Raw genomic sequence first — 113806 nt, 5'->3', positions numbered from 1 at the left:
GACAGGCGGGGCAGAGCGCTTTGGTTACTTTGCCGCTTTTTTGCAAAGTGACTCGCTGTAAGAGCGAAACCATAAGCCGCCGTGACCGCAGCAACGGATATGCCCCCCCAACAACCTAAACCGAAAACCGAGCCACCATCGTGTTGAGATCCACCGCCAACCGCGACAACTCCTGGCTCGCCGCACTGGTCTGATTCGCCCCCGCCGAAGTCTGCTGTGCCAAATCGCGAATATTCATCAAATTGCGATCCACCTCCCGCGCCACCGCCGCCTGTTCCTCCGAGGCACTGGCAATCACCAGGTTGCGCTCATTGATCAGGGTAAACGCCGAAGCAATCTCCTCCAGCGCCGTCCCCGCCGACTTGGCGATATCCAACGTCGAACGCGCCCGAGTATTGCTCTGCTGCATGGAGCTGACAGCCTGATCAGTCCCCTGCTGAATCCCACTGATCATCTGCTCGATTTCCTGGGTCGACTGCTGCGTACGATGCGCCAAGGCCCGCACCTCATCCGCCACCACCGCAAACCCACGCCCGGCATCCCCAGCTCGCGCCGCTTCGATGGCGGCATTCAGCGCCAGCAAATTGGTCTGCTCGGCAATCGAACGAATCACATCCAGCACCTTGCTGATGCCATACACCTTCTGCGCCAGGTCCTCCACCTGAGTCGCATTGGCCGTCACATCATCCGCCAGGGACTCAATCGACAACACCGTCTGATGCACCTGCTCGCGCCCGTGCTGAGCGATACGATCCGACTCCCGCGATGCCTGGGACGTAGCCACCGCGTTGCTCGCCACCTCCTCCACCGCCGCCGTCATCTGGTTCACCGCAGTAGCCGCCTGCTCGATTTCCTGACTCTGCTGATGCAACCCACGGGTGGCATCTTCGGTCACGCAACTAAGCTCTTCGGAAGCCGACGCCAACTGGCTGGACGAATCGGAAATACGCCGAATGGTTTCCCGCAGGCTCTCCTGCATGCTTTTCAGCGCCTGCTGCAAACGCGCCGGCTCATCCTGGCCGCTGACAGTAATCACCCCGGTCAGATCGCCACTGGCCACACCCTGGGCGACTTTCAAAGACTGGGATAACGGCAGCACAATACTGCGGGTCAGCAACAACGCCAGGCCGATGGTGATCAGCGCCGTCACGGCAATCATGCCAACCACCCAACTGCGCGATTGCGTGAACACACTTTGCGCCAGGCTCGCCGCCTGATTGGCACTGACCTTGTTCAACGTCACCAGCTCACGCAGGGTACCGGCCAGTTCGTCGGCCAACTGGTTCATCTCGCCGTTGACCACCTTGATCGCGTCTTCCAACTGATTCGCCCGGGAAAACGCCATCACCTGTTCCTGGCGCTGCAGGTAACGCTCTTCCTCGGTTTTAAAGCGATCGAACAGCACTCGCTCTTCAGGCAGCACGATCAAGCCTTCATAGAGGGACTGAGCCTTGTGCAGGCCGCTTTTCAGCTCGGTGATTTTCTGCTCATTCTGCGTGATTGCCTGCGGGTCGCGGTTAAGCAGCAGCCGCAACGTCAGGGCCCGCACCCGCAGCAGGTCCTGATTCATCTCGCCGACCGCCATCACGCTGGGCAGCCAGTTGTTTTCCACCTGGTCAGACTGCTGGCGCATATTGCCCATCTGCAACAAGGCGAACCCGCCCAGGGCAAACACCATCAGCGCCAGCAAACCAAACCCCAGGCCGGCGCGAGGGGCGATATTCAGACTTCTGATATTCATGCTCGGAATCCTTCCAAAAGCGCTGCATCCACCTGCAGCGGGCTCTTGAAAGGTATCGGCGAGTTGAGACGTTTGCCTAAGACGAAAACGCGATATCAAAACGCCTTATGATCGCCCCGCCCCGGCTGTAGCGATTCAGCTAAACCCATCACCTGGGCTTGGGCAGAATCGCCAGGAAATTGTCCCGTGCGACCTTTCTGGCCACATCCTCAGGCAACGCATCGAGGAACGGGTCAAAGCTGCGCATTTCCTTACCGAGCTTGTTGAAGCGTCCTACTACGTCTGAGCCAAGCATGAAGCGGTCCGGGAAGCGCTCCACCAGCTTTACCCACTCAGGGCGTGGCTTTCCCGCCTCATCCAGCAAGTAAGGCGTGAGCACGCTCCAGGACAGGTCGACGTAAAGGTTGGGGTAAGCCTCCAGCATGCGCGCCAGGGTCGGCAGCAAAAAATCCATCTGCGTCTGGTGCCGATGGATCTCCATGCTGCTGCCCGCATGGGCCCAGATAAACCGGGTGTGTGGGTGATTACGCAGCGGCTCTTCCATTTCCGCCAGGTACAACGGATTTTTCTCACGCTTGGAGGTGATGTTGGAATGCACCATCACCGGCAGATCATTCTCCGCGGCCAGGTGATAGATGCGGGTCATCGCCTCGTTGTTGGCCCTTGGGGTGTCGCCGGAGGTCAGCGCGGTCAGGTCGTCGTGACGGGTGAAGACTTCGCCGATGCCTTGCCAGAGCCCAGGATTGAGGTCGAGCATGCGCTGGATATGGGATGCGGCATTTTTATCGTTGGGATTGAAACCACTGAGGAACGGATGAAAGCGCTGACGTTGCTCCGGGCTCAGTTTATTGACCGCATCGGCGACGAACACGTCGGTGGCGCTGTACCAATAGGCGTCGGCGTCGTCCCCGGCGTAATAGCGCGGCCGCTTGGGTTCGTCCTCATGCCATTTCTTGGCCACCGGAATGCCGGAAATCATCACGTGCTCGATGCGATTATCGGCCATGGCCTTGAGTAATTTATCCATGCCCGCCGACTCCTGGAAGAAATCGACGTAATGCAGGTGTGCATCGCTGTAGGCATAGTCGCGAGCCTGCACCGCAAGGCTTGCGGCGGTCAGCAACAGGGCAATACTCAGGCGGGTCCGGCGCACGGGGGTATCTCAAACAAGGGCTAATGCCGGTAGACCTCGGGCCGCGCCTGCGGGTTCAGCGGTAAACAACGGGGAACACCAACGTGCCAGCATGCTCTATAACTGCATGAGCTTCTTCCTGCCACCCTGTGAGGTTTGCCATGCCTGTTACCGTAAACACGCTGAACGCCGAAAACTTCCGCCACAGCGTCAATATCAATAACCACGAGCTGTTTACCGACCTGCCCAAGAGCTTGGGCGGCGACGATTCGGCGCCCTCCCCCCACGATTACTTCGACGCCGCACTGGCGTCCTGCAAGGCCCTGACCGTCAAGCTCTATGCGCAGAAAAAAGACATACCGCTGACCGGCGTGACCGTGGAAGTCACCCATGACAGCACCGAAGAGCAAAAGGGCAAATACAAGCTCAACGTCAAACTGACCCTCAAGGGCGTACTCACTGACGAGCAGCGCGACGAGCTGCACCGCGTGGCGGATCGCTGCCCGGTGCACAAGCTGATGACCACGGCCGAAGTCACCATCGAGACCCGGCTCTCCGAAGGCGCCTTCAGCCAGTAGCGGCAACCTCCCGTCGAGCGGGTTATGCTCAGTACCATCAGACCCGCTCAGACTGGGAAGCACCATGACCACCGTGACCGTGATTCGCCCGCGCGCCGAAGATGTGGAAGGCCAACCGATCCTGCGCCCACTGCCCTCCAGGCAATGCCGCAGCGTCGGGCCTTTCGTGTTTTTCGACCATATGCTGCAAACCCGTTATGCCCCGGGTACCGGCATGAACATTCGCCAACACCCGCACATCGGCCTCTCTACCCTGACCTACCTGTTTGAAGGCGAACTCCTGCACAAGGACAGCCTCGGCTCCGATCAGGTGGTCAAGGCCGGGGACGTCAGCTGGATGACAGCCGGCAGTGCCATTGCCCACGTTGAACGCAGCCCCGAGGCGTTGAAGGCCAGTGGTTTCAGCCTGCACGGGTTGCAAGTGTGGCTGGCCTCCCCCAAGGAACATGAACAAGGGCCTGGGCATTACAGCCATCATCCGGCCGCCAGCTTGCCGGTGAGCGATAACCTCGGCGTGCAGATTCGCCTGATTGCCGGCAATGGCTTTTGCCTCGAATCGCCGGTGCCGGTGTTGTCGCCCACCTTGTATGCCGAGGTGCGGATGCAGACGGCTACCACCCTGCTGATCCCGGATGAGCATGAAGAACGGGCGGTGTATGTGCTGGAGGGTGAGGCGCAGTTGGATGGCGAAGCGCTGGAGGTGCATAGCCTGGTGGTGTTGCCGGCAGGCGCAAGCATGGGGCTGTTTGCCGAGACCGATTGCCACCTGGTGGTGTTCGGCGGCGCGGCGCTGGATGGGCCACGGCGGATTAACTGGAATTTTGTCGCGAGTGATCCGGCGTTGATCGAGCAGGCTCGGCAGCGTTGGGCGGCTGGGGATTGGCCGACAGTGCCGGGGGAAAGTGAGCGGATCGAGTTGCCTGGAGGCAAGGCTTAAGCGCTTTATTGCCTGTGAAATAGCCTTCGCGAGCAAGCCCGCTCCCACATTTCGACCGCGTTCCTTCAGGATGTACACGGTTAAAATGTGGGAGCGGGCTTGCTCGCGAAGGGGCCAGCTCAGGCAACCGAACTATCAGCCCTTGAACACTTCATCCAGCAAGTTATGCATCGACTGGAAGGCCCGCGCAGCGGTCTTCGCGTCATACATCATCTTGCCCGGCACATTCGCGTGCGGGTCGGTAAACGAGTGCACCGCACCGCCGTAGCTCAGCAATTGCCAATCCACACCGGCGGCGTTCATTTCGTCTTCAAACGCCGGCAGTTGCTCCTTCGGCACCAACGGGTCGGAAGCACCGTGCAACACCAGCACGGAACCCTTGATGTTTTTTGCATCGGCCGGGTTCGGCGTGTCGAGGCTGCCGTGGAACGAAACGGCAGCTTTCAACGGTGCACCGGTACGTGCCAGCTCCAGGGAGCAGCAACCACCGAAGCAGAAACCAAAGGTCGCCAGCTTCGAGGTATCCACCGCCGCTTCAGTCTGGGTTTTCAGCTGATCAAGCGCGACCTGCATGCGCTTGTTCAACAGCGGCCGGTCATTCTTCAACGGCATCATCGCCGCACCCGCTTCATCGCCGTTCGAAGGGCGGACGGTTTGCCCGTACAGGTCGGCAAGCAGCACCACGTAGCCCTTGCTGGCCACGCTCTTGGCGATCTCTTCAGCGCCGGCACTGACACCCATCCAGTTCGGCGCCATCAACAACCCTGGCAGCGGGCCCTTATGACTGGCATCAAATGCCAGGCGGCTTTCATAAGACTGGCCATCAATCTGATAGACCACGGAACGCACGGTGATTTGGCTCATCATTTACTCCAGGTGAAAGGCTCCAGAACGAAAAAACCCGCCGAAGCGGGTTTTTCTACAACGGTGTTAAACCGACAGTTCAACCAACAGCTTGTTCAGTCGGCGCACATAAGCGGCCGGGTCTTTCAGGCTGTCGCCGGCAGCCAGGGCTGCCTGGTCGAAGAGGATGTGCGACAGGTCGCCAAACCGCTCTTCGCTCTGCTCGCCGTCGAGTTTCTCGATCAGCGGGTGAGCCGGGTTGAATTCGAAGATCGGTTTGGAATCCGGAACCTTCTGACCGCTGGCTTCCAGGATCTGACGCATCTGCATGCCCAGGTCCTGCTCGCCGATGGCCAGGATCGCCGGGGAATCGGTCAGACGGTGGGAAACCCGCACTTCGCTGACGGCATCGCCCAAGGCGGTCTTGATTCGCTCAACCAGGCCCTCTTTGGACTTGGCCACTTCTTCAGCGGCTTTTTTGTCTTCTTCGGAATCCAGGTTGCCCAGGTCCAGGTCGCCGCGGGCGACGTCAACAAAGCTCTTGCCGTCGAAGTCGCTGAGGTAGCTCATCAGCCACTCGTCGATGCGGTCGGTCAGCAGCAGCACTTCGATGCCTTTCTTGCGGAAGACTTCCAGGTGTGGGCTGTTCTTGACCTGAGCGTAGGTTTCACCGGTCAGGTAGTAGATCTTGTCCTGACCTTCCTTGGCGCGCGCCAGGTATTCGGCCAGGGAAACGTTCTGCTCGCCGTCGTCACCGTTGGTCGATGCGAAACGCAGCAGGCCGGCGATTTTTTCCTTGTTGGCGAAATCTTCTGCCGGGCCTTCTTTCATGACCTGGCCGAAGTTTTTCCAGAAGCCCTTGTATTGCTCAGGCTCGTTCTTCGCCAGCTTTTCCAGCATGTCGAGGACACGCTTGGTCAGCGCCGACTTCATCGAGTCGATGATCGGGTCTTTCTGCAGGATTTCCCGCGACACGTTCAGCGACAGGTCGTTGGAGTCAACCACGCCCTTGATAAAGCGCAGGTACAACGGCAGGAACGATTCCGCCTGGTCCATCACGAATACGCGCTGCACATACAGCTTCAGGCCTTTCGGCGCTTCACGCTGGTACAGGTCGAACGGAGCACGGGCCGGTACGTAGAGCAGCGAGCTGTATTCCAGCTTGCCTTCGACCTTGTTGTGGCTCCAGCTCAGCGGGTTTTCGTAATCGTGGGCGATGTGCTTGTAGAACTCCTGGTATTCCTCGTCCTTGACTTCGGTACGAGGACGGGTCCACAGGGCGCTGGCGCGGTTGACCACTTCCCATTCCTGGGCTGGGGCTTCTTCGCCTTCAGCCGCCGCTTGTTCTTTCGGCAACTCGATCGGCAACGCGATGTGGTCGGAGTACTTCTTGATGATATTGCGCAGACGCCAGCCATCGGCGAACTCGTCTTCACCGGACTTCAGGTGCAGGACGATGCGGGTACCACGATCAGCCTTGTCGACCGTGGCGATTTCAAATTCACCCTCGCCCTTGGAAGACCAGTGCACGCCTTCGCTGGCGGCAAGGCCGGCACGGCGGCTGAATACTTCAACCTTGTCGGCAACGATGAAGGCCGAGTAGAAGCCCACGCCGAACTGGCCGATCAGGTGCGAATCTTTCTTCTGGTCGCCCGACAGGTTCTTCATGAAATCAGCGGTGCCGGATTTGGCGATGGTCCCCAGGTGGGTGATCGCATCGTCACGACTCATGCCGATACCGTTGTCTTCGAGGGTGACGGTTTTCGCGTCCTTGTCGAAGCTCACACGGATTTTCAGTTCCGCGCCACCTTCCAGCAACTCAGGCTTGGACAGGGCTTCGAAACGTAATTTGTCGACAGCGTCAGAGGCGTTCGAGATCAATTCGCGAAGGAAAATTTCCTTGTTGGAATACAGCGAATGGATCATGAGGTGCAGCAGTTGCTTCACCTCGGTCTGGAAGCCCAGGGTTTCCTTTTGAGTTTCCACACTCATGGTCATCAAACTCCAATTGGATGGCAGTGGCCGCGCCCTTGAGGGTTGGCGGCGGGTTGTCATCAAAGTTGGGGGCTAAGACCAGGATTTCAAGGGCGAGCCGGTTCCTCAATCTTGAAATGCGCACGGGCGGTGGCAATCGGTTCGGCCTGGGTACTTTGCCACGCGGTAATCGCCACGTTGGCCACCCGCCGGCCCTGGCGCCACACCTGGCATTTGGCGTAGGTGTCACGAAACTGGCCGGCGCGCAGGTAATCCAGGGAGAAATCGATGATCTTGGGAACACCAGGCGCACCGGTGAATACCAGCAAATGCAAGGCTGCGGACAGCTCCATGAAGCCCGCGATCACCCCGCCGTGGATCGCCGGCAATATCGGGTTACCAATGTTGTCCTTGTTAGCCGGCATGCGGAACAGCAATTCATCCCCCAGGCGCGTGCATTCGATACCGATCAGCCTGGCGTAGGGAATCAGGTTGAGCAGCGCGTCATAGTTGCCGCGCTCGTGGGCTTGCTGCAGACGGGTCTTGAATTGATGGGTCATGCCTGTTCTCCCTTGATTGCATTGCCCAGGCCCTGGCTGCCCTTGAGGCGCTTGCCCATGCGCATGAACGTGCCCACCACGTGGGCAATCGGTTGCTGCGGATCGTCCTGGTAGGCGAAGCCGCGGGTGAAGATCACGTCGGTGGTCACCCGGTAGCACTGGGCAAAGCCGAATACCGGTTTATGGGGCTCGGCCGGGTGCATGTAGTCGATGCGCAGGTCCAGGGTCGGGCAAACCTCGAACTCCGGCAGTACGCACAAGGTAGCCATGCCACAGGCGGTGTCCATCAAGGATGTGATGGCGCCGCCGTGGATCACGCCGGTCTGCGGGTCACCGACGATATGCGGAGCATAGGGCAGCACCAGCGTCATGCCGTCCTCACTGGCGGCGTGCACCTGGATGCCCAGCACCTGGCAGTGGCGCAAGGCTGAAACAAAGCGCGTGGCACGGGATAAAAGAGGATTTTCGGTCATTCGTTAAAGACTCTTATTAGTGTGGAGCCGGCGGAGTAGACAACCTTGCTGAAAGTTCCCTAGGGAAAAGCCTTATATATCTGTGAGATTTAAGGAACTAAGCGTTGGGCATAGGCTCGAAAGGCCAGTAGATATCTTCAATAAGGAGAAACACCCCATGCGCAAGACTTTAGCTATTTCCATGATGCTGGCTGCTGCCCTCGGCCTCGCTGCCTGCGACAAAAAATCCGAAGACAAAGCCCAAGACGCCGCAGCACACTCTGAGCAAGCTCAAAAAGACATGGCGAAAGCACAGGATAAAGTGAACGACGCTGCGAAAGAAAACGCCGATGCTGCCAAAGCTCAGGCTGAATCGAACGAAGCTGCTGCGAAAGAAGCAACACCTGCAACCGGTTCTTGAGTCTGACGACTTGAACACTGTGACTTGAAAAGTCATGTTGCAAAAGAAAGCCCGCTTAATAGCGGGCTTTACTTTGTCCGGTGTTTTTAACCCGGCCGGGCAGCTCGAAACTTCGAACTAAACCTCGGCACAAGTTAATGGCTAAACGTTTAAGCCATCGCTTCACTGCGTTTGCCCAGCAGGCGGTCAATCACCACCGCAACCACCAGCGTCATCACCGAAGGCACCAGCCACGCCAGGCCCTGCTCGCTCAGCGGCAGGTGAGCCAGTTGCGATGGCATCCAGTCAGCCAGGCCCGCGCCCTTCAGCGCGTCAATGCAACCGAAGATGAACGACACCAGCATCACCGGGCCAACGATCCGGCCCTGCTCCTGCCAGAAGTCCTTACAGAAGCTCAGGGCCACCAGCACGATGCACGGCGGGTAGATGGCGGTCAGCACCGGGATCGAGAACGCGATCAGCTTGGTCAGGCCCAGGTTGGACACAAACAGCGAGAATACCGCCAGGATCACCACCAGGGTCTTATAGGACAGCGGCAGTACGCGGCTGAAGTACTCGGCGCAGGCGCAGGTCAGGCCCACCGCGGTTACCAGGCACGCCAGGGAAATCAGCACGGCGAGGAAGCCGCTGCCCAGGGAGCCGAAGGTGTGCTGGACGTAGGCGTGCAGCACGGCGGCGCCGTTGGCGGCACCGGCCGCCACTTCATGGCTGCCCGAACCGAGGCGGAACAGGCTGATGTACACCAGCGCCAGGCCCACACCGGCAATCAGCCCGGCGATGATCGCGTAGCGGGTGATCAGCTTCGGCGACTCGACGCCACGGGAGCGGATCGCGTTGACGATCACAATGCCGAACACCAGGGCGCCGAGGGTATCCATGGTCAGGTAACCATTGATAAAGCCCTGGGAGAACGGTGCAGCCACGTACTCAGGGGTGGCAACACCCACATCGCCGGCCGGCAAGGCAAAGGCAGCAATGCCCAATACGGCCAGGGCGATGATCTTCAACGGTGCCAGGAAACGACCGACGGTATCCAGCAGACGGCCCGGGTACAGGGAGATGAAGAACACCAGCAGGAAGTACACCGAGCTGTAGAGGAACAGCGCCAGCGGGCTTTCACCGGTCAGCGGCGCCAGGCCCACTTCAAAGGAAACGGTGGCGGTTCGCGGGGTGGCGAACAACGGGCCGACAGCCAGGTAGGCCGCCGCTGCCAGCAAGCCACCGGCGATCTTGCCGATCGGACTGCTCAACGCGTCCATGCCACCACCGACCTTGGCCAGGGCGACAACGGTGATCACCGGCAAACCGACCGCGGTGATCAGGAAGCCCAGCGCTGCCATCCAGACATGAGGCCCGGACTGCAAACCGACGATTGGCGGGAAGATGATGTTGCCGGCGCCCACGAACAGGGCAAAAGTCATAAAGCCCAACGCCAGGATGTCCTGGCTTTTCAACACTTTCATTTGAGGAAATACCACACTACTGAATCGGAATTTAGAGAGGGCTTCCCTATGGATGAGGGAAATACTGCCGGTCCGGATGGGGACCGACCGGTCTGGCGCGAGGCTTCCTTTTGGGATGCGTACGCATAAAGAGGCGGCTAGCCTAACGAATTTGCGGGTCAAACGCACTGTTGCGGGGCGAACTGTCCGATAAGCGACATTTTTATGTCGCGTTTTTATATCTAAATTTTGAAATACGATCGAATGTGGGAGCGGGCTTGCTCGCGAAAGCGGTGTATCAGCCACTCATGAGCTGACTGACACACCGCTTTCGCGAGCAAGCCCGCTCCCACATGTTGATCTCCACCAACCTTCAGAATGCACAAAGGCCACCCGAAGGTGGCCTTTGTGGGGTGAAGCGTCAGTTAAGCGCGAGGCTTACTTGACAGCCCAACCGGTCAGCTCGGACAAAGCCTTGCCGATGTCTGCCAGCGAACGCACGGTTTTAACGCCTGCGTCTTCCAGGGCAGCAAACTTCTCGTCTGCAGTACCCTTGCCGCCAGAGATGATTGCGCCAGCATGGCCCATGCGCTTGCCAGCAGGGGCAGTCACACCAGCGATGTAGGAAACAACCGGCTTGGTCACGTGTGCCTTGATGTAGGCAGCCGCTTCTTCTTCAGCCGAACCGCCGATCTCACCGATCATTACGATCGCTTCGGTCTTCGGGTCTTCCTGGAACAGCTTCAGGATGTCGATGAAGTTCGAGCCTGGGATCGGGTCACCGCCGATGCCGACGCAAGTCGACTGACCGAAACCGGCGTCAGTAGTCTGCTTGACAGCTTCGTAGGTCAGGGTGCCGGAACGGGAAACGATACCGACTTTACCTGGCAAGTGAATGTGACCTGGCATGATGCCGATCTTGCATTCGCCTGGAGTGATCACGCCTGGGCAGTTAGGGCCGATCAGGACTACGCCCAGCTCGTCGCACTTAACTTTAGCGTCCAGCATGTCCAGGGTAGGAATGCCTTCGGTGATGCAAACGATCAGCTTGATGCCGCCGAATGCTGCTTCCAGGATGGAGTCCTTGCAGAAAGGAGCTGGAACGTAGATCACGCTGGCGGTGGCGCCAGTGGCAGCTACAGCATCTTTCACGGTGTTGAACACTGGCAGGCCCAGGTGCTCGGTGCCGCCTTTACCAGGCGTAACGCCACCCACCATCTTGGTGCCGTATTCGATGGCTTGCTGGGTGTGGAAACTACCCTGGGAACCGGTAATACCCTGGCAGATAACCTTGGTGTCTTTATTGATCAGGACGCTCATTATTTGCCCTCCGCAGCTTTGACAACTTGTTGAGCAGCGTCGGTCAGGCTGGTAGCAGCGATGATGTTCAAACCGCTTTCTGCCAGTACTTTAGCGCCCAGTTCAGCGTTGTTACCTTCAAGGCGCACAACAACCGGGATTTTAACGCCGACTTCTTTCACTGCACCGATGATGCCTTCGGCAATCATGTCGCAACGAACGATGCCGCCGAAGATGTTGACCAGTACTGCAGCGACGTTGGAGTCGGACAGGATGATCTTGAACGCTTCGGTAACGCGTTCTTTGGTGGCACCGCCGCCTACGTCGAGGAAGTTGGCTGGTTTGCCGCCATGCAGGTTGACGATGTCCATGGTACCCATGGCCAGGCCAGCACCGTTGACCATGCAACCGATGTTACCTTCCAGGGCTACGTAGTTCAGTTCGAACTTGGCAGCGTGCGCTTCGCGCGGATCGTCTTGCGACGGATCGTGGAAAGTCTTCAGCTTAGGCTGACGGTACATGGCGTTGGCGTCGATGTTGATCTTGGCATCGAGGCAATGCAGATCGCCGTCAGCCTTGATCACCAGCGGGTTCACTTCCAGCAGGGCCAGATCGTGATCCTGGAACAGTTTGGCCAGACCTACGAAGATCTTGGCGAACTGGGCAACTTGCTTGCCTTCCAGACCCAACTGGAATGCCAGCTCGCGACCCTGGAATGGCTGAGCGCCAACCAGTGGATCGATAGTGGCTTTCAGAATTTTTTCTGGGGTTTCTTCAGCGATCTTCTCAATGTCCACGCCACCTTCGGTGGAGGCCATGAACACGATGCGACGGCTCGAACGGTCAACGACAGCGCCCAGGTACAGCTCTTTAGCGATATCAGTGCACGATTCAACCAGGATCTTGGTGACTGGCTGGCCATTGGCATCAGTCTGGTAAGTCACCAGACGCTTGCCCAGCCACTGCTGAGCGAAGGCTTTGGCGTCTTCTTTGCTGCGAACCAGCTTGACGCCGCCCGCTTTACCGCGACCACCAGCGTGGACCTGGGCTTTGACAACCCACTCGGTGCCGCCGATTTTGTCGCAAGCTTCTGCTGCTGCTTCCGGGGTGTCTACTGCGTAACCCTTGGATACTGGCAGGCCGTACTCAGCGAACAGCTGCTTACCCTGATACTCGTGAAGATTCATGCTTATTACCGTCTTCGTTAGGTACTGCGCATTCGGCGCTGCGCTCTTTATTGAGTGCCGCGCCACCTGTGACTGCTGCTTGCACAGTCAAACCACCAAAGGCTTGAACCCTGGGTGGTGAAACTGCGCAAGACTGCGTCCAGCGGATATTCCGCGGTGAGTCTTGCGCACAAGGCTCACGACGGGCAACCGCCGTGGTTTCTTATTATCTCGCTTAGCGCTTCTTCTTGTTGGCGATGTGGATGGCATGGCCATTCACTGCCAACGCGGCTTCGTGCAGCGCTTCGGACAGGGTCGGATGGGAGAAAACCATCATGCCGATGTCTTCGGCGCTGGTGCCGAATTCCATACCGATTGCGCCTTGCTGAACCAGTTCTGCTGCGCCTGGGCCGATCACATGGACGCCCAATACGCGGTCAGTCTTGGCATCAGCGATGACTTTGACAAAACCACCGGTGTCGTTGGCTGCCATGGCACGGCCAGAAGCGGCAAACGGGAAGGTGCCGACGTTAACTTCAACGCCTTCAGCTTTCAACTGCTGTTCGTTCTTGCCGACCCATGCAATTTCCGGGTGGGTGTAGATAACCGACGGGATCAGGTCGTAGTTCATCTGGGTCTTGTGACCCTTGATGCGCTCGACAACCATGATGCCTTCTTCGGAAGCCTTGTGCGCCAGCATCATGCCGCGAACCACGTCGCCAATGGCGTAGACGCCCGGCACGGTGGTAGCGCAGTGATCGTCAACGTGGATGAAACCACGCTCGTCGATGTTCACGCCGCTGTCGGAAGCCAGCAGGTCAGTGGTCACCGGACGGCGACCAACGGCTACGATCAGCTTGTCGAAAGTGATGGTCTGTTCGCCATCCTTGTCGGTGTAGGTCACGACAACTTCTTCGCCGTTAACCTTGGAACCGGTAACACGAGCGCCCAGCTTGATGTCCAGACCTTGTTTGGTCAGGGTTTTCAGCGCTTCTTTGGACACTGCGGTGTCGGCAGCCAGCAGGAACGTGTCCAGGGCTTCCAGCACGGTCACTTCGGAACCCAGGCGGGACCAGACCGAACCCAGTTCCAGGCCGATCACGCCAGCGCCGATCACGCCCAGACGTTTTGGAACCGCCTGGAATTCCAGGGCGCCGGTCGAATCAACGATCACGTTCTGGTCAACCGGAGCCGGTGGAATGTCGATTGGACGCGAACCTGGAGCCAGGATCACGTTCTCGGCTTCGATGATTTCGGTCGAACCGTCAGGCTTGGTGATTTCAACTTTCTTGCCGGCCAGCAGTTTGCCGTGGCCTTGCAGGGAAGTAACGCCGTTGGCCTTGAACAGGGTAGCAACGCCGGAAGTCAGGCCTTTAACGATGTTGGCCTTGCGGCCGACCATCGCTGGCACGTCCATGGTCACGCCAGCGTGGTTGATGCCGTGGATGGCAAAACCGTCTTGCGCTTCGTGGAATTTCCAGGAGCTGTCCAGCAGCGCCTTGGAAGGAATGCAGCCAACGTTCAGGCAAGTACCGCCCAGCGCCAGTTTGCCTTCCTTGTCGGTGTATTTTTCGATGCAAGCAGTCGAGAGGCCCAGTTGTGCGGCCTTGATGGCGGCAACGTAGCCGCCAGGGCCTGCGCCAATCACTACAACGTCAAATTTCTGCGACATGAAAAAAAATCCTCTTTAGCTAAAAGCTTCAAGCCGTGAGCCGCACTCCGGCCTGCCTCGCGGCAGACCGGGTGGTACGGCGCACCGCCGCTTTATCAGATATCCAGCAGCAGACGAGCCGGGTCTTCCAGCAGGTTCTTGATGGTCACCAGGAAAGTCACGGCTTCTTTACCATCGATCAGGCGGTGATCGTACGACAGCGCCAGGTACATCATCGGGCGGATAACCACTTGGCCGTTGATCGCCATAGGACGCTGCAGAATGTTGTGCATGCCCAGGATCGCAGCTTGTGGCGGGTTGACGATCGGAGTCGACATCATCGAACCGAAAGTACCACCGTTGGTGATGGTGAAGGTACCACCGGTCATCTCGTCGATGGTCAGTTTGCCGTCACGGGCTTTCTTGCCGAAGTTGGCGATGCCGCCTTCGATTTCAGCCAGGCTCATCAGCTCGGCGTTACGCAGAACCGGTACCACCAGGCCACGGTCGCTGGAGACGGCAACGCCGACGTCAGCATAACCGTGGTAAACGATGTCGCCGCCGTCGATGGAAGCGTTGACTGCCGGGAAGCGTTTCAGCGCTTCGGTGGCCGCTTTCACGAAGAACGACATGAAGCCCAGGCGTACGCCGTTGTGGGACTTCTCGAACAGGTCCTTGTACTTCGAACGCAGGGCCATGACTTCGGTCATGTCGACTTCGTTGAAAGTAGTCAGCATCGCCATGTTCGACTGTGCTTCAACCAGGCGCTTGGCCACGGTGGCACGCACGCGGGTCATCGGTACGCGCTTCTCGGTGCGGTCGCCAGCGGCGAACACAGGAGCAGCGGCAGCCGGGGCAGCAGCCTTGGCAGGCGCAGCAGCTGGAGCGTTTTTCTTGGCTTCAACGGCGGCAACCACGTCTTCCTTGGTCACACGGCCATCTTTGCCGGTGCCCTTGATGGACGCCAGGTTGATGCCGTTTTCGTCAGCCAGCTGACGCGCAGCCGGTGCAGCGATTGGATCTTCGCCACCCGCAGCCGGTGCAGCAGCTGGAGCTGCGGCAGCAGCCGGTGCCGCAGCGGCGGCAGGAGCAGGAGCAGCGGCAGCAGCACCGCCCTCTTCGATCGAGCCCAGTACCTGGTTCGACAGGACGGTAGCGCCTTCTTCGGCAACGATTGCGCCCAGCACGCCGTCAGCTTCAGCCAACACTTCGAGCACGACCTTGTCGGTTTCGATGTCGACGATCAGGTCGTCACGCTTGACGGCCTCGCCTGGTTTCTTGTGCCAGGTGGCAACGGTGCCATCGGCAACCGATTCCGGGAATGACGGGGCTTTGATTTCGATAGCCATTATCTGTGGGTCCTTAAAATTCGGTTTCAGTCAGCGCGAAGGCGTTAAACAGTGAAAGCATCTTGCAGCAGTTTTTCCTGCTGTTCGGCGTGCATCGACGCATAACCACACGCAGGTGCAGCAGAAGCATCACGACCGGCGTATTCCAGGCCCAGTGCCTGTTTGTGATTGCCGATGCTGCGACGCAGATGATGCTGGCTGCTGTACCACGCGCCCTGGTTCATCGGTTCTTCCTGACACCACACCACATTGGTGAGGTTGGTGTAAGGCGCGATGGCCTCCATCAGGTCGTCTTCCGGGAACGGGTAAAGCTGCTCGATCCGCACGATGGCGATGTCTTCGCGGCCTTCGGCACGGCGTTTTTCCAGCAAATCGTAGTAAACCTTGCCGCTGCACAGGATCAGGCGAGTGACCTTGGCCGCGTCGAGGGTATCGATTTCTGAAATAACGGTCTGGAACGAACCATCCGCCAGATCTTCCAGGGTCGAGATGGCCAATTTATGACGCAGCAGCGATTTCGGCGTCAGCACTACCAGCGGCTTGCGCAGCGGGCGGATCACCTGGCGACGCAGCAAGTGGTAGATCTGGGCCGGGGTAGTCGGCACGCACACCTGGATGTTGTGCTCGGCGCACAATTGCAGGTAACGCTCCAGACGGGCCGAGGAGTGCTCCGGACCCTGACCTTCATAACCATGTGGCAGCAGCATGGTCAGACCGCACAGACGGCCCCACTTGTGCTCGCCGCTGGTGATGAACTGGTCGATAACCACCTGGGCACCGTTGGCGAAGTCGCCGAACTGGGCTTCCCAGATCACCAGCGCCTGAGGCGTGGTGGTCGAGTAACCGTATTCGAACGCCAGTACGGCTTCTTCGGACAGGAACGAATCGTACAGGTCGAAACGTGGCTGGCCTTCGTACAGGTTCTGCAACGGGATGTAGGTGCCCGCGTCTTTCTGGTTGTGCAACACAGCGTGACGGTGCGAGAACGTACCGCGGCCGATGTCCTGGCCAGTCATGCGGATCGGGTGACCTTCGAACGCCAGGGTCGCGTACGCCATGGTTTCAGCGTAACCCCAGTTGATCGGCAGGCCGCCGGCTTGCATCTTCTGACGGTCTTCGTAGATCTTCGCAACCTGGCGCTGTACGACGAAACCGTCTGGGATTTCCAGCAGCTTGGCCGACAGTTCCTGCAGGGTCTTCAGATCGAACGAGGTGTCGTGACGCGCAGTCCAGGCGTGGCCCAGGTACGGACGCCAGTCAACGAACAACTCTTTGTTCGGCTCTTTAACCAGGCTTTTCACGACATGCAGGCCGTTGTCCAGCGCGTTGCGGTATTCATCGATCTTCGCCTGAACACGTGCATCGTCCACCACGCCGGCCTTGATCAGGCTATCGGCATACAGCTCACGGGTGGTGCGCTGCTTGGTGATTTGCTGGTACATCAACGGTTGGGTGCCGCTAGGCTCATCCGCTTCGTTGTGACCGCGACGACGGTAGCAGACCAGGTCGATGACCACGTCACGCTTGAACTGCATGCGGTAATCGATGGCCAACTGGGTCACGAACAACACGGCTTCCGGATCATCACCATTCACATGGAGGATCGGCGCCTGGATCATCTTGGCAACGTCGGTCGCGTACTCGGTAGAGCGTGCGTCCAGCGGGTTGCTGATGGTGAAGCCCACCTGGTTGTTGATGACGATGTGAACGGTACCGCCGGTCTTGAAGCCGCGAGTCTGCGACATCTGGAACGTTTCCAGGACCACACCCTGACCGGCGAACGCCGCGTCACCGTGGATGGAAATCGGCAGGACCTTCTCACCGGTGGAATCGTTACGACGATCCTGGCGCGCACGTACCGACCCCTCGACCACTGGCGAAACGATCTCCAGGTGGGATGGGTTGAACGCCATGGCCAGGTGAACTTCACCGCCGGTGGTCATTACGTTGGACGAGAAGCCCTGGTGATATTTAACGTCACCGGAACCCAGCTCGACCTTCTTCTTGCCTTCGAACTCGTCGAACAGCTCGCGCGGGTTCTTGCCGAAGGTGTTGACCAGCACGTTCAAGCGGCCACGGTGGGCCATGCCGATCACGATTTCCTTGGTGCCGTAGGAACCGGAACGCTGGATCAGCTCGTCGAGCATCGGGATCAGGCTTTCGCCGCCTTCCAGGCCGAAACGCTTGGTGCCCGGGTATTTGGTGCCCAGGTATTTTTCCAGGCCTTCCGCTGCAGTGACGCGCTCGAGCAAGTGGCTCTTGACGTCCGCAGACAGCACCGGGCGACCACGCACGCCTTCAAGGCGGTGCTGGAACCAGTGGCGCTGCTCGGAATCAGTGATGTGCGTAAATTCGGCACCGATGGTGCGGCAATATGTCTGCTGCAACGCTTCGTGAATTTCGCGTAGGCTCGCTTCCTCTTTGCCGATGAACAGGTCGCCGGCACGGAAGGTCGTATCAAGATCGGCATTGGTCAAGCCGTAATGATTGATCGACAGGTCTGCAGGTGCAGGACGCTGCCACAGCCCCAGCGGGTCAAGCTGGGCTGCCTGGTGGCCACGCATACGGTAGGCCTGGATCAGTCGCAGTACTTCAACTTGCTTCTTCTCGTGCTCACTGCTCACGCTTGCGGCAGAAACCGGCTGGGCGCGGCGCTGGTTCTTTGCCAGCAGCACGAACTGATCGCGAATTGTTGCGTGCGATACATCGGTGGCAGCGTTGCCGTCTGAAGACAACGTCTGAAATTTGGTGCGCCATTCTTCTGGCACAGCGTTAGGGTCGTGCAGGTAGAGCTCATAAAGCTCTTCCACATAGGCAGCGTTACCACCTGAAAGATAGCCGCTGTTCCACATGCGCTGCATCACGCTTTCTTGCATGCTTGGTCACCCTCGATTTGGGGACACCACCGGCGAAAACACCGAGTTTGCTTGCAAAAGGCCAAGTGCAGCGACCAAAACAAGCCACTTAGGATCACGCTGATAGTTCGGGTACCAACCCGAATGCCCCTGCTTGTCTCATTTCTTCAAAATAAGAGCCGCGTCTTTGTAAGTCGCTGCTCAAGTTAAAACTACGGCGCCGGTTGAAGCCTGCGCCGTAGCATCTACGGGCACAACGGTCCTGCTTTTACTACAACGTCTGTTACACGCCGCTTTGCAGCAGCATGCTACGTACGTGACCAATGGCCTTAGTCGGGTTCAGGCCTTTGGGACATACGTTGACGCAGTTCATGATCCCGCGGCAGCGGAATACGCTGAACGGGTCATCCAGCGAAGCCAGACGCTCGGCAGTCTTGGTGTCACGGCTGTCTGCCAGGAAGCGGTACGCTTGCAGCAGGGCAGCTGGGCCCAGGAACTTGTCGGGGTTCCACCAGAAGGACGGGCAGGAAGTCGAGCAGCAAGCGCACAGGATGCACTCGTACAGACCGTCCAGCTTCTCGCGCTCTTCCGGAGTCTGCAGACGCTCGATGGCCGGAGCCGGCGTGTCGTTCTGCAGGAATGGCTTAACCTTCTCGTATTGCTTGTAGAAGATGCTCATATCGACGACCAGGTCACGGATAACCGGCAAACCTGGCAGCGGACGAACAACCAACTTGTTGCCTTTCACCACGGAAGACAGCGGCGTGATGCACGCCAGGCCGTTCTTGCCGTTGATGTTCATGCCGTCGGAGCCGCAAACACCCTCACGGCAAGAGCGACGATAGGAGAAACCTTCGTCCTGCTCTTTAACCAGGGCCAGCACGTCCAGCACCATCAGGTCCTTACCACCGGTATCGACCTGGAATTCCTGCATGAACGGCGCAGCGTCCTGATCAGGGTTGTAGCGATAAACACTGACTTTCAACATGGCAGCCACCCTTAGTAAGTCCGAATCTTCGGTTCAAACGTCGGAACCGTCTTCGGCGAGAAGTTCACGGCACGCTTGGTTACGCGCTTGTCACCCGGGAAGTACAGGGTGTGGCACAACCAGTTTTCGTCGTCGCGGTCTTCATAGTCTTCACGAGCGTGAGCACCACGGGATTCTTTACGAACCTCGGCGGCGATCGCAGTCGCTTCAGCCACTTCCAGCAGGTTTTGCAGCTCAAGGGCTTCGATTCGAGCGGTGTTGAACGCCTGGCTCTTGTCGTTGATCTTGACGTTGGCGATGCGCGTACGCAGGTCAGCCAGCTGGGCGATACCTTTCTGCATGTATTCGCCGGTACGGAACACACCGAAGTAGTTCTGCATGCAGCTTTGCAGCTCTTTGCGCAGGGAGGCGACGTCTTCGCCATCGGTACGCGAGTTCAGGCCATCCAGACGTGCCAGGGCAGCGTCGATGTCGGACTGGCGTGGACGCGCGTAATCAACGCCTTCCTTCAGGGTCTGTTCCAGGAACAGGCCGGCGGCGCGACCGAATACCACCAGGTCGAGCAGCGAGTTGCCACCCAGGCGGTTGGCACCGTGAACCGATACGCACGCCACTTCACCTACCGCGAACAGACCTGGGATGATCTGGTCGACACCGTCGGCGTCCTGGGTGATCGCCTGGCCATGAATGTTGGTGGCAACGCCGCCCATCATATAGTGGCAAGTTGGAACAACCGGGATCGGCGCAACAGCCGGATCAACGTGGGCAAAGGTCTTGGACAGCTCCATGATACCTGGCAGACGGCTGTGCAGCACTTCTTCACCGAGGTGATCGAGCTTCAGCATTACGTGGTCGCCATCGGGACCACAGCCGTTACCGGCGATGATCTCTTTAACCATGGAACGGGCTACAACGTCACGACCGGCAAGGTCTTTGGCGTTCGGAGCATAACGCTCCATGAAGCGCTCGCCGTTCTTGTTGATCAGGTAGCCACCTTCACCACGGCAACCTTCTGTAACCAGTACACCGGCGCCGGCGATGCCGGTCGGGTGGAACTGCCACATTTCGATGTCTTGTACCGGAACGCCTGCACGCAGGGCCATGCCGATACCGTCACCGGTGTTGATCAGGGCGTTGGTAGTCGAAGAGTAGATACGGCCTGCACCGCCGGTCGCCAATACGGTGGCGTTAGCCCGCACGTAAGAGGTTTCACCGGTTTCGATGCAGATAACGATCATGCCTACAAAGGCACCGTCTTCGTTCTTCACCAGGTCGACGCCGTAGTATTCGTTGAGGAATACGGTGCCGGCCTTCAGGTTGGCCTGGTACAGGGTGTGCAACAGCGCGTGACCGGTACGGTCGGCTGCGGCACAGGTACGAGCGGCCTGGCCACCCTTACCGAAGTCTTTCGACTGACCGCCGAACGGACGCTGGTAGATGCGACCCTGTTCGGTACGGGAGAACGGCAGACCCATGTGTTCCAGCTCGAAGACCGCTTCCGGGCCTACGGAGCACATGTATTCGATAGCGTCCTGGTCACCGATATAGTCGGAACCCTTGACGGTATCGTACATGTGCCAGCGCCAGTCATCGTTTGGATCGGCGGAGGCGATGGCGCACGTGATGCCACCCTGGGCCGAAACGGTGTGGGAACGGGTCGGGAACACCTTGGTGATCACGGCAGTCTTGTGACCGCCCTGGGCCAGTTGCAGCGCAGCGCGCATGCCGGCACCGCCGCCGCCAATGATGATGGCGTCGAATGAAAGCGTATTAACTGTGTTAGCCATGAATCAGATACCCCAAAGAATCTGCACACCCCAGACGAAGTAAGCGAACATCGCGACGCCGCATACTGCCTGGAAGAGAAACCGTACTGCTGTCGCGGACTTGCCCAGCGCCATCGGCGTCAGGTAGTCGGTCGCGATGGTCCACATGCCAACCCAGGCGTGAGCGCCCAGGGCTACAAGGGCCAGCAGACTGAAGATGCGCATCCCGTTGTGAGCGAACAGGCCGTGCCATTGGGCGTAGCCAATGCCAGGGTTCGCCGCGAGGTACCCGATCAGGAAGATGAAATAAGCCGCGAGAACAACCGCAGACACACGTTGCGCCATCCAGTCATAGAGGCCCGAACGCGACAGGTTCGTAACGCTGGTTACCATATCCAAACTCCCGCCAGAACGATCAGCACCACGGAAATGGCGATGACGATTTTCGAGCCCAGCTTGCCGCCTTCCAGCGTCTCACCGATACCCATGTCCATGATCAAGTGGCGAATACCGGCCACAAGGTGATAAAGCAGAGCGGACAGGAGGCCCCAGGCGACGAATTTGGCCAGCGGACTGGTCAAGCATGCCTTCACCTCGGCGTACCCTTCTTCCGAACCCAGGGATTTGCTCAATGCATAAAGCATGATGCCCAGGCCAAGAAACAGGATGATGCCGGATACACGGTGCAGGAACGACGTTACGCCGGTGATGGGGAGTTTGATGGTCCTTAGGTCTAGGTTTACAGGTCGTTGGCTATTCACGGCTTTTTTTCACACTGAAGAGCCCCTAACAATCAGGGCAAAGTTGTTGGGGAGTGCACTGGTCAGGTAACCACCACCCAGGGAGTGCGACCCCCATCAAAACGGGCCCAAAAGCCCCTGGCGGTCGGAGGCCGAGTATAGACAGTTAGGCAACTAATGACAACGCGCACTCCTCACCCTAATAGCGCATTGCGCTGGCGGCATAAAAGGCGTAAATGGCAGGTAATTTCGAGGAAAAAGTACGGTTAAAGCCTTCTGGAGCAAGACTTTAGGCAAATTGACATCTGAATTTATCTCACTATAGTGGTGCGGGCCCTGCGTGGGGGGTCTGTCTGATGATTTGAAGCATAAATAGGAGGCCACATGGCTGACAAAAAAGCGCAGTTGATCATCGAGGGCGCAGCCCCCGTCGAGCTGCCCATTTTAACCGGCACCGTTGGTCCCGATGTTATCGACGTACGGGGCCTGACGGCCACGGGCCGTTTTACATTCGACCCAGGCTTCATGTCGACCGCCTCATGCGAGTCGAAGATCACCTATATCGACGGTGATAACGGTATCCTGCTGCACCGCGGCTACCCGATCGAACAGCTTGCTGAACAGTCGGACTACCTGGAAACCTGCTACCTGCTGCTTAATGGCGAATTGCCAACAGCTGAGCAAAAGGCCCAGTTTGTCAGCACCGTGAAGAACCACACCATGGTTCACGAGCAGTTGAAGACCTTCTTCAACGGCTTCCGTCGCGACGCCCACCCGATGGCCGTCATGTGCGGCGTAGTCGGCGCCCTGTCGGCCTTCTATCACGACTCCCTGGACATCAATAACCCGCAGCATCGCGAAATCTCCGCGATCCGCCTGGTTGCCAAGATGCCGACCCTGGCCGCAATGGTTTACAAGTACTCCATGGGCCAACCCATGATGTACCCGCGCAACGACCTGACGTACGCGGAAAACTTCCTGCACATGATGTTCAACACCCCGTGCGAGATCAAACCGATCAGCCCGGTGCTGGCCGCCGCGATGGACAAGATCTTCATCCTCCACGCCGACCACGAACAGAACGCCTCGACCTCTACCGTGCGCCTGGCGGGCTCCTCGGGCGCCAACCCGTTCGCCTGTATCGCCGCCGGTATCGCCGCACTGTGGGGCCCTGCCCACGGCGGTGCGAACGAAGCCGTATTGACCATGCTCGATGAAATCGGCGATGTCTCGAACATCGACAAGTTCATCGCCAAGGCCAAGGACAAGAACGATCCGTTCAAGTTGATGGGCTTCGGTCACCGGGTCTACAAGAACCGCGACCCGCGCGCCACCGTAATGAAGAAGACCTGCGACGAAGTGTTGAAGGAACTGGGCATCAAGAACGATCCGCAACTCGAACTGGCCATGCGCCTGGAAGAGATCGCCCTGACCGACCCGTACTTCATCGAGCGCTCGCTGTACCCGAACGTCGACTTCTACTCGGGGATCATCCTCAAGGCGATCGGCATTCCAACCAGCATGTTCACCGTGATCTTCGCCCTGGCGCGGACCGTGGGCTGGATCTCCCACTGGAAAGAAATGCTCTCCAGCCCGTACAAGATTGGCCGTCCGCGCCAGCTGTACACCGGCTACGAGTCGCGTGACATCACCAAGCTGGAAGACCGCAAGTAAGCTGATCGCTACTTGGCTACACCGAAAACGGCCTCCTTTGATAGGGAGGCCGTTTTTATTTGTGCCGGATTTGAGAAACAGTTTTGTCGTATCTGTTACCAATAAAGGCAAAAAAAAGCCCCGATCTCACGACCGGGGCATTTTTTTTGTAACTGTTACAGGCTTAGTGGCTAACCGCCCCACTCGCCCCCAGGCCAGTCTGCGAACGCACAAACTGCGGGAAGTACAGCGCACGTTCCTTCTCTGCCGCCGCCGACTTGTCGGTGATGGAGAAGAACCAGATGCCGATGAACGCAATGATCATCGAGAACAGCGCCGGGTACTCGTAAGGGAAGATCGCCTTCTCATGGTGCAGGATCGAGACCCAGATGGTTGGACCGAGGATCATCAGGCCAACGGCACTGATCAAGCCCAGCCAGCCACCAATCATCGCACCGCGAGTGGTGAGGTTTTTCCAGTACATGGAAAGCAGCAGCACCGGGAAGTTACAGCTGGCCGCAATGGAGAACGCCAGGCCCACCATGAACGCGATGTTCTGGCTTTCAAACAGGATGCCCAAGCCAATCGCCAGTACTGCCAGGGCGATGGTGGTGATCTTCGATACGCGAATCTCATCCTTCTCGTTGGCCTTGCCTTTCTTGATCACGCTGGCGTACAGGTCATGGGACACCGCCGAAGCACCCGCGAGGGTCAAACCGGCAACCACTGCCAGGATGGTGGCAAACGCCACGGCCGAGATGAAGCCCAGGAAGATACTGCCGCCCACCGCGTTGGCCAGGTGCACCGCCGCCATGTTGTTACCGCCGAGCAAGGCACCTGCAGCATCCTTGAACGCCGGGTTGGTGCTGACCAGCAGGATCGCGCCGAAGCCGATGATGAAGGTCAGGATATAGAAGTAGCCGATGAAGCCAGTGGCATACAGCACGCTCTTGCGAGCTTCCTTTGCGTCACTCACGGTGAAGAAGCGCATCAGGATGTGCGGCAGGCCGGCGGTACCGAACATCAGTGCCAGGCCGAGGGAGAACGCCGAAATCGGGTCTTTCACCAGGCCGCCCGGGCTCATGATCGCTTCACCTTTAGGGTGAACCTTGATCGCCTCGGCAAACAGCATGTTGAAGTCGAAGTTGACGTGTTTCATCACCATCAGCGCCATGAACGAGGCACCGGACAGCAACAGCACTGCCTTGATGATCTGCACCCAGGTGGTCGCCAGCATGCCGCCGAACAACACATAGAGGCACATCAGGATGCCCACCAGGATCACCGCGACGTGATAATCCAGGCCGAACAGCAGCTGGATCAGCTTGCCCGCGCCAACCATCTGCGCGATCAGGTAGAACGCCACCACCACCAAAGAGCCACAGGCCGACAGGCTGCGGATCTGGGTTTGCCCCAGGCGATAGGACGCCACGTCGGCAAAGGTGTATTTGCCCAGGTTACGCAGGCGCTCGGCGATCAGGAACAGAATGATCGGCCAGCCCACCAGGAAGCCGATCGAGTAGATCAGGCCGTCGTAGCCGGAGGTGAACACCAGCGCGGAAATCCCCAGGAAGGAGGCTGCCGACATGTAGTCACCGGCAATCGCCAGACCGTTCTGGAACCCGGTGATCTTGCCGCCGGCCGCATAGTAGTCGGCCGCCGACTTGTTGCGCTTGGACGCCCAGTAGGTGATGCACAAGGTCGCGCCGACGAAGGCCACGAACATCAGGATCGCTGCGATATTCAGCGGTTGTTTATGCACTTCGCCGGTCAGTGCATCGGCCGCCCAAATGGCAGGTGCAAAGGCCGAAGCGCCGAGTACAGCCAATAGACGACGGATCATTGCGCAGCCTCCTTGAGAATCGCATTGTTCAAGTCGTCGAATTCGCCGTTGGCGCGTCGTACATAGATGCCGGTGAGGACGAAGGCCGACACAATCAGCCCGACCCCGATCGGGATCCCCCACGTAATGGACGAACCGGGGCTGATCTTGGCCCCCAGTATTTGCGGCCCATAGGCAATCAGAAGAATGAAAGCGGAGTAAAGCCCAAGCATGATTGCCGAGAGAATCCAGGCGAATCTTTCCCTTTTACTAACCAGCTCCTTGAAACGCGGGCTGTTTTGAATCGAGAGGTAAATGCTGTCGTTCATTGTTTTTATCCTCGCAGCACAGCTTTTTATTATTGGAACATATCCACTGTATGCGGCTGAGGAACAGGTTCCAGACGACCTTAGTAGTAGAAGGAGTGTAGCGAGGGATATTGAAGGTGCAGGAATAATTGCGGGGGCGAAATAATGTGGGAGCCGGGCTTGCCCGCGATGGGATCACCTCGATACATCAAGTGCACCGAGGCGTCTGCATCGCAGGCAAGCCAGCTCCCACAAGAGACTTACTTAGCAGTCCACTCGGCGACGCGCTCAGGGTGCTTGGCCACCCAGTCCTTGGCCGCCGCTTCAGGCTTGGCGCCCTCTTGGATCGCCAGCATGACTTCGCCGATTTCATCCTTGGAGGCCCACTGGAATTTCTTCAGGAACGCCACGACTTCCGGGGCTTTCTTTTCCAGGCCTTTGCTGCCGATGCTGTTGACGGTCTCAGCAGCACCATAAATTCCTTTTGGGTCGTCCAGGAAACGCAGTTTCCACTTGGCGAACATCCAGTGTGGCACCCAGCCGGTGACCGCAATGGATTCCTGTTTGTCTTCGGCACGGGTCAACTCGGCGATCATCGCCGCGCCCGAGCTGGCTTGCAGCTTGTAGTCCAGGCCATAGGCCTTGATTGCTTCGTCGGTCTTGAGCATCACACCTGAACCGGCGTCGATACCCACGATCTTGTTCTTGAAGGTGGTGTCGGTCTTGAGGTCTTCGATGGATTTGGCTTTCACGTACTCAGGCACGATCAGGCCGATCTTGGCGTCCTTGAAGTTGGGGCCGTAGTCGACCACCTTGTCCTTGTTCTTGGCCCAGTATTCACCGTGGGTCACCGGCAACCAGGCGGAGAGCATGGCGTCGAGTTTGCCGGTGGCCACGCCTTGCCACATGATCCCGGTGGCGACCGCTTGCAGTTTCACGTCATAACCGAGCTTTTGCTTGATCACTTCTGCCGCCACGTGGGTGGTGGCGACACTGTCCGACCAGCCATCCACATAGCCGATGCTCAGGGTTTTGCTGTCGGCGCTGGCCAGTGTGGAGCTCATCGCAACTACCAGAGTGGCAGCTGCGCCCAAGAGTCGTCGCATCTTCATAGTGCTTCCCCGAAAGTGCTGCGCCCGGCGGATGCCGAGCGACGTCAACCTGTTGTTATGTGGTGCACCGCGCCCCCTTCACGCGCATCGATCACGTGGTTGCCTCATCAGTGGAGGGCTGACACTTCGATCATCAACCTGCTGCCACAAGCGACCTGCTCTGACTGCGACCTCAGGTAAGCAAGAAACGACATCACATCGCCAGCAGGATGATTTGTAGGACATTCACCGACGATCCCGCCCGAACTTTGCATGTCAAAATTATGCGGCCCCACTGGGACGGCTCAAATCCGGGTAAGATGCGCGCCTTTGCCCCCAGACGGCCTGATCATGCCCGCGACTGCACGTTTCCCGCTCCTGCCCTATTTATTTGCCCTGATCCTCGGTGTGCTGGCCCTCGGCGGCTATTGGTACAGCCTTGGCCAACCGGTGGTGCTGCCGGACGTGGCCAGCGCCAGCCACAAGCTGCAATGTGCGTCCTACACGCCCTTCGACAAAGACCAGTCGCCGTTCGACCAGCCGTTCAAACTGCGCCCCGAGCGCATGGACGCCGACCTGGCGTTGCTGGCCACCCGCTTCGAATGCATTCGCACCTACTCCCAGACCGGCCTTGAAGACTTGCCGACACTGGCGCGCAAACACGGCCTGAAGCTGATGAGCGGCGCATGGGTAAGCAGTGATCCGGTGGCCACCGCCAAGGAAGTCGAGGCACTGATCGCTTCTGCCAATGCCAACCCCGACGTCGTCACCTCGGTGATCGTCGGCAACGAAACCCTGCTGCGCAAGGAAGTCACTGCCGCGCAGTTGGTCAAGTTGATCCATCACGTCAAGGACCATATCAAGCAACCGGTCACCTACGCCGATGTGTGGGAGTTCTGGCTGCAACACCCGGAAATCGCCCCGGCCGTGGACTTCCTGACCATCCACCTGCTGCCGTACTGGGAAGATGACCCCTCGGGCATCGACCAGGCGCTCAAGCACGTGGGCGATGTGCGCCAGACCTTCGGCAACAAGTTCGCCCCCAAGGACGTGATGATCGGCGAGACCGGCTGGCCGAGCGAAGGCCGCCAGCGGGAAACGGCGGTGCCGAGCCGGGTCAACGAAGCGAAATTCATGCGCGGGTTCGTGGCCATGGCCGAAGCCAATGGCTGGCACTACAACCTGATCGAAGCCTTTGACCAGCCGTGGAAACGTGCCAGTGAAGGGGCGGTGGGTGGTTACTGGGGCCTGTTTGATGCGGACCGCCAGGACAAGGGCGTGCTCGCCGGCCCGGTGACCAATGTGCCGTACTGGCCGCTGTGGCTGGGGGTTGGCGGGATTATCCTGCTGGGCACGCTGCTGCTGGGTGGCCGCGTGCGCACGGCCCGGGCTGCGTTGTTGTTGCCGTTGCTGGGCGCCGTGGCGGCCTGCTCGATCGGCACCTGGGCCGAGTTGAACCGGGTCACCGCGCGCTTCACGGATGAGTGGGTGTGGGCTGGATTGCTGGTGGCCTTGAACCTTGCGGTACTGGCTCACGCCGCCCTGGCGTTGAGTGCGCGAGAAGGTTGGCGCGAACGCGCCTTCAACTGGCTGGAGCAGCGCGCTGGCTGGCTGGTGGCAATCGCCGGGTTTGCCAGTGCGGTCATGATGCTGGCGCTGGTATTTGACCCGCGTTACCGCAGCTTCCCGAGTGCCGCGCTGGTGCTGCCGGCGCTGGTGTACCTGGTGCGTCCGGTGAGCGGGCTGCGGCGGGAGATTGCGTTGCTGGCGTTCATCATCGGTGCCGGCATTGCGCCGCAGTTGTTCCGTGAAGGGTTGATGAACCAGCAGGCGTGGGGTTGGGCGGTGGTGAGCCTGCTCATGGTTGCAGCCTTGTGGCGTTGCTTGCGGGTGCGCAAGGCTTAAGACCGCTTTCGCGAGCAAGCCCGCTCCCACACTCGACCGCATTCCAAGGGGATGTACTCGGTCAAATGTGGGAGCGGGCTTGCTCGCGAAGAGGCCCTGTCAGGCAACGCGAGGCTTACGGACCAACCGCAACCCCGCAATCACCACCGCAAACACCGCAAAGGTCGTGTTGTACAACGCCAACGCCGGAAACCCGAACACCAGCGCCAACACGGCCAATCCCCACCCGGCCCGGCCCGGCACGAAAAACGCCAGCACCGCCGTGACCAGCGCCGCCCAGCCCAGCACCTTGAAGTGAATCATCAACCCCAGGTTGGAACGCACCTGGCATTCCCAGCGGCTGGCTTCGTCGGCGCAAATGCCCACCCAACGGCCATCCTCCATGAATCCGTAACGCGCGCCATAACTGGCGGCCAGCCAAAGCGGCAGGGCAATAAGCAACAGGATCAGCGGAAAACGGCGGGACATGGGGCACTCCGATAGGCGAAAACGGCGCCCAGCTTAATCCCCCGGTGGCCGTTGGCAAGTTTTGCAAACAGATAAGTGTTCATTAAGGCGTGCCAAAGTGTATCGTCTCGCTACTATTACCCCGATTCCGACGTTTTTTCCGACTTTTAGTGCCGAAGGCTGGCACTTCGGCAGCAACGCGGTGGTCATAGCCTGCGAACTCCACTTCAGCACGTTTTCCTCTTAGGGATTTAGTCATGCTCCGTTCCTTGCGCTGTGCGGCCCTGTTGGGCAGCCTTTTTCTGAGTGCGTCAGCACTGGCGGTCGATATCGACCAGGCCAGCTATGGCTACCCTTTGACCAACCCGTTTGAAGCGACCATCGCCACCACCCCGCCGAACCTGCGGCCGGAACTGCCATCGGACGATCAAATCAATCAGTCCGACTACACCCTGACGATGCGTCCCGAGCGCGAGTTCAGCCTGCCTGACAACTTCTGGGCGGTGAAGAAACTCACCTACCGCATCGCCAAGCAGGACCGTGCCGCACCGCTGATCTTCCTGATCGCCGGCACCGGCGCACGCTTTGACAGCACCATCAACGAATACCTGAAAAAGCTCTACTACAAGGCCGGCTACCACGTCGTCCAGCTGTCGTCCCCCACCAGCTTCGACTTCATTGCCGCCGCCTCGCGCTTCGCCACTCCCGGCATCAGCCAGGAAGACGCCGAAGACATGTACCGCGTGATGCAGGCCGTACGCGCGCAAAACCCGACGCTGCCCGTGACCGACTTCTACCTCACCGGCTACAGCCTCGGCGCCCTCGACGCAGCCTTTGTCAGCAAGCTGGACGAAACCCGTCGCAGCTTCAATTTCAAGAAAGTCCTGCTGCTGAACCCGCCGGTCAACCTCTATACCTCGATCACCAACCTCGACAAGCTGGTGCAGACCGAGGTCAAGGGCATCAACAACAGCACCACCTTCTATGAACTGGTGTTGAACAAACTGACCCGCTACTTCCAGCAAAAGGGCTACATCGACCTCAACGATGCCCTGCTCTACGACTTCCAGAACTCCAAGGAACACCTGACCAACGAACAGATGGCGATGCTGATCGGCACTTCGTTCCGCTTCTCGGCGGCCGACATTGCCTTCACCTCGGACCTGATCAACCGTCGCGGCCTGATCATCCCGCCCAAGTACCCGATCAGCGAAGGCACCAGCCTCACGCCGTTCCTCAAGCGTGCGCTGCAGTGCGACTTCGACTGCTACCTCACCGAACAGGTGATCCCGATGTGGCGCGCCCGTTCCGACGGCGGCAGCCTGCTGCAACTGGTTGACCAGGTCAGCCTGTATGCCCTCAAGGACTACCTGCACGACAGCCCGAAAATCGCCGTCATGCACAACGCCGACGACGTGATCCTGGGCCCTGGCGACCTTGGCTTCCTGCGTAAAACCTTCGGCGATCGCTTGACCGTCTACCCCCTGGGCGGCCATTGCGGCAACCTCAACTACCGCGTCAACGCCGACGCCATGCTGGAGTTCTTCCGTGGCTAAATATCTTCTGCTGCTCGCCGCCCTGATGTGCGCGGGCGTGGCCAATGCCGACAACAGCAAGGCCCACACGCCAACCGTAGTGGACTCCGACGGCTTCAAGGAGCCCCTGAGCCACCTCAAGTTCAACCCTGGCCTGGACCAGCGTGAGTTCGAGCGCTCGTCGGTCAACGCGCTGAATGTCTACGACCCGCTGGAGTCGTGGAACCGCCGGGTCTACCACTTCAACTACCGCTTCGACCAGTGGGTGTTCCTGCCCGTGGTGGACGGTTACCGCTATGTCACCCCGAGCTTCCTGCGTACCGGCGTCAGCAACTTCTTCAACAACCTCGGGGATGTACCCAACCTGCTGAACAGCCTGCTGCAGCTCAAGGGCCATCGTTCCCTGGAAACCACCGGGCGCCTGCTGCTCAACACCACCATCGGCATCGCCGGCCTGTGGGACCCGGCCACCGCCATGGGCCTGCCGCGCCAGAGCGAAGACTTCGGCCAGACCCTGGGCTTCTACGGTGTACCGGGCGGCGCCTACCTGGTGCTGCCGCTGTTTGGTCCGTCGAACCTGCGGGATACCACCGGCCTGCTGGTGGACTACGGCGCCGAGACCGAGATCAACTTCCTGAACGTGTCCAAGGTCAGCGAAAACCACCCGGAAATCTGGGCCCTGCGCGCCGTCGACAAGCGCTACCAGACCAGCTTCCGCTACGGCCAGATGAACTCGCCGTTCGAGTATGAAAAGGTGCGCTACGTGTACACCGAGGCGCGCAAGTTGCAGATCGCCGAGTAATGCCCCGTGTAGGCGCTGGCTTGCCAGCGCCTACACCCCCCGCCGACACCACTTACGCCACGTAAACCGCAGTTGCAGCACGGCCGCCCTGGCCATTTCCCGATCCTGCTCCGCCAATCCCGAAGGCTGTTCAAGCGCTTCAAGCATCGCAACGCTGGCCGCATCCATCAGCGACTCATTCGCCACGCTCGGCCCCCCCTCCTCCAACACCGACTCCAATGCCCGCAAATAGCGATCGCGCTCAATCGCCAACGCACCCCGGCTGTCCGCCAGGCAGGCGCGCAACTCCAGCAACTCGTCCCCCAGGTCCAGCCCCAGCAATCCGTTATCCCAGTGGACACGGCGATCGGCAGGCAAGGTTTCGCTGTAGCGCGACAGGCGAATCAGCCGGTCCGCCATGCGCCCGCCAAACCAGCTTTCAGCCTGCTCCAGGGGACGGGAAGTCAATTGCGCCAGGTCGAACAATGAAGCCTTGAACATCCGCCGATAGTGATGCTCGCCGGGATTGAGCTGGATCAGCCGAAACACCACCACGGCAATCCCGACCCCCACCAGCGTCGCGATGGCCTTGTTGAGGAACGCGGCGAAGTCATAGGTCATCACATTGCTGGGCCCGACGTTGTTGACGAAAAAGATGCAGAACGCCGAGGCCGTGGCCGCCAGCTTGAGGCGGCTCATGCACAACGAGGCGAAAAACAGCGGCACTCCCAACGCCAGGCATAACAGGGGAAAGCCATCGAAGCCGGGCAACAGCACGAAGCACACAAAACCGGCCACCGGGATCGACAGCGCAATGCCCTTGAGGAAGTTCAGGCTGGAGGCCGACGGGTTTTCCCGCGCTGCAAACAGGCTCAACACCACGCCACAAATCGATACCGCGCCCAAACCCGAAGGCCATGCCGTAAAGATCCAGAACGCCGCGACCGCCAGAAACGCCAACGCACTGCGCAGCCCGCCAAGCACCCCCTGCTCGATATCCCGGTGCCAGGACATCGCCCCCGGTGCGCCGGGCGGCACCCTGCCCTGCTCGACCGCCGACAGCGTCAATGCACCCAGCTCAATCAAGCGCAACACCTGCGCCAGTTGCACCAGGCAAAAGTGCGCCTCCTGGCCAAGCTGCGGATCCTGCAACGCCAGGCCAAGCCGTTGTGACAACCCGGGCAGTTCATCAAGACGCTCCTGCTGCAACGCCAAAGCCACCGCTTCAATCAGTGGCCCGACCGCCGCCGTTTCATCGAGCATCATCCGCTGGCGCGCCACGCCCCGCGCCGCCCGCAGCAGGCTAAGCAGATCACGGCTGAGCACCCGCAAGGCCTGGGAGCGGCGCCGGCCCTTGGGCCCTTCAAACCAGGCATGGTCGCGCTGGCTGTCCACCGCCACCAGGCGGCTCAACGCTTCGAGCAAGCCTTTACGCTGGTCGTTACCCAGCAGCTCCGAAGCGGCAGCCCGCACCCCGGCCTGCCAGGCGGCGCGCGCCTGAACCGCCAGCACCTGCTCGACCCGGCGCGGCCACAGAATCGTACTGGCGATGGAGGCACAAAGGATCCCCAGGCTGATCTCCTGGCAGCGCGCCACCGCCTCATCGAACACTCCCAGCGGTGCCGCCGTAGCGGGCAGCGCAATAATCGCCGTGGTGTAACCCGCCAGCACAAACCCATAGGACGCGTGATTGCGCAGCAAGGATGCCCCGGTGGTACAGAACGCCAGCCACAGCGCCATGCACAGCAGGAACAACAACGGCGCCTGGCCAAACACGCCGATCATCGCAATGGAAACCATGGCCCCGACAAACGTACCCACCAGCCGATAGGCGCCTTTGGCCAGGACCATGCCGCTGGTGGACTGGCCCACGATAAATACGGTGGTCAGGGCCCATTGCGGTTGCTGCAAGTCAAAACAGAAGGCCAGGTACAACGCGACCCCGCCGGCGATCATGTTGCGCAAGGCAAACAGCAGATCGCTACGGGACGGGGTCAACGTCGCCTGCCAGAAATCAGGGAGCTGGAAGGTGGAGGATTTCATTAAACCCACATATAGATAGCAAGCTAATGATTAGCATCGTATCTATATTTGTGGCGAATGCCAATCTCAGGCTATTTGACCAGGCGCTTTTCCTTGGATGGCCTGTAGCCAAAGTAGGCGCTGTAGCACTTGCTGAAATGGCTCGGCGAGACAAACCCGCAGGCCACCAGCACGTCCACCTGGGACAGCTCGGTGTGTTGCAGCAGCCGACGGGCCTCGGTGATGCGCAGTTCCAGGTAATAACGCTGGGGCGTGGTGCCAAGCTGCTCCTTGAACAAACGCTCCAACTGGCGTCGGGAACGGCCCGCATAAACGGCCAGTTGCTCAAGCTCCAGAGGCTCTTCGAGGTTGGCGTCCATCAGGTTGACTACTTCGCGCAGGGGTGCGCTCAAGCACACGTTTTCCGTGGGTTTCACCCGCCGGTAGCGCGACTCCTCAAACGCCAGGATGTCCTCGATCCCCTCCACCAACGCTTTGCCGTACAGCCCCTTGATCCAGTCCAGCGCCATATGAAACGCACCGGAAGGGCTCGATGCCGTCAGCCGGTCGCGGTCAATCACATACGGCTCGCTGCTGACCTGCGTCGCCTTGCAGAACTCGGCCAGGGCCGGGCGATGTTCCGGGTGCACGGCGCAGCGGTAGCCGCCCAGCAACCCCGCACGCCCCAGGAACCACGCACCATTCCACAAACCGGCCAGGCTCACACCCTGCTCCGAGGCGCTTTTCAGCAGGTGGATAAACTCCTCCGCAGCCTTCAGTTCAGTGCGATAGCCACCGCATATCACCAACAGGTCCAACTCTTTAAGCACCGAAGACTCAAGCCGCGCATCGGGCCGGATCACCAGCCCCAGGTCGCTGGTCACCTCGCCTTCCCGCAAGCCGAAGGTCGACGTAGAAAAAGAAGCGGGCCGCAGCAGGTTGGCGGTGATCAGCGTATCCAGCGCCTGGGTAAACGCCGGCAGCGAGAAATGTTCGAGCAACACAAATCCCGCACGCACCGTCTGGCGGGCGTCACCGGGATTTTCATTCAGGTAACGGAGGTTCTTGCCTTTCATGCCCCCGCTGAATTGTCGTCGCTCGATCAAATGCCTATGCCCTCACCCGCTTCCAGAGGTTACCCACCACGCTGGCAACCGCCAACACCACGGCCCCGGCAATGATCCCCGCCACAGCATTGAGCAACGTCGGCATCAACCACGCCAGGCCGCCAGTACTCTGGCTCACGGTCTCGATCCAATGATGCACCACCGGCACACCATGGGTCAGGATGCCACCGCCCACCATGAACATCGCCGCCGTACCGATCACCGACAGGCTTTTCATCATGTACGGCGCCGCCCGCAGGATCGTCCCGCCAATGCTGCGCGCCGCCTGGCCGGGCTTCTGGGTGAGCCACAGGCCCAGGTCATCGAGTTTGACGATACCGGCCACCAGGCCGTAGACGCCGATGGTCATGACGATGGCGATACCCGACAGCACGATCACTTGCTGCATCAGCGGCGCATCGGCCACGGTGCCGAGGGTGATGGCGATGATTTCGGCGGAGAGGATGAAATCGGTACGGATCGCGCCCTTGATCTTGTCCTTCTCGAAAGCCACCAGGTCCGTGGCCGGATCCGCCACGGCTTCCACCAGGTGCGCCTGTTCTTCGGTGCGCTTGTGGAAGAAGCTATGGGCGAGTTTTTCGAAGCCCTCAAAACACAAATAAGCGCCGCCCAGCATCAACAGCGGCGTCACCGCCCACGGCGCAAATGCGCTGATCAGCAACGCAGCCGGCACCAAAATCAGCTTGTTGACGAACGAGCCCTTGGCCACCGCCCACACCACCGGAATTTCCCGCTCGGCGCGCACCCCGGAGACTTGCTGGGCATTCAGCGCCAGGTCGTCCCCCAGCACGCCGGCGGTTTTCTTCGCAGCCATCTTGGTCATCAACGCCACATCGTCGAGCACCGCGGCAATGTCGTCGATCAATACCAGCAAACTGCTTCCTGCCATGGCTCAGGCTTCCCGTGATTCAAAGTGTGCCGAGAATAACGCGGCGGACACCGGGTTAGCGAGCCGTTCAGTGCTGCGGCGCTAACCCACCGTTGCAACTGACGGGCACGGAACCCGGAGCACGGTCCGGACCACTCATAAGTGTTTTATGCCAATCCGCCCCCTTGAAACCGCACAACTTATTGGATGGAAGCCTGATGCTAATCACAAAACCCGTAATCACCCATATAGCACCCAATAGAGAAGAGCCAATAACAGGCAATAAAGGATCTTGCCGCAGCTCAGAGATGAAGCAAGAGCCGGCACTTACCCAGACGGAAAAAGACATCTTCTTCGCGCCTGACCAGGCAACCGGCCGACCACAGGGTGACCACAGGACAGCAGAGCAAATCATCACCGCGAATCGTATTTTTAATAACCTGCCGTCGTCGATCCCCAAGGAAAACCTTTACAAGCATCTGGGCGACTGGACGAGTAACAACCCCGACCCGCAAAAGCGCGCCGACGCGGCGTATAACGCCGCACGCGTGTTCAACTACATAGACGGAATCAACGTGAAGGAGTCCGCCCGGACCGACAACACGAAAGGTAACGGAAGAATAGAGGGCGAATATGAGTCTCCCCTACCGCCACCCTTTGATGAGGTCACGATAGATGAGAACTCGGAGGCAGCCCTGCTGAAAAAATTCAGCGAGGAAGGCTACGCGGTGCTCGATAACCACGGAACACCGCTCGCCTCAGATAATGAAAAGATCACAACAAACAAACCGGTTTACCCCACCGGTAGACCAAATGGGGATACACGAAGTGCAGAACAGATTTTTAACGCCAACCCTATCGTCAACCGCTTTGTCGAATCCCTTGCAGAACACCCCTACCGGGACAGCATCTTAAACAATCTCAAGGCACTTACCGGGGACTGGACAGAAGACAATAAAGACGACGATTCTCGTGCAGACGCGGCTTACAACATATCCTCAGTCGCCAATTACATAGACGCACACCCCGGCTTCCACAGGCTTGACGAGGGCTATGACAACATCGGCCCGGATCATCTGACGGGATTCTCGCGAACCGGAACCAATCCAAACACAGAAGCCAGCGCCCTTATCGATTTCAGTCAAAACGGCTATCGCGCATTGCCTGACTAAGTGAGTCAGTCAGTCGTCATTGACCTGCCAACCACCACCCAGGCTCTGGATCAACGCCACACTCCCCTGGCTGAGCTGGCCCTGGGTGTCGCGAAGATTCTGCTCGGCTTGCAGCAACACCAGTTGCTGGGTCAGCACGGCCTCCTGGCTGACAGTGCCGGCGCGCAGCTGCGCTTCCTGGCTGCCGAACAGTTGCTGGTTGCGCTGATAGACCTGCTGGAACGCATCGGCCTGGGTTTGCAGATGGTTGATCGCCGAGAGGTTGTCTTCGACGTTCTGCAAGGCGCTGAGCACGGTGCCCCGGTAGTTGGCGGCGATCTGGTCGTAGCTGGCCTCGGCCTGCCTGACCGCCGCTTCACGGGCGCCGCCGTCGAACAGGGTTTCCGCCAGGGCCGGGCCCAGGGTCCAGATGCGATTGGGCAGCGAGAATAGCCCGCCAAGGGCACTGCCCCGATAGCCGGCCTCAGCGGTGAGGTCCAGGGTCGGGAAGAATGCGGCTTCAGCCACGCCGATTTTCGCGTTGGCCGCCGCTGCTGAACGCTCCGCCGCGACCACATCGGGACGCCGTTGCAGCAAGGTTGAAGGCAAGGTCAAAGGGGGGCGCGGCAGGACGAAGTTGTAGTCCTCCCGCACAGCCACGGCAAACTCACTCGGCGCCACGCCCACCAGCACCGCCAGCGCATGTTCGTATTGCTCGCGGTCGCGCAGGGAGGTCTGCAAGTCGGCAATCGAGGTGGTCAACTGGTCCTGCGCCACCAGCAACTGGTCGTTGGTGGCGACGCCCTGGGTGAACTGCACCTGGATCATGTCCAGCAGTTGCTGGTTGATCTTCTGTTGTTGCTGCAACAGGCGCACGTCGATGTCCATCTGCCGCAGGGCGAGGTAGTTACTCGCCACGCTGGAACTGATGGACAGCCGCACCCCGGCCAGCAACGCATCCGATTGCTGGGCCGTCGCCTGGCTGGACTCTATCCCGCGCCGCACCAGGCCCCACAGGTCCGGCTCCCAACTGGCGGTCAAGGTTGCGCTGACGCTGTTCGCGACGCCGCCCGTCGTGGTGCCGGTGGTGGACGTACCGCTGCCGCTGCCCGCCGTTCCCCGCGAACCCGACAACCCTACGCCCACCGTCGGCCACAAACCGGCCCGGCTGGACGCCACCTGCGCCTGGGCCAGACGATAAGCCGCCTCCGCCGCGATGATCGACTGGTTGGCCTTGGCCGAGCGCGCCACCAAATCGTTCAGCACCGGGTCCTGATAAGCCAGCCACCACTGGCTGTCCATCGCCCCTTGGGGGTTAGCCGCCGCGCGCTGCCACTGCGCGCCTTCCTTGAACGACTGCGGCAGCTCCATGGCGGGCTTCTGGTAATCGGGCCCGACCATGCAGCCGCCGAGCAGCAGGCTGATGCAAAGCACGCTGTATTTCACGTTCATAACCTTGCTTCCTTACGCCGACCCAGGCGCTGTGACGCCCGGTCGAGCCACAGGTAGATCACCGGGGTGGTGTACAGCGTCAGCACCTGGCTGAACAGCAGGCCACCAATAATCGAAATCCCCAACGGCCGGCGCAGCTCCGAACCGTAGCCGGTGCCGAGCACCAGCGGCAGCGCGCCAAGGATCGCCGCCAGGGTGGTCATCATGATCGGCCGGAAACGGATCAGGCACGCCCGGCGAATCGCTTCCTTGGCCGTGAGGCCGAACTCCCGCCGCTCGGTGATCGCGAAGTCGATCATCATGATCGCGTTTTTCTTCACGATGCCAATCAACAGAATCACCCCCACCAGCGCAATGATCGACAGCTCGGTGCCGGTCAGCAGCAAGGCGATCAACGCACCGACGCCGGCCGAGGGCAAGGTCGAAAGAATGGTCAGCGGGTGCGTCAGGTTTTCGTAGAGGATGCCCAGCACGATATACACGCACAGCAACGCAGCGACGATCAGCAGCGGCTCACTGGCCACCGACGACTGGAACACCTGGGCCGTACCGGCAAACTGGCCGACCACACTGGCGGGCATGCGCAGTTGCTTCACCGCATCGTCCACCATCGCCGTGGCCTGGCCGATGGACGTGCCGGGCGCCAGGTTGAACGAGACTGTCACCGCCGGGAACGTGCCCTGGTGACTGATGGAAATTGCAGTGCGCGCCACCGTGTTATCCGCCAGTGCCGAGAGTGGCACCAGGGTCTGCCCGGTGGTCAGGTTGGGCGCCGCCGTGGTGCCCTTGGTGGTCGTGGCCTGGGTGCCCGTCGGCACATAAATGCCCTTGAGCGCGGAAGGGTCGGTCCAGTATTCCGGCGCGATTTCCATCACCACGTGGTACTGGTTGGCCGCGCGATACAGGGTCGCGACCTGGCGCTGGCCAAAGGCGTCGTACAGCGTCTGGTCGACCGCCGAGACACTCACCCCGAGGCGCGCCGCCGTATCCCGGTTGATTTGCACATTGGCCAGCAAGCTGTTGTCTTGCTGGTCGGTATTGAGGTCGGTGAGTTGCGGCAATTTGCGCAGCACCGCCACCACCTTGGGCACCCATTCGTCCAGCGACTCCTGGTCATCGGCGGTCAGGGTGTATTGGTATTGCGCGCCACTTTGCCGGCCACCCACGGTGATGTCCTGGGCCGACTGCAAATACAGCTTGGTGCCCGGCAAGTCGCCGAGGCTGCGGCGGATCTGGCCGATGATTTCGGTGGCGTTGTCCTTGCGCTCGCCCAAGGGCTTGAGCAATACAAACATCTGCGCGCTGTTGACCGCCCCGCCGCCCCCTCCGCCACCGCCGACAAACCCGGCGACGGTTTCGATGTTCGGGTTTTTCATCACCTTGCGGTTGATCTCGGTGAAGTCCTTCTGCATCGCCCCATAGGAAATGCTCTGGTTCGCCAGGATGCTACCCTGCAAGCGCCCGGTGTCTTCCTGGGGGAAAAAACCCTTGGGCACCAGCACGTACAACACGCCGGCGAGCACGATCACCAACACCGTCACAAAACCCATCAGCACCGTATGGTCGATCACCCAACCGAGGGTGCGATCGTAGAAGCGGTGAAAGCGCGAGTCCGGGTGTTCATTGCCTTCATGAATCGCTTTCGGCGCGCGCAGCAGCACGCTGGCGAGCATCGGTGTAACCGTCAGCGAGATCAGCATCGAGATCACAATGGCCACCGACAACGACACCGAAAACTCGCGGAACAGGCGCCCGACAATCCCGCCCATCAGCAGCAGCGGAATAAACACCGCCACCAGCGACACGCTGATAGTCAGTACCGTGAAGCCGACTTCCTGGGCACCGGCCAGCGCCGCTTCCACCCGGGTCTTGCCGCGCTCCAGGTGGCGCATGATGTTTTCCACCACCACAATCGCATCGTCCACCACAAAGCCGGTGGAAATCGTCAGCGCCATGAGTGACAGGTTGTTCAGGCTGTAGCCGAGGAAGTACATCGCGCCGAAGGTGCCGAGCAGCGACAGCGGCACCACAATCGCCGGCACCAGGGTGCTGCGCCAGTCGCGGAAGAAGCCGAAGGTCACCAGGGTCACCAGCAGGATCGACACCAGCAACGTGATTTCGACGTCATGCAACGAGGCGCGAATGGTGGTGGTGCGGTCCATCAGCAGGTTGAGCTTGATCGTCGCCGGAATCGAGCTTTGCAGGAACGGCAGCGAGGCCTTCACCGCGTCCACCGTTTCGATCACGTTGGCGCCCGGCTGCTTGAACACCACCAGCAATACTGCCGGCTTGCCGTTGGACAGGCCGAAGTTGCGCAGGTCCTGCACGTCTTCGCGCACGTAGCCCAGGTCGGCGATATGGATCAGGTCGCCGTTGTGGGCCTTGACCACCAGCGGCCCGTAGTCCTTTTCATCGAGCAACTGGTCATTCGCCGCAATGCCGTAGTTACGGTCGCCGATGGCCACGTTGCCCTTGGGCAAGTTGACGTTGGAGGCGTTGATCACCTGGCGCACCTGCTCCAGGCTGACGCCGTACTGGTTGAGCCGATCGGGGTTCAATTCCACCCGCACCGCCGGCAGCGCGCCGCCGCCCACCGTCACGTCACCGACCCCGGTGGTCTGCAACAACTTCTGCTCCAACAGGGTCGAGGCCACGTCATACATCTGCCCCGGCGTGGCGCTGTCGGAGGTCAGGCTGATGATCAGAATCGGCGAATCCGCCGGGTTGACCTTGCGGTACGTCGGGTTGCCGGACAGGTCGCTGGGCAGGTTGCTGCGGGCGGCATTGATCGCCGCCTGCACATCCCGCGCGGCGCCGTCGATGTCGCGATTCAGGTCGAACTGCAAAATGATCCGCGCCGAGCCCAAGCTGCTGGACGAGGTCATCTGCGTGACCCCGGCGATCTGCCCGAACTGGCGCTCCAGGGGCGTGGCCACTGAACTGGCGACGGTGGTCGGATCGGCGCCGGGCAACGAGGCGCTGACGCTGATGGTCGGGAAATCCACCTCCGGCAACGGCGCCACCGGCAACAGCATGAAGGCCAGCGCGCCAAACAGCGCGAGGCCGGCCGCCATCAAGGTGGTTGCAATCGGGCGGCGAACAAACGGCGCGCTGAGGTTCATTGCCATCAGACCGCTTCAGCCGGGCGGCGGCTGAAGCGCTGCCCCAGGCCGTGCATGGCGAGGAAGATCACCGGCGTGGAAAACAGCGTCAGCAACTGACTGAGCAACAACCCGCCGATAATCGCGATGCCCAGCGGGTGACGCAGCTCCGAACCAATCCCCGTACCGAGCGCCAGCGGCACCGCGCCGAACAGCGACGCCATGCTGGTCATCAGGATCGGCCGGAACCGCAACTCTGCCGCCTGGCGGATCGCGGCCGTGGGGCTCAGGCCGCCCTCGCGTAATAACTCCAGGGCAAAGTCGACCATCATGATGCCGTTTTTCATCACGATGCCGATCAGCAACACAATGCCAATCAAACCGATAATGTCGAACTGCGTGCCGGTCACCAGCAGCGCCAGCAAGGCCCCGAGCGCCGCCGAGAGCAGCGTCGAAAGGATCGTCACCGGGTGCACGAAGCTCTCGTACAGAATCCCCAGCATCAGGTACACCACCACAATCGCCGCCACCACCAGGAACACCTGGTTGGACAGCGACTGTTCGAACGTCGCCGCCGCACCTTCCAGGTTGGCCTGCACCGACAGCGGCAAGCCGACCTTGGCCTCGATGTCCTTGAGCCGCGTCACTGCCGTGCCAAGGGTCTGGCCCGGAGCAAGGTTGAACGACACGTCGGCATACGGAAACTGACCCAGGCGGTTGATGGTCACGGGCGTGCGCACCACCTGCATGGTCGCCATGCTCGACAGCGGCGCGACGCCGCCACCCGGAATGTCCACGTACAACCCCGTGAGCAGGTCAGGCAAGTTGCGCGGCGGATGGTCGGTGGCGATCACCACGTGGTACTGGTTGAGCTGGGTGTAGATCGTCGAGACCTGGCGCTGGCCGAAGGCGTCATACAGCACATCGTCAATCGCCTGGGGCGTGATACCGAGGCGCGAGGCGGTGGCGCGGTCAAAGGTCAGCTGGATCTGATTGCCGAATTGCATCGCCTGGCTTTGCACGTCGGTGAACATCGGGTCTTGCTTGATCGCCGCCAGCAGCTTGGTGGTCCACGTTTCCAGCTCGTCCGGATCGGTGGCTTGCAGGCCGAGGCGGTAGCTGGTGGTGGACACCGTGGCGTCGAGGGTCAGGTCCTGTACCGAGTGCAGGTACAGGCGGATCCCGGCGTCGTCGGCGTTGGCATCGGAGAGCCGGCGGATCACCTCGGTGGCACTGTCACGCTCGCCGCGGGGCTTGAGGTTGATCAGCAGGTTGCCCTGGTTGATGGTCGGGTTGGTCTGGTCGATCCCGACGAAGGACGACAGGCTTTGCACCGCCGGGTCCTTGAGGATTCGCGCGGCCAGGCGCTGTTGTTCGGTCTGCATCTGCTGGAACGAAACGGTCGGCGCGGCTTGGGAAATGCCCTGGATCAGGCCGGTGTCCTGGTCGGGGAAAAAGCCCTTGGGCATGATCACCAGAATCATCAGGGTCAGCGCGGCGGTGAGCGCTATCGAGATCAGGGTCAAGGTGCGGTGCGCCAACACCCAGTCAAGGCCACGCACGTAGTGGGTGTTGATGCGGTCGAAGAAATCCGCGCGGCGTTCCTGGTGCTTATTCTTGAGCATCCGCGCGCACATCATCGGCGTGAGGGTCAGGGAGATGAACGCCGAGATAACGATGGTCACGGCCACGGTCATGGCGAATTCGCGGAACAGCCGGCCGACCACATCGCCCATGAACAGCAGCGGGATCATCACTGCAATCAGCGCAATCGACAGCGAAATAATCGTGAAACCGATTTGCTCCGACCCCTTGAGCGCCGCCTCCAGCGGCGAGTCGCCCGCCTCGATATAGCGCGTGATGTTTTCGATCATCACGATGGCGTCGTCCACCACGAATCCGATGGCGATAGTCAGCGCCATCAGTGTCAGGTTGTTCAGGGAGAAGCCCAGCGCATAAGCCACCGCCAGGGTGCCCACCAGCGTCAGCGGCACGGTGACTGCCGGAATAACCGTCGCCGCAACGTCGCGCAGGAAAATGAAAATCACGATCACCACCAGCAGCACCGCCACCGCCAGTTCGTACTGCACATCGGTGACCGAGGCGCGGATGGTTTGCGTGCGGTCGGTCAGCACATCGACCTTCAAGGTACCCGGCAAACTGGCCCGCAGCTTGGGCAGCAATTGCTGCACGCGGTCGACCACCTGAATCACATTGGCGCCGGGCTGGCGCTGGATGTTCAGCACAATCGACGGCGTGCTGTTGGTCCACGCAGCCTGGCGCGGGTTCTCCGGGCCCTGGGTGGAAGTGGCGATCTGCGACAGGCGAATCGGCGCGCCATTTTTATAGGCGATCACCAGGTCGCGGTATTCCTCGGCCGATTGCAGCTGGTCGTTGGCACCAATCGAATACGCCTGGAACTTGCCGTCGATATTGCCCTTGGCCTGGTTGACGTTGGCCGTGCCGAGGGAGGTGCGCAGGTCATCGATGGACAGGCCGAGGCTGTTGAGCGCCGAGGTATTCGCCTCGACCCGCACCGCCGGGCGCTGACCGCCGCTGATGGTCACCAGGCCGACGCCGGTGATCTGCGAGATCTTCTGCGCCAGCCGTGTATCCGCCAGGTCCTCGACCTTGGTCAGTGGCAGCACATCGGAGGTCAGGGACAGGGTCAGCACCGGCGCATCCGCCGGATTGACCTTGCTGTATACCGGTGGGTACGGCAGGTTGGCCGGCAGGAAGGTGCCGGCGGCGTTGATCGCGGCCTGCACTTCCTGCTCTGCCACGTCCAGGGACAGCGACAGGTCGAATTGCAGGGTCACCACCGAAGCGCCGTCGGAGCTGGTGGAGTTCATGGACTTGAGGCCCGGCATCTCGCCGAGCTGGCGCTCCAGCGGCGCGGTGATCGAGGAGCTGACCACGTCCGGGCTGGCGCCGGGGTATTGGGTGAAGACCTGAATGGTCGGGTAGTCGACTTCAGGCAACGCCGACACCGACAACAGGTGATACCCCAACATGCCCAGCAACAGCACCGCGACCATCATCAAGGTGGTGGCGACGGGACGTTCGATAAAGGGCCGCGAAATGTTCATGCTCGGCAGCTCCTCACTGGGCGACGACCTTCACGGCCGAACCGTCATCCAGTTTGTCGGCGCCTTCGGTGATCACCTGCTCGCCTGGCTTGACGCCGTTCTCGAGCACCGCCGACACATCGCCCATCGATGGGCCGGTCTTGATGTTGCGCAGGCTGGCCTTGTCGCCATTCACCACGAACACAAAATCGCCCTTGCTGCCATGCTGGATCGCCCGGGTGGGCACCACGGTAACCTGGGCCAGGGTGTCGGCCTTCAGGCGCGCATTGACGAACTGGTTGGGGAACAGCGCACTGCCCGAATCATCGAACTGCGCCTTGACCTTGATGGTGCCGGTGGAGGTGTCTACCTGGTTGTCCAGGGCCAACAGGCTGCCGGTGGCCAGCAGGGCTTTCTTGTTGCGGTCGTAGGCCAGCACCGTCACGGCGCCACGGCCCAGGGCCTGGTTGATAGCGCCCAGGTCGTCCTCGGGGACCGCGAACACCACGGTGGCCGGGTTCATCTGGGTAATCACCACGATGCCGGTGGTGCTGGTGGTGGTGACGTAATTGCCGGGGTCGACCAGGCGCAGGCCCACCACACCGTCGACCGGCGAAGTGATGGTGCAGTAGCCGACCTGCACTTCAAGGTTCTGCACATTGCCCTGGTCGGCGGCCACGGTGCCCAGTTGTTGCTGGACCAAGGACGCCTGGGTGTCGACGGTTTGCTGGCTGGTAGAACCGGCCTTGACCAGTTCGCGGTAGCGCACCAGATCGCGCTGGGCATTGCTCAACACAGCCTGGTCGTGGGCCAGGGTACCCTTGGCCACGGCCAGTTGGGCCTTGAGAGCACGGTCATCGATCCGCGCAATCACCTGGCCCTTGCTGACGTGCTGGCCTTCCTTGAATTCCACGCTGCTGAGGATGCCATCGACCTGGGTGACCACGGTCACACTGCGGGTGGGGGTGACGGTGCCGAGGGCGTCGATATACACCGGCACGTCCTGCAACACCACCGGCACCACGGCTACCGGTTCGCCGGTGGCGGGAGGCCGGCCTTTGTGCCCGCCTGCAAAGAAGTGCAAACCCAGGGCAATCAACAACGCTACCAGTAACAACGTGCCAACGGCCCAGGCGAACGTACGTCGTCTGCTTTTCTCCACGGGTTTCTCTCTCGAACGCCGAAAACAGGAAGGGGCGGCCAGGCTAAATGGCCGCTCGCTGCCTGAACTCTAGCAGCGCGCTCGAGCTGTGCCTGTACGACCGTGAATGCGTTCAGCATCAAGACAGACAAAGTCAGCTGGGCGCCCCGCCATGCAAGGGCTGCGGCGGGATTCTTGAGCCCTGCGCAAAGCCGGTGCTACCATGCCAGACCGCCTGTCTTGGCAAGGAACCTCCTGGTCTATGAGCACCATTCGCGAGCGCAACAAAGAACTGATCCTGCGGGCTGCCAGTGAGGAGTTTGCCGACAAGGGCTTCGCCGCGACCAAAACCAGCGACATCGCCGCCAAGGCCGGGCTGCCCAAGCCCAACGTCTACTACTACTTCAAGTCCAAGGACAACCTCTATCGCGAGGTGCTCGAAAGCATTATCGAGCCGATCCTGGCGGCCTCCACACCGTTCAATCCTGATGGCGACCCTTCGGCCGTGCTGAGCGGGTACATCCGCTCGAAGATCTGCATCTCCCGGGATTTGCCGTTTGCCTCGAAAGTGTTTGCCAGTGAGATCATGCACGGCGCCCCGCATTTGAGCCCCGAGCAGGTGGAACAGCTGAATGCCCAGGCCAAGCACAACATCGACTGCATCCAGAGCTGGGTGGACCGTGGGCTGATTGCGCCGATTGATCCGCATCACCTGATGTTCAGCATTTGGGCGGCGACGCAGACGTATGCGGATTTTGACTGGCAGATTTCGGCGGTGACCGGGAAGGCGAAGTTGGATGAAGCGGATTATGAGGCGGCGGCGCAGACGATTATTCGGTTGGTGCTTAAGGGGTGTGAGCGGGACTGATAGACCGCAGCGTCTTCAAGATTCGCGAGCAAGCCCGCTCCCACATTTGAATTTGTGCCAGACATAAATTGTTTAAACGCCGCAGATCCAATGTGGGAGCGGGCTTGCTCGCGAAAGCGCCCTCCCAGACACATCCTGCACAAAGCCAAACCATCATCTCCAGATTCCCCGATCTAGCCTCTCAGAACCCCACCTGAAGAGAGGCAAAGGAATGCCTGATCCAGCTGCTTCACATCGCCTGCGCATCGGGCGATTCAGCGAATCCAACCGTATTTACCTGATCACCACCAATACCCACGAACGTGTGCCAATCTTCAGTGACTTTTACCTGGGTCGGCTGGTGGTCTGGCAATTCCGGCTCGCCCAATACCAAGGACTGGCGAACTCCCTGGCCTGGGTGATCATGCCCGACCACTTTCACTGGTTGATTGAGCTGCAAAAAGGCTCATTGGGAGACCTGATGTGCCAGGTGAAGTCCAAAAGCACTCGAACCGTTAATGGCGTTACGGGCCGCAAAGGGCGGCTATGGCAAACCAGCTTTCATGATCGTGCGCTGCGCAAGGACGATGACCTGGTGAAGATGGCTCGGTATGTCGTGGCCAACCCATTAAGAGCAGGGTTGGTGGAGCGGATTGGCGACTATCCGCTGTGGGATGCGGTTTGGGTTTAGGTCCGGGACCAAGTCGCCCCTTTCGCGAGCAAGCCCGCTCCCACATTTGACCGAGTTCCAGCCTTGGAATGCAGTCAAATGTGGGAGCGGGCTTGCTCGCGAAGAGGCCCGACCAGTCACCTCACATCAAGCAGTAACCCCCGCATCCGCCAACAACCCCAACCCCTCGATCGCACTGATCGCACACTGCTCGTCAATATCCGACGTATCCCCGCTGATCCCGATCGCGCCCAGCACCACACCCGCCTGATCCCGGATCAACACCCCGCCCGGCGCCGGCACCACGCTGCCCTGCCCCAGGCTGTTCAACGCGGCAATAAACGCCGGCCGTTGCTGTGCGTCCAGCGCCAGCAAGCGCGAGCCCTTGCCCAGGGCTATCGCACCCCAGGCCTTGCCAATCGCGATCTGCGGGCGCAGCAGGCTCGCGCCATCCTCGCGCTGCAACGTTATCAAATGCCCGCCGCTGTCGAGTACCGCAACGGTCAGCGGTGCCGCCGAAATGGTGCGGCCTGCCGCGATGGCGTGGCTGGCCAGGTTGACTGCGACTTTCAAGGTTAAAGCGCTCATGGGTGCCGTCCTTATCTTGTTATGGGAAAGCCGTGGGGCTCTGTCTGATCAGAAGCTCGATCAAACAAATAGAACACAATAGATTTATTTTTTGTATACAATATTTCGAAACATACGCACCACACGTCGAAATATTCCCGTCCATAAGCCTTCCGACGAACGTAAAGGCCACCCAAGAAAATGGATTGACCTGCCCCGCTCGCCGTGAATACACTTCGGACCAACACCACTTGTATACAATTACAAAACGCAAGAGGCACCAAAACCATGAGCAAAATGAGAGCAATCGAAGCCGCTGTCCTGGTGATGCGCCGTGAAGGGGTCGACACCGCCTTCGGTATCCCGGGCGCCGCGATCAACCCGCTGTATTCGGCCTTGCAGAAGGTCGGTGGCATCGATCACGTCCTTGCTCGCCACGTTGAAGGCGCCTCGCACATGGCCGAGGGCTACACCCGCACCAAGGCCGGCAATATCGGCGTGTGCATCGGCACCTCGGGCCCGGCGGGCACCGACATGGTTACCGGCCTGTACAGCGCCTCGGCGGACTCGATCCCGATCCTGTGCATCACCGGCCAGGCGCCACGGGCACGCATGCACAAGGAAGACTTCCAGGCTGTCGACATCACCAGCATCGTCAAGCCGGTGACCAAGTGGGCGACCACCGTCCTGGAACCCGGCCAGGTGCCGTATGCCTTCCAGAAGGCCTTCTATGAAATGCGCTCCGGTCGCCCCGGCCCGGTGCTGATCGACCTGCCATTCGACGTACAAATGGCCGAGATCGAATTTGACATCGACGCCTACCAACCACTGCCCCTGGCCAAGCCTTTGGCGACCCGCATCCAGGTGGAAAAAGCCCTGGCCCTGCTGGACCAGGCCGAGCGCCCATTGCTGGTGAGCGGTGGTGGCGTGATCAACGCCGACGCCAGCGAACTGCTGGTGGAATTCGCCGAGTTGACCGGCATCCCGGTGATCCCGACCCTGATGGGCTGGGGCACGATCCCGGACGATCACCCGCAGATGGTGGGCATGGTCGGCCTGCAAACGTCCCACCGCTATGGCAACGCCACGATGTTGAAATCGGACGTGGTGCTGGGCATCGGTAACCGCTGGGCCAACCGTCACACCGGTTCGGTGGAGGTGTACACCGAGGGCCGAAAATTCATTCACGTGGACATCGAGCCGACGCAAATCGGCCGCGTGTTCACCCCGGACCTGGGCATCGTTTCCGACGCCGGCTCTGCATTGACCATGTTCATTGAAGTGGCCCGCGAGTGGAAAGCCGCCGGCAAGCTCAAGGACCGCAGCGCCTGGCTCCACGATTGCCAGCAGCGCAAGGCCACCCTGCACCGCAAGACCCACTTCGACAACGTGCCGGTCAAGCCGCAACGGGTGTACGAAGAGATGAACCAGGTGTTCGGCAAAGACACCTGCTACGTCAGCACCATCGGCCTGTCGCAGATTGCCGGCGCGCAGTTCCTGCACGTCTACAAGCCACGCCACTGGATCAACTGCGGCCAGGCCGGCCCGCTCGGCTGGACCATTCCGGCGGCACTGGGTGTGGTCAAGGCGGACCCGACCCGCAAAGTCGTGGCACTGTCCGGCGACTATGACTTCCAGTTCATGATCGAAGAGCTGGCCGTGGGCGCACAGTTCAAGCTGCCGTACATCCACGTGGTGGTGAACAACTCCTACCTGGGGCTGATCCGCCAGGCCCAGCGCGGGTTTGAAATGGACTACTGCGTGCAGCTGTCCTTCGACAACCTCAACGCACCGGAACTCAACGGTTACGGCGTCGACCACGTGGCCGTCGCCGAAGGCCTGGGTTGCAAGGCCCTGCGGGTGTTCGAGCCGGGCCAGATCCAGCCGGCACTGCGCAAGGCTCAGGAAATGATCGAAGAATTCAAGGTTCCGGTGATCGTTGAGATTATTCTGGAGCGGGTGACCAATATTTCCATGGGCACCGAGATCAACGCCGTCAACGAATTCGAAGATCTGGCACTGGTGGGCAACGACGCGCCGACTGCCATTTCACTGCTCGATTAAGGAGAACCCCATGCCGCGTTTTGCCGCCAACCTGTCCATGCTGTTTACCGAACAGGACTTTCTTGCCCGTTTCAAAGCCGCCGCCGACGCGGGGTTCAGTGGTGTGGAATACCTGTTTCCCTATGAATTCAGCTCAGCTGAAATCAAGGCGCAACTCGATGCCCACGGCCTGACCCAAGTGCTGTTCAACCTGCCGGCCGGTGACTGGGCCAAGGGCGAACGCGGCCTGGCCTGCCACCCGGACCGGGTCGAGGAGTTCCGTGCCGGGGTCAACCTGGCCATCGCCTACGCCCAGGTACTGGGCAATACCCAGGTCAACTGCCTGGCGGGGATTCGTCCTGCCGGCGTGGATGACGCGACGCTTGAAAAAACCTTCGTCGCCAACCTCAAGTACGCCGCCGACAAGTTGCAGGCGGTGGGCATCAAGCTTGTGATGGAGATGATCAACACCCGCGACATTCCGGGTTTCTACCTGAACAACACGGCGCAGGCCCTGTCGATTCGCGAGCAGGTAGGCAGTGCCAACCTGTTCCTGCAATACGACATCTATCACATGCAAATCATGGAAGGCGACCTGGCCCGCACCATGGCTGCGCACCTGGGTGAGATCAACCACATCCAGCTGGCGGACAACCCGGGGCGCAACGAGCCGGGGACCGGTGAGATCAACTACCGCTTCCTGTTCGAACATTTGGACCGCATCGGTTATCAGGGTTGGGTCGGCTGTGAGTACAAACCGTTGACCACCACCGAAGCGGGTTTGGGTTGGCTCAAAAGCCACAACGCGATCTAACTGAACAAACACAGCACCCAATGTGGGAGCGGGCTTGCTCGCGAAAGCGGTGGATCAGTCGACATCAATGCTGAATGTCGGCCCCCATTCGCGAGCAAGCCCGCTCCCACAGTGGATCTCCTGTGTTTAGCAGGCCGCGCCAGGCCTGCACACCTAACAATAAGAGGATTTTCGTCATGGCTAAAATCGGATTTATCGGCACCGGCATCATGGGCCAACCCATGGCTGCCAACCTGCAAAAGGCCGGTCACCAACTGTTTCTTTCCGAGCATCACGGCAAGGCGCCGGCTGAACTGATCAGCGCTGGTGCGGTGGCCCTGGCCAACCCGCAGCAAGTGGCCCAGGAAGCCGAATTCATCATCGTCATGGTGCCCGACACTCCGCAGGTCGATGATGTGCTGTTCCGCGCCGACGGCGTTGCCGCAGGCCTTGGGCCGAACAAAGTGGTGATCGACATGAGTTCGATCTCGCCCACCGCCACCAAGGCCTTCGCCGCGAAGATCAACGAGACCGGCGCACGTTACCTCGACGCCCCGGTGTCCGGTGGTGAAGTCGGTGCCAAGGCCGGCACCCTGAGCATCATGATCGGCGGCGACCCGCACACCTTCGAACGCGCCCTGCCGCTGTTCCAGGCCATGGGCAAGAACATCACCCTGGTGGGCGGCAATGGCGATGGCCAGACCGCCAAGGTGGCCAACCAGATCATCGTTGCGTTGAACATCCAGGCGGTGGCGGAAGCGCTGCTGTTCGCCTCGAAGAACGGCGCCGACCCGGCCAAGGTGCGTGAAGCACTGATGGGGGGGTTTGCTTCGTCGAAAATCCTCGAAGTGCATGGCGAGCGCATGATCAAGGGCACCTTCGATCCGGGCTTCCGCATCAACCTGCACCAGAAGGATCTGAACCTGGCCCTGGCCGGTGCCAAGGAGCTGGGGATCAACCTGCCGAACACCGCCGGCACGCAGCAGGTGTTCAGCACCTGCACCGCCATCGGTGGCGGCAACTGGGACCACTCGGCGCTGATCAAGGGCCTGGAACATATGGCGAATTTTTCGATTCGCGATAAATAACCCCCGTTGAAATGCGATCGAATGTGGGAGCGGGCTTGCTCGCGAAAGCGGTGTATCAGTCAGCATGGATGTCGAATGGTAGACCGCTTTCGCGAGCAAGCCCGCTCCCACATTTTTGACCGCATTTCACATCGAATTTGATGCACCCCTAATAACAAGAATCCCCGGGAGCCCGCTTATGTCGGTCGATCCGCAACACCTGCTTCGCGAGCTGTTTGCCACAGCCATCGACGCCGCCCACCCCCGGCAAGTCCTCGAACCCTATCTGCCCGCCGACCGCAGCGGCCGTGTCATCGTGATCGGCGCCGGCAAAGCCGCCGCCGCCATGGCGCTGGTGGTGGAAAACTGCTGGCAAGGCGAAGTCTCGGGCCTGGTGGTCACCCGCTACGGCCACGGCGCACCCTGCAAGAAAATCGAGGTGGTCGAAGCCGCGCACCCGGTGCCGGACGCCGCAGGCCAGGCCGTGGCCAAGCGTGTGCTGGAGCTGATCAGCAACCTGGGCGAAGACGACCGCGTGATCTTCCTGCTCTCCGGCGGCGGCTCTGCACTGCTCGCCCTTCCGGCCGCCGGCATCACCCTGGCGGACAAGCAAGCGATCAACAAGGCCCTGCTCAAATCCGGCGCCACCATTGGCGAGATGAACTGCGTGCGCAAGCACCTCTCGGCGATCAAGGGCGGGCGCCTGGCCAAGGCAAGCTGGCCTGCCACCGTCTACACCTACGCGATTTCCGATGTACCGGGCGACCAGGCCACGGTCATCGCTTCCGGCCCCACTGTTGGCGACCCCAGTACCTCGCAACAGGCGCTGGCGATTCTCAAGCGCTACCAGATTGAAATCCCGGCGTCGGTGCGCACCTGGCTGCAAAGCCCGGAGTCGGAAACCGTCAAGCCCGGGGACCCGGTGCTGGCCCGCAGCCATTTCCAACTGATCGCCCGTCCGCAGCAATCCCTGGAAGCGGTGGCGGTGAAAGTCCGCCAGGCCGGTTTCAGCCCGCTGATCCTCGGCGACCTGGAAGGCGAAGCGCGGGACGTGGCCAAGGTGCACGCCGGTATCGCCCGGCAAATCATCCAGCACGGCCAACCCCTGGCGGCGCCTTGCGTGATCCTCTCCGGCGGCGAAACCACCGTCACCGTACGCGGCAATGGCCGTGGCGGACGCAACGCCGAATTCCTGCTGAGCCTCACCGACAGCCTCAAGGGCCTGCCCGGCGTCTACGCCCTGGCGGGTGACACCGACGGCATCGACGGCTCGGAAGACAACGCCGGCGCGATCATGACGCCCACCAGCTACGCCCGCGCCGAAGCCCTGGGCTTGAGCGCCAGTGACGAGCTGGACAACAACAATGGCTACGGCTACTTCGCGGCCCTCGACGGCTTGATCATCACCGAGCCGACCCGCACCAACGTCAACGATTTCCGCGCCATTCTGATTCTTGAAAGTCCTGAAAGAGAGTCCCCTGAACATGACGCCTGACAAGAAGGTCAAGATCCTCGCCACGCTGGGCCCGGCCACCGACAGCATCGACGACATCCGCGAGCTGGTGGAAGCCGGGGTGAATATCTTTCGCCTGAACTTCAGCCATGGCGATCATGCCGACCACGCCCAACGCTACCAGTGGATTCGCCAGGTGGAGCGCCAGCTCAATTATCCCCTCGGCATCCTGATGGACCTGCAAGGGCCGAAGCTGCGGGTGGGGCGTTTTGCCGAAGGAAAAGTGCAACTGATTCGCGGCCAGGCCCTGCGCCTGGACCTGGACCCGACACCCGGTGATCAGCGGCGAGTCAACCTGCCCCACCCGGAAATCATCGCGGCCCTGCAGCCCGGCATGGACCTGCTGCTGGACGACGGCAAGCTGCGCCTGCGGGTGATCACCAAGCACGCCGATGCCATCGACACCACCGTGCTCAATGGCGGCGAACTGTCGGACCGCAAAGGCGTGAACGTACCCCAGGCATTGCTGGAGCTCAGCCCGCTGACCGCCAAGGACCGCCGCGACCTGAACTTCGGCCTGGAACTGGGGGTGGACTGGGTGGCGCTGTCGTTTGTGCAACGCCCGGAAGACATCCGCGAAGCCCGCGAGTTGATCGGCGACAAGGCGTTCCTGATGGCCAAGATCGAGAAGCCCTCGGCGGTGCAGCGCCTGCAGGAAATCGCCGAGCTGAGCGACGCGATCATGGTTGCCAGAGGCGACCTGGGGGTGGAAGTGCCGGCGGAAAGCGTGCCGCAAATCCAGAAGGACATCATTGGTGTGTGCCGCCAGTTGGGTAAACCGGTGGTGGTGGCCACGCAGATGCTTGAATCCATGCGCTTCTCCCCGGCGCCGACCCGTGCCGAGGTCACCGACGTGGCCAACGCAGTGGCGGAAGGGGCGGACGCGGTGATGCTGTCGGCGGAAACCGCTTCCGGTGAATACCCGTTGGAGGCCGTGCTGATGATGAGCAAGATCATTCGCCAGGTGGAAAACGGCCCGGACTACCAGACCCAGCTGGATGTCAGCCGGCCCAAGGCGGATGCCACGGTGTCGGACGCCATCAGCTGTGCGATCCGCCGTATCAGCAGCATCCTGCCGGTGGCAGTGCTGGTGAACTACAGCGAGTCGGGCACCTCCACCCTGCGGGCGGCGCGGGAACGGCCGGCGGTGCCGATTCTGAACCTGACACCGAACCTGTCGACGGCGCGACGCTTGAGCGTGGCGTGGGGCGTGCATTCGGTGGTGAACGATCGGCTGCGGCAGGTGGATGAGGTGTGTTCCACGGCGTTGGAGATTGCCCAGGCACAGGGTATGGCGGAGCGTGGGGATACGTTGGTGATTACTGCTGGGGTGCCATTCGGGCAGCCAGGGTCGACCAATTCGTTGCGGATCGAGACATTGATCTAATCCCTGTGGCGAGGAAGCTTGCTCCCGCTGGACTGCGCAGCAGGCCCATCTTTTGGGGCCGCTGCGCGCCCCAGCGGGAGCAAGCTCCCTCGCCACAAGATTCGGTGCTTTCCTGCAGATTATTGATCATGCCCAACCAACCCTGCCCCGACTGGGCCGAAGCCCTGCTCAACGGCTTCAGCCAGATATTCCTGCAGCGCCACCCGCTGTGTGGCCTGCTCTGCCTGCTGGCGATCCTGATCGGCGCCCCGGCCCTGCTCGGCGGCGCGCTGCTGGGCGGCGTCGCCGGCTTGCTGACCGCCCAACGCCGCGGCTATCCCAAGGCCGAACGCCAGGCCGGTCTGTATAGCTACAACGGCGTGCTGCTCGGCTTGCTGATCAGCCAGCACTTCAGCTGGTCGGCACTGCTGCCGCCGTTGATTCTCGCCTGCGGTGGCCTCAGCGCAATCCTCACCCGCCAGTGGCTCAAACGCGCCGCCAACCCCGATGACCTGCCCGCCTACACCGCACCGTTTGTGGTACTCGGCTGGCTGCTGCTGGGCACCACCGCGCCCGCCGCATTTGCCGCCAGCGAACCCGGCACCTGGGCGCTACTCTGCGCGCCGTTCACAGGTCTGGCCCAAGTCATCCTGATGGACCAACCCCTCGCCGGCCTGCTGATCGCCCTCGGCCTTTTAATAGCCAGCCGCCGCGCGGCCTTGTGGGCGCTGACCGGCGCGAGCCTCGGCGTGTTGATCGCCCTGTCGATGGACGAGCCCGCCAGCGCCCTGCTCGGCCTGCACAGCTATAACCCGGCGCTGGCCGCCCTGGCCCTCAGCCAGCATCGTCGCCAACCCTGGCTGCCGCTGATCGGCATCCTGCTGGCGATCATCCTCACGCCCGGCTTCACCGGCCTCAATCTGCCCGCGCTGACCGCGCCGTTTATCCTCGCCACCTGGCTGGTGCGCGCCAGTCAGCGGGTGATGCAGAAAACCCGCATGGACAGCCCCTTCGAATCCCCCTAGGCTTCGCTGATCTTCGATTCAGGCGACTTCCATGGACAGCAACAAGCACTGGCGTGAGCGTCTCTACGTCATGGTTTTCCAAAGTGACACCCCGGCCGGCCGACGCTTCGACAGCACCCTGTTGCTGATCATCCTGGCCAGCCTGGTGATCGTGATCCTCGACAGCATCCAGGCAGTCCACGACAACTACGCCAACGTGCTGGCCTATATCGAGTGGGGCTTCACCATCATCTTCGCCATCGAGTACGGCCTGCGGCTGTATTGCTCGCCCAAGCCGTTGCGCTATGCCTTCAGCTTTTATGGGCTGGTGGATTTGCTGGCGATCGTGCCCGGGATCCTCGCGCTGTACTACAGCGACGCGCAGTACCTGCTGATTATCCGAATCATCCGGATGCTGCGGATTTTCCGCGTGCTCAAGCTCGGCCCGTACCTCAAGCAGGCCAACTACCTGATGTCGGCGCTGCGGGGCAGCAAGCAGAAAATCGTGGTGTTCCTGGTCAGCGTCTGCACCCTGGTCACGGTGTTCGGCACCTTGATGTACGTGATCGAAGGCCCGGAGCACGGCTTTACCAGCATTCCCAAGGGCATCTACTGGGCAATCGTGACGCTGACCACCGTGGGCTTTGGCGATATCGTGCCGAAGACCCCGCTGGGCCAGGTGATTTCGTCGCTGGTGATGATCACCGGTTATTCGATCATCGCGGTGCCCACCGGGATCTTCACCGCCGAACTGGCCAACGCCATGCGCGGTGAGCAATTGCAAACGGATTGCCCGGTGTGCAAGAAAAACAGCCATGAGCCCAATGCAGCGTTTTGCTCAAGGTGTGGCAGCGCGCTTTTCAAGAAACTGGAATAAGCAAAGTTCTTTTTAATCTTTAAGCGACTATGCGCCCCCCCGTTATAGTCGCTGGCATATTGCCCCCATGCGTTTCAAAAACCTTCTCGAACAACAAGGAATGAGCAGTGAAAAAACTCGTTAGTGCCTCTCTCCTGGCTGCCGGCCTCGCACTGGCTGGCGTCGTCCAGGCCGCCCCGGTCACCCTGCTCAACGTCTCCTACGACGTGATGCGCGACTTCTACAAGGACTACAACGCCGCCTTCCAGAAGCATTGGGCCGCCGAGCATCCGGACGACAAGCTGACCCTGCAGATGTCCTTCGGAGGTTCGAGCAAACAGGCGCGCTCGGTAATCGACGGCCTGCCGGCTGACGTGATCACCATGAACATGGCCACCGACATCAACGCCCTGGCCGACAACGGCAAACTGGTGCCGGACAACTGGGTTACCCGCCTGCCGAACAACAGTGCGCCGTTCACTTCGGCCACGGTGTTCATCGTGCGCAAAGGCAACCCGAAAGCCCTGAAAGACTGGCCGGACCTGCTCAAGGATGGTGTGCAAGTCATCGTGCCGAATCCGAAGACCTCCGGTAACGGCCGCTACACCTACCTCTCGGCCTGGGGTTATGTGCTGAAGAATGGCGGTGACGAAGAGAAAGCCAAGAAGTTTGTCGGTGACCTGTTCAAGCACGCACCCGTGCTGGACACCGGTGGCCGTGCCGCTACCACCACGTTCATGACCAACCAGATCGGCGACGTGCTGGTGACCTTTGAGAACGAAGCAGAAATGATCGCCCGTGAATTCGGCCGTGATCAGTTCGAAGTGATCTACCCGAGCGTTTCCGCAGAAGCTGAGCCGCCAGTGTCGATCGTCGACAAAGTGGTCGAGAAAAAAGGCACCAAAGTGGCTGCCGAAGAATACCTGAAGTACCTGTGGTCGCCGGAAGGCCAGGAAATTGCCGCCAACAACTACCTGCGTCCACGTGACCCGAAAGTGCTGGCCAAGTACACCGACCGTTTCCCGAAAGTCGACTTCCTGTCGGTAGAGAAGACCTTTGGCGACTGGCGCACCGTGCAGAAGACCCACTTCAATGATGGCGGGGTTTTTGACCAGATCTACTCCGGGCAGTAAACAGCTCTAACTGAAAAAATGCAGTCCAGTGTGGGAGCTGGCTTGCCTGCGATAGCGGTGTATCAGCCAGTACATCTGGCACTGAAACACCGCTATCGCAGGCAAGCCAGCTCCCACATTTGCTATGTATTGGGCCGTTACATCGGCGGCGTCACGCCATCCTTACCCGCAGAAATCGCCTGGGCCGTCACGCTCCCATCCTCACCCTTCGCCGCAAACATCACCACCTTCACCCCAGGCTTCAGCAAGCTGCGATCACCCGGCTCCAGGTTGACGATCGGCACATCATCCGGCACCACGATCTTCTGCTCGCCGCCCTTGTACTTGACGGTCAACGTGCGGCCATCGCTCACCACCAGGTCACCCACGGTGCCGTTGGTCATGCTGCTGCCTTCCTTCAGGTCGAACGCACGGTGCCCATCGCCTGTACCGGCCATCGCCGGTGGGAATACATGCACTTCCAGCGCCGTCAGGGTGCCATCCGCGTTGGGCATGGCCGCCGAACCGATGTAACTGCCGGGCTTGATGTCTTCGATTTTTGCCAGGGTGACCGCACGCACCTGCGTGTCCTTGGTCAGGTGCACGGTGACGTCTTCACCGCTGTTGACCTTGACGTGCATCGCGTCGCCGTCCATCGCGGTAATCGCACCCCGCACGCCGACACGCGGGGCATCTGCGGCCTGGGCAACGCCCACGGTCATCAGCGCGGCCAGGCTGGAGGCCAGGAGCATCTTGTTGAATGTCGTCTTCATGGCAGTCGATTTCCTGTTTATGCAGTTGTGACTGAATGTATCATCGACCTTCAGCGCGAAAGTTAACGTTTCAGTCATTAATTCCCGGCATGAGTGTTATCACCACAGACAGGCTACTCGCGCCCGGGGCCAGTCTTTATCCTCGCTCGCCACAATCCTTCGCTTTTATGAGAACGCCATGAACGCCACGCCCCCCGCTACAAGCACGATGACCCGAGGCATGGTGATGCTGTTTGCGTTCTGTTGCGGCGCCATCGTCGCCAACATCTACTACGCGCAACCGATCATCGAGCTGATCGCCCCGGACATCGGCCTCACGCCGGCCATGGCCAGCCTGATCGTGTCCCTGACCCAGATCGGCTATGCCCTGGGCCTGTTCTTCCTGGTGCCGTTGGGCGACCTGCTGGAAAACCGCCGGCTGATGATCATCACCACCGTGGTGGCCATCGCCAGCCTGCTGGGTGCGGCGTTCACCGAACAGCCGAACCTGTTCCTGCTGGTGTCGCTGCTGATCGGCTTCAGCTCGGTGTCGGTACAGATCCTGATTCCGCTGGCGGCGCACCTGGCGCCGGCTGAATCCCGTGGCCGGGTGGTCGGCAGCATCATGGGCGGCTTGCTGCTGGGTATCCTGCTGGCGCGACCGGTGTCCAGCGTGGTGGCCGACCACTTCGGCTGGCGCGCCATGTTCATGGCCGCCGCGGCACTGATGGCGTTTATCAGCGTGGTGCTGATGCTGACCATCCCCAAGCGCCAACCGGATCACGCGGCCAGCTATGGCCAGTTGCTCGCCTCGCTGCGCACCCTGCTGCGCCGCCAGCCGGTGCTGCGCCAGCGCGCGTTTTACCAGGGCTGCATGTTCGCCACCTTCAGCCTGTTCTGGACCGCCGCCCCGCTGGAACTGTCCCGCAACCACGGCCTGAGCCAAAGCCAGATCGCCCTGTTTGCCCTGGTCGGCGCCCTGGGCGCCATCGCTGCACCCATCGCCGGGCGCCTGGCGGATGCCGGCCACACCCACCGCGCTTCGCTGCTGGCGATGCTGTTTGCCGCACTGAGCTTCCTGCCGGCCTTCGTGCACCCGCTGTACAGCGTGATCGGCCTGGCGGTGACCGGCGTGGTCCTGGACTTCTGCGTGCAGATGAACATGGTCCTTGGCCAGCGCGCCATCTACGCCCTCGACGCCAACAGCCGTAGCCGACTGAACGCGCTGTACATGACCAGCATCTTCATCGGCGGCGCCTTCGGCTCGGCGATTGCCAGCAGCGTGTACGAACACGGCGGCTGGCTGGGGGTGATGCTGGTGGGCAGCGCATTCCCGCTGGTGGCGTTGCTGCGATTCCTGAGCGCCTCGCGGCAAGGGGCGGTGGCGACTGCCTGACCCACCTTACAATCGCATCAACGGCTCCAACGCCGCATCCGCCAGAAATGACGAGTGACGAGGTCAAGGGCTTGCTGACTGATTGGGAATTACCGCCCAGGGATTTATGGGCGGTATCCGCTCCAGGAGGATGGCGAGCGCCCTGGCGCGTTGCTTTTCAGCGCAGGTGAGTAGACAGACCGATCACGTCCTCTGGCCGGATCAAGCGTGTGCTTTTAATCAGGAAGTTTGTCTGACGCCGTCCCAGTAAGTCGATGCCCACAAAGTAACGCCCGCTCTGCTGGTTGTATTTGACGACGGTATCTCCAATACGGCCCGTGTAGCTATCCACCAGCCGCAAGGGCGTTCCGACTTCTGTCATTAAACCCGTCAGATCAATTGTGTCTTGGCCACTGGTGAAATCCATGATCAGGTCAGCGTCGTCATAGGCCGAGTCGCTGGCCTTCTCATACCTGAACGTGTTTCTACCGCCCACACCCCAGAGCGTATCTCCACCTGCCCCGCCGGTGAGAACGTTATCCACCGTATTGCCTATGAGCGTGTCACGGCCTGAGCCGCCAATCGCATTCTCCACGGTGACACCTTTGGCTATACCAACGTTATTGCGCAAGCCGCCTACGCTGGAGGCTGCGCCCTCGCGCAAGTCGATGGTCTGGTTCTGCCGGAAGCCCGAAAAGTCCAGGGTGTCGTCGCCACCTTTGTCCCTCACCAGGAACCTGGGAGCGCCACTCTGGGAGTGCAGGCTAAGGAAGGGATCACCGGTGTTGGAGTTGAAGCCATAGACAGTATCGTGCGGAGCAGGAAAAGGTTCCGGGTTCGGTTGAGGTTCTGGCTTGGGCTCTGGTTGGGGCTCCGGCTTGGAAACTCCAGGTTCGTATGCCCCGCCAGTGACTATGTCACTTGCCTGAATGCCACCCACGCTTTTAATCAGAAAATCCGCTTTGCCCCTGCCAGTGGTGTCGAGACCCAGACTACCGTTTCCGCTGCGCGGGTCATGGCTCAGGACAATATCGCCAGCACGCCCCGTAAACCGCTCAACAATGTTGAAATGCTTGATTGAGGTATTTTTCAATAAGCCCGAAAGGTCAATCTTGTCTGTGCCGCTGGTGAAATCCAGGATTTCGTCAGGCCTGGTGAGTGTCGAGTCACTCGCTCTATCGTAAGCAAACACGTCCGCGCCTGCGCCGCCTGTCAACCTGTCTGAACCCGCTCCACCCTTGAGCCGGTTGCCGGCCTCATTCCCTATGAGCTCATCGTCACCTGAGCCACCTGTGGCATTTTCAATGACAACGCCCTTGGCGATAGACACATTACCCTTCAAGCCACCCACATTGGAAAACGACTCCGCATTCAGGTTGATCTTCTGGTTCTGGGAAAATAGCGAAAAGTTCAGCGTGTCATTCCCGCCCCCGTCCCATACCGAAAATATCGGGGCGTCCTTCGAGGACTCAAGGCTGAAGTGGTCACGGTCAGTATTGGACTCAAAGCCATAAGTAGTATCGGTATTGCGCGTATTGAGATTGGCCCCGTAGAGTTTCTGTGCGGCAGCAATATCATCTTTCATCGGCGTTGAAGGTTCGCGCGATTTGAAGTCATGGCCCGTATGATTGGTTTCCCGCCAGTAGCTCATTACGCTGTGGGCTCTGGTGTCCTGCGTGTACAGGGCATCCGCATAAGAGTGCACAGTTTCACCATAGTCCCCAGGGTGGCCAAGCCCCAGGGCATGTCCCAACTCATGTATGGCCGTTGATAAAAAAACATCGCCATGCCGTGGGGCATCAGAAGCGCCTTTCGTTCCAACCGTAGTGCTCATATCACCGTACCAGCGATTAGGCAGCTCCGACACCCCGCCATTGTCATCGGGATTGGCCTTGATGGTTATTGAACCATCCGGACCTGTCGCCCCCTCCTTGAAGACAATATTTGTCACGTCCTGCCAAGATGTCAGGGCTTTGCGCAAGGACGCTTTCTGTTGCACGGAGAATTGATCGTCAAGGGTGAAGGAAAGCTCGATTTTGTTATCGCCATTACGATCGTAATGCCTCGAACCCTCTCGCAGAATCTGCTTTGCAGCATCATCCGTGGTGAAGGTTTTTTTTGAGGTTGCGCCATCACTGGTAGTGGCCGCATTCAACGTAGATAGCTCATGACTTGATACAGGCGGATTAACAAAAGAAGCAGTGACTCGCATACAAACAACATCCTTTTAGTTGAGACTTTCATTCATCAGGAAACAGACTTTCAACGCGACTGCTTCACTTAACAGCCGCCTTAAAATCTCACATGAAAAAATCGAATGTCACCCCTATGAACGTTTCAATTTAAATATCCAAACAGCCAGAAACACAACGCCAAGTTTTTCAAGCGCACTATATTTATATTCAGAAGTTTCAGATCAGGCCAGCTCTGCATTCAATAGGCGACACGAAGAAAACCGGAGACATATAAACCTACAATGATCCATCGCCTTAACCAGGGCACGAAGACAATCTTCTACACATCCGGCAGCTGCACCACGTGGTGCTGATGGCTGAGAGCCAGGCACTGGAAACAGTGCCAGACTCTGCCTTCACTCTGGCGGTTACCCAGGGGCGCCCGGCTGTTGAAGCAGACCTTTCAATAGCTGCAGCAACGTCGACAATGTCTTGGCGATCATCTCGTTTAACAATGCAAGCGTGGTCGTTTTCGAATCAGGCGCAGGGGGCGGCGCCGGGGACGGCACTACATTTGGCATGGGTAATGGCACCGGCTTGAACCCAGGCGTAGCTCCCGACCACTGCACATCCGTCGACTTGATCTGGCCAACACTGTTGATCAACAACCCCGCTTTGCCACTGCCGTTCAGGTCAACTTCAAGGCTTGACCGGCCCGTGGCGGCGTCGTACTTGAGCAAGGCCTCGCCAGCGCGCCCCGTGAATCGGTCCGTGAACACCAGGGTGCCCACGCCGGCTTCTTTCAATGCGCCCGACAGGTCGATCTTGTCGGTACCGCTGGTAAAGTCCTCGATCAAGTCAGGATCCTGGGGCGTGGAATCACTGGCCTTGTCGTAGACAAACATGTCCGCTCCGCCGCCACCGCGCAACGTATCAGCCCCTGCTCCACCTTTGAGTCGATTGCCCGCCTCGTTACCGATCAGGGTGTCGCGACCGGCCCCACCTGTTGCGTTTTCAATTGTGCACCCCTTGGCAATCGAGACATTGCCCTTCAAGCCGCCCACGTCAGAGAACGACTCGGCATTGAGGTTGATCTTCTGGTTCTGTGAGAACCCTGAAAAGTCCAACGTATCGTCACCACCGCCGTCCCATACGCAAAAAACGGGTTTGTCCGTGGCGCTCTTGAGCGTCATCGCCTCCCGCTCGGTGTTGGAGTTGAAACCATACGTGGTGTCGGTATTGCGGGTTTGGTGATTGGCCCCATACAACCGCTGCGCTGCCGCGATGTCGTCCATCATTGGCGCGGATGGATTCAAAGACTGAAAGTCGTGGCCAGCCTGGTTTTTCTCCGACCAGTAACTCATGACGCTGCGCGCCTTGGTATCCCCGGCATAGACCGCGCCACTGTTGTAGGTAGAGCCGCCACCATTGTAGTTGCCTGGATGCTGCAAGCCGATGGCGTGCCCGATTTCATGTACCGCGGTCACCGAAAAGTGGCTGCCCAGGCCAGGTGTGCTCCCTGCTCTCAGCGTGCCTATCGTCGCGGTCGTGCTGGTGGTGGAGCGCGTGGGTGATGTGGCAACACCACGGTCACCGCGAGGGTTGTTTTTAATGTTTACCGTGCCGTCTGCCCCATCTGCCCGCTCCTTGAGGTTAATGTTGGCAACATCCTGCCAGGACTGCACCGCTTGACGAACACGTTGTTGCTGCTGCGCGGTGAAACTGGGGTCGACGGTGTAGGACAGATCAACTTTCTTGTCGCCGTTACGGTCGTGAAACCGCAGGTTGTCCCGCGAGATCTGCTTGCCGGCCTGATCCGTGGTGTAGGTCGGCTTGGCGGTGGCGCCGAAACCAGTCGGACCGGGGTCAGACTCCGGCAAGTTTTGAAGCATGGGCCTGATGGAGATCGCGTCAAAAACGTTCATGAGAAAGAGCACTCTTTTTTAATTAATAGACGAGCCGGAACATTCGGCATCAGCCATTAAGCTCCCATGCATGGAAAGCACGGGACAGCGCTTATTTAGTTCTCACCGAAACACTTAAAAGCGATGAAACACCCACTAAGAAACTCAATAAATTACTTGCAATTTAAACAACCGAACACACACCAGCCGGTGCAGCAGCGCCTTGGTTTATCAGAAAAAAAACAAAAACCTACACAATGCCGCCAATATGAATACTCCAAACCGGCATCAACAAAGATACATCCACTCAAACTTTTCATCCAAATCCACCAGCGATCAGGACTTCACCGCTTGACATAACTTCCCACGCTAAATCACCCGCCCGTCCCAGCCCACCGTCACATGCCGCGGCAGCTCCCGCCGATGCTGCAACAACCACGCATCCAGCGTATGCCCCACATGGGTCAGCACCCCCAACTGCGCACCCACCTCCTCAATACACTGCAATGCCAGCGTCAGGTCATTGTGATTGCGCGGTGCCTGCGGTTGCGGCGGCATGGAGCAATCGAGTACCAGCACATCCAGCGGCTCGCGTTGCAGCCAATCGCGGGTGGCGGGTGGCAGGCCGACGGTGTCGGTAAGGTAGGCAATGCGCCGCCCTTCACCTTCCAGCAGATACCCCAGGGTGGGCTTGGAATGCAGCAGCGGTAACGCGGTGACGCTCAGTTCACCCAACCGGCGGGTTTCAAACTCGGCAAACGGCTGGCTGAAATCGAGGATGCCGGGGTGCTTGTACAGGTCGGACAACCCTTCCGGATCCACCGGACCATGCACCGGAATCACCAGCCCCTGGCCCCAACGCAAATGCAGCAGGCCTTGGGCATGATCGGCGTGGTAGTGGGTCTGGAGAATCCCGTTGAAACTGCGGGGTGGGAAGCGTTCGGTGAGGTCGGGCAACCCGCTGTCGATCAACCAGCGCTGGTCGCCACACTCGATCAATGCGCTGCATGGGCGGCGGCGCAGGCTCTGGTCATGGCGGGCCAGGCCACAGGCGGCGCACTCACAGCCATACACCGGGACTTGCCGCGCATCGCCGGTGCCCAGCAGTGTCAGGCGCATGCGGGTTGCCCGTCGAGGCAGCCCAGCAAGCGCTCGACCGTGTGTTCCAGTTGGCCGGAATTGTCGAGCAGGAACACATCTGCAGCAGCGCTCAAACCCTCGGCGAATCGCGCATTGCGCGCCAGGCGCAGATCAATATCCGCCAGGGATTCGCGACCCCGCGCCAGCAAGCGCTGGCGCAACACCCCTTGGTCTACCGTCAGCAGCACCACCAGCAGGTTCGGGTAACGCAGCCGGGTTTGCGCCAGATGGCCGCGGGAGCCGTTGACCAGCACATCGTGCCCCGCCGCCAGCCACTCATCGATTTCCCGCGCGATGCCATAGGACAACCCGTTGGCGTGCCAGCTGAGGGCAAATGCGCCCTCGGCCTCCATTGCGGCAAACTGCGCCGGGCTCACCCCCTGTGCCGCTTCGCCCACCGCTTCCGCCGAGCGGGTGATGACCCGCCGCACAATGCGGCAGCCACGCTCGGCCAGACGCGGTCGTGCGGCATCCAGCAGGCTGTCCTTGCCCGAACCCGATGGTCCGATGAGATAGATCAACCTGCCTGCCATCAAAACACCCTCTTCGCTTGTCGCCACACTTGTTGGACCACGGGCAGTCCGTCGCGGCTCCTGGCTTGCACCAGGTCGGCCCGCAGACCCGTGGCGATTTCGCCGCGATCGCTGAGGCCCGCCGCCTGCGCGGGCGCCAGGCTGATCATCCTGACCGCCCGAGAAAGATCGCCGCCGTCCTGTTGATCGGCCAGCACGAACGCCGCCTGCAACAGGCTGGCCGGGTAGTAGTCACTGGAAAGTATATCCAGCAATCCTTCGGCGGCCAGGCCGGCGGCGGCCACATTACCCGAGTGGGACCCGCCACGCACCACGTTCGGCGCGCCCATCAGAACTTTCATGTTCAGTTGCCGGCAGCCACGGGCCGCCTCCAGGGTGGTGGGGAATTCGGCGATGGTCATGCCATAGCGCGCCGACTCCTCCACATGCGCCAACGTCGCATCGTCATGGCTGGCCACCGACAGGCCGCGTTCCAGGCAATGCTCGACGATCGCGGCGCGGTAGCGGTCGCTGTACTCCCTGGAGTTGGCCATTTGCAGCTTGATGAACGCGTCCATGGTCTCGTCGTTCAGGTGGTACTTGCCCATGTAGTACTCACGGTACTTGGATTCAAGCACGAACTGGCGCTGGCCCGGCGAGTGGTCCATCACTGACACCAACTGCACCAACGGGTTTTCCACCAGGTCGCGGAACACGCTCAGGGTGTCGGGGTGGCACAGCTCGCAGCGCAGGTGCAGGTGGTGTTCGGCGCGGGTCAGGCCGGCGCTTTCTGCTGCCGCGATGGCGTTGAGCATCGCCGGCAGTTTCTGCATGCGGTTGCCCTTGGGGTTCACATCGCCGATGGACACCGCGTCGAACACCGTGGTGATGCCGGCCGCGATGATCTGCGCATCATGGCTGAGCACCGCCGAGGTCGACGGCCAGTCCACACCGGGGCGCGGGGTCATGTGTTTTTCCAGGTTGTCGGTGTGCAGTTCCACCAGGCCCGGCAACAGGAAATCCCCGTCAAGGTCCTGGGCCTGGGGCAGTTGGCTGCGGCCTTCGGCGATGTCGACGATCAGCCCATCACGCAGCACGACGCTGCCAAGGAACATGCGATCAGCCGTCACCAGCCGGGCATTACTGAGGATCTGTTCAGCGGGCATGGGCGTATTCCTCTTGGGCAACAGGCGCGGGGGTCATGTCGAAATGGCGGTCTGCGACCGCTTCACGGGCGGCGCGGTCGTGGAAGATGCCGATCAAGGCCGCGCCGGCAGCCTTGGCTTCGTTCATCAGTTCCAGCACCACCTGGCGGTTGCTGTCGTCGAGGGACGCGGTGGGTTCGTCCAGCAGCATCACCGGCCAATCCACCATGAAGCCGCGGGCGATGTTGACCCGCTGTTGCTCGCCGCCGGAGAACGTACCGGGTGCCAGCTGCCACAGGCGTTGCGGGATATTCAGGCGGGTCAGCAGATGCTCGGCGCGCGACTGTGCATTGGCCTTCGACCAACCACGGGCCAGGGCGGGCTCCATCACCACATCCAGGCAGGCCACCCGCGGGATCACCCGCAGAAACTGGCTGACGTAGCCGAGGGTCTGCTGGCGCACCTGCAACACCTCACGCGGTTCGGCACCGACCAGCTCCAGCCATTCGCCAAGGTGCTGTACCCGGATGCTGCCGCCCGCCGGCAGATAGTTACCGTACAGGGTGCGCAGCAACGTGCTTTTACCGGCGCCAGACTGGCCATGCAGCACCAGGCACTCACCGCCTTTCACGCTGAACTCCACCCCGCGCAGCACGTTCAGCACCACGCCGTTCTGCTGGTGCAAGGTGAAGGTTTTCGAGAGGTCACGGACCTCGATCAAGGCATTCATCATGGCTGCAATACCGAAGACACCAGCAGTTGAGAGTAAGGGTGCTGTGGATCGTCGAGGATCTGGTCCGTCAGCCCGGTTTCCACCACGCGCGAGCGGCGCATCACCATCAGGCGGTCGGCCAGCAGGCGCGCCACGGCGAGGTCGTGGGTGACGATCACCACCGCCAGGTCCAGCTCGCGAACGAGGCCGCGCAACAGGTCGAGCAAGCGCGCCTGTACCGACACGTCCAGGCCGCCGGTGGGTTCGTCCATAAACACAAGGCGCGGGCTGGAGACCAGGTTGCGGGCGATTTGCAAGCGTTGTTGCATGCCGCCGGAGAAGGTCCGGGGCAAGTCGTCGATGCGCTGCGGGTCGATTTCCACCTGGCCCAGCCAGTCGAGGCCGGCGCCACGCAGTTGCTCATAGTTGCGCACGCCCTGGGCCATCAGGCGCTCGCCGATATTGGCGCCGGCCGACACGCCCATGCGCAAACCGTCCCGAGGGTTTTGCTCGACAAAGCCCCATTCGGTGCGCAGCAAGGTGCGACGTTCGGCTTCGCTGGCGCTGTACAGATCCAGCCATTCACCGTCCTTGCCGCGATAGCCGATGTGGCCGGCCTGCGGTGGCAGACGCCCGCTGAGCAGCGAGAGCAAGGTGGACTTGCCCGAGCCCGACTCACCAACAATCCCCAACACTTCACCGGGGTACAAATCGAAGCTGACGTCCTGGCAGCCCTTCTCTTCCCCGTACAACAACGACAGGTCACGCACTTGCAAAAGAGGCTGGCTCACTGGTTGTTCTCCTTGACCCGTTGGGCGCAATACCAGGTGTCGGAACACACAAAACTCTGGGTACCGGCGTCGTCGAGAATCAGCTCATCGAGGAACGATTCATGGCTGCCGCAGATCGCGCAGGTGTGTTCCCACTTCTGCACTTCGAACGGATGGTCTTCAAAGTCGAGGCTGGTGACCTGGGTGTACGGCGGCAACGCGTACAGGCGCTTTTCGCGACCGGCACCGAACAGCATCAGCGCCGGGCTCATGTCGAGTTTCGGGTTGTCGAATTTCGGGATTGGCGAGGGGTCCATCACGTAGCGCTCATCCACCATCACCGGGTAGGCGTAGCTGGTGGCGATATGGCCGAAGGTGGCGATGTCCTCGTAGAGCTTGACGTGCATCACCCCGTAGTCATTCAGGGCGTGCATGGTGCGGGTCTCGGTTTCCGACGGTTCGATAAAACGCAGCGGCTCCGGGATCGGCACCTGGTAGACCATGATCTGGTCGGCCTGCAACGGAGTTTCCGGGATGCGGTGGCGGGTCTGGATCACCGTCGCGTCCGGGGTGCTTTCGGTGGTGGCGACGCCCGCCGTACGGGCGAAGAAGCGGCGGATCGACACGGCGTTGGTGGTGTCGTCGGCGCCCTGGTCGATCACCTTGAGCACGTCGTCAGCCCCCAGGATCGCGGCGGTCAGTTGCATGCCGCCGGTGCCCCAACCGTAAGGCAGCGGCATCTCGCGGCCACCGAACGGCACCTGGTAACCGGGGATCGCCACGGCCTTGAGCAAGGCGCGGCGGATCATGCGTTTGGTCTGCTCGTCGAGGTAGGCGAAGTTGTACGCCGGGTCACGCGCAGGCGCTTGAGTCAGGTCATTCATGGCGGGTGCCCTCGGCCGGTTGGCGCAGTTTGCGGATCAGTTCCAGCTCGGACTGGAAGTCCACGTAGTGAGGCAATTTGAGGTGGGAAACAAAGCCCGCCGCCTCGACGTTGTCGCAGTGGGACAGCACGAATTCTTCCTGCTGGGCCGGCGAGACGATCTCTTCGTTGAACTCATTGGCCCGCAGCGAGCGGTCCACCAGGGCCATGCCCATCGCCTTGCGTTCGGCATGCCCGAATGCCAGGCCGTAGCCCCGGGTGAACTGCGCCAGCTCGGTGGCCGAGCCGACGAATTGGTTGACCATCTCGCACTCGGTGACTTCGATGCTGCCCAGGCAGACCGGGAAACCCAGCTCCTCCGGGTCGATCCACACCTCGACGTCGCCGATGCGAATCTCACCGGCAAACGGGTGGTTGCGACCGTAGCCTCGCTGGGTCGAGTAACCCAGTGCCAGCAGGAAACCTTCATCGCCACGGGCCAGGGCTTGCAGGCGCTGGGCGCGGTTGGCCGGGTATTCCAGCGGGTCGCGGGTGATGTCGGCGACGCTGCCGGTGTCGTCGGATTCGTTCTTGATCAGCCCTTCCTTGGCCAGCAGGCCGAGTACCCGAGGGCACGGTTCCAGAGTCGCATCCGGCGTGGTTTGCGGGCCCGGGTATTCACCTTCGGCCAGCAGTGCGAAGTCCAGCAGGCGGTGGGTGTAATCGAAGGTCGGGCCCAGCAGTTGCCCGCCCGGCACGTCCTTGAAAGTCGCCGACAAACGCCGACTCAGTGACATCTGCGCGGTATCGATCGGCAGGCTCGGGCTGAAGCGCGGCAACGTGGTGCGGTAGGCCCGCAGCAGGAAGATCGCTTCCACCAGATCCCCCGCCGCTTGCTTGATCGCCAGTGCGGCCAACTCCGTGTCGTACAGCGAGCCTTCGCTCATCACTCGCGCGACCGCCAGCGGCAGTTGCTCGCGGATCTGCTCCACGCTCAGTTCCGCAATGGAAGTATCGCCCCGGCGCTTTTTCGCCAGCAGGCGGTGGGCATTGTCGATGGCCTGTTCGCCACCCTTGACGGCTACGTACATCAGGCATGCTCCTGTGCAATTCGGGTGCTGCGTGGCAGGCCGATCAGGTGATGGCCGGCGGCGAACAACACGTCCAGGCCACGGGGAAAGGTTTCCCGGCGTTGGCGTTCGAGCCAGAATGCTTGAGGCACCGGCAGGTTGACCTGACGCTGGGTCTTGATCCCCGGACCGCGCCAGTTCAAGGCGCGACCGGCTTCCAGGTCGGTCAACTGGACCAGCAAGGTGCAGGACTGATCGGGGTAACGGTCGTTGCCGTGGTTGAAGCCGCTGAGGTCGAGCAAGTCCTGTTCACCGAGCAAGGCGAACGCGGCCTCTTCCCGGTTGGCGGTCAGCGGGCAGCCGCAGTGGAAGGCCAGGTTGGCACGGATCAGCGGCGTGTCGAAGCACGGCGCCAGCCAGAGCGGGGTGTCCATATCCAGCAGCGCCAGGCACAGCGCATAGGTAGCCGGGGCCAGGCCTTCAAGGCTGGGGGCCGCGGGCAAGGACTGGATCAGGCCGGGCTCGGCGAGGGCCTTGAGGGCCCCGCGAAAACCGCGCTGGGCGTCCAGCACCGGGTCTACAAAGGCCGGTTGCAAGCGTTGGGCATTCATCAGTTTTCTCCTCGAACCAGGGTGAAGAACTCGACCTTGGTGGCGGCGGTGTCGGTCTCTTTTTGCGCCCGGCGCTCGGCCTGGGCGTTGGCCAGTGCGCCGATCAGGTCGCTGAGCCAGGGGCTCGGGTGCGCGCCCTGCAAATGCGCATCCGCCAGGGCCGCCAGTTCGGCGTGGACCTTGTCGCGCCCGGCCAGGTAGCTGTAGCCGGTGCGCCCGTCAGCCAGGCGCACCACGCAGCGGGTCACGCTCATTTCGCCGAGGTTGAACGGCGCGCCATTGCCGCCCATGCGGCCACGCACCAGGGTCATGCCGATTTCCGGGGCGCGGATCAGTTGGTAATCCACGTCGCGCAGGGCGTCTTCATGGGGCAGCAATTCACTGCGAAAGGCGCGGGCGAGCACGCCGATCCAGTGTTGACGCGGGGACAGGTTCATCGGGGTCTCCATCAGGTCACCACTTGGTACTGGAAGCGATCCGAACGGCTGGTGGACTGCGCCAGCTCCACCGGGCGGCCGTCGCGATCGCGGGAAAGGGTGAATACGGTGAGCGCCGGCAAGTGCCGGGGCATCATCAGCAGTGCGGCTTCGTCGCGGTTGGGCAAACGCGCGCCGATCAGGCTTTGGGTGCGGGTCAACGGCAGGTCGCGTTCACGCAGGTACTGGCGCAGGGAGCCGCCGTTGTAGTCCGCCAGCAGCGGCGCATGGCTGGCGCAGTAACGGTGGCGGATCAGGCTGACCGGCTGGTGGTCGAGCTTGCGCAGGGTTTGCAACTCGATCATCGGCGCCATCTCGGCGATGCCCAGTTGCTGGGCCTCTTCGCGGCTGGCAAAGCAGTAGCGGCGCTTGAGCAGCATCGCTTCCACGCCCACGCCTTGGGCCGACAAGGACTGGCTGTAGGAGGTCTCGGCGCCCATCGGGTAAATCAGCGGGCGGTCCAGCACCTGGGTGCCTTTGCCCTGGCGGCGCAACAGGCTGCCTTCGAACACCAGCTCGTCGATGGCGCGGCGCAGGGTGTGGCGGTTGACGCCGAAGCGTTCAGCCAGTTGCACCTCGCCCGGCAGGAATTCACCGGCCTGGTAGCTGCTCAGTTCGCGGCGCAGGATGTCGGCGAGTTCGCGGTACACCGGCTCATCTTGTCTAGACAACTGCATGCTTAAAAAAAGCGCCCTGGGGCACCCCTCCGACGTCAGATGAACTGCTTGCGCAGGCGTTGGGACAGCACGTCGATACAGCTCACCACCACGATGATCACCAGCAGCACCGCGCAGGTCTGCACGAACTGGAACGCGCGGATGTTCTCCCAGAGGATCACGCCGATCCCGCCGGCACCGACCATCCCCACCACCGTCGCCGAACGCACGTTGGCCTCGAAGCGGTAGAGCGCGTAGGACACCCACAGCGGCATCACTTGCGGGATCACGCCGTAGATCACTTCCTGCAAGGCACTGGCACCGGTGGCTCGCACACCTTCAACGGGGCCCGGGTCGATGGCTTCGACGGCTTCGGCAAACAGCTTGGCGAGGACCCCGGTGGTGCTGATCCACAAGGCCAGGACACCGGCAAAAGGACCGAGGCCGACGGCGACCACGAACAACATCGCGAACACCATTTCGTTGATCGAACGGAAGGCGTCCATCACCCGGCGCAGCGGCTGGTGAATCCACCATGGGGTGATGTTGTCGGCGCACAGGATGCCCAGGGGCACCGAGCAGACGATCGCCAGCACCGTGCCCCAGAGGGCGATTTGCACGGTGACGATCATCTCCTTGAGGTAGGAGCGCCATTCGTGGAAGTCCGGCGGGAAGAAGTCGGCGGCGAAGGTCGCCATGTTTCCGGAATCGCGGTACAGCGCCAGCGGGTTCATCTCGGCGCCGTGCCAGGCCCAGGCCAGCAGGATCAGGAACAGGCCCCAGCCCAGGTATTGCGGCCAAGTCCTTTTGCCCACTGCTTCAGCATGCAAGGTAGTCATGGGTCACTCTCGGTGTAGGGTTGGAACTGGGCTTAATGTGGGAGCGGGCTTGCTCGCGAATGCGGTGACTCAGTCGCCGGATGCGTTGAATGACACACCGTATTCGCGAGCAAGCCCGCTCCCACATGAACCCGATTCCTACAGGGGGTTAGCCATTGGCGGCAGTCTTCTTGTCCAGTTCGGTGATGCGCTCTTGCAGCTTGGCCAGGTCGGCGTCGATGTCGGCGAGCTTCCTGGCCTTGTCAGCCGCTTCCAGCTTGTCGTCGGCGCTGATGGTGGTGCGCTGCTTGAACAGCTCCAGTTGGCGGATCGGCAACAACTGGTCGTCGCTGGACTTGAGGAACTTGCCCAGTTGCATGTTCTTCAGCACGGCCTTCTCTTCGTCGGTGTCACCGTAGTTGGCGAAGAAGTCGCGGATCTTGGTCTTCTCGCTGTCGCTCAGGGCCTTGCTCCACACCATCGGGTCAGCCGGGATCAGCGGCGACTTCCAGATCACCTTGAGCATGGCGGCCTTGTCCGGTTGGGTGACTTCCAGGCGGTCCCAGCTTTCGGTGTTGAAGGTGGCGACGTCCAACTGCCCCTTGGCCACGCTCAATGCGTTGACTTCATGGCTGGAGTTGAGGGTGCGCTTGAAGGCGGTGGCAGCGTCGACGTGGTTCTTGGCGAACACGTAGTAGCCGGGTACCAGGTAGCCCGAAGTGGAGTTCGGGTCACCGTTGCCGAAGGTCAGGTTCTTGGCGTTCTTGAGCATGTCATCGACGTTGTTGATCGGGCTGTCCTTGCGCACGATCAGCACGCTCCAGTAACCGGCAGCCCCGTTGGCGGCGGCGGTCTGGGCGAAGATTTCGCCGTTGGAACGGTCCACCGCTTCCATCGCGGCCTTGTTGCCCAGCCAGGCCACGTCGACCTTGTTGAAGCGCATGCCCTGGATCAGGCCGGCGTAGTCGGAAGCGAAGGTGGCGTTGATGGTGAGGCCGGTCTTCTTGTGCATGTCATCCAGGAAGGGCTGCCAGATGCTCTTGAGGTTCTGCGAAGACTCGGTGGACATGATGCCGAAATTAATCGCCTTGTCGGCGGCCTGGGCAGTGCCCATGGCCACGCTGGCAAGCAGCACGGCAGACAGAAACACATGACCGATACGGTTCAACATGGAGAGGATTCCTGTGGGTCGTTAGTAAGGTTTCAAGCGCGGGCCAGGGCCAACCGTGCGGGGACGACGGGTGTGCGGGTCTGGTCGGAAAACATCAGGCTGGTGTCGACATCGGCACCGTACAAATCGTTGAGGAACTGGCTGCTCAGCTCGCTGGCCTGGCCGTCGAAGTGAATCCGCCCGCCCTTGAGCGCCACGGCTCGCGGGCAATAACGCATGGCGTAATCGACCTGGTGCAGGGTGACCACCACGGTCTTGCCGTCGCGGCCGTTGATGTCGGCGAGGATCTCCATGACCTTGCGCGCCGACTCTGGGTCCAGGGAGGCGATGGGTTCATCCGCCAGGATCACTTCGGCGCGTTGCGTCAAAGCGCGGGCGATTGCCACGCGTTGCTGCTGGCCGCCGGACAAGGTGGAGGCGCGCTGGCTGGCCAGGTCTGCCAGGCCGACGCGGGCCAGGGATTCCATGGCGAACTGTTTTTCCTCGGCATTGAACAAACCGAGGTTGCCGCGCCAGCGCGGCATGCGACCCAGGCAACCGAGCAGTACGTTGTCGAGCACGCTCAGGCGGTTGACCAGGTTGAACTGCTGGAAGATGTAGCCGATGTCGGCGCGCAGGCGCCGCACCTTGCCATTCAACCGCCCGCTGGCCTGCACTTCCCGGCCCAGCACCTTGACGCTGCCGCCGTTGCTCTTGTCGCAACAGGCCAGGCCCGCGAGGTGGCGCAGCAAGGTGGACTTGCCGGAGCCGGAAGCGCCAATCAGCGCGACCATCTCACCGGTGGCAACGGTGAGTTCGAGGTCGACCAGCGCGGATTTCTTCGCAAAGGTCTTGTTCAGATGATCGACATGGATAGCTGGAGTCATGGGCTTCTCTGTCTGGTTGAACAGCCATCCGTGGCTGCGTTTGAGTTCAAACGACAGTAGGCGCGGGCTGTGTCAGCCCTATGACTTGCACATGACTGGAGTAAAACCGTTTGATGAAGGTTTGATGAAAGGTTGGAAGTAGCTGTAGGACGTTGATCGTTCCCACGCTCTGCGTGGGAATGCCGCCTCGGACGCTCTGCGTCCATTGAAGTCTTGCGCAGTGGTGACGCGGAGCGTCACGGGATGCATTCCCACGCAGAGCGTGGGAACGATCCATACCTAACCTGTGGCGAGGGAGCTTGCTCCCTCGCCACAAGGTCTTCGCCCGGCATTGGAAATGTGCCGGACTGTGGTGCAATAGCTGGCCGCCAATATGTGCAAAAGGACAACGTGATGGGAAAAGACAAGGCATGTCCGGTCATCCTACGAACCCGCCAATCCCTGGAAATCCTCGCCTTCAAACACCCACTGGCAGGTCTTCAACTGGTCAAGGGCAGCGTGGAGCCTGGCGAAAGTACCGAGGCTGCGGCAGTTAGAGAGCTGCTTGAAGAGGCCGGGATAACCGGCAAGGTGATACGTGACCTCGGCACTTGGCACTCAGCGTCCACGGGGCATACATGGGCCTTTCATCAATGCCTGATCCCTGAAGACCTGCCAGATACCTGGACCCATTTTGCAGAGGATGATGGCGGCCACGAGTTCCAGTTCTTCTGGCACCCGCTGGCGAGCGAACCGTCAGAAGAGTGGCATCAGGTGTTTAAAGATGCCCTGGAGTTTCTAAAGCCGCGCCTTGCCGAAGTATCGCTTCAGGAATAATCAAGATCCCGGTAAATCGGTGATTTTTCCTACGATCTCTATGGCTTGCAGCAGCCTTAACTCGCCGCTAGCCTCTCCAAGTCGCTGCTCATCAGCGATCGGGTTTGGTCGCCCGGGTTAGAATGGCGCACAGTGCCGCGCAAGCGGCATTATCGTGTTCGCTTTATGGCGAGCTGTGCGTGGGAGGGCCCTGGCCCTGCCGGGTTTCCATTCCCTGGTCGACCAACCTGCGTACAGCTCGCCACCCACCTGCTTGGTCGCAGATGTGGTGAGCTCCAACTGAATGGAGAGTCATTACATTTACAAGGTCACGCCTAATCCGCCAGAAACGTCTGGCTCCAAGTCTGAAAAAAACAAGCTTCAGGACGTCGCCCAGCGGGCCATCGATCACTACCTGAAACCCGCCGAAACCAAAGCGTCCACCAATGAAAAAAACCACTTCAGTCTGTTCACCGTATCAGCCAACGTTGAAACGGAAGCACTGCTGAGCAACGCCTACGAAACACTCCAGTCTGCCAATGCAATGGCGTTGGACCTTTCCGAAAACATTGATGGCAAAGACCGCAGCCTGGTATTGGCGATGCAACAACTGCTGGAGTTGGGATTGTTGTTGGTGGATAGAGCGCTGGATCGAGAGTGCCCAGTGGCCTGATCAAAACCGAAATCCAACTGGCAACATAAATCCAATGTGGGAGCGGGCTTGCTCGCGAATGCAGAGGGTCAGTCAATACATCGGGTGACTGATCCACCGCTTTCGCGAGCAAGCCCGCTCCCACATTTTGATTTTCATCAGGTTCAAACTGCCCGGTGTTATTGAGCGATGCGGGCGCGCAACCGCGGCATTACAAAATCCAGAAACGCCCGCAGCTTCAGCGGCAACGGCGACTGGCCTTTGTGCACCAAACTGATGGGCAGCGGCGCCGACTCGAACGCCTCAAGCATCACCGCCAACGCCTCCTCCCGCACCGCATCCGCCACTTGATACGAGAGTACCCGAATCACCCCAACCCCCAACGTCGCCGCCGCAATCGCCGCTTCTGCGGTGTTCACCGACAACCGCGAATGCACCGGTACCGAGAGCCCGGCTTTGCCCGCGCCAAATCCCCACGCCCCTTGGGACGCCAGCACTTCGAAGGTGATGCAGTCATGCCCCGCCAAGTCCTGGGGCTCAGCGGGTATGCCGCGAGCGGCCAGGTATGCCGGGCTGGCGCACACCACCCGCCGCACCGCGCCCACCTGCATGGCCTTGAGCGAGCTGTCGGGCAACTCGCCAATGCGCACCGCGACGTCGCAGTGTTCTTCCATCAGGTGCACGACGCGGTCGGTAAGGATCAGGTTGATGTCGATCTCCGGGTACTGCGCGAGGAATTCCGCCACCACCGGCACGATGTGCAGCCGCCCGAAGACCACGGGCGCGGTGACCACCAGTTCGCCCCGGGGCTGGGAATATTCGCCAGTGGCCGCGCGCTCGGCCTCGCTGATGTCTTCAAGAATGCGCCGGCACGCGTCGAGGTAAGAGGCGCCGGCATCGGTCAACGACAGCTGGCGCGTGGTGCGGTGCAGCAGGCGGGTTTTCAGGTGCGTCTCAAGTTCAGCCACCTTGCGGCTGACGCTGGCCAGCGGCATGTCGAGGCGCCGCGCCGCAGCGGTCAGGCTGCCTGCATCAACCACGGCAACGAAGATGGACATGGATTCAAGACGGTTCATGGCAACCTATCAAATTCTGGAAGGATGATTCCAAATCCTAGGGGATTATCCTGATAAGCGCGAGTGCGTAACGTTGGCTACTCATCTCCTTCCCGGAGATCTGCATTGAAGGAGAGCGCCGTGAGTGGCCTGCCGATGACATCCCAACCTTCCACAGCGCCTGCGGTCGCGCCGCGCGGCAAGATCATCATGATGGCGGTGATCGCCGGCGCGGTGATTACCAATATTTACTGCACCCAGCCGATCCTGCCGCTGATCGCTTCGGACATGGGCGTGGACGTGACCACCGTGGATCTGGTGGCCGGTTCCGCCCTGCTGGGTTTTGCTACCGGGCTGGCGTTGCTGCTGCCGATGGGCGACCGTTTTGACCGCCGCAAGCTGGTGCTGGGGCAGATCGCCCTGGCGTTCTGTTTCGCCCTGGCGGCGGCGTTTTCACCGGGCATCTGGGCGCTGATCGGGGCGTCTTTCGGCTTGGGGATTGTGAGCTGTGTACCGCAGCAACTGGTGCCATTCGCGGCGGTGATGTCGCAGCCCCACGAACGCGGGCGCAATGTGGGCACGGTGGTCAGCGGGATCATGGTGGGCATCCTGCTCGGGCGCACGATCGCCGGCGTAGTCGGTGAGGCTTATGGCTGGCGGGCGGTGTACGCGATGGAGGCGGCCTTCATGATCCCGGTGTGGATCGGTGCCGCCAGGCTGCTGCCACAGGGCGTGCCGAGCACCAACCTGTCCTACCCTCGCCTGCTGGCTTCGCTGTGGCCGCTGATGCGCGACAACAGCCCGATTCGCCAATCAATGATGGTGCAGGCGTTGTTGTGGGCTTGCTTCAATGCGTTTTGGGTGAATCTGGCAGCACTGTTGGCTCATGGGCCATGGCAATTGGGCAGTGCCTGGGCCGGTGGCTTCGGGATTATCGGTGCGGCGGGTGCGTTGGCGGCGTCGCTCGGTGGGCGGGCTTCCGACAGGCTGGGTTCGCGCAAGGTGATTGGGGCGAGTATCGGGATTGTGACCTTGGCGTTCCTGCTGCTGGCGGGTGCCGAGACTTCGATTATCTTGCTGGTACTGGGGGTGATCGTGCTGGATATCGGCGTGCAGTCGGGCTTGGTTTCCAACCAGACCCGGGCGTTTGCGGTGGACCCGAAAGCCCAGGGCCGCATCAATAGTTTGTACATGACGGCGACGTTTTTTGGCGGTGCGGTGGGGGCGACAGTCAGCGGCTGGTTGATGGCGCGGTTGGGCTGGATGGGGATTGTGGAGTTTGGGGTGATGCTGGGGGTGATTGCCGGGGTGGTCCATTGGATCAGTGGCGCAGGCCAGGCCGAATATCAAAAACAGTAGAAATCCTGTGGGAGCCGGGCTTGCCCGCGATGGCGGTGTATCAGCCACAACTTCATAACCTGGTACACCGCTATCGCAGGCAAGCCAGCTCCCACAGTTGATTGCATTTCACGCTCACAAAAAAGGCGACCCGAAGGTCGCCTTTTTTCATTGTGCGTACTGCTTGCTCAACCCCGGCGGTACGCCATGGACATCGGTCTCTTCCCAAGGCCCGTTCGGGCTGATGGAGCGGCTCCAGCCGTTGCTCCAGCGGTAGTAGGTGCGCTGGCGGTAGAACGTATCCGGCTGTTCGTCCAGCACGTACACCTGCATCTTCCCGTCCCAGTGGCTGGCCGCACCCGGTGGCGGTGCGAAGGTCGGCGAGGAGCTCGGCACCGGTTTCGACGGTTTGATCACTGGGCCCGAGGGCTGGGTGCTCGGCTGGGTCGACGGCCCTGTCGGTGGAATAGTCGGCCCGGTAGGCGACGGAGGCCGATGGACCGCACAAGCACTCAACCCCAGTACCAGGCTGAGCAGGGTGATACGTGCGATAGCGGTCATGGGCATTTCCTCGAATTATTGGTCCGGACTGTCGATGGTCAGCTGCTGCAGCGCAGTGGTGCTGCTGGCCAGGGGTTGGCTGCGGCCGATCCACTCGCCAGCTGTGGGAACACCTGCCCGGGATATGCGCGCAACCAGTTGGACTTCGGGAAAGTTGGACAGTTTCAACTGCGGCATCATCGCGTCGCTGTCGCCCAGCTCGACGGTGATCGGCAGGTCGGCCACGGTCACGCGCTTGGCCGCCAATGGCGCAGGCGGGCCTTTGACGGCACGGGCGAAGATGAACACGCTGTCGGTCGGCAAGGCCTTGGCCTTCACATCGGCGGCCAGGTCCACCCGCACTTGCATCTGTTTTTCTGCCTTCACGGGCGCCACGCTGCCGCCGCTCTCCTTGAGCTTCTCGGCGGCCCGGTCGATCCCGCCTTGCAGCGCGGCACGGGAATTGTCGTCCGGTGGCAGTTGCGCCAGCAGGCGGTTCCAGTAGTCGATCGCTTCCTGGTAACGCTGGCCTTCAAAGGCGGCGATGCCCAGCAGGCCGAGGCTGGTGACTTCCTTCGGGTCGAGTTTCAGTGCTTCGTCGGTCAGGGCCTGGACCTTGGGCGACCACTGTTTGTTGTCGGCAAAGTACTGGGCCTGGGCCCACTGGCCGAGCAACTCGGGCTGGCGACCGGCCAGGGCCACGGTGCGCTCGAAGATTTTCGCCGCATCGGCGGAACGGTCCTGGGCCATGTAGGCACGACCGAGGAAGTACAGGCCTTCCGGCGAGTCCGGCTGGGCCGCTGCAGCGCGCTCCAGGCGGCGGGTCATGTCTTCCATGGACACCGGCGGCTGGGAGAATTCGCGGGTCAGTTCGACCTTGTCGCTGGCACCGTAATGCAGGTACAGCGCCACGCCCAGCACCGGCACCAGAAACGCCGCGAGCAACGGCAACGGTTTGCCGAGGCGCGATTCCCGGGGCTTTTCCACACCCTCGGTATCCGCCAGCAACTCACGGGCCGCTTCAGCGCGACCGCTGTCCAGCTGGGCCGCATCCAGCACGCCTTCGGTCTGCTGGGTTTGCAGTTCCGCCACGCGTTCCTGGTACAGCGCCACGTTCAATGCAGTGCGATCCTCTTCACGCTGGGCACGGCGGCCGCGTAACACCGGGATCAGCAGGAAACTCAAGGCAATCAGAAGCAGCAGACCTGCTGCGAGCCAGAAATCAATCATCAGTTTTTTTGTCCAGCAGTTGGTCGAGGCGTTGACGCTCGTCGACGGAAAGCGAGTCCGAGCCATCGGCCGGGGCGACACGACGGCGGCGCACAATCACCGCCATAACGACTAAGCCTGTGAGCAACAACCCGGCAGGGCCGAACCACAGCAGCGCAGTCTTGCCGGTGAGCGCCGGCTTGTAGCGCACGAAGTCACCGTAGCGGTCGACCATGAAGTCGATGATCTGCTGATTGTCCTTGCCCTCGCCGAGCATGCGGAAAATCTCTTTGCGCAGGTCGGCGGCGATCGGTGCGTTGGAGTCGGCGATGTCCTGGTTCTGGCACTTGGGGCAGCGCAGCTCCTTGGTCAGTTCGCGAAAACGCTCGCGGTCACCGTCCTTGGCAAATTCGTAGGTGTCGATGGCGGCGTGGGCCACGCCGACCATGCTCAAGCCCAATACCGCGGCGGCTAACCAACGCTTCATGGCTTGGCCTCATCCACCAGCGCCTGGTACTTGGCGGCCAGTTGCTCGCGCCACACCACTTCGTCGATCACGCCCACGTACTTGTCGCGGATCACGCCCTTGGCGTCGATGAAGAAGGTTTCCGGAGCGCCGTACACACCAAGGTTCAGCCCGAGGTTGCCGTCTTCGTCGCGGATATCCAGTTGGTACGGGTTGTGGAATTCCGCCAGCCACTTCAGGGCGGCAGCATTGTCGTCCTTGTAGTTGATGCCGTAGATCACCACGCCCTTCTCCGCCAGCTTGTTCAGCACCGGATGCTCCACGCGGCAGGAAATGCACCAGGTGCCCCACACGTTGACCAGTGCCGGCTTGCCCAGCAAGTCAGCCTGGGTCAGGGTTTTGTCGCCCTGCACCGTCGGCAGCGAGAACGCCGGAAATGGCTTGCCGATCATGGCCGACGGCAGCTCGGCCGGGTCCAGGTACAGCCCGCGATACAGGAACACCGCCACCACCAGGAACGCCGCCAGCGGTAACACCATCAACCAACGCTTCATACCGCCGCTCCTTGCAGACCGAGGGCTTCACGCACCCGGCTCTTGACCTTGACCCGGTAGCGCCGGTCCATCGCTGCCAGCAAACCACCGAAGCCGGTGAGCAGGCCGCCGAACCAGATCCAGCGCACAAACGGTTTGACGTGGACCCGCACGGCCCACGCGCCATCGCCCAACGGTTCACCCAGGGCGACGTAGAGGTCGCGGGTGAAACCGGCGTCGATCCCGGCTTCGGTCATCATCGAGCTTTGCACGGTGTACAGGCGTTTTTCCGGGTGCAGCACGGCGATTTCCTTACCGTTGCGCACAACGCGTACGGTGCCTTTGTCGGAGGTGAAATTCGGGCCTTCGAAGTGCTTGGCGCCTTCGAAAATGAAGTGGTAACCGGCCAGGTCCATGGACTCGCCGGGGGCCAGGCGCAGGTCGCGCTCGGCGCTGTTCTGGCTGGACAACACCACACCCAGGGCGCACACGGCGATGCCGATGTGGGCGACCTGCATGCCCCAGTAACTGCGAGTCATGGTCGGCAGGCCTTTGATCAAACCTTTGTGGCGGGTCTTGTCGATCAGGTCGCGTACACCGGCCAGCAATACCCAGGCCGCGAGCATGAAGGTGGCAAGCACGGCCCAGTTGAAGTCGCCGTAGGCAATACCGGCGATCACGGCCAGCGCGGCGCTGCCGAGCAGTACCGGGGTGAGCATGCCCACCAGCCATTTCACCGGGGTGTCTTTCCAGCGCACCAGTACGCCGACCGCCATCACCACCATCAGCAGCGCCATCAACGGGATGAACAGCGCGTTGAAGTACGGCGGGCCGACGGACAGCTTGGCGCCGCTCAGGGCATCCAGCACCAGCGGGTACAGGGTACCGAGCAGAATCATCGAGGCCGCCACCACCAGCACCAGGTTATTACCCAGCAGCAGGGTTTCCCGGGACCAGAGGTTGAAGCCCACGTGGCTCTTGACCACTGGCGCACGTAGGGCGAACAGCGTCAGCGAACCGCCGACCACGAACAGCAGGAAGATCAGGATGAACACGCCGCGCTCCGGGTCGGAGGCAAACGCGTGCACCGAGGTCAGTACGCCGGAACGCACCAGGAACGTACCCAGCAGGCTCAGGGAAAACGCGGCGATGGCCAGCAACACGGTCCAGCTTTTGAACACGCCGCGTTTTTCCGTGACTGCCAGCGAGTGAATCAGCGCGGTGCCCACCAGCCAGGGCATGAAGGAGGCGTTTTCCACCGGGTCCCAGAACCACCAGCCGCCCCAGCCGAGTTCGTAGTAGGCCCACCACGAGCCCAGGGTGATGCCGATGCCGAGGAATGCCCAGGCGACGATGGTCCACGGCCGTGACCAGCGCGCCCAGGCCGCATCGAGACGCCCGCCGAGCAAGGCGGCGATGGCGAAGGCGAAGGCGACCGAGAAACCGACGTAGCCCATGTAGAGCATCGGCGGGTGCACGATAAGGCCGATGTCTTGCAGCAGCGGGTTGAGGTCGTGCCCGTCAACCGGGATCTGCGGCAGGATGCGGGTGAACGGGTTGGAGGTCATGATCAGGAACAGCAGGAAGCCGATGCTGATCATGCCCATCACCGCCAGCACCCGGGCCAGCATCACTTGCGGCAGTTGGCGGGAGAAGATCGAGACGGCAAAGGTCCAGCCGCCGAGGATCAATGCCCACAGCAGCAACGAACCTTCGTGGGCGCCCCACACGGCGCTGAACTTGTAGTACCAGGGCAAGGCGCTGTTGGAGTTGTTGGCGACATACGCGACAGAAAAGTCGTCGGTCATGAAGGCGTAGGTCAGGCAACCGAAAGCGAACACCAGAAAGGCGAACTGGCCCCAGGCAGCCGGCTGGGCCAGGCTCATCCACAAACGGTCACCGCGCCAGGCGCCCAGCAACGGGACCACGGCCTGGACGATGGCAAAGCACAGGGCGAGAATCATCGCCAACTGGCCCAACTCCGGAATAAACAGTGCGGACGTCATGACTTAGCCCTCCTTGGCGGGGGTCGGGGCGGATTGGCCGCTGTCTTTGAGGGCCTTGGTGACTTCCGGCGGCATGTATTTTTCATCGTGCTTGGCCAGCACTTCATCGGCCACCACCACGCCGTCGGCGTTGAGCTTGCCGAGGGCAACGATGCCCTGCCCTTCGCGGAACAGGTCCGGGAGGATGCCGCGGTAGGTGATGGTCACGGACTTGTTGAAGTCGGTGACGATGAACTTGACGTCCAGGGAGTCGCCGGAGCGTTGCAACGAGCCTTTCTCGACCATGCCACCGGCACGGATTCGGGTATCCAGCGGCGCTTCGCCGTTGGCGATCTGGGTCGGGGTGTAGAACAGGTTGATGTTCTCCCGCAGGGCGCTCAGGGCCAGGGTCACGGCAATGCCGACACCGGCCATGATGGCCAGGATGATCAACAGACGCTTTCTACGCAGCGGATTCACTTTTCGGTCTCCCGGCGCAAACGACGCGCCTCTTGTTGCAGGTAACGCTTGCGGGCCAGGATCGGCGCGGCGACGTTGAGGGCCAGCACCGCCAGGCAAATGCCATAGGCCGTCCAGACGTACAGGGCGTGATGGCCCATGGCGAGAAAATCACTGAAAGAGTTGAAGCTCATCCACGGGCTCCCAGGCTGTTTTGCACTTCGGCCTTGACCCAACTGGTGCGGGCTTCACGCTTGAGCACTTCGAGGCGCATGCGCAGCAGCAGCACGGCGCCGAAGAAGCAGTAGAACCCCAGCACCATCAGCAGCAGCGGCGCCCACATTTCCACGGGCATTGCCGGCTTTTCGGTGAGGGTGAAGGTGGCGCCCTGGTGCAGGGTGTTCCACCACTCCACCGAGTATTTGATGATCGGGATGTTGATCACGCCGACGATCGCCAGCACCGCGCAGGCCTTGGCGGCGCTGTCACGGTTGCTGATGGCGTTGCCCAGGGCAATCAGGCCGAAGTACAGGAACAGCAGGATCAGCATCGAGGTGAGTCGCGCATCCCATACCCACCACGAACCCCAGGTCGGTTTGCCCCAGATCGCGCCGGTGACCAGCGCCACGGCGGTCATCCAGGCACCGATGGGCGCGGCGCATTGCAGGGCGACGTCCGCCAGCTTCATCTTCCACACCAGGCCGACGATGCCGCACACCGCCAGCATCACGTAGCAGGACTGGGCCAGCATCGCGGCAGGCACGTGGATGTAGATGATGCGAAAGCTGTTGCCTTGCTGGTAGTCCGGCGGCGCAAAGGCCAGGCCCCAGACCAGGCCGATGCCGATCAGCAATACCGCGGCGATGCTCAACCACGGCAGCAGTTTGCCACTGATGCCGTAAAACCATTTGGGCGAGCCGAGCTTGTGAAACCAGGTCCAGTTCATGCTGTTTCCATCACGGTTGCTTCTCGTCGTTGCGAGAAGCTTAGGGTCTTTACTGGTTAAGGTTCTATCGCTTAACCAGACCTCATTATTCGCCGACGCTGATCTTCAGGCCAGCCGCTATAGCAAAGGGTGTCAGGGTTACCGCCAGGGCGGCCAGGCTGCCAAGCCACAGGAGGTAACCGGTCGCCGGCATGCCCTGGAGCGCGGCTTGCAACGCGCCGCTGCCCAGGATCAACACCGGGATATACAAAGGCAAGATCAGCAGGGCCAACAACAGGCCACCGCGTTTCAAACCGACGGTCAGTGCCGCACCTACGGCGCCCAGTAGACTGAGAACCGGCGTGCCAAGCAACAAGGAAAGGAGCAACACCGGCAGGCATTCGGTGGGCAACCCCAGCATCATCGCCAGCAGCGGCGCGAGCAGTACCAGCGCCAGGCCGGAAAACGCCCAGTGTGCCAGTACCTTGGCCAATACCAGAAGTGGCAGGGGGTGCGACGAAAGGACCCACTGTTCGAGGGAACCGTCTTCAAAATCACTGCGAAACAGCCCGTCCAGCGAGAGCAGGACCGACAAAAGCGCCGCCACCCAGACCAGTCCAGGAGACAAGGTTTGCAACAGTTTAGTCTCGGGGCCCACCGCCAACGGGAACAGCGCGATCACAATCGCGAAGAACACCAGCGGGTTGGCCAATTCGGCCGGACGGCGACAGAGTAACCGCGCTTCGCGGGCGACCAACAGGGCAAAAACACTCATACCGCCCACCGGCCCAGGTCGAGGTCGCGGTAACCGGCAGGCATGCGCGTCAAGGTGTGGTGAGTGGTCAGGACAACCATGCCGCCCTGCTCGCAGTGCGCGGCAAGGTGTTCTTCCAATTGGGCAACGCCTTGTTTGTCGAGGGCGGTGAAGGGTTCGTCGAGAATCCATAGCGGCGGGCCGTCGAGATACAAACGGGCCAGGGCCACGCGGCGCTGCTGGCCGGCGGACAGGGTGTGGCAGGGAACGTCTTCGAAACCCTTGAGGCCAACCGCGGCCAGCGCCTGCCAGATCGCGTCGCGGCTGGCGGGATGATGCAGGGCGCTGAGCCAACTGAGGTTTTCTTCAGCGGTAAGCACATCCTTGATTCCGGCGGCGTGGCCGATCCAGATCAGGTTGCGCGCCAGCTCGGTGCGCTGCTCGTGCAACGGTTTGCCGTTGAGCCGTACTTCGCCCGCCGTCGGCTGCATCAGCCCGGCCAGCAGGCGCAACAGGCTGGTCTTGCCGCTGCCGTTGGGGCCGCTGACCTGCACCATGTCGCCGCCCGCCAGACGCAGTTCGAGGTGTTCGAACAGCATCCGCAGGTCACGTTCACAGGCGAGCGCTACGGCTTCTAGAAGAGGGCTGGTCAAGAGATCGCGGGCCTTTACGGTTCAAGTCGGCGGTGGAACGGCCGTTAAAGAGATGCACATTAACTGCTTTGGCGACCGTTTTTAGAGAGCTGGATCAATCAGTTGTGTTGTTTTTAACGCTCTCTTTGAAGACGGGCGGCATTATACATGTGATGCCCTACTCTAAAGAGGGCAATTTCCCCTGAGACGGCGCGCACGATGACCGGTGAGATCAATCTTCCCACGCTCCCCCCGACGCTTCCGGCCGGGCCTGCGCCCGCGCCTGCAGCGGGCGAGTTGCTGAAACTGCTGGAGCCGCAGACCGGCCTGATCGACCCCGGAAAAACCGTAAATGCCGAGGTGCTGGCACTGAAACAAGGCGGCGATGCCTTTCAGTTGCTGCTCAAGCTGACCCTGGAAGGCGGCCGGCAAACCCTGGTGCAGGCCAGCAGCAGCCAGCCGCTGCCGCTGGGTACCCAGGTGGAAGTCAGCCAGACGCCGTCGGGCAATTTGTCCATCAGCCTGCAGCAGGCCCTGAGTTCCAGCGTCGCTGCGCTGACGCGTATCGACACCAGCCAGTTACCGGTGGGCACCCTGCTGCAAGGCAAGGTGCTGACCACCCAGGCGCTGCCACAGGGCGCCAACCAGCCGGTGGTGTATCGCTCACTGGTGTCGGTGCTCAATAACGTCCTCAGCGGCGCGACCCTGACCGTCGAAAGCCCGCAGCCCTTGCGCGTCGGCAGCCTGCTCAGCGCCGTGGTGCAAGGTGCGCAGACCTTGAGCTTTGTACCGCTGAGCGGGCGCCAGGACCAATTGGCCGTGGCCCAGCAACTCTCCACCCAGCAAAGCCGCCAGGGCTCGCTGGACGTGGTGTTCACCGCGCTGCAAAGCCTGCCGGCGACCAGCAGCGACAGCACCGGGGCCGACCTGCGCGCCGCCGCCGAGCGTTTGCTCGCCGGCCTGCCCGACCTGGCCCAGGCCAGCAACCCCAAGGTGCTGGCGCAACTGATCCAGAACAGCGGGACCTTCCTCGAAGCCAAGTTGCTGGTCGGGCAAAACCCGCAGATACCGCCGCTGGACATGAAAGGCGCGCTGCTGCGCTTCGTCGCCGACCTGCTGCCATCCCTGCCCGCCAGCACCAATCTGAATGCGATCCTCGCTGCCAACACCCTGGCGCAATTGCTGCCCAGCTTCGTACGCAGCCCGCTGGGTACCCTCGGCCAGGTCGGCGCCAGGCAGGCGCCCGCGGGCTTTCCGCTGCCCGATCGGCTGATGCAACGCCTGGAAGGTGAAAGTGACCTGGAAAACCTGCTGCGCCTGGCCGCCGGGGCCATCTCCCGCCTGCAAAGCCATCAGCTGTCGAGCCTGGAGCAGACCGGTACCACCGCCGACGGCAAGCTCTTGACCACCTGGCAGCTGGAAATCCCCATGCGCACCTTGCAGGACATCGTGCCGTTGCAGGTCAAGTTCCAGCGGGAAGAACCGGCGCCCGACAAGGAACAGCCGGAACGCAAGGACAGCAAGGATCCCAAGCAAATGCTCTGGCGCGTGGAAATGGCGCTCGACATGGAGCCGCTCGGCCCGTTGCAGGTCCAGGCGCAACTGAGCCAGGGCAAACTGTCGAGCCAGTTGTGGGCGACCCGGCCCTTCACCGCCAGCCTGATCGAAAGCCACCTGGGCAGCCTGCGCGAGCGCCTGGTGTCGTCGGGACTCAACGTCGGCGACCTCGACTGCCACCTCGGCACCCCGCCACGGGGCCCGAAAACCGGGCTTGAACAACGCTGGGTGGATGAAACCGCATGAAAAACCCCAACCCGCCCCGCCAGGCCATCGCCCTCAAATACGACGGGCAACAAGCGCCGACCCTGACCGCCAAGGGCGACGATGCCCTGGCCGAAGCCATCCTCAAGCTGGCCCGGGAGAACGAAGTCCCGATTTACGAAAATGCCGAGCTGGTCAAATTACTGGCACGCATGGAGTTGGGCGACAGTATCCCGGAAGAGTTGTACCGCACCGTCGCCGAGATCATCGCGTTTGCCTGGACGCTGAAGGGCAAGTTCCCGGTGGGCTACGACCCGGACGCGGGGCCGGTGGAGCGGGATGTGACGGAAAGAGGCGACGATTATTAAGGTGGGAGCCGGCTGATCGTTCCCACGCTCTGCGTGGGAACGCCGCCTCGGACGCTCCGCGTCCAACTGGCGCTGCAACGTTCAAGTCTTGCGCAGGGGTGACGCGGAGCGTCACGGGATGCATTCCCACGCAGAGCGTGGGAATGATCAGTTGCGGTGGGTGGTGTATAGCAATTATATCTTTCGAGGTATAGATTATCCCGAACCCGATAGTTCAGGATAAACCCATGAGCCCTACCCGCCCGATTCTCAGTCGAAAGCTACTCGCCGAAGCGCTCGCCCGTGATCTGGCAGGCGAGTCATTTGCCGACTACAGCTCCGGCATGTTCCTCGCGGCTCCGCGCCGTACCGGCAAGAGTACGTTCCTGCGCAACGACCTTATCCCCGAGTGCAAGGCCCGGGGCTGGCTGCCGGTGTACGTGGACCTGTGGATGAACCGCGAAGTCGACCCCGCCGAACTGATCTCCGGCGCTATCGGCAAAGCCCTGGGCGAGTTCGAAAGCGCAGTGAGCAAGGCGGCCAAGAAAGCCGGTATCGACAAGATCAGCCTGTTGCGCACCTTGAGTTGGGACTTCACCAAACCGCAACTGCCCGCCGGCACCACGCTCAGCCACGCCCTGGACGTGCTGCACCAGGTCTCGGGGCAAATGATCGTGCTGATCGTGGACGAGGCCCAGCACGCTCTCAACAGCGAAGGTGGGGTGAACGCCATGTTCGCCCTCAAGGCGGCACGGGATCATCTCAACGGCAGCAGCACGGCAGATGGCCTGCGCCTGGTCTTCACCGGCTCCAGCCGGGACAAACTGGCCAACCTGGTACTCAAGAGCAAACAACCGTTCTTCGGCGCCCATATCACGCCGTTCCCGCTGTTGAGCCGGGATTTCGTCGAGTTCGTGACGGACCTCTGGAACCAGCGCCTGGCCGCGACCAACCAGTTCAACCTGGAGGACATGGACTATGCCTTCCAGCTCGTTGGCCGGCGCCCGGAAATGCTCAACAAACTACTGACCGAAGTGAGCGTGGGTCTTGGCGAAGCCAGCAACCTTGGCGAGTTGCTGAGGACCGGGGCACTCAATCACCAGGCCGGCATCTGGAGCGATTACGAGAGCGCCTACAACGACCTCTCGCCGCTGCAACAGGCGGTACTTGAAGTGATGGGCGAACGAACCCTGGGCAAGCAGGCGTTCTCGCCTTTTGCGGAGAAAACCTTCCAGGATGTGAACCGCAAGCTGGAACAGGCCCAGGTCGAGCCGAACGCCAGCACACCAAACGTGCAGAAAGCACTGGAAGTGCTGCGGGAGAAGGAGTTGGTCTGGAAAGCCAACCGTGGTGAATATGCTTTGGAGGACTCGACCATGGCCGAATGGCTGAGCAACCGGCACCGGCTATAAGCTGCAAGCAATACCGCTTGCAGCTCGTAACCTTCAGTTGTCCTTGTGCAACCGGCTCATCAACTGCGCTTCAGCCTGGGTCAACCCGCAGGACTGCGTCAGCTCATCCACCGTGGCGCCCATGCCCACCAGCTTCGCCGCCTGGGCGAATGAGAGGCTCGACGGGTCACGCTGCTCGAGTGCCGACAGCTTGTCCGGCAACGGCGCCAGCACCGAACGCAGCTCGTGCACTTCATCACCCACACGCACCGCACTTTGCTGGAAGTGGTCGACCCGCTTGGCCAGCTCCAGGATCCGCCGGTCGCGCACAGCGTCGCGCTCGACTTGTCGAGTGGCCAATTCCCGTTGCTGGCGAACATAACGCAGCAGGAAGCCCAGGGTCCCGGCCCAAAGGATGGCCAGGACGATCACCGCTACCTCAAGAAACAATCAGATATTCTCCAGGTCCTGCCACTCTTCTTCGCTCATCATCTTGTCCAGCTCAACCAGAATCAGCAGTTCGCCGTTCTTGTTGCAGACACCCTGGATGAACTTGGCCGATTCTTCGTTGCCGACGTTCGGCGCAGTCTCGACTTCGGATTGGCGCAGGTAAACCACTTCCGCCACGCTGTCGACCATGATCCCGACCACTTGCTTGTCGGCTTCGATGATCACGATGCGGGTGTTGTCGTTGACTTCGGTCGGCACCAGGCCAAAACGCTGGCGGGTGTCGATCACGGTCACCACGTTGCCGCGCAGGTTGATGATGCCCAGCACATAGCTTGGGGCACCCGGAACCGGAGCGATTTCGGTGTAGCGCAGCACTTCCTGCACACGCATCACGTTGATGCCGTAGGACTCGTTGTCCAGCTTGAAGGTGACCCATTGCAGGATTGGATCATCCACCAGACCTTGTGCGGACACTGACTTGTTCATACTCCAGACCCCTTCAAATACCGTTGGTTACGGTGTGTGTTCTTGGGCAGCGCCGTAGCGCTGCTGCTTGTTATCAAGTGCGTTTGTTCAGCGGCATGGCTTTTACCGCGCCGCTGGCAATCAACTCCGCCAGTTCGGCGACATCCAGCAACGCGCACATGTGCTCGATCACAGTGCCCGCCAGCCATGGCCGCTGGCCACGGTGGCTGCGCCATTTGATTTCGTTCGGGTCCAGGCGCAATGAGCGGCTGACCTGATGCACCGCCAGCCCCCACTCGTAGCCCTGGACCGAAATAACGTATTGCAGGCCCTGGCGGAAGTCATCGCGGTAGCGGTCGGGCATCACCCAACGCGCGGTGTCCAATACCTTCAAGTTGCCCTGCTGGCTCGGCAGGATCCCGAGGAACCAATCCGGCTGGCCGAACAACGGCGTCAACTCCTGGCCTTCCAGGGAGTAGATCGACCCCAGGCACACCAGCGGCACCGCCAGGGTCAGCCCGGCGACATCGAACAGCAAACATTCGAACGGCTCCGCAGCCCACACCGGGCGACCGTCGCCCTGTACCGGCGGCGGCGTGATGCTCGGCGGGAGGTGAACCTCAACCACCGGCTCCACCACTACAGGCGCAATCACCACAGGCTCGACGGGCACAGCAACCGGTACAGGAACGGCTACGGGAACCACCAACGCATCACGGGCCTGCTCTTCCAGGACCGCCAGCTGAAACTCGTCCAGGGCAGCAGGTTCAGGCTCGATGACTTCATCGAGGATCAGAATCGGCTCCGGCATGTCCTCGGTGGCGTCCTGGAGCAAAGCGTCCAGGTAGGACTCCAGCGCCAGTTGCGGCCGGGTCTTGAAATCAACGGGACGGTTCATCTGTATGCCCACGCGCAAGCCCCATCAACCCTGTATTCAGAGGTTATCGGCCTGTGAGTGTCCGGACTTGAATCGAGAGCCGGTTTGGTCAGGAAAACCGCGGCGTCTGCATCGCTGGCAAGCCAGGCCCCTACAGGGCTGTTTATGACCATCACGCCACCTGCGCCACAAGTTGCTGGGACAACAGGTGCTTGAGCAACGCCCGATACGCCAGCACCCCACGGCTCTTGCCGTCGAACTGCGACGGCGTCAGCCCTGCCCGGCTCGCATCCCGCAGGCGCGTGTCCACCGGGATGTAGCCTTGCCAGATGGTGTCCGGATAAGCATCGCGCAATACCCGCAAGGTGCCGAGGGACGCCTGGGTACGGCGGTCAAACAGGGTCGGCACGATGCTGAACGGCAGCGCTTGCTTGCGCGAGCGGTTGATCATCGCCAGGGTGCTGACCATGCGCTCCAGGCCCTTGACGGCCAGGTGCTCGGTCTGCACCGGGATCACCAGCTGTTGGCTGGCGGCCAGGGCGTTGACCATCAGCACGCCGAGCAACGGCGGGCTGTCGATGATCGCGTAGTCGAAGTCCTGCCACAGCTGCGCCAGGGTCTTGGCGATCACCAGGCCCAGGCCGCTCTGCCCCGGCGACTGGCGCTCAAGGGTGGCCAGGGCGGTGCTGGACGGCAACAGCGAGATCTTTTCATTGCTGGTAGGCAGCAACAGTTGCCCCGGCAAGTCGGCCGGCACGCTGCCCTTGTGCAGGAACAGGTCGTAGCAACTGTGTTCCAGGGCATCCGGGTCATAGCCGAAATAGCTGGTCATGGAGCCGTGGGGGTCCAGGTCGACCACGACCACACGCTTGCCGGCCTCGGCCAGCAAGCCGGCCAAGGCGATGGACGTGGTGGTTTTACCGACACCACCCTTTTGATTGGCAACTGCCCAGACTCTCATTCGGATTGTTCCTCCCGGCAGGCACAGGCTCGACCGAGAAATTGCATGGGGTTATAGAGCCGGTGACGGAGAATTGACGGCACTCCCGCGAACCGGCGCCTTTACGGGCGCTGGTGCAGTTTGTGTGCCAGCCCGCTTCAAGGCGGCATCCGGTGTTGCATTGGCAGTGCCGGTACCGGTCAGGCTGCGGCGCACGTCCAGGTTGCGCGACACCACCAGCACCACCCGACGGTTGCGCGCACGGCCTTCCGCCGTGGCGTTATTGGCCACCGGCTGGAACTCGCCGTAACCCACCGACGCCAGGCGCCCGGGGTTCACACCCTGCATCGCGAGCATTCGTACAATACTCGCCGCCCGGGCCGAAGACAGCTCCCAGTTGGTCGGGTACTGCGCGGTACTGATCGGCAGGTTATCGGTAAAGCCTTCAACGTGGACCGGGTTTTCAAACGGCTTCAGGATCGCCGCCACCTTGTCGATGATGGTAAACGCCTGGTCGCTGGGCATTGCATCGGCACTGGCGAACAGCAGGCTGGAATTGAGCTCGATCTCGACCCACAACTCATTGCCGCGCACGGTCATCTGGTTGGAGCTGATCAGGTCGCCAAAGGCCGCGCTGATGTTATCGGCGATGCTTTTCAGCGGGTCGCTGGTGCCACCGATGCCGGCGGCGGTTTCATCGCTGTCGTTGACCAGCGGCTTGGCCGGGGTCACGGTCTTGGGGCGTTCTTCGCCAATGGGTATCGGCTTGAGGGCGCGGTCAGCGTCGTTGAATACGCCAATCAGCGCCTGGGAAATGACTTTGTACTTGCCTTCGTTGATCGAGGAAATGGAGTACATCACCACAAAAAACGCGAACAGCAACGTAATGAAGTCGGCGTAGGACACCAGCCAGCGTTCATGGTTGACGTGTTCTTCAGGCTCGCGGCGGCGACGGCTCACAACAAATACCTCCCATCAATCCATGAAGCCCTGGAGCTTCAATTCGATGGAGCGCGGGTTTTCACCCTCGGCAATCGAGAGGATGCCTTCGAGCAACATCTCGCGATAACGCGACTGGCGCAGGGCGATCGACTTGAGCTTGCTGGCCACCGGCAACAACACCAGGTTGGCACTGGCCACGCCGTAGATGGTGGCGACGAACGCCACGGCAATCCCGCTGCCCAGTTGCGACGGATCGGCCAGGTTGCCCATCACGTGGATCAAGCCCATCACCGCACCGATGATGCCGATGGTCGGCGCGTAGCCGCCCATGCTTTCAAAGACTTTGGCAGCGTTGATGTCGCGGCTTTCCTGGGTGTAGAAGTCCACTTCGAGGATGCTGCGAATCGCTTCCGGCTCGGCGCCGTCCACCAGCAGTTGCAGGCCTTTGCGTGCGTAGCTGTCGGGCTCGGCATCGGCCACGCCTTCCAGCCCGAGCAGGCCTTCCTTGCGCGCCGTGAGGCTCCAGTTGACCACGCGGTCGATGCCGCCCGGCAAGTCGACACGCGGCGGAAAAATAATCCAGATGAGGATCTGCATCGCGCGCTTGAACGAACTCATGGGCGACTGCAACAACGCCGCGCCCACGGTGCCGCCGATCACGATCAACGCCGCCGGGCCGTTGGCCAGGGCGCCCAGGTGGCCGCCTTCGAGGTAGTTGCCGCCGATAATCGCGACAAACGCCATGATGATGCCAATCAGGCTCAATACATCCATCAGAGGCAAGCCTCCACCAGGTGCTTGCCGATGTCGTCCAGGCTGTAGACGGCGTCGGCCAGGTCGGCCTTGACGATGGCCATGGGCATGCCATAGATCACGCAGCTGGCTTCATCCTGGGCCCAGATCGCGCTGCCGCCCTGCTTGAGCAGGCGCGCGCCTTCACGGCCGTCGGCGCCCATGCCGGTCAACACCACCGCCAAAACTTTGTCGCCGTAGGATTTGGCCGCAGACCCGAAGGTGATATCCACACACGGCTTGTAGTTTAGGCGTTCGTCACCCGGCAGGATTTTGATCGCACCACGGCCATCGACCATCATTTGCTTGCCACCGGGGGCCAGCAGCGCCAGACCCGGACGCAGGATGTCGCCATCCTCGGCTTCCTTGACGCTGATGCGGCACAGCTTGTCCAGGCGCTCGGCGAACGCCTTGGTGAACGCGGCCGGCATGTGCTGGATCAACACGATCGGCGCCGGGAAGTTCGCCGGCAATTGGGTCAACACCCGCTGCAAGGCCACCGGGCCGCCGGTGGACGTACCGATGGCCACCAGTTTGTAGGCCTTGCGCTTGGGCGCAGGTGAATGTGCGGCGGGCGCAGCCGTACGCACCGGGGCGGCGGCCGGGCGCGCAACCGGTGCCGGCGCCGGGCGACCAAAGGTGCTCGGGGCGGCCGGTGGCGGCGTAACGGGTGCGGGCGCCGGCGCACTGAACAGGCTGCGACGGTTACTGCGGGAGATGCTGTGCACCTTCTCGCAGAGCATCTGCTTGACCTTCTCGGGGTTGCGCGAGATGTCTTCGAAATTCTTCGGCAGGAAGTCCACCGCGCCGGCATCCAGCGCATCCAGGGTGACCCGGGCGCCTTCGTGGGTCAGCGAGGAGAACATCAACACCGGCGTCGGGCAGCGCTGCATGATGTGCCGCACCGCCGTGATGCCGTCCATCATCGGCATCTCGTAGTCCATGGTGATCACGTCCGGCTTGAGGGCCAGGGCCTGATCGATCGCCTCTTTGCCGTTGGTGGCCGTGCCGACCACCTGGATATTGGAATCCGATGAAAGAATTTCCGAGACGCGGCGGCGGAAGAAACCCGAATCGTCCACCACCAGGACCTTGACTACCATAAACACTCCGTTAGGCCGGGCGAGGGACAACCGCCCTGCCCGGGCCGAATCAAATACGCCGTGCGGCGTAACGCTTGAGCATGCTCGGAACATCCAGAATCAGCGCGATCCGACCGTCACCGGTAATGGTCGCACCCGACATGCCCGGGGTTCCCTGCAGCATTTTGCCCAAAGGCTTGATGACCACTTCTTCCTGGCCCACCAGTTGATCGACCACGAAGCCGATACGCTGGGTGCCCACGGAAAGAATCACCACATGGCCTTCGCGCTGCTCTTCATGCTTGGCCGAAGCCACCAGCCAGCGCTTGAGGTAGAACAGCGGCAACGCCTTGTCGCGCACGATCACCACTTCCTGGCCGTCCACCACGTTGGTGCGCGACAGGTCGAGGTGGAAGATTTCGTTGACGTTGACCAGCGGGAAGGCGAACGCCTGGTTGCCCAGCATCACCATCAGGGTCGGCATGATCGCCAGGGTCAACGGCACCTTGATGACGATCTTCGAGCCCTGGCCCTTGGTCGAGTAGATGTTGATCGAGCCGTTGAGCTGGCTGATCTTGGTCTTCACCACATCCATGCCCACGCCACGGCCCGACACGTCGGAAATCTCGGTCTTGGTGGAGAAGCCCGGGGCGAAGATCAGGTTGTAGCACTCGGTGTCGGTGAGGCGGTCGGCGGCGTCCTTGTCCATCACCCCACGCTTGACTGCAATGTTGCGCAGTACCGTGGGGTCCATGCCTTTGCCGTCATCGGTGATCGACAGCAGGATATGGTCGCCTTCCTGTTCGGCCGCCAGGATCACTTTGCCCTGGCGGTTCTTGCCCGAGGCTTCGCGCTCTTCCGGCGTCTCGACACCGTGGTCGACCGCGTTGCGCACCAAGTGGACCAGCGGGTCGGCCAGGGCCTCGACAAGGTTCTTGTCGAGGTCGGTTTCTTCACCCACCAGTTCCAGGTTGATCTCTTTCTTGAGCTGGCGTGCCAGGTCGCGAACCAGGCGCGGGAAACGGCCGAAGACTTTCTTGATCGGCTGCATCCGGGTCTTCATGACGGCGGTCTGCAGGTCTGCGGTGACCACGTCGAGGTTCGACACGGCCTTTTGCATGGCCTCGTCGCCACTGTTCAGGCCCAGGCGCACCAGGCGGTTACGCACCAGCACCAGTTCGCCGACCATGTTCATGATGTCGTCCAGGCGCGCGGTATCAACCCGCACGGTGGTTTCGGCTTCACTGGCCGGTTGCTTGTCCGGGGCCGGGGCAGCCGCGGCAGCCCGGGCCGGTGCTGGAGCCGGAGCCGGAGCCGCTTTCGCTGCGACAGGCGCGGCAGCCTTGGCGGCAGGAGCCGGTGTTGCGACAGCTGCGGCAGCAGCCGGTGCAGCAGCGCCGACCACTTCGGTGAACTTGCCCTTGCCGTGCAGTTCATCCAGCAGGGCTTCGAATTCGTGATCGGAGATCAGTCCATCGGCGGCCGGCGCAGCAGCGGGTGCCGCAGGCGCGGCGGCCGTTGCGGCGACTTCCGGCAGAGCCTCGGCGGCAAACGAGCCTTTGCCGTGCAACTGGTCCAGCAGCGCTTCAAATTCGTCGTCGGTGATTTCATTGCTGACGGGCGCCGCGGCTTCCGTTGGCGCTGGCGCTGCGGCCACCGCGTCCGGGGCAAACTGGCCCTTGCCGTGCAACTGGTCGAGCAACGACTCGAACTCGGCGTCGGTAATGTCTTCGGTGGTCGGCACCATGGCCGGCGCACTGGCTGCCGGCGCTTCGGCTTCGGCCTTGACGGCGTTCAGCGAGTCCAGCAGTTGTTCAAATTCGCTGTCGGTCACGTCGCCCGCAGGCTCGGCAACCGGCTCAGCCACTGCTTCCACCACGGGAGCGTTGGCCGCAGGTTCCGCCAGGCGCGCCAGGGCGGCCAGCAGTTCCGGCGTGGCGGCAGTGATCGGTGCGCGCTCGCGCACTTCACTGAACATGCCGTTGACCGCGTCCAGTGCTTCCAGGATCACGTCCATCAGTTCCGAGTCGACGTGCCGCTCACCCTTGCGCAGGATGTCGAACACGTTCTCGGCGATGTGACAGCACTCCACCAGCTCGTGGAGCTGGAGGAAGCCGGCGCCCCCTTTTACAGTATGAAAACCGCGAAAAATTGCATTGAGCAGGTTCGCATCATCCGGTCGGCTTTCCAGCTCGACCAGTTGTTCGGACAGTTGCTCTAAAATTTCGCCGGCCTCTACAAGGAAATCCTGAAGGATTTCTTCATCGGCGCCGAAGCTCATGGGTGTGCTCCTTAGAAGCCTAAACTGGACAGCAAATCGTCTACGTCGTCTTGCCCGGATACAACGTCTTCACGTTTATCGGCATGAATCTGCGGACCTTCACCCTTGGCGAGGTGTTTTTGTGGATCTTTTTCAGAAAGGATCGCTGCGCGGTCATGTTCGATGCCGGCAAACCGGTCGACCTGGCCCGCCATCAACACCAGTTTGAGCAGGTTGCTTTCCACTTCGGTGACCAGTTGGGTCACACGCTTGATCACCTGACCGGTGAGGTCCTGGTAATCCTGGGCCAGCAGAATGTCATTGAGGTTGCTGGAAACCGTGCGGTTTTCCTGCTCGCTGCGGGACAAAAAGCCCTCGACCCGACGCGCCAGCTCACGAAACTCCTCAGCGCCCACTTCCCGACGCATGAACCGGCCCCAGTCAGTGCTCAGGGCCTTGGCTTCACTGGCCATACCGTTGACCAAAGGCGTGGCGTTTTCCACCAGGTCCATGGTGCGGTTGGCCGCCGCCTCAGTCAGCCTGACCACGTAGGACAGGCGTTCGGTGGCATCCGTGATCTGCGAGATTTCCTCGGCCTGGGGCATGTGCGGGTCAATCTGAAAATTGACTATCGCACTGTGCAACTCACGGGTGAGCTTGCCCACTTCCTGGTACAGGCCGCGGTCACGGGTCTGGTTGAGCTCATGGATCAACTGCACCGCGTCGCCGAACTGGCCTCTTTCAAGGCTTTCGACGAGTTGATGAGCATGTTTTTTCAGGGTCGACTCAAAGTCGGCCTGCGATGATTCTTTATGCTCCATAGCTCCCCCGTGGCAGCATCAATGACCGATGCGTTCGAAGATCTTTTCGATCTTCTCTTTCAAGGCCAGTGCAGTGAATGGCTTGACCACGTAGCCGTTGACCCCGGCCTGGGCGGCTTCGATGATCTGTTCACGCTTGGCTTCAGCGGTCACCATCAGCACAGGCAGGCTGCGCAGTTTTTCATCAGCGCGCACGTGGCGCAGCAGATCGATACCGGTCATGCCCGGCATGTTCCAGTCCGTTACCAGAAAGTCGATGCTCCCGCTGTTGAGGATCGGAATCGCCGTAATACCGTCATCCGCCTCGACCGTGTTAGTGAACCCAAGGTCACGCAACAGGTTTTTTATGATCCGCCGCATCGTTGAGAAGTCATCAACGATGAGGATTTTCATGTTCTTGTCCAATTCGACCTCCAAGCAGTCTTAAACGCGCCCAGCACCTGGGCGCGCCATATCAATCAACAGGCGTTACACAAAAAGGACTACCGGGGGCGCACCACGGGCCAAGCCCGTCCGGGCGCAGGGCCTGGACGGTATCGTTCGCAGTGTCCCCACACTGCCTGTCAGCGCGCTCGCCACTCTCCCAAACGCCCCCGCAAGCGGGCCGCGCACTGGCTGTGTAACTGGCTGACCCGCGATTCGCTGACCCCCAGGACCTCACCGATTTCCTTGAGGTTCAGCTCTTCGTCGTAGTACAGCGCCAACACCAGTCGCTCACGCTCCGGCAAATTGGCTATCGCGTCCGCCAGCGCGCTCTGGAAGCGTTCATCTTCCAGGTCCCGTGACGGTTCGAGATGGGCACTCGCGCCGTCCTCGTGCAGCCCTTCATGTTCGCCGTCCTGTAAAAGGTCGTCGAAACTGAACAGCCGGCTGCCCAAGGTATCGTTCAAAATCCCGTAGTAATCGTCGAGACTCAATTGGAGTTCGGCCGCAACTTCATGATCTTTAGCGTCGCGACCGGTTTTTGCTTCAATTGAGCGAATTGCGTCACTCACCATCCGTGTATTGCGGTGCACTGATCGCGGCGCCCAATCACCTTTACGCACTTCATCGAGCATGGCCCCACGGATACGGATACCCGCGTATGTCTCGAAACTCGCGCCCTTGCTCGCGTCGTACTTGGTCGACACTTCAAGCAGGCCGATCATCCCGGCCTGGATCAAGTCCTCGACCTGCACGCTGGCAGGCAAGCGCGCCAGCAGGTGATAGGCAATGCGCTTGACCAGGGGCGCATAGCGCTCGATCAATTCGACTTGACTGTCACGTGCCGACTTCTTGTAAAGGTTGTAACCGCTGGCTGTCATAGCACCGGTCCTGCGCTCGTCTGATGCACCAATCGCTCGACGAAAAACTCCAGATGCCCCCGGGGATTGGCGGGCAACGGCCAGGTATCGACCTTCTGGGCAATAGCCTTGAACGCCAATGCGCACTTCGAACGAGGGAACGCTTCATAGACCGCACGCTGCTTTTGCACGGCCTTGCGCACACACTCGTCGTAAGGAACTGCGCCAACGTATTGTAAGGCGACATCGAGGAAGCGATCCGTGACCTTGGTCAACTTGGCGAACAGATTCCGCCCTTCCTGCGGGCTTTGGGCCATGTTGGCCAGCACGCGGAAGCGGTTCATGCCGTAGTCGCGGTTGAGCAGTTTGATCAGGGCGTAGGCGTCGGTGATCGAGGTGGGTTCGTCGCACACCACCAGCAACACTTCCTGGGCTGCGCGCACGAAACTGACCACCGACTCGCCGATCCCGGCGGCGGTGTCGATCACCAGTACGTCGAGGTTGTCGCCAATGTCGCTGAACGCCTGAATGAGGCCGGCATGTTGCGCCGGACTCAGGTGCACCATGCTCTGGGTGCCGGAAGCCGCCGGCACGATGCGAATCCCGCCGGGGCCTTGCAACAGTACGTCGCGCAGCTCACAGCGGCCTTCGATGACATCGGCCAGGGTATGTTTGGGCGTCAGTCCCAGCAGAACGTCGACGTTCGCCAGCCCCAGGTCAGCATCCAGCAGCATGACGCGACGGCCAAGCTCTGCCAGGGCCAGGGACAAATTCACTGACACGTTAGTTTTTCCGACGCCACCTTTGCCGCCGGTCACCGCGATCACCTGTACGGGATGCATGCTGCCCATTTTATTTCTTTACCTTGTCTTGCTTAGACGCAGGCTACATAAGTTGGCCGCGCGAACTGCTGGCAGGCCATCGATGTAGATACTTTTCACTGTCATTTTTAAATAGAAAGCCATGATGCCTCAGCCAACTCGCTTGTTCGGGCTGTGGTAGAGGTCAGCAAACATGTCAGCCATCGCTTCCTCACTGGGTTCTTCCTGCATTTGCACGCTGACAGCCCGGCTGACCAACTGATGACGGCGCGGCAGATGCAGATCATCCGGGATCCGCGGCCCGTCGGTCAGGTAGGCGACCGGTAATTCATGACTGATTGCCAGGCTCAATACTTCGCCCAGGCTTGCCGTCTCATCCAGTTTAGTCAGGATGCAACCCGCCAGCCCGCAGCGCTTGTAGCTGTGGTAGGCGGCGGTCAATACCTGCTTCTGGCTGGTAGTGGCAAGCACCAAATAGTTTCTGGATTTGATCCCGCGCCCGGCCAGGCTTTCCAGCTGCATGCGCAGGGCCGGGTCGCTGGCTTGCAGGCCGGCGGTGTCGATCAGCACCACGCGCTTGCGCAGCAATGGGTCGAGGGCGTTGGCCAGGGACTGGCCCGGGTCGACGTGGGTCACCGGCACATTGAGGATGCGGCCCAGGGTCTTGAGTTGTTCCTGGGCGCCGATGCGGTAGCTGTCCATGCTCACCAGCGCGATGTTCTGGGCGCCGTACTTGAGCACGTAACGTGCGGCCAGCTTGGCCAGGGTGGTGGTCTTGCCCATGCCGGCCGGGCCGACCATGGCAATCACACCGCCTTCTTCCAGGGGTTCGATTTCCGGGGTGACGATCATCCGCGCCAGGTGGGCCAGGAGCATGCGCCAGGCCTGGCGAGGCTCTTCAATTTGCGTGGTCAGTTGCAGCAGGTCGCGGGACAACGGGCCGGACAGGCCAATGCGTTGCAGGCGACGCCACAGGTTGGCCTGTTGTGGCTGGCTGCCCTGCAACTGGTTCCAGGCCAGCGAACCCAACTGCACTTCCAGCAGTTCACGCAGGCCGTTGAGTTCGAAACGCATCGAGTCGAACACCCGCTGGTCTACCGCCGGCGCCGGGGCTGGCGCAGCAGGACGCGGTGGTTCAACAAAAGTCGGCTCTACCAGCGGCTCGGACGCGGTCAACGGCAGCCCGGCAAACAGCTGGCGATTGGTCGAGGCGTCGCTGTCGCCACGCATGCTCAGTTCAGCCTGGGCCGAGACAATGCGCGAAGCGGTCTTGCGCAGCTCGTCTTCCAGTTCCATGTTCGGCACGCGCGGCGCCAGGGCCGAGGGTTTGTAATCCAGGGCAGCCGTCAGCTCCACACCGCCTGCAATACGACGGTTACCGATAATCGCAGCGTCGGCGCCCAACTCATCACGTACCAGTTTCATGGCCTGACGCATATCGGCGGCGAAAAAACGCTTCACTTGCATATCCCACTACCTCAGCCGTTGGGCCCTACTGTCGCGACGATAGTCACTTGCTTATTGTCAGGAATTTCCTGGTAAGCCAATACGTGCAAATTCGGTATAGCCAGGCGTCCAAACCGCGACAACATCGCCCGGACGGGGCCAGCCACCAGCAGGATCACCGGATGGCCTTCCATTTCCTGGCGCTGCGCGGCCTCGATCAACGAACGCTGCAGCTTCTCTGCCATGCTTGGCTCCAGCAACACGCCCTCATCAGCGCCCTGCCCAGCCTTCTGAATACTATTGAGCAATATTTGTTCCAACCTTGGTTCCAAGGTGATAACAGGCAGCTCGGAGTCAAGCCCTACAATGCTTTGGACGATTGCACGCGACAATCCGACGCGCACTGCGGCCACCAGGGCGGCAGTATCTTGACTCTTGGCGGCATTGTTGGCGATAGCTTCGGCAATGCTGCGAATGTCCCGCACCGGCACCTGCTCGGCCAACAGCGCTTGCAGCACCTTGAGCAGTTGCGAGGTGGACAGCACACCCGGTACCAGCTCTTCGGCGAGTTTTGGCGAGGCCTTGGCCAGCAATTGCAAGAGTTGCTGGACTTCTTCGTGGCCAATCAGCTCGTGGGAGTGCTTGTACAGAATCTGGTTGAGGTGGGTGGCGACCACAGTGCTGGCGTCGACCACGGTGTAGCCCAGCGACTGCGCCTGGCTGCGCTGGCTGATTTCGATCCATACCGCTTCCAGGCCAAAAGCCGGATCTTTGGCGGTAATCCCGTTGAGGCTGCCAAACACCTGGCCCGGGTTGATCGCCAGTTCGCGGTCCGGGTAGATCTCGGCCTCGGCCAGAATCACCCCCATCAGGGTCAGGCGGTAGGCGCTCGGGGCCAGGTCGAGGTTGTCGCGAATGTGCACGGTGGGCATCAGGAAGCCCAGGTCCTGGGACAACTTCTTGCGCACACCCTTGATCCGCGCCAGCAATTGCCCGCCCTGGTTGCGATCCACCAGGGGAATCAGGCGGTAGCCGACTTCCAGGCCGATCATGTCGATCGGGGTCACGTCGTCCCAGCCCAGCTCCTTGGTTTCCAGGGCGCGGGCCGGCGATGGCAGCAGTTCCTGCTGGCGCGCCACTTCCTGCTGGGCAATCACCTTGATGTTGTTTTGTTTTTTCCAGAACAGGTAGGCACCGCCGGCGGCCATGGCGGCCATGCTCAGGAACGAGACATGGGGCATGCCCGGCACGATGCCCATGATCGCCATGATGCCTGCCGCCACCGCCAGCGCCTTGGGCGAGGCAAACATCTGCCGGCTGATCTGCTTGCCCATGTCTTCGGAGCCCGAAGCACGGGTCACCATGATCGCCGCAGCTGTAGATAACAACAGTGATGGCAATTGCGCCACTAAACCGTCACCGATGGTCAGCAGGGCGTAAACCTTGCCGGCGTCGCCGAAGGTCATGCCGTGCTGGAAGATGCCGACCGCCATGCCGCCGATCAGGTTGATAAACAGAATCAACAGGCCGGCGATGGCGTCGCCGCGCACGAATTTGCTGGCACCGTCCATGGAACCGTAGAACTCGGCTTCCTGGGCGACTTCAAGGCGACGGGCCTTGGCCTGGTTCTGGTCGATCAGGCCGGCGTTGAGGTCGGCGTCGATCGCCATCTGCTTGCCGGGCATCGCGTCGAGGGTAAAACGCGCGCTCACCTCGGAAATCCGCCCGGCGCCCTTGGTCACGACCACGAAGTTGATGATCATCAAGATCGCAAAAACCACGATACCGACCACGTAGTTACCGCCGATCACCACCTCGCCGAAGGCCTGGATCACCTTGCCCGCGGCGGCGTGGCCGTCCTGGCCGTGGAGCATCACCACCCGGGTGGAAGCCACGTTAAGCGCCAGCCGCAGCAGGGTGGCGATCAGCAGGATGGTCGGGAATACCGCGAAATCCAGCGGCCGCAGGGCGTATACGCACACCAGCAACACGACGACCGACAGCGCAATGTTGAAGGTGAAGAACACATCCAGCAGGAACGGCGGCATCGGCAACATCATCATTGCCAGCATCACCAGCAACAACAACGGCACACCCAGATTGCCTCGCGAGAGGTCAGTCAGGGTGCCACGGGCCGTGCTGAGCATTTGAGAGCGATCCACCGGTATTCCTCGTTTCCTTGAAGCAAACTTTTGACGCCGGGAAGCGTCCTGGAGGCGGTATTGCAAGAAGCCTTCCAACTTTTGCTTGAGGAAGCAGATCGGTCTCACGAACAGCGAAGGGCTACCGCCGTACACACATCACCTGTGGCGAGGGAGCTTGCTCCCGTTGGGCTGCGCAGCAGCCCCGGAACGGCTTGCGCGTTTACCTGAATCACCGCGCTAGCTTTATTGGGGGCGCTTCGCACCCCAGCGGGAGCAAGCTCCCTCGCCACACAAGCTCGTTCGCGGGAGATGGCGAAACGTCCGACAGGTATTTAGGGTTGCATTGCCGTCAAAGGCTGATCGCTCCCTGCGCGGAAACGATCAGTCCCTGCCTAGACCAGACGAACCTTTTCCGCTTGCAGTCCTTTTGGACCTTGCACCACCTCGAACTCAACGGCCTGGCCTTCTTCAAGCGTCTTGAAACCGTCGCTCTGAATGGCCGAGAAGTGGACAAAAAGATCTTCGCCGCCTTCTTGCTTGATAAAGCCAAAGCCCTTTTCTGTGTTGAACCATTTGACCGTGCCTGTAACCCTTGCCATTGCCGTTCTCCCGACATCTCGTGCGCAGACTGCATAGCGCAGCCAGCCTCATCACCTCAATCAAACCGCTAAAGGCAGGGGCATGGCTACTGTCAAAGTTGACAGGTAGAGGGGTTTGGCTGGAGGGATAAGGTGGCTGTCAGGACGCCTTCGCGAGCAAGCCCGCTCCCACATTTGACCGTGTACAGCCTGTAGAAACGCGGTCGAATGTGGGAGCGGGCTTGCTCGCGAAGAGGCCAGCAGAGGCACTACAAAACTCAGGAATCCCGACGCAAATCCGGCGGAATCGGCAGGTCTTTGAGCGGATCCGGCCGCTTGCCCTTGCCCGCGCGGTATAGGCGGATCTGATACACGTCGCGCGCGAACTCCAGACCACCACTTGCACGCAGTGGATGATTGCTCGCGAAAAACTCAAGGGCGCCGCGTTTACCCAGCAAGCACGCGTTATCGTTAACGAACTTCGCGAGCAAGCTCGCTCCTACAGTGTGGGGGTATCAAGCATCTTTGAAGCCCGGCAAACCCTGAGCAGCACGCCACGCCTTCACTGTCAGAGCAACTCCTTCGGCAGAGCTATCGTCACTTGGTTCAGGGTAGAAAATTAAGTCAGAACCATCCGGGTGCCCAGAGATCTGCCGAAATTGCTCAATCAATCCACCCAGGTCGGCATCAGTCCCACCCTTGTTGGCGATTAGTATTTGATTGATAAGGCTTACAAATTCTTCTTCTGTGTAATCAGTAATATTTGCCATATCTACTTACGACCTCCTGTGAAGATCAATATGATTTTTCGGGGTGTTTACCCTTAGATTGTCCACGTCATAAACGGCACCGCCATCAGCAATGCGCTCGATATGATGTATTTCGTAAGTGCTTCTTTGGCCCACAGAATCCTTGTCCCGAACAACAGGAGCGTTTCCGGTCGATAAACGATCCCGAGCACTCTGACTTAGCTGACCCAACAACTCAGGATCATTGCTTATAGCCATCCAGAACGCCTTCCGAAACGAATCAAAACTGCTGAAGTTCTTTCCCCGCAATTGATCAGCGATTCGTGTCGGAATGGGCGCTCCGAGCCCCGCACCAGCACCCGCTAACCAGGGACCTGCTACATCCTGCCCCCGCCCCGTCACAACCCCTGGCTGAAGGCGCACATTCATCACGATATACAGCGGCTTCACACCCGAATCCGCCGGAAACACGAGAATAAAATCCTTGTATTCAGGCGGGTAAATCGGGTTGACGATGATGTTATCCGCTTGCTCGGTCGGCGGGTAAATCCAGATGTTCGGAGCCTGCGGTGCGCCCTCCAATGGCGGAATACCCAAGGTGCTGGACGGATCAACCGCCGGCGTCCAGATCAGGGTCACCCCATCACCAAAGTCGGCCACTTGTTGGGCGCCCCGCGCCTGAAACTGCACAACCGGTATCATTTCCCAGTCAGGGCGTTTCTGGGTGTTGTATCCATACCCCTTCAAGGCCCCATCAGCTTGTTGCTCTACATACAACCGAAGCCGCGTACGGCCATTTTTCATCGAATGGAGCTGTTCGTCAGTGTACAAGCTACTGTCGCCAAGGCTCGAAGGCCAAAGCAACGCAACCAGACCGGCCAATGCGCTGCTGGCAACACCCGTCGTTACAGCACCGGCTGCCGCAGTACAAAGACCTCCACAGGAGGCTCCTGTAGTCGTCGCCGCCCCACCCAATCGCAGCGTTCCGAGCGCTGCCGGCAACTGGTTGCCCCTGATTTTCTTGAGAACGATGGTGCCCGCAGCGTCCGCCTCACGCCCACCCAGCAGGGCGAAGGTGCCGTAGTCGCCGACGGCCAAGGTGGGAATCGCCCCACTGAGATTCGTGTAGTCAATTGCACCATCAGGCAACGTACAGGGTTTGGTAAAAGTACAGGCCAATTGCTTTTCAATAGGAATAGGCCTTGGCAGGGCCCCGATTGGCTCAGCAGGTGGCGACTCTGACCTCTCTTGCGCACGTGCCGGGTGGTAGCCACTTTCCAGCCCCCTCCACCACCGGCCGCTTGTGTCTTGGCTCAATGGACTGAACGGCTCATCCAGCACCAGGAACCAGTTCCCATCCTCTACCGCCTCTAGCATCTGGCGCAATTTAAACTCAGATAACCTATTACGATAAACGCCGTAGCAACCAAAGGCGGTTTTCAATTCATCCAGCCCCGTCATGTGCAGGTCTCTCTCCAAAGACCAACGGACGTGACCCACTGCAAAAAATGGAGACTCGATCTTTTCAAAACCAATCCCTAATCGCTCACGATCTTGCCAGCGAATGAGTCGCTCCCACAACGCCCCCGTCGTGCTATTCAGCGTAATCGACGGCCTCAGCACCGAAGACCTGCTGGTCAACCTCACCGAAACACTGGCTTCAGCCCATGCGCTGACCTGCGACTTTGCCTTTGAACTGGAAGGATCGCGGCGGGAAGGCGCGCTGGGGATTGCACAGTTAATCGAGGTGGGGCGGTTGTTGGCTGATCGAGTGCTGGATGACATAGCGCCCTTGCCGGCGACTTAAACGTTGCCATAGGCAATTGCGAGATTTTTTGTTGCCTGGGCGGACGCCTTCGCGAGCAAGCCCGCTCCCACATTTGACCGCGTTTATACGGGATATACACGGTCAAATGTGGGAGCGGGCTTGCTCGCGAAGAGGCCAGGAGGGACGCTACAAAATCAGGAATCCCGACGCAAATCCGGCGGAATCGGCAGGTCTTTGAGCGGATCCGGCCGCTTGCCCTTGCCCGCCCGGTACTGGCGGATCTGATACACGTACGCCAACACCTGAGCCACCGCCAGATACAACCCGGCCGGAATTTCCTGGTCCAGGTCGGTGGAGTAGAAGATCGACCGCGCCAACTCCGGCGATTCCAGCAGCAGGATGTCATTGGCGACCGCAATCTCGCGGATTTTCAACGCCGTGAAATCACTGCCCTTGGCCAGCAACATCGGCGCCCCACCCTTCTCCGGGTCGTACTTGAGCGCCACGGCGTAGTGGGTCGGGTTGGTGATGACCACATCGGCATCGGGCACCGAGGCCATCATCTTGCGCTGGGACATCTCGCGCTGCAGCTGGCGAATCCGCTGTTTGACCTCGGGCCGGCCTTCCTGGTCCTTGTGCTCGTCGCGCACTTCCTGCTTGGTCATCAGCAGTTTCTTGTGGCTTTCCCACAGCTGGATCGGCGCATCCACCGCAGCAATGATGATCAGCCCGCAAGCCATCCACAGCGAGCTCCAGCCCACCACTTGCACACTGTGGATGATCGCCAGCTCGATCGGCTCATGGGCGATGCGCAGCAGGTCGTCGATGTCGGACGACAGCACCGTCAACGCCACAAACAGGATCAGGATGAACTTGGCCAAGGCCTTGAGCAGTTCCACCAGGGCCTTGGTGGAAAACATCCGCTTGAGCCCGGCCGCCGGGTTCATCCGGCTGAATTTGGGCGCCAGGCTGCCGGCGGCAAACAGCCAGCCGCCGAGGGAAATCGGGCCGATCAGGGCCGCCAGCAACAAGGTGATGAGGATCGGCTGCACCGCGAGGATCGCGATCTTGCCCGAGTGCAGCAGGTACAAGCCCATGGCGCCCGGGCTCAGCAGCACGTCGCGGGGCAGGGAGAAATTCAGGCGCATCAACTCCATCAGGTCCAGGGCCAGGCCACCGCCATAGATCAGTAGGCCGCCGGAACCGGCGAGCATGATCGCCAGGGTGTTGAGCTCTTTGGAGCGGGCAATCTCGCCCTTTTCCCGGGAGTCCTTTTTACGTTTCTCCGTGGGGTCTTCTGTCTTGTCCTGGCCACTCTCGCTCTCGGCCATGGCTTACCGCGCCCGCGCCAAGTCACGTAAAAACTGCAAGGCGTCGGTCGCCAGCGGTTGATACTGATTGAGAATGTCAGCCATGCCGACCCAGAAAATCCCCATGCCCAGCACCAGGGTCAACGGGAAACCGATGGAGAAGATGTTCAACTGCGGCGCCGCCCGGGTCATCACGCCAAAGGCGATGTTGACCACCAGCAGCGCAGTGATCGCCGGCAATACCAGCAGCAGGGATGCACCGAGCACCCAGCTCAAGCGCCCCACCAGCTCCCAGAAATGATTGACCACCAACCCGCTGCCCACCGGCAAGGTGGTGAAGCTTTCGGTCATCACCTCGAACACCACCAGGTGGCCGTTCATGGCCAGGAACAGCAAGGTCACCAGCATCGTCAGGAATTGCCCGATCACCGCCACCGACACGCCGTTGGTAGGGTCGACCATGGACGCGAAGCCCATGCCCATCTGGATCGAGATGATCTGCCCGGCGATCACAAAGGCCTGGAAGAACAGCGTCAGGGAGAAGCCCAGCAAGGCGCCGATGATGATTTGCTCGGCGATCAGCATCATTGCACTGAGGTCCAGGGCATTCACCGGTGGCATCGGCGGCAAGCCCGGCACGATGACCACGGTGATCGCCACCGCGAAATACAGGCGGATGCGCCGTGGTACCAGGGTGGTGCCGAACACCGGCATGGTCATCAGCACGGCCGTGACCCGGAACAACGGCAGGATGAACGAGGCCACCCAGGTGCTGATCTGGGTGTCGGTCAAGGCCAGCATCGAATTCACGGGGTCAGCCGATCAACTGCGGAATACTGCCGTACAGCTGCAGGATGTATTCCATGAAGGTTTGCACCAGCCACGGGCCGGCGACGATCAGGGTGATCAGCATCACCAGCAGGCGCGGCAAAAAGCTCAGGGTCTGTTCGTTGATCTGGGTCGCGGCCTGGAACATCGCCACCAACAGGCCCACCAACAGGCTCGGCACCACCAGCACGGCGACCATCATGGTGGTCAGCCACAGGGCTTCGCGAAACAGGTCGACTGCTACTTCTGGCGTCATGGCCTACACCCCACCGAAACTGCCGGCCAGGGTGCCGATAATCAGCGCCCACCCGTCCACCAACACAAACAGCATGATCTTGAACGGCAACGAAATGATCAGCGGCGACAGCATCATCATACCCATGGCCATCAGCACACTCGCCACGACGAGGTCGATGATCAGGAACGGAATGAAGATCATGAAGCCGATCTGGAACGCGGTCTTCAACTCCGAGGTCACGAACGCCGGCACCAGGATGGTCAGCGGTGCCATGTCGGGGCTGGCGATATCGGTACGCTTGGACAACCGCACAAACAACTCAAGATCGCTGGAACGGGTCTGCGACAGCATGAAATCCTTGATCGGGCCCTGGGCCTTGTCGATCGCATCCTGGGCGGTCATTTTCTCCGCCAGGTACGGTTGCAGGGCTTGCTGGTTCACCTTGTCGAACACCGGCGCCATGATGAACAGCGTCAGGAACAGCGCCATGCCGGTGAGGATCTGGTTCGACGGCGTCTGTTGCAGGCCGAGGGCCTGACGCAGGATCGAGAACACGATGATGATGCGGGTGAAGCTGGTCATCAGCATCACGAACGCGGGGATGAAGCTCAGCGCGGTCATGATCAGCAGGATCTGCAGGCTGACCGAATACTCCTGCGCGCCCGCCGCATTGGTGCCCAGGGTGATCGCCGGGATCGACAACGGGTCTGCTGCGTACGCCAGCGGCGCTGCCAGCAACAGCATGAGCGTCAATAAAACGCGCATTACTTCTTATCCTTCTGATCCTTGCCCAGCAACTCCATGAGGCGCTGGGCGAATTCCGGCGTGGCCGCTTGGGTCTGGGCCACTTCCACAGGCGACTTGAGCACGTGCAACGGGGTGATGCGACCGGGGGTGATGCCCAGCAGGATCTGCTCGTCGCCGACCTGCACCAGCACCAGCCTGTCCCGCGGGCCAAGGGCGCGTGAACCCACCAGCTCGATGACCTGGGCATTGCCCGGGCCGATGCGCTGCACGCGGCGCAACACCCAGGCGAGCACGAAGATCAGCCCCACCACCAGCAACAACCCCAGCACCAACTGGGTGAGTTGCCCGCCCACACCGCTGCCAAGCGCCGGCGCAGCCGCCTGGGCAACCGGTTCTGCTGCCATTACGCTCAAGGGCAGCGTCGATAACAGTCCTACCAATGAGCGCTTCATATCAACGCAACTTCTTGATGCGTTCGCTCGGGCTGATCACGTCGGTCAGGCGGATGCCGAACTTCTCGTTGACCACCACCACTTCGCCATGGGCGATCAGCGTGCCGTTGACCAGCACGTCCAGCGGCTCGCCGGCCAGGCGGTCCAGCTCGATCACCGACCCCTGGTTGAGCTGCAGCAGGTTGCGGATGTTGATTTCGGTGCTGCCGACTTCCATGGAGATCGACACGGGAATGTCGAGGATCACGTCCAGGTTCGGACCGTCGAGGGTCACCGGGTCATTGTTCTTCGGCACGCTGCCGAACTCTTCCATGGGAAGGCGGTTGCCGACCGGTGCAGTGGCTGCATCGGCCGCCAGCAGTGCATCGATATCGTCCTGGCCGACATCGCCGGTCTCTTCCAGGGCAGCCGCCCACTCGTCAGCCAGGGCCTGGTCTTCGGCGGAAGTGTTTTCGTGTTCGGTAGCCATTACATGTCCTCGGCGGAGCAGAAATTAAGGTGGATCAGCGACGGTTGATCGGTTCGATCACTTGCAACGCCAGGTTGCCTTTGTGAGAACCGAGCTTGACCTTGAACGACGGCACGCCGTTGGCGCGCATGATCAGTTCTTCCGGCAGGTCGACGGGAATCACATCCCCCGGCTGCATGTGCAAAATATCCCGCAAACGCAGCTGGCGACGGGCCACGGTGGCGCTCAGGGGTACGTCGACGTCCAGCAGGTCTTCGCGCAGGGCTTTCACCCAGCGTTCGTCCTGGTCGTCGAGGTCGGACTGGAAACCGGCATCGAGCATCTCGCGCACCGGCTCGATCATCGAGTACGGCATGGTCACGTGCAGGTCGCCGCCACCGCCATCGAGTTCGATGTGGAAGGTGGAGACCACAATGGCTTCGCTGGGGCCGACGATGTTGGCCATGGCCGGGTTCACTTCCGAGTTGATGTACTCGAAATTGACTTCCATGATCGCCTGCCAGGCTTCCTTCAAGTCGATGAAGGCCTGCTCCAGCACCATGCGCACCACCCGCAACTCGGTCGGGGTGAATTCACGGCCTTCGATCTTGGCGTGACGGCCGTCGCCGCCGAAGAAGTTGTCCACCAGCTTGAACACCAGCTTGGCGTCGAGGATGAACAGCGCGGTGCCGCGCAGCGGCTTGATCTTCACCAGGTTGAGGCTGGTGGGCACGTACAGCGAGTGCACGTACTCACCGAACTTCATCACCTGCACGCCGCCCACCGCCACGTCCGCCGAGCGGCGCAGCATGTTGAACATGCTGATACGGGTGTAACGGGCAAAACGCTCGTTGATCATTTCCAGGGTCGGCATGCGTCCACGGACGATGCGATCCTGGCTGGTCAGGTCGTAGCTTTTGACGCTGCCGGGCTCGGCAGCCATTTCGGTCTGTACCAGACCATCGTCGACGCCATGGAGCAGCGCATCGATTTCATCCTGGGACAGCAGGTCCTGCACGGCCATGTCGTGATCCTACTGCAATACGAAATTAGTGAAGAGCACCTGCTCGATCACCGGTTTGCCGACTTCCTTCTGGGCCACTTCCTGCACGCTGGCAGTGACCTTCTGGCGCAGCATTTCCTGGCCCACCGGGGTGGCGAGGGTGTCGAAGGGTTGGGCGGAAAACAGCATCACCAGGTTGTTGCGGATCACTGGCATATGCACCTTGAGGGCATCCAGGTCTGCCTGGTTACGCGCCAGCAGGGTAATGCTCACCTGCAGGTAGCGTTGACGGCCGTTCTGATTGAAGTTGGCGACAAACGCCGGCAGCATCGGCTCGAAGATTGCCGGTTGCTTGACGTTGGGGTTGACCTCGGCCGTGGCGGCCGGTTTGCTCTGGGCACTGTGCATAAAGTACCAGGTAGCCCCCACGGACAAGCCGATCGCCAGCAACAAGGCCAGGACAATCAGCAGGATAAGCTTGAGCTTGCCCTTGCCTGCGGGTGCTTTTGCTGCGTCGTCGCTCTTCGCCATGCCAATAATCCGTCACTATTCTGGGATTCATAGTTCTGGGGAAAGGCAAGAGCAAGTGTTATGCCAGAGTTGTCAGTTCGGTTACGGTTTCGCCGACACTGCAAAACCAATGTGGGAGCGGGCTTGCTCGCGAAAGCGGTGGATCAGCACCTGTAACTGTGACTGACACTCCGTATTCGCGAGCAAGCCCGCTCCCACATTTGATCATCGCCAGGCCTCGGATCAGGCGTAGTAGTCCACGGCACTGGAGCCAATCACCGACTGCACCACCGGCGCGGCCACTTCAGCCACCTCACCGATACCGCCGCCATCAACCCCATCACCCCGCCCGCCACTGCCGCTGACGCCGCGAGCCTGGTTCTGCTGTTGCTGGTCCTGGCCCTGCTGCCCCTGCCAGCCACGGGACTGGTCCGACACGTTGACGTCGACCTGGCCCATGCCCTGCTGGGCAAACATCTCCCGCAGGCGGCCCGACTGGCTTTCCAGGGCTTCACGCACCACCGCATGGCCGCTCATGAAGGTGACTTGCGCCTGCTGGTCGGCGGACATCTTCACGCTGATGTCCAGGCGACCCAGTTCAGCGGGCTGCAACTGGATCTCTGCCGACTTGAGGTTGGCGCTGGACAGGTACATGACCCGATTCACCACCTCATCGGTCCAGCCACTCTGGTGCATGGCCAATGGCGCGTTGGCCACCGGCGGCAGGGCATTCGCAGTTTTCGGCGTGGCAGCCTGGGTCAGCGCGGCGAGGCGGTTGGCGAAGTCATCGACACGGGTGTCGCTGCTGGCGTCCTTCAAATCCTTGAGGCCGCCGTCGATCAGACCGGCAAAGGCTTTGTCGCCGCCCTGGTCGGTGCTGTCCTTGGACGCTTGCTGGTCGACCATATTGGCCAGGCCTGTGACGAAGTTTTGCGCGGCGGTCGGCTGATCCTGGGTCGGGGCCGGGGCGGTTTTTGCCGGGGCCTGGCTGCTGGCGGACACGTGTCCGCCCTGTTCCATGGCCAGGCGCACGGCGGGCATTGCATCCAGCGGATCGGCCTCGGGGTCGAAGGCGGGCTTGGCGTCGTCGGTCGCGGCCATCGGTGGCGCCACGACTGGCTGGTTTTTGTCATCCTTCGCGGTGGTCGGCGTCGGGGTCTCGACGGGCGCCGGCGTAGCGGGGACGGGGACAGGGACTACCGCGGCTATCAGCGCCGGGTCTACGGCGGGGTCGACCGGAGGTTGCTGGGCCAGGGACGGATCGTCTGCCGGGGCATCGTCGTCTGACTTGGCGGTGGTGTCCGGGGTGTCCGCCTTGGCCGGCGGGTTGGCAGGCAAAGTCTTGCCGTTATCGGCAACCGATGGGGTACCGGCGGCAGGCTTGTCGTTGTTGGCGGCGGGCTTGGGGCTGTTGTCCGCAGGCTTGTCGCGGGTGGATTTGATGGGGGTGTCGACAGGTTTTGCCGCAGGCGCAGGGGCCTGGTTGGCGAACACCTGAGCGAAGCCCGGGGCCTTGTCCCGCGGGTTCGCAGCCACTGCCGGTGGATTGGCAGCGGGCGCTTGAGGCTTGGCCGCAGGGGCTGCCTGAAGGAGCGAATTCGGGGTGATTGCCATAGTCAAGAGTCTCCGCCGCACAGGGGTCGAGGGTGCGGTAACAGGAGGTAGAGCAAGAGTTGGGCCAGGTTTTGGTTTAAGGGTGTATATCCGTTATTTGGGTGAGGGCTTGTATGGGGTCTTGAGTGTTGAAGAGCAAAAGCAACAGCCAAATCAAAAGCGGGCACGGTCCAAATGT

107 protein-coding genes and 1 pseudogene are annotated in these 113806 nt (G+C 61.0%); 26 read left to right on the top strand and 82 right to left on the bottom strand.

The genetic code is table 11. The annotated features are described in order from the left end of the window. Window positions 1-115 precede the first annotated feature (115 nt). Window positions 116-1741 carry a methyl-accepting chemotaxis protein gene (locus tag HX811_RS06165; RefSeq protein ID WP_003210555.1) on the bottom strand — a complete coding sequence of 542 codons (1626 nt, stop codon included), beginning with the start codon at window positions 1739-1741 and terminating at the stop codon, window positions 116-118. Between the two features lie 148 nt (window positions 1742-1889). Beyond that, window positions 1890-2894 carry an amidohydrolase family protein gene (locus HX811_RS06160; RefSeq protein WP_003210556.1) on the bottom strand — a complete coding sequence of 335 codons (1005 nt, stop codon included), beginning with the start codon at window positions 2892-2894 and terminating at the stop codon, window positions 1890-1892. 140 nt (window positions 2895-3034) lie between these two features. Here HX811_RS06160 and HX811_RS06155 point away from each other — a divergent pair, with 140 nt between their 5' ends. Continuing rightward, the gene (locus tag HX811_RS06155) at window positions 3035-3451 is read left to right on the top strand and encodes an OsmC family protein (protein WP_003210558.1); all 417 of its coding nucleotides are present in this window, start codon (window positions 3035-3037) and stop codon (window positions 3449-3451) included. Window positions 3452-3515: 64 nt separating this feature from the next. Then, a complete protein-coding gene (locus HX811_RS06150) occupies window positions 3516-4388 on the top strand; it encodes a pirin family protein (protein WP_003210559.1) in 873 nt (290 codons plus the stop codon). A gap of 135 nt (window positions 4389-4523) precedes the next feature. Here the strand turns inward: HX811_RS06150 and HX811_RS06145 are convergent, their stop codons facing one another. The 4 genes from HX811_RS06145 to HX811_RS06130 form a co-directional block, all read right to left on the bottom strand. Then, entirely contained in the window at window positions 4524-5252 is a 729-nt protein-coding gene (locus tag HX811_RS06145; RefSeq protein WP_177045215.1) for a dienelactone hydrolase family protein, read from the bottom strand. Window positions 5253-5318: 66 nt separating this feature from the next. Continuing rightward, window positions 5319-7223, bottom strand: coding sequence for a molecular chaperone HtpG (gene htpG, locus HX811_RS06140; RefSeq protein ID WP_003210561.1), 1905 nt, complete (start codon window positions 7221-7223; stop codon window positions 5319-5321). Between the two features lie 89 nt (window positions 7224-7312). Then, window positions 7313-7765, bottom strand: coding sequence for a PaaI family thioesterase (locus tag HX811_RS06135; protein WP_177019613.1), 453 nt, complete (start codon window positions 7763-7765; stop codon window positions 7313-7315). Beyond that, on the bottom strand, window positions 7762-8238 hold the full coding sequence (locus tag HX811_RS06130; RefSeq protein ID WP_003210563.1) for a PaaI family thioesterase: 477 nt from the start codon (window positions 8236-8238) through the stop codon (window positions 7762-7764). Before HX811_RS06130 ends, HX811_RS06135 begins: the two co-directional genes overlap by 4 nt. 157 nt (window positions 8239-8395) lie before the next feature. On the opposite strand from HX811_RS06130, the gene HX811_RS06125 reads away from it, so the two are divergent. Beyond that, window positions 8396-8638 carry a hypothetical protein gene (locus tag HX811_RS06125; RefSeq protein ID WP_003210564.1) on the top strand — a complete coding sequence of 81 codons (243 nt, stop codon included), beginning with the start codon at window positions 8396-8398 and terminating at the stop codon, window positions 8636-8638. Window positions 8639-8787: 149 nt separating this feature from the next. Here HX811_RS06125 and brnQ read toward each other — a convergent pair whose 3' ends face one another. From brnQ to sdhC, 10 genes are all read right to left on the bottom strand, one after another. After that, window positions 8788-10101: a branched-chain amino acid transport system II carrier protein gene (gene brnQ, locus HX811_RS06120; protein WP_003210565.1), complete on the bottom strand. Its 1314-nt coding sequence runs from the start codon at window positions 10099-10101 to the stop codon at window positions 8788-8790. Window positions 10102-10518: 417 nt separating this feature from the next. Continuing rightward, window positions 10519-11400, bottom strand: a complete 882-nt coding sequence (sucD, locus tag HX811_RS06115; RefSeq protein WP_003210566.1) for a succinate--CoA ligase subunit alpha — start codon at window positions 11398-11400, stop codon at window positions 10519-10521. After that, window positions 11400-12566 carry an ADP-forming succinate--CoA ligase subunit beta gene (gene sucC, locus HX811_RS06110; RefSeq protein ID WP_003210567.1) on the bottom strand — a complete coding sequence of 389 codons (1167 nt, stop codon included), beginning with the start codon at window positions 12564-12566 and terminating at the stop codon, window positions 11400-11402. The genes sucD and sucC overlap by 1 nt, the downstream gene beginning before the upstream one ends. A 214-nt stretch (window positions 12567-12780) precedes the next feature. Next, entirely contained in the window at window positions 12781-14217 is a 1437-nt protein-coding gene (gene lpdA, locus HX811_RS06105) for a dihydrolipoyl dehydrogenase (protein WP_003210568.1), read from the bottom strand. Window positions 14218-14312: 95 nt separating this feature from the next. Next, window positions 14313-15545: a 2-oxoglutarate dehydrogenase complex dihydrolipoyllysine-residue succinyltransferase gene (gene odhB, locus HX811_RS06100; RefSeq protein ID WP_008434003.1), complete on the bottom strand. Its 1233-nt coding sequence runs from the start codon at window positions 15543-15545 to the stop codon at window positions 14313-14315. Window positions 15546-15589: 44 nt separating this feature from the next. Beyond that, complete coding sequence (locus HX811_RS06095; protein ID WP_003210570.1) at window positions 15590-18421, bottom strand: 2-oxoglutarate dehydrogenase E1 component; 2832 nt, start codon at window positions 18419-18421, stop codon at window positions 15590-15592. 262 nt (window positions 18422-18683) lie between these two features. Then, window positions 18684-19388: a succinate dehydrogenase iron-sulfur subunit gene (locus tag HX811_RS06090; protein ID WP_003210571.1), complete on the bottom strand. Its 705-nt coding sequence runs from the start codon at window positions 19386-19388 to the stop codon at window positions 18684-18686. Between the two features lie 11 nt (window positions 19389-19399). Next, window positions 19400-21175 carry a succinate dehydrogenase flavoprotein subunit gene (gene sdhA / locus HX811_RS06085; RefSeq protein WP_003210572.1) on the bottom strand — a complete coding sequence of 592 codons (1776 nt, stop codon included), beginning with the start codon at window positions 21173-21175 and terminating at the stop codon, window positions 19400-19402. A 3-nt stretch (window positions 21176-21178) separates the two neighbouring features. After that, window positions 21179-21547, bottom strand: a complete 369-nt coding sequence (gene sdhD / locus HX811_RS06080; protein ID WP_003210573.1) for a succinate dehydrogenase, hydrophobic membrane anchor protein — start codon at window positions 21545-21547, stop codon at window positions 21179-21181. After that, window positions 21541-21915, bottom strand: a complete 375-nt coding sequence (sdhC, locus tag HX811_RS06075) for a succinate dehydrogenase, cytochrome b556 subunit (protein ID WP_008433998.1) — start codon at window positions 21913-21915, stop codon at window positions 21541-21543. Before sdhC ends, sdhD begins: the two co-directional genes overlap by 7 nt. A 363-nt stretch (window positions 21916-22278) precedes the next feature. Between sdhC and gltA the strand changes: the two genes are divergently transcribed. Beyond that, window positions 22279-23568: a citrate synthase gene (gene gltA / locus HX811_RS06070; protein WP_003210575.1), complete on the top strand. Its 1290-nt coding sequence runs from the start codon at window positions 22279-22281 to the stop codon at window positions 23566-23568. A 163-nt stretch (window positions 23569-23731) separates the two neighbouring features. Here the strand turns inward: gltA and HX811_RS06065 are convergent, their stop codons facing one another. The 3 genes from HX811_RS06065 to HX811_RS06055 form a co-directional block, all read right to left on the bottom strand. Further along, window positions 23732-25390 carry a cation acetate symporter gene (locus tag HX811_RS06065; RefSeq protein WP_177045213.1) on the bottom strand — a complete coding sequence of 553 codons (1659 nt, stop codon included), beginning with the start codon at window positions 25388-25390 and terminating at the stop codon, window positions 23732-23734. Further along, window positions 25387-25698, bottom strand: a complete 312-nt coding sequence (locus tag HX811_RS06060) for a DUF485 domain-containing protein (protein ID WP_003210577.1) — start codon at window positions 25696-25698, stop codon at window positions 25387-25389. Before HX811_RS06060 ends, HX811_RS06065 begins: the two co-directional genes overlap by 4 nt. A 239-nt stretch (window positions 25699-25937) precedes the next feature. Then, the gene (locus tag HX811_RS06055; RefSeq protein ID WP_008433997.1) at window positions 25938-26789 is read right to left on the bottom strand and encodes a glycine betaine ABC transporter substrate-binding protein; all 852 of its coding nucleotides are present in this window, start codon (window positions 26787-26789) and stop codon (window positions 25938-25940) included. A 330-nt stretch (window positions 26790-27119) separates the two neighbouring features. Here HX811_RS06055 and HX811_RS06050 point away from each other — a divergent pair, with 330 nt between their 5' ends. Then, window positions 27120-28673 (top strand): glycosyl hydrolase family 17 protein, encoded by a 1554-nt coding sequence (locus HX811_RS06050; protein ID WP_177045211.1) that lies wholly within the window; start codon window positions 27120-27122, stop codon window positions 28671-28673. 99 nt (window positions 28674-28772) lie between these two features. Here the strand turns inward: HX811_RS06050 and HX811_RS06045 are convergent, their stop codons facing one another. Further along, entirely contained in the window at window positions 28773-29141 is a 369-nt protein-coding gene (locus tag HX811_RS06045; RefSeq protein WP_003210580.1) for a hypothetical protein, read from the bottom strand. A 236-nt stretch (window positions 29142-29377) separates the two neighbouring features. On the opposite strand from HX811_RS06045, the gene HX811_RS06040 reads away from it, so the two are divergent. Further along, complete coding sequence (locus HX811_RS06040; protein ID WP_003210581.1) at window positions 29378-30676, top strand: hypothetical protein; 1299 nt, start codon at window positions 29378-29380, stop codon at window positions 30674-30676. Continuing rightward, window positions 30669-31457 (top strand): VacJ family lipoprotein, encoded by a 789-nt coding sequence (locus HX811_RS06035; protein WP_003210582.1) that lies wholly within the window; start codon window positions 30669-30671, stop codon window positions 31455-31457. Before HX811_RS06040 ends, HX811_RS06035 begins: the two co-directional genes overlap by 8 nt. Window positions 31458-31487: 30 nt before the next feature. On the opposite strand, the gene HX811_RS06030 is transcribed toward HX811_RS06035, so the two are convergent. From HX811_RS06030 to HX811_RS06020, 3 genes are all read right to left on the bottom strand, one after another. Continuing rightward, window positions 31488-33479 (bottom strand): FUSC family protein, encoded by a 1992-nt coding sequence (locus HX811_RS06030; RefSeq protein WP_177045209.1) that lies wholly within the window; start codon window positions 33477-33479, stop codon window positions 31488-31490. Window positions 33480-33550: 71 nt separating this feature from the next. After that, window positions 33551-34534: a GlxA family transcriptional regulator gene (locus HX811_RS06025; protein ID WP_177045207.1), complete on the bottom strand. Its 984-nt coding sequence runs from the start codon at window positions 34532-34534 to the stop codon at window positions 33551-33553. 34 nt (window positions 34535-34568) lie between these two features. Continuing rightward, entirely contained in the window at window positions 34569-35474 is a 906-nt protein-coding gene (locus HX811_RS06020; protein ID WP_177045205.1) for a DUF808 domain-containing protein, read from the bottom strand. 197 nt (window positions 35475-35671) lie between these two features. On the opposite strand from HX811_RS06020, the gene HX811_RS06015 reads away from it, so the two are divergent. Further along, the gene (locus tag HX811_RS06015) at window positions 35672-36625 is read left to right on the top strand and encodes a hypothetical protein (protein WP_177045203.1); all 954 of its coding nucleotides are present in this window, start codon (window positions 35672-35674) and stop codon (window positions 36623-36625) included. 9 nt (window positions 36626-36634) lie between these two features. On the opposite strand, the gene HX811_RS06010 is transcribed toward HX811_RS06015, so the two are convergent. Genes HX811_RS06010 through HX811_RS05995 form a run of 4 tightly spaced genes read right to left on the bottom strand, consistent with a single transcriptional unit; the run spans window position 36635 to window position 45387 of the window. Next, window positions 36635-38056, bottom strand: coding sequence for an efflux transporter outer membrane subunit (locus tag HX811_RS06010; protein WP_177045201.1), 1422 nt, complete (start codon window positions 38054-38056; stop codon window positions 36635-36637). Next, window positions 38053-41178, bottom strand: coding sequence for an efflux RND transporter permease subunit (locus tag HX811_RS06005; RefSeq protein WP_043226017.1), 3126 nt, complete (start codon window positions 41176-41178; stop codon window positions 38053-38055). The genes HX811_RS06010 and HX811_RS06005 overlap by 4 nt, the downstream gene beginning before the upstream one ends. Window positions 41179-41183: 5 nt before the next feature. Beyond that, the gene (locus HX811_RS06000; protein WP_177045199.1) at window positions 41184-44246 is read right to left on the bottom strand and encodes an efflux RND transporter permease subunit; all 3063 of its coding nucleotides are present in this window, start codon (window positions 44244-44246) and stop codon (window positions 41184-41186) included. Window positions 44247-44259: 13 nt separating this feature from the next. Beyond that, entirely contained in the window at window positions 44260-45387 is a 1128-nt protein-coding gene (locus tag HX811_RS05995; RefSeq protein ID WP_177045197.1) for an efflux RND transporter periplasmic adaptor subunit, read from the bottom strand. 241 nt (window positions 45388-45628) lie between these two features. Here HX811_RS05995 and HX811_RS05990 point away from each other — a divergent pair, with 241 nt between their 5' ends. Further along, window positions 45629-46234, top strand: a complete 606-nt coding sequence (locus HX811_RS05990) for a TetR/AcrR family transcriptional regulator (protein ID WP_003210590.1) — start codon at window positions 45629-45631, stop codon at window positions 46232-46234. 211 nt (window positions 46235-46445) lie between these two features. Further along, on the top strand, window positions 46446-46904 hold the full coding sequence (locus HX811_RS05985) for a transposase (protein WP_177045195.1): 459 nt from the start codon (window positions 46446-46448) through the stop codon (window positions 46902-46904). Window positions 46905-47030: 126 nt separating this feature from the next. Here the strand turns inward: HX811_RS05985 and HX811_RS05980 are convergent, their stop codons facing one another. Continuing rightward, window positions 47031-47471 (bottom strand): heme-binding protein, encoded by a 441-nt coding sequence (locus HX811_RS05980; RefSeq protein ID WP_003210592.1) that lies wholly within the window; start codon window positions 47469-47471, stop codon window positions 47031-47033. Window positions 47472-47738: 267 nt separating this feature from the next. Here HX811_RS05980 and gcl point away from each other — a divergent pair, with 267 nt between their 5' ends. From gcl to HX811_RS05940, 8 genes are all read left to right on the top strand, one after another. Further along, a complete protein-coding gene (gene gcl / locus HX811_RS05975) occupies window positions 47739-49514 on the top strand; it encodes a glyoxylate carboligase (RefSeq protein WP_063028181.1) in 1776 nt (591 codons plus the stop codon). A gap of 10 nt (window positions 49515-49524) precedes the next feature. Next, window positions 49525-50307 (top strand): hydroxypyruvate isomerase, encoded by a 783-nt coding sequence (hyi, locus tag HX811_RS05970; RefSeq protein ID WP_003210594.1) that lies wholly within the window; start codon window positions 49525-49527, stop codon window positions 50305-50307. 176 nt (window positions 50308-50483) lie between these two features. After that, on the top strand, window positions 50484-51374 hold the full coding sequence (locus HX811_RS05965; protein ID WP_003210595.1) for a 2-hydroxy-3-oxopropionate reductase: 891 nt from the start codon (window positions 50484-50486) through the stop codon (window positions 51372-51374). 178 nt (window positions 51375-51552) lie between these two features. Further along, a complete protein-coding gene (locus tag HX811_RS05960) occupies window positions 51553-52848 on the top strand; it encodes a glycerate kinase (RefSeq protein ID WP_003210596.1) in 1296 nt (431 codons plus the stop codon). Further along, complete coding sequence (gene pyk, locus HX811_RS05955; RefSeq protein ID WP_177045193.1) at window positions 52838-54253, top strand: pyruvate kinase; 1416 nt, start codon at window positions 52838-52840, stop codon at window positions 54251-54253. Before HX811_RS05960 ends, pyk begins: the two co-directional genes overlap by 11 nt. A 128-nt stretch (window positions 54254-54381) precedes the next feature. After that, window positions 54382-55257, top strand: a complete 876-nt coding sequence (locus tag HX811_RS05950) for an urea transporter (protein ID WP_177045191.1) — start codon at window positions 54382-54384, stop codon at window positions 55255-55257. Between the two features lie 31 nt (window positions 55258-55288). Continuing rightward, the gene (locus HX811_RS05945) at window positions 55289-56113 is read left to right on the top strand and encodes an ion transporter (RefSeq protein ID WP_008434745.1); all 825 of its coding nucleotides are present in this window, start codon (window positions 55289-55291) and stop codon (window positions 56111-56113) included. Between the two features lie 107 nt (window positions 56114-56220). Continuing rightward, window positions 56221-57225 (top strand): sulfate ABC transporter substrate-binding protein, encoded by a 1005-nt coding sequence (locus HX811_RS05940; RefSeq protein ID WP_063028168.1) that lies wholly within the window; start codon window positions 56221-56223, stop codon window positions 57223-57225. 137 nt (window positions 57226-57362) lie between these two features. On the opposite strand, the gene HX811_RS05935 is transcribed toward HX811_RS05940, so the two are convergent. Next, entirely contained in the window at window positions 57363-57977 is a 615-nt protein-coding gene (locus HX811_RS05935; protein WP_177045189.1) for a DUF5666 domain-containing protein, read from the bottom strand. Window positions 57978-58155: 178 nt separating this feature from the next. Here HX811_RS05935 and HX811_RS05930 point away from each other — a divergent pair, with 178 nt between their 5' ends. Then, entirely contained in the window at window positions 58156-59352 is a 1197-nt protein-coding gene (locus HX811_RS05930) for an MFS transporter (RefSeq protein ID WP_177045187.1), read from the top strand. Between the two features lie 157 nt (window positions 59353-59509). On the opposite strand, the gene HX811_RS05925 is transcribed toward HX811_RS05930, so the two are convergent. The 15 genes from HX811_RS05925 to phnC all read right to left on the bottom strand — a co-directional run bounded on the left by HX811_RS05925 (window position 59510) and on the right by phnC (window position 74218). Next, window positions 59510-61543 (bottom strand): M10 family metallopeptidase C-terminal domain-containing protein, encoded by a 2034-nt coding sequence (locus tag HX811_RS05925; protein WP_177045185.1) that lies wholly within the window; start codon window positions 61541-61543, stop codon window positions 59510-59512. Window positions 61544-61933: 390 nt separating this feature from the next. Continuing rightward, window positions 61934-63430 (bottom strand): M10 family metallopeptidase C-terminal domain-containing protein, encoded by a 1497-nt coding sequence (locus HX811_RS05920; RefSeq protein WP_177045183.1) that lies wholly within the window; start codon window positions 63428-63430, stop codon window positions 61934-61936. A gap of 348 nt (window positions 63431-63778) precedes the next feature. Continuing rightward, window positions 63779-64528: a phosphonate metabolism protein PhnP gene (phnP, locus tag HX811_RS05915; RefSeq protein ID WP_003210610.1), complete on the bottom strand. Its 750-nt coding sequence runs from the start codon at window positions 64526-64528 to the stop codon at window positions 63779-63781. Then, window positions 64519-65082 carry a phosphonate metabolism protein/1,5-bisphosphokinase (PRPP-forming) PhnN gene (phnN, locus tag HX811_RS05910; RefSeq protein WP_177045181.1) on the bottom strand — a complete coding sequence of 188 codons (564 nt, stop codon included), beginning with the start codon at window positions 65080-65082 and terminating at the stop codon, window positions 64519-64521. Before phnN ends, phnP begins: the two co-directional genes overlap by 10 nt. Next, a complete protein-coding gene (locus tag HX811_RS05905) occupies window positions 65082-66227 on the bottom strand; it encodes an alpha-D-ribose 1-methylphosphonate 5-triphosphate diphosphatase (RefSeq protein ID WP_177045179.1) in 1146 nt (381 codons plus the stop codon). Before HX811_RS05905 ends, phnN begins: the two co-directional genes overlap by 1 nt. Further along, window positions 66217-66936, bottom strand: a complete 720-nt coding sequence (gene phnL / locus HX811_RS05900) for a phosphonate C-P lyase system protein PhnL (protein WP_008434762.1) — start codon at window positions 66934-66936, stop codon at window positions 66217-66219. The genes HX811_RS05905 and phnL overlap by 11 nt, the downstream gene beginning before the upstream one ends. Further along, window positions 66936-67745, bottom strand: coding sequence for a phosphonate C-P lyase system protein PhnK (gene phnK, locus HX811_RS05895; RefSeq protein WP_085984643.1), 810 nt, complete (start codon window positions 67743-67745; stop codon window positions 66936-66938). The genes phnL and phnK overlap by 1 nt, the downstream gene beginning before the upstream one ends. Beyond that, window positions 67706-68572, bottom strand: a complete 867-nt coding sequence (locus tag HX811_RS05890) for an alpha-D-ribose 1-methylphosphonate 5-phosphate C-P-lyase PhnJ (protein WP_177045177.1) — start codon at window positions 68570-68572, stop codon at window positions 67706-67708. The genes phnK and HX811_RS05890 overlap by 40 nt, the downstream gene beginning before the upstream one ends. Continuing rightward, on the bottom strand, window positions 68565-69641 hold the full coding sequence (locus tag HX811_RS05885; protein WP_177045175.1) for a carbon-phosphorus lyase complex subunit PhnI: 1077 nt from the start codon (window positions 69639-69641) through the stop codon (window positions 68565-68567). Before HX811_RS05885 ends, HX811_RS05890 begins: the two co-directional genes overlap by 8 nt. Beyond that, complete coding sequence (gene phnH, locus HX811_RS05880) at window positions 69641-70231, bottom strand: phosphonate C-P lyase system protein PhnH (protein WP_177045173.1); 591 nt, start codon at window positions 70229-70231, stop codon at window positions 69641-69643. The genes HX811_RS05885 and phnH overlap by 1 nt, the downstream gene beginning before the upstream one ends. Next, entirely contained in the window at window positions 70231-70668 is a 438-nt protein-coding gene (phnG, locus tag HX811_RS05875) for a phosphonate C-P lyase system protein PhnG (RefSeq protein ID WP_177045171.1), read from the bottom strand. Before phnG ends, phnH begins: the two co-directional genes overlap by 1 nt. Window positions 70669-70679: 11 nt before the next feature. Beyond that, complete coding sequence (phnF, locus tag HX811_RS05870) at window positions 70680-71384, bottom strand: phosphonate metabolism transcriptional regulator PhnF (protein WP_166742177.1); 705 nt, start codon at window positions 71382-71384, stop codon at window positions 70680-70682. Window positions 71385-71419: 35 nt separating this feature from the next. Then, on the bottom strand, window positions 71420-72202 hold the full coding sequence (gene phnE, locus HX811_RS05865) for a phosphonate ABC transporter, permease protein PhnE (protein ID WP_003210621.1): 783 nt from the start codon (window positions 72200-72202) through the stop codon (window positions 71420-71422). A gap of 148 nt (window positions 72203-72350) precedes the next feature. Further along, on the bottom strand, window positions 72351-73352 hold the full coding sequence (gene phnD / locus HX811_RS05860; RefSeq protein WP_003210622.1) for a phosphonate ABC transporter substrate-binding protein: 1002 nt from the start codon (window positions 73350-73352) through the stop codon (window positions 72351-72353). A gap of 32 nt (window positions 73353-73384) precedes the next feature. Next, a complete protein-coding gene (gene phnC, locus HX811_RS05855; protein ID WP_003210623.1) occupies window positions 73385-74218 on the bottom strand; it encodes a phosphonate ABC transporter ATP-binding protein in 834 nt (277 codons plus the stop codon). A 393-nt stretch (window positions 74219-74611) separates the two neighbouring features. Here phnC and HX811_RS05850 point away from each other — a divergent pair, with 393 nt between their 5' ends. Continuing rightward, window positions 74612-75034 (top strand): NUDIX domain-containing protein, encoded by a 423-nt coding sequence (locus tag HX811_RS05850; protein ID WP_177045169.1) that lies wholly within the window; start codon window positions 74612-74614, stop codon window positions 75032-75034. A 283-nt stretch (window positions 75035-75317) separates the two neighbouring features. Further along, entirely contained in the window at window positions 75318-75686 is a 369-nt protein-coding gene (locus HX811_RS05845; RefSeq protein ID WP_218172251.1) for a DUF6124 family protein, read from the top strand. A 158-nt stretch (window positions 75687-75844) separates the two neighbouring features. Here the strand turns inward: HX811_RS05845 and HX811_RS05840 are convergent, their stop codons facing one another. Then, window positions 75845-76741, bottom strand: coding sequence for a LysR family transcriptional regulator (locus HX811_RS05840; RefSeq protein ID WP_177045167.1), 897 nt, complete (start codon window positions 76739-76741; stop codon window positions 75845-75847). Between the two features lie 135 nt (window positions 76742-76876). Between HX811_RS05840 and HX811_RS05835 the strand changes: the two genes are divergently transcribed. After that, window positions 76877-78079, top strand: coding sequence for an MFS transporter (locus tag HX811_RS05835; protein WP_177045218.1), 1203 nt, complete (start codon window positions 76877-76879; stop codon window positions 78077-78079). A gap of 147 nt (window positions 78080-78226) precedes the next feature. Here the strand turns inward: HX811_RS05835 and HX811_RS05830 are convergent, their stop codons facing one another. The 10 genes from HX811_RS05830 to ccmA form a co-directional block, all read right to left on the bottom strand. Then, window positions 78227-78619: a hypothetical protein gene (locus tag HX811_RS05830; RefSeq protein ID WP_134327105.1), complete on the bottom strand. Its 393-nt coding sequence runs from the start codon at window positions 78617-78619 to the stop codon at window positions 78227-78229. Window positions 78620-78634: 15 nt separating this feature from the next. Then, a complete protein-coding gene (gene ccmI / locus HX811_RS05825) occupies window positions 78635-79828 on the bottom strand; it encodes a c-type cytochrome biogenesis protein CcmI (protein WP_177023215.1) in 1194 nt (397 codons plus the stop codon). Continuing rightward, a complete protein-coding gene (locus HX811_RS05820; protein WP_003210629.1) occupies window positions 79821-80294 on the bottom strand; it encodes a cytochrome c-type biogenesis protein in 474 nt (157 codons plus the stop codon). The genes ccmI and HX811_RS05820 overlap by 8 nt, the downstream gene beginning before the upstream one ends. After that, window positions 80291-80827, bottom strand: coding sequence for a DsbE family thiol:disulfide interchange protein (locus HX811_RS05815; protein WP_008434782.1), 537 nt, complete (start codon window positions 80825-80827; stop codon window positions 80291-80293). The genes HX811_RS05820 and HX811_RS05815 overlap by 4 nt, the downstream gene beginning before the upstream one ends. Then, a complete protein-coding gene (locus tag HX811_RS05810) occupies window positions 80824-82812 on the bottom strand; it encodes a heme lyase CcmF/NrfE family subunit (RefSeq protein ID WP_003210631.1) in 1989 nt (662 codons plus the stop codon). The genes HX811_RS05815 and HX811_RS05810 overlap by 4 nt, the downstream gene beginning before the upstream one ends. Window positions 82813-82815: 3 nt before the next feature. Further along, a complete protein-coding gene (gene ccmE / locus HX811_RS05805; protein ID WP_008434786.1) occupies window positions 82816-83271 on the bottom strand; it encodes a cytochrome c maturation protein CcmE in 456 nt (151 codons plus the stop codon). After that, complete coding sequence (ccmD, locus tag HX811_RS05800) at window positions 83268-83444, bottom strand: heme exporter protein CcmD (protein WP_008434788.1); 177 nt, start codon at window positions 83442-83444, stop codon at window positions 83268-83270. Before ccmD ends, ccmE begins: the two co-directional genes overlap by 4 nt. After that, window positions 83441-84196, bottom strand: a complete 756-nt coding sequence (locus tag HX811_RS05795) for a heme ABC transporter permease (RefSeq protein ID WP_003210634.1) — start codon at window positions 84194-84196, stop codon at window positions 83441-83443. The genes ccmD and HX811_RS05795 overlap by 4 nt, the downstream gene beginning before the upstream one ends. Window positions 84197-84281: 85 nt before the next feature. Then, the gene (gene ccmB / locus HX811_RS05790; RefSeq protein WP_003210635.1) at window positions 84282-84950 is read right to left on the bottom strand and encodes a heme exporter protein CcmB; all 669 of its coding nucleotides are present in this window, start codon (window positions 84948-84950) and stop codon (window positions 84282-84284) included. Further along, window positions 84947-85528 carry a cytochrome c biogenesis heme-transporting ATPase CcmA gene (ccmA, locus tag HX811_RS05785; RefSeq protein ID WP_371132371.1) on the bottom strand — a complete coding sequence of 194 codons (582 nt, stop codon included), beginning with the start codon at window positions 85526-85528 and terminating at the stop codon, window positions 84947-84949. The genes ccmB and ccmA overlap by 4 nt, the downstream gene beginning before the upstream one ends. A gap of 252 nt (window positions 85529-85780) precedes the next feature. Here ccmA and HX811_RS05780 point away from each other — a divergent pair, with 252 nt between their 5' ends. The 3 genes from HX811_RS05780 to HX811_RS05770 all read left to right on the top strand — a co-directional run bounded on the left by HX811_RS05780 (window position 85781) and on the right by HX811_RS05770 (window position 89081). Continuing rightward, window positions 85781-87364, top strand: coding sequence for a flagellar hook-length control protein FliK (locus HX811_RS05780; protein WP_177045163.1), 1584 nt, complete (start codon window positions 85781-85783; stop codon window positions 87362-87364). Beyond that, window positions 87361-87690 (top strand): EscU/YscU/HrcU family type III secretion system export apparatus switch protein, encoded by a 330-nt coding sequence (locus HX811_RS05775; RefSeq protein ID WP_003210638.1) that lies wholly within the window; start codon window positions 87361-87363, stop codon window positions 87688-87690. Before HX811_RS05780 ends, HX811_RS05775 begins: the two co-directional genes overlap by 4 nt. A gap of 227 nt (window positions 87691-87917) precedes the next feature. Next, entirely contained in the window at window positions 87918-89081 is a 1164-nt protein-coding gene (locus HX811_RS05770; protein WP_102369668.1) for a hypothetical protein, read from the top strand. A 33-nt stretch (window positions 89082-89114) separates the two neighbouring features. Here the strand turns inward: HX811_RS05770 and HX811_RS05765 are convergent, their stop codons facing one another. The 18 genes and pseudogenes from HX811_RS05765 to HX811_RS05680 all read right to left on the bottom strand — a co-directional run bounded on the left by HX811_RS05765 (window position 89115) and on the right by HX811_RS05680 (window position 106171). Then, entirely contained in the window at window positions 89115-89510 is a 396-nt protein-coding gene (locus HX811_RS05765) for a DUF2802 domain-containing protein (RefSeq protein WP_008434800.1), read from the bottom strand. Beyond that, window positions 89511-89996 carry a chemotaxis protein CheW gene (locus HX811_RS05760; RefSeq protein ID WP_003210641.1) on the bottom strand — a complete coding sequence of 162 codons (486 nt, stop codon included), beginning with the start codon at window positions 89994-89996 and terminating at the stop codon, window positions 89511-89513. A gap of 73 nt (window positions 89997-90069) precedes the next feature. Beyond that, window positions 90070-90873 carry a CheW domain-containing protein gene (locus tag HX811_RS05755; protein WP_003210642.1) on the bottom strand — a complete coding sequence of 268 codons (804 nt, stop codon included), beginning with the start codon at window positions 90871-90873 and terminating at the stop codon, window positions 90070-90072. Window positions 90874-91024: 151 nt separating this feature from the next. Next, on the bottom strand, window positions 91025-91813 hold the full coding sequence (locus HX811_RS05750; RefSeq protein WP_003210643.1) for a ParA family protein: 789 nt from the start codon (window positions 91811-91813) through the stop codon (window positions 91025-91027). Window positions 91814-91864: 51 nt separating this feature from the next. Beyond that, a complete protein-coding gene (gene motD / locus HX811_RS05745; protein WP_003210644.1) occupies window positions 91865-92752 on the bottom strand; it encodes a flagellar motor protein MotD in 888 nt (295 codons plus the stop codon). 15 nt (window positions 92753-92767) lie between these two features. Then, window positions 92768-93508: a flagellar motor protein gene (locus HX811_RS05740; RefSeq protein ID WP_003210645.1), complete on the bottom strand. Its 741-nt coding sequence runs from the start codon at window positions 93506-93508 to the stop codon at window positions 92768-92770. Then, a complete protein-coding gene (locus tag HX811_RS05735; RefSeq protein ID WP_008434810.1) occupies window positions 93508-94629 on the bottom strand; it encodes a chemotaxis response regulator protein-glutamate methylesterase in 1122 nt (373 codons plus the stop codon). Before HX811_RS05735 ends, HX811_RS05740 begins: the two co-directional genes overlap by 1 nt. 49 nt (window positions 94630-94678) lie before the next feature. Then, complete coding sequence (locus HX811_RS05730; protein ID WP_177019592.1) at window positions 94679-96889, bottom strand: chemotaxis protein CheA; 2211 nt, start codon at window positions 96887-96889, stop codon at window positions 94679-94681. An 11-nt stretch (window positions 96890-96900) separates the two neighbouring features. Next, window positions 96901-97689 (bottom strand): protein phosphatase CheZ, encoded by a 789-nt coding sequence (locus HX811_RS05725; protein ID WP_003214538.1) that lies wholly within the window; start codon window positions 97687-97689, stop codon window positions 96901-96903. 18 nt (window positions 97690-97707) lie between these two features. Continuing rightward, a complete protein-coding gene (locus tag HX811_RS05720) occupies window positions 97708-98082 on the bottom strand; it encodes a chemotaxis response regulator CheY (protein ID WP_005790040.1) in 375 nt (124 codons plus the stop codon). A gap of 170 nt (window positions 98083-98252) precedes the next feature. Beyond that, on the bottom strand, window positions 98253-98993 hold the full coding sequence (fliA, locus tag HX811_RS05715; RefSeq protein WP_008434817.1) for an RNA polymerase sigma factor FliA: 741 nt from the start codon (window positions 98991-98993) through the stop codon (window positions 98253-98255). Next, window positions 98990-99823 (bottom strand): flagellar synthesis regulator FleN, encoded by an 834-nt coding sequence (gene fleN, locus HX811_RS05710; RefSeq protein ID WP_003192912.1) that lies wholly within the window; start codon window positions 99821-99823, stop codon window positions 98990-98992. The genes fliA and fleN overlap by 4 nt, the downstream gene beginning before the upstream one ends. Window positions 99824-99943: 120 nt before the next feature. Beyond that, window positions 99944-101260, bottom strand: coding sequence for a flagellar biosynthesis protein FlhF (flhF, locus tag HX811_RS05705; protein ID WP_003214543.1), 1317 nt, complete (start codon window positions 101258-101260; stop codon window positions 99944-99946). 11 nt (window positions 101261-101271) lie between these two features. Beyond that, complete coding sequence (gene flhA / locus HX811_RS05700) at window positions 101272-103386, bottom strand: flagellar biosynthesis protein FlhA (protein WP_023659255.1); 2115 nt, start codon at window positions 103384-103386, stop codon at window positions 101272-101274. Between the two features lie 389 nt (window positions 103387-103775). Beyond that, window positions 103776-103982 (bottom strand): cold-shock protein, encoded by a 207-nt coding sequence (locus HX811_RS05695; protein ID WP_177027722.1) that lies wholly within the window; start codon window positions 103980-103982, stop codon window positions 103776-103778. 257 nt (window positions 103983-104239) lie between these two features. Next, window positions 104240-104335 (bottom strand): annotated as a pseudogene (locus HX811_RS31945) (hypothetical protein); the annotation flags it as partial. A 141-nt stretch (window positions 104336-104476) separates the two neighbouring features. Then, complete coding sequence (locus tag HX811_RS05685) at window positions 104477-104731, bottom strand: bacteriocin immunity protein (RefSeq protein WP_177045161.1); 255 nt, start codon at window positions 104729-104731, stop codon at window positions 104477-104479. 6 nt (window positions 104732-104737) lie between these two features. Next, on the bottom strand, window positions 104738-106171 hold the full coding sequence (locus HX811_RS05680) for an S-type pyocin domain-containing protein (protein ID WP_256344388.1): 1434 nt from the start codon (window positions 106169-106171) through the stop codon (window positions 104738-104740). A 103-nt stretch (window positions 106172-106274) separates the two neighbouring features. Between HX811_RS05680 and HX811_RS31940 the strand changes: the two genes are divergently transcribed. Beyond that, the gene (locus HX811_RS31940; RefSeq protein WP_256344387.1) at window positions 106275-106517 is read left to right on the top strand and encodes a DUF6124 family protein; all 243 of its coding nucleotides are present in this window, start codon (window positions 106275-106277) and stop codon (window positions 106515-106517) included. A gap of 155 nt (window positions 106518-106672) precedes the next feature. Here HX811_RS31940 and flhB read toward each other — a convergent pair whose 3' ends face one another. From flhB to HX811_RS05635, 9 genes are all read right to left on the bottom strand, one after another. Further along, on the bottom strand, window positions 106673-107809 hold the full coding sequence (flhB, locus tag HX811_RS05675) for a flagellar biosynthesis protein FlhB (RefSeq protein WP_008430191.1): 1137 nt from the start codon (window positions 107807-107809) through the stop codon (window positions 106673-106675). 3 nt (window positions 107810-107812) lie between these two features. Beyond that, window positions 107813-108589: a flagellar biosynthetic protein FliR gene (fliR, locus tag HX811_RS05670; protein ID WP_003214551.1), complete on the bottom strand. Its 777-nt coding sequence runs from the start codon at window positions 108587-108589 to the stop codon at window positions 107813-107815. Between the two features lie 13 nt (window positions 108590-108602). After that, complete coding sequence (fliQ, locus tag HX811_RS05665) at window positions 108603-108872, bottom strand: flagellar biosynthesis protein FliQ (protein WP_003214552.1); 270 nt, start codon at window positions 108870-108872, stop codon at window positions 108603-108605. Between the two features lie 3 nt (window positions 108873-108875). Beyond that, window positions 108876-109619, bottom strand: a complete 744-nt coding sequence (fliP, locus tag HX811_RS05660) for a flagellar type III secretion system pore protein FliP (RefSeq protein WP_003214554.1) — start codon at window positions 109617-109619, stop codon at window positions 108876-108878. Further along, the gene (fliO, locus tag HX811_RS05655) at window positions 109619-110053 is read right to left on the bottom strand and encodes a flagellar biosynthetic protein FliO (RefSeq protein WP_023659254.1); all 435 of its coding nucleotides are present in this window, start codon (window positions 110051-110053) and stop codon (window positions 109619-109621) included. Before fliO ends, fliP begins: the two co-directional genes overlap by 1 nt. A 1-nt stretch (window position 110054) precedes the next feature. Then, window positions 110055-110522: a flagellar motor switch protein FliN gene (fliN, locus tag HX811_RS05650; protein ID WP_003214557.1), complete on the bottom strand. Its 468-nt coding sequence runs from the start codon at window positions 110520-110522 to the stop codon at window positions 110055-110057. A gap of 34 nt (window positions 110523-110556) precedes the next feature. Beyond that, the gene (fliM, locus tag HX811_RS05645; protein ID WP_003214559.1) at window positions 110557-111525 is read right to left on the bottom strand and encodes a flagellar motor switch protein FliM; all 969 of its coding nucleotides are present in this window, start codon (window positions 111523-111525) and stop codon (window positions 110557-110559) included. A gap of 9 nt (window positions 111526-111534) precedes the next feature. Next, window positions 111535-112035, bottom strand: coding sequence for a flagellar basal body-associated protein FliL (gene fliL, locus HX811_RS05640; protein WP_003214560.1), 501 nt, complete (start codon window positions 112033-112035; stop codon window positions 111535-111537). A 222-nt stretch (window positions 112036-112257) separates the two neighbouring features. Then, window positions 112258-113628, bottom strand: coding sequence for a flagellar hook-length control protein FliK (locus tag HX811_RS05635; RefSeq protein WP_177045157.1), 1371 nt, complete (start codon window positions 113626-113628; stop codon window positions 112258-112260). Window positions 113629-113806 lie beyond the last annotated feature (178 nt).

Source organism: Pseudomonas sp. F8002 (assembly GCF_013385495.1).
Lineage (GTDB): Bacteria > Pseudomonadota > Gammaproteobacteria > Pseudomonadales > Pseudomonadaceae > Aquipseudomonas.
This window is presented reverse-complemented; position numbering and strand designations above follow the sequence as displayed.

Excerpts from the sequence above, each read along its gene's own strand:
- HX811_RS06165 (WP_003210555.1), bottom strand. The coding sequence starts at position 1,741 with ATGAATATCAGAAGTCTGAATATCGCCCCTCGCGCCGGCCTGGGGTTT.
- HX811_RS06155 (WP_003210558.1), top strand. The coding sequence starts at position 3,035 with ATGCCTGTTACCGTAAACACGCTGAACGCCGAAAACTTCCGCCACAGC.
- HX811_RS06150 (WP_003210559.1), top strand. The coding sequence starts at position 3,516 with ATGACCACCGTGACCGTGATTCGCCCGCGCGCCGAAGATGTGGAAGGC.
- HX811_RS06145 (WP_177045215.1), bottom strand. The coding sequence starts at position 5,252 with ATGAGCCAAATCACCGTGCGTTCCGTGGTCTATCAGATTGATGGCCAG.
- htpG (WP_003210561.1), bottom strand. The coding sequence starts at position 7,223 with ATGAGTGTGGAAACTCAAAAGGAAACCCTGGGCTTCCAGACCGAGGTG.
- HX811_RS06135 (WP_177019613.1), bottom strand. The coding sequence starts at position 7,765 with ATGACCCATCAATTCAAGACCCGTCTGCAGCAAGCCCACGAGCGCGGC.
- HX811_RS06130 (WP_003210563.1), bottom strand. The coding sequence starts at position 8,238 with ATGACCGAAAATCCTCTTTTATCCCGTGCCACGCGCTTTGTTTCAGCC.
- HX811_RS06125 (WP_003210564.1), top strand. The coding sequence starts at position 8,396 with ATGCGCAAGACTTTAGCTATTTCCATGATGCTGGCTGCTGCCCTCGGC.
- brnQ (WP_003210565.1), bottom strand. The coding sequence starts at position 10,101 with ATGAAAGTGTTGAAAAGCCAGGACATCCTGGCGTTGGGCTTTATGACT.
- sucD (WP_003210566.1), bottom strand. The coding sequence starts at position 11,400 with ATGAGCGTCCTGATCAATAAAGACACCAAGGTTATCTGCCAGGGTATT.
- sucC (WP_003210567.1), bottom strand. The coding sequence starts at position 12,566 with ATGAATCTTCACGAGTATCAGGGTAAGCAGCTGTTCGCTGAGTACGGC.
- lpdA (WP_003210568.1), bottom strand. The coding sequence starts at position 14,217 with ATGTCGCAGAAATTTGACGTTGTAGTGATTGGCGCAGGCCCTGGCGGC.
- odhB (WP_008434003.1), bottom strand. The coding sequence starts at position 15,545 with ATGGCTATCGAAATCAAAGCCCCGTCATTCCCGGAATCGGTTGCCGAT.
- HX811_RS06095 (WP_003210570.1), bottom strand. The coding sequence starts at position 18,421 with ATGCAAGAAAGCGTGATGCAGCGCATGTGGAACAGCGGCTATCTTTCA.
- HX811_RS06090 (WP_003210571.1), bottom strand. The coding sequence starts at position 19,388 with ATGTTGAAAGTCAGTGTTTATCGCTACAACCCTGATCAGGACGCTGCG.
- sdhA (WP_003210572.1), bottom strand. The coding sequence starts at position 21,175 with ATGGCTAACACAGTTAATACGCTTTCATTCGACGCCATCATCATTGGC.
- sdhD (WP_003210573.1), bottom strand. The coding sequence starts at position 21,547 with ATGGTAACCAGCGTTACGAACCTGTCGCGTTCGGGCCTCTATGACTGG.
- gltA (WP_003210575.1), top strand. The coding sequence starts at position 22,279 with ATGGCTGACAAAAAAGCGCAGTTGATCATCGAGGGCGCAGCCCCCGTC.
- HX811_RS06065 (WP_177045213.1), bottom strand. The coding sequence starts at position 25,390 with ATGATCCGTCGTCTATTGGCTGTACTCGGCGCTTCGGCCTTTGCACCT.
- HX811_RS06060 (WP_003210577.1), bottom strand. The coding sequence starts at position 25,698 with ATGAACGACAGCATTTACCTCTCGATTCAAAACAGCCCGCGTTTCAAG.
- HX811_RS06055 (WP_008433997.1), bottom strand. The coding sequence starts at position 26,789 with ATGAAGATGCGACGACTCTTGGGCGCAGCTGCCACTCTGGTAGTTGCG.
- HX811_RS06050 (WP_177045211.1), top strand. The coding sequence starts at position 27,120 with ATGCCCGCGACTGCACGTTTCCCGCTCCTGCCCTATTTATTTGCCCTG.
- HX811_RS06045 (WP_003210580.1), bottom strand. The coding sequence starts at position 29,141 with ATGTCCCGCCGTTTTCCGCTGATCCTGTTGCTTATTGCCCTGCCGCTT.
- HX811_RS06040 (WP_003210581.1), top strand. The coding sequence starts at position 29,378 with ATGCTCCGTTCCTTGCGCTGTGCGGCCCTGTTGGGCAGCCTTTTTCTG.
- HX811_RS06030 (WP_177045209.1), bottom strand. The coding sequence starts at position 33,479 with ATGAAATCCTCCACCTTCCAGCTCCCTGATTTCTGGCAGGCGACGTTG.
- HX811_RS06025 (WP_177045207.1), bottom strand. The coding sequence starts at position 34,534 with ATGAAAGGCAAGAACCTCCGTTACCTGAATGAAAATCCCGGTGACGCC.
- HX811_RS06020 (WP_177045205.1), bottom strand. The coding sequence starts at position 35,474 with ATGGCAGGAAGCAGTTTGCTGGTATTGATCGACGACATTGCCGCGGTG.
- HX811_RS06015 (WP_177045203.1), top strand. The coding sequence starts at position 35,672 with ATGCTAATCACAAAACCCGTAATCACCCATATAGCACCCAATAGAGAA.
- HX811_RS06010 (WP_177045201.1), bottom strand. The coding sequence starts at position 38,056 with ATGAACGTGAAATACAGCGTGCTTTGCATCAGCCTGCTGCTCGGCGGC.
- HX811_RS06005 (WP_043226017.1), bottom strand. The coding sequence starts at position 41,178 with ATGAACCTCAGCGCGCCGTTTGTTCGCCGCCCGATTGCAACCACCTTG.
- HX811_RS06000 (WP_177045199.1), bottom strand. The coding sequence starts at position 44,246 with ATGAACATTTCGCGGCCCTTTATCGAACGTCCCGTCGCCACCACCTTG.
- HX811_RS05990 (WP_003210590.1), top strand. The coding sequence starts at position 45,629 with ATGAGCACCATTCGCGAGCGCAACAAAGAACTGATCCTGCGGGCTGCC.
- HX811_RS05985 (WP_177045195.1), top strand. The coding sequence starts at position 46,446 with ATGCCTGATCCAGCTGCTTCACATCGCCTGCGCATCGGGCGATTCAGC.
- HX811_RS05980 (WP_003210592.1), bottom strand. The coding sequence starts at position 47,471 with ATGAGCGCTTTAACCTTGAAAGTCGCAGTCAACCTGGCCAGCCACGCC.
- gcl (WP_063028181.1), top strand. The coding sequence starts at position 47,739 with ATGAGCAAAATGAGAGCAATCGAAGCCGCTGTCCTGGTGATGCGCCGT.
- hyi (WP_003210594.1), top strand. The coding sequence starts at position 49,525 with ATGCCGCGTTTTGCCGCCAACCTGTCCATGCTGTTTACCGAACAGGAC.
- HX811_RS05965 (WP_003210595.1), top strand. The coding sequence starts at position 50,484 with ATGGCTAAAATCGGATTTATCGGCACCGGCATCATGGGCCAACCCATG.
- HX811_RS05960 (WP_003210596.1), top strand. The coding sequence starts at position 51,553 with ATGTCGGTCGATCCGCAACACCTGCTTCGCGAGCTGTTTGCCACAGCC.
- pyk (WP_177045193.1), top strand. The coding sequence starts at position 52,838 with ATGACGCCTGACAAGAAGGTCAAGATCCTCGCCACGCTGGGCCCGGCC.
- HX811_RS05950 (WP_177045191.1), top strand. The coding sequence starts at position 54,382 with ATGCCCAACCAACCCTGCCCCGACTGGGCCGAAGCCCTGCTCAACGGC.
- HX811_RS05945 (WP_008434745.1), top strand. The coding sequence starts at position 55,289 with ATGGACAGCAACAAGCACTGGCGTGAGCGTCTCTACGTCATGGTTTTC.
- HX811_RS05935 (WP_177045189.1), bottom strand. The coding sequence starts at position 57,977 with ATGAAGACGACATTCAACAAGATGCTCCTGGCCTCCAGCCTGGCCGCG.
- HX811_RS05930 (WP_177045187.1), top strand. The coding sequence starts at position 58,156 with ATGAACGCCACGCCCCCCGCTACAAGCACGATGACCCGAGGCATGGTG.
- HX811_RS05925 (WP_177045185.1), bottom strand. The coding sequence starts at position 61,543 with ATGCGAGTCACTGCTTCTTTTGTTAATCCGCCTGTATCAAGTCATGAG.
- HX811_RS05920 (WP_177045183.1), bottom strand. The coding sequence starts at position 63,430 with ATGAACGTTTTTGACGCGATCTCCATCAGGCCCATGCTTCAAAACTTG.
- phnP (WP_003210610.1), bottom strand. The coding sequence starts at position 64,528 with ATGCGCCTGACACTGCTGGGCACCGGCGATGCGCGGCAAGTCCCGGTG.
- phnN (WP_177045181.1), bottom strand. The coding sequence starts at position 65,082 with ATGGCAGGCAGGTTGATCTATCTCATCGGACCATCGGGTTCGGGCAAG.
- HX811_RS05905 (WP_177045179.1), bottom strand. The coding sequence starts at position 66,227 with ATGCCCGCTGAACAGATCCTCAGTAATGCCCGGCTGGTGACGGCTGAT.
- phnL (WP_008434762.1), bottom strand. The coding sequence starts at position 66,936 with ATGAATGCCTTGATCGAGGTCCGTGACCTCTCGAAAACCTTCACCTTG.
- HX811_RS05890 (WP_177045177.1), bottom strand. The coding sequence starts at position 68,572 with ATGAATGACCTGACTCAAGCGCCTGCGCGTGACCCGGCGTACAACTTC.
- HX811_RS05885 (WP_177045175.1), bottom strand. The coding sequence starts at position 69,641 with ATGTACGTAGCCGTCAAGGGTGGCGAACAGGCCATCGACAATGCCCAC.
- phnH (WP_177045173.1), bottom strand. The coding sequence starts at position 70,231 with ATGAATGCCCAACGCTTGCAACCGGCCTTTGTAGACCCGGTGCTGGAC.
- phnG (WP_177045171.1), bottom strand. The coding sequence starts at position 70,668 with ATGAACCTGTCCCCGCGTCAACACTGGATCGGCGTGCTCGCCCGCGCC.
- phnF (WP_166742177.1), bottom strand. The coding sequence starts at position 71,384 with ATGCAGTTGTCTAGACAAGATGAGCCGGTGTACCGCGAACTCGCCGAC.
- phnE (WP_003210621.1), bottom strand. The coding sequence starts at position 72,202 with ATGACTACCTTGCATGCTGAAGCAGTGGGCAAAAGGACTTGGCCGCAA.
- phnD (WP_003210622.1), bottom strand. The coding sequence starts at position 73,352 with ATGTTGAACCGTATCGGTCATGTGTTTCTGTCTGCCGTGCTGCTTGCC.
- phnC (WP_003210623.1), bottom strand. The coding sequence starts at position 74,218 with ATGACTCCAGCTATCCATGTCGATCATCTGAACAAGACCTTTGCGAAG.
- HX811_RS05850 (WP_177045169.1), top strand. The coding sequence starts at position 74,612 with ATGGGAAAAGACAAGGCATGTCCGGTCATCCTACGAACCCGCCAATCC.
- HX811_RS05845 (WP_218172251.1), top strand. The coding sequence starts at position 75,318 with ATGGAGAGTCATTACATTTACAAGGTCACGCCTAATCCGCCAGAAACG.
- HX811_RS05840 (WP_177045167.1), bottom strand. The coding sequence starts at position 76,741 with ATGAACCGTCTTGAATCCATGTCCATCTTCGTTGCCGTGGTTGATGCA.
- HX811_RS05835 (WP_177045218.1), top strand. The coding sequence starts at position 76,877 with ATGACATCCCAACCTTCCACAGCGCCTGCGGTCGCGCCGCGCGGCAAG.
- HX811_RS05830 (WP_134327105.1), bottom strand. The coding sequence starts at position 78,619 with ATGACCGCTATCGCACGTATCACCCTGCTCAGCCTGGTACTGGGGTTG.
- ccmI (WP_177023215.1), bottom strand. The coding sequence starts at position 79,828 with ATGATTGATTTCTGGCTCGCAGCAGGTCTGCTGCTTCTGATTGCCTTG.
- HX811_RS05820 (WP_003210629.1), bottom strand. The coding sequence starts at position 80,294 with ATGAAGCGTTGGTTAGCCGCCGCGGTATTGGGCTTGAGCATGGTCGGC.
- HX811_RS05815 (WP_008434782.1), bottom strand. The coding sequence starts at position 80,827 with ATGAAGCGTTGGTTGATGGTGTTACCGCTGGCGGCGTTCCTGGTGGTG.
- HX811_RS05810 (WP_003210631.1), bottom strand. The coding sequence starts at position 82,812 with ATGACGTCCGCACTGTTTATTCCGGAGTTGGGCCAGTTGGCGATGATT.
- ccmD (WP_008434788.1), bottom strand. The coding sequence starts at position 83,444 with ATGAGCTTCAACTCTTTCAGTGATTTTCTCGCCATGGGCCATCACGCC.
- HX811_RS05795 (WP_003210634.1), bottom strand. The coding sequence starts at position 84,196 with ATGAACTGGACCTGGTTTCACAAGCTCGGCTCGCCCAAATGGTTTTAC.
- ccmB (WP_003210635.1), bottom strand. The coding sequence starts at position 84,950 with ATGAGTGTTTTTGCCCTGTTGGTCGCCCGCGAAGCGCGGTTACTCTGT.
- ccmA (WP_371132371.1), bottom strand. The coding sequence starts at position 85,528 with ATGCTGTTCGAACACCTCGAACTGCGTCTGGCGGGCGGCGACATGGTG.
- HX811_RS05780 (WP_177045163.1), top strand. The coding sequence starts at position 85,781 with ATGACCGGTGAGATCAATCTTCCCACGCTCCCCCCGACGCTTCCGGCC.
- HX811_RS05775 (WP_003210638.1), top strand. The coding sequence starts at position 87,361 with ATGAAAAACCCCAACCCGCCCCGCCAGGCCATCGCCCTCAAATACGAC.
- HX811_RS05770 (WP_102369668.1), top strand. The coding sequence starts at position 87,918 with ATGAGCCCTACCCGCCCGATTCTCAGTCGAAAGCTACTCGCCGAAGCG.
- HX811_RS05760 (WP_003210641.1), bottom strand. The coding sequence starts at position 89,996 with ATGAACAAGTCAGTGTCCGCACAAGGTCTGGTGGATGATCCAATCCTG.
- HX811_RS05755 (WP_003210642.1), bottom strand. The coding sequence starts at position 90,873 with ATGAACCGTCCCGTTGATTTCAAGACCCGGCCGCAACTGGCGCTGGAG.
- HX811_RS05750 (WP_003210643.1), bottom strand. The coding sequence starts at position 91,813 with ATGAGAGTCTGGGCAGTTGCCAATCAAAAGGGTGGTGTCGGTAAAACC.
- HX811_RS05740 (WP_003210645.1), bottom strand. The coding sequence starts at position 93,508 with ATGGATGTATTGAGCCTGATTGGCATCATCATGGCGTTTGTCGCGATT.
- HX811_RS05735 (WP_008434810.1), bottom strand. The coding sequence starts at position 94,629 with ATGGTAGTCAAGGTCCTGGTGGTGGACGATTCGGGTTTCTTCCGCCGC.
- HX811_RS05730 (WP_177019592.1), bottom strand. The coding sequence starts at position 96,889 with ATGAGCTTCGGCGCCGATGAAGAAATCCTTCAGGATTTCCTTGTAGAG.
- HX811_RS05725 (WP_003214538.1), bottom strand. The coding sequence starts at position 97,689 with ATGGAGCATAAAGAATCATCGCAGGCCGACTTTGAGTCGACCCTGAAA.
- HX811_RS05720 (WP_005790040.1), bottom strand. The coding sequence starts at position 98,082 with ATGAAAATCCTCATCGTTGATGACTTCTCAACGATGCGGCGGATCATA.
- fliA (WP_008434817.1), bottom strand. The coding sequence starts at position 98,993 with ATGACAGCCAGCGGTTACAACCTTTACAAGAAGTCGGCACGTGACAGT.
- fleN (WP_003192912.1), bottom strand. The coding sequence starts at position 99,823 with ATGGGCAGCATGCATCCCGTACAGGTGATCGCGGTGACCGGCGGCAAA.
- flhF (WP_003214543.1), bottom strand. The coding sequence starts at position 101,260 with ATGCAAGTGAAGCGTTTTTTCGCCGCCGATATGCGTCAGGCCATGAAA.
- flhA (WP_023659255.1), bottom strand. The coding sequence starts at position 103,386 with ATGCTCAGCACGGCCCGTGGCACCCTGACTGACCTCTCGCGAGGCAAT.
- HX811_RS05695 (WP_177027722.1), bottom strand. The coding sequence starts at position 103,982 with ATGGCAAGGGTTACAGGCACGGTCAAATGGTTCAACACAGAAAAGGGC.
- HX811_RS05685 (WP_177045161.1), bottom strand. The coding sequence starts at position 104,731 with ATGGCAAATATTACTGATTACACAGAAGAAGAATTTGTAAGCCTTATC.
- HX811_RS05680 (WP_256344388.1), bottom strand. The coding sequence starts at position 106,171 with ATGACGGGGCTGGATGAATTGAAAACCGCCTTTGGTTGCTACGGCGTT.
- HX811_RS31940 (WP_256344387.1), top strand. The coding sequence starts at position 106,275 with ATGAGTCGCTCCCACAACGCCCCCGTCGTGCTATTCAGCGTAATCGAC.
- flhB (WP_008430191.1), bottom strand. The coding sequence starts at position 107,809 with ATGGCCGAGAGCGAGAGTGGCCAGGACAAGACAGAAGACCCCACGGAG.
- fliR (WP_003214551.1), bottom strand. The coding sequence starts at position 108,589 with ATGCTGGCCTTGACCGACACCCAGATCAGCACCTGGGTGGCCTCGTTC.
- fliQ (WP_003214552.1), bottom strand. The coding sequence starts at position 108,872 with ATGACGCCAGAAGTAGCAGTCGACCTGTTTCGCGAAGCCCTGTGGCTG.
- fliP (WP_003214554.1), bottom strand. The coding sequence starts at position 109,619 with ATGCGCGTTTTATTGACGCTCATGCTGTTGCTGGCAGCGCCGCTGGCG.
- fliO (WP_023659254.1), bottom strand. The coding sequence starts at position 110,053 with ATGAAGCGCTCATTGGTAGGACTGTTATCGACGCTGCCCTTGAGCGTA.
- fliN (WP_003214557.1), bottom strand. The coding sequence starts at position 110,522 with ATGGCTACCGAACACGAAAACACTTCCGCCGAAGACCAGGCCCTGGCT.
- fliM (WP_003214559.1), bottom strand. The coding sequence starts at position 111,525 with ATGGCCGTGCAGGACCTGCTGTCCCAGGATGAAATCGATGCGCTGCTC.
- fliL (WP_003214560.1), bottom strand. The coding sequence starts at position 112,035 with ATGGCGAAGAGCGACGACGCAGCAAAAGCACCCGCAGGCAAGGGCAAG.
- HX811_RS05635 (WP_177045157.1), bottom strand. The coding sequence starts at position 113,628 with ATGGCAATCACCCCGAATTCGCTCCTTCAGGCAGCCCCTGCGGCCAAG.